Origin of the sequence: Cellulomonas sp. NPDC058312 (assembly GCF_042880135.1) — a bacterium.
Lineage (GTDB): Bacteria > Actinomycetota > Actinomycetes > Actinomycetales > Cellulomonadaceae > Cellulomonas.
This window is the reverse complement of sequence record NZ_JBHVZE010000003.1, coordinates 341,358-451,663: the sequence shown is the minus strand read 5'-3', so window position 1 is coordinate 451,663 and position 110,306 is coordinate 341,358. Positions and strand designations below refer to the sequence as shown.

112 protein-coding genes, 4 tRNA genes, 2 pseudogenes and 1 riboswitch (1 of these 119 only partly in view) are annotated in these 110,306 nt (G+C 75.0%); of the genes and pseudogenes, 62 read left to right on the top strand and 56 right to left on the bottom strand.

Annotated elements, in window-relative coordinates; all coding sequences use genetic code 11:
• Both ACFVXN_RS11055 and ACFVXN_RS11050 read right to left on the bottom strand, forming a co-directional pair.
• Positions 1-538, bottom strand: partial view of an MFS transporter gene (locus ACFVXN_RS11055; RefSeq protein WP_389231736.1) — the 5' portion only. The gene continues 770 nt to the left of window position 1, outside the view; only the first 538 of its 1,308 coding nucleotides appear in the window; its start codon is at positions 536-538; its stop codon lies beyond the left edge, outside the window.
• Between the two features lie 32 nt (positions 539-570).
• Positions 571-1,401, bottom strand: a complete 831-nt coding sequence (locus ACFVXN_RS11050) for a 2-keto-4-pentenoate hydratase (protein WP_389231733.1) — start codon at positions 1,399-1,401, stop codon at positions 571-573.
• A gap of 164 nt (positions 1,402-1,565) precedes the next feature.
• On the opposite strand from ACFVXN_RS11050, the gene ACFVXN_RS11045 reads away from it, so the two are divergent.
• Entirely contained in the window at positions 1,566-2,621 is a 1,056-nt protein-coding gene (locus ACFVXN_RS11045) for a LacI family DNA-binding transcriptional regulator (protein WP_389231730.1), read from the top strand.
• A gap of 144 nt (positions 2,622-2,765) precedes the next feature.
• Here the strand turns inward: ACFVXN_RS11045 and ACFVXN_RS11040 are convergent, their stop codons facing one another.
• From ACFVXN_RS11040 to ACFVXN_RS11005, 8 genes are all read right to left on the bottom strand, one after another.
• Positions 2,766-3,545, bottom strand: coding sequence for an ABC transporter ATP-binding protein (locus tag ACFVXN_RS11040; protein ID WP_389231727.1), 780 nt, complete (start codon positions 3,543-3,545; stop codon positions 2,766-2,768).
• Positions 3,542-4,345 (bottom strand): ATP-binding cassette domain-containing protein, encoded by an 804-nt coding sequence (locus ACFVXN_RS11035; RefSeq protein ID WP_389231724.1) that lies wholly within the window; start codon positions 4,343-4,345, stop codon positions 3,542-3,544. Before ACFVXN_RS11035 ends, ACFVXN_RS11040 begins: the two co-directional genes overlap by 4 nt.
• On the bottom strand, positions 4,342-5,247 hold the full coding sequence (locus tag ACFVXN_RS11030) for an ABC transporter permease (RefSeq protein ID WP_389231721.1): 906 nt from the start codon (positions 5,245-5,247) through the stop codon (positions 4,342-4,344). Before ACFVXN_RS11030 ends, ACFVXN_RS11035 begins: the two co-directional genes overlap by 4 nt.
• A complete protein-coding gene (locus tag ACFVXN_RS11025) occupies positions 5,244-6,203 on the bottom strand; it encodes an ABC transporter permease (protein ID WP_389231718.1) in 960 nt (319 codons plus the stop codon). Before ACFVXN_RS11025 ends, ACFVXN_RS11030 begins: the two co-directional genes overlap by 4 nt.
• A gap of 5 nt (positions 6,204-6,208) precedes the next feature.
• A complete protein-coding gene (locus ACFVXN_RS11020; RefSeq protein ID WP_389231715.1) occupies positions 6,209-7,720 on the bottom strand; it encodes an ABC transporter substrate-binding protein in 1,512 nt (503 codons plus the stop codon).
• Positions 7,721-8,132: 412 nt separating this feature from the next.
• A complete protein-coding gene (locus tag ACFVXN_RS11015; RefSeq protein WP_389231712.1) occupies positions 8,133-9,017 on the bottom strand; it encodes a DUF2599 domain-containing protein in 885 nt (294 codons plus the stop codon).
• Positions 9,018-9,050: 33 nt separating this feature from the next.
• The gene (locus ACFVXN_RS11010) at positions 9,051-9,491 is read right to left on the bottom strand and encodes a hypothetical protein (protein ID WP_389231709.1); all 441 of its coding nucleotides are present in this window, start codon (positions 9,489-9,491) and stop codon (positions 9,051-9,053) included.
• Positions 9,478-9,672 carry a helix-turn-helix transcriptional regulator gene (locus tag ACFVXN_RS11005; protein WP_389231707.1) on the bottom strand — a complete coding sequence of 65 codons (195 nt, stop codon included), beginning with the start codon at positions 9,670-9,672 and terminating at the stop codon, positions 9,478-9,480. The genes ACFVXN_RS11010 and ACFVXN_RS11005 overlap by 14 nt, the downstream gene beginning before the upstream one ends.
• A 166-nt stretch (positions 9,673-9,838) precedes the next feature.
• Here ACFVXN_RS11005 and purL point away from each other — a divergent pair, with 166 nt between their 5' ends.
• The 3 genes from purL to ACFVXN_RS10990 all read left to right on the top strand — a co-directional run bounded on the left by purL (position 9,839) and on the right by ACFVXN_RS10990 (position 13,964).
• Positions 9,839-12,262 carry a phosphoribosylformylglycinamidine synthase subunit PurL gene (purL, locus tag ACFVXN_RS11000; protein WP_389231704.1) on the top strand — a complete coding sequence of 808 codons (2,424 nt, stop codon included), beginning with the start codon at positions 9,839-9,841 and terminating at the stop codon, positions 12,260-12,262.
• A gap of 176 nt (positions 12,263-12,438) precedes the next feature.
• On the top strand, positions 12,439-13,554 hold the full coding sequence (gene rsgA / locus ACFVXN_RS10995) for a ribosome small subunit-dependent GTPase A (RefSeq protein ID WP_389231701.1): 1,116 nt from the start codon (positions 12,439-12,441) through the stop codon (positions 13,552-13,554).
• 38 nt (positions 13,555-13,592) lie between these two features.
• The gene (locus ACFVXN_RS10990) at positions 13,593-13,964 is read left to right on the top strand and encodes a sterol carrier family protein (RefSeq protein WP_389231698.1); all 372 of its coding nucleotides are present in this window, start codon (positions 13,593-13,595) and stop codon (positions 13,962-13,964) included.
• A 158-nt stretch (positions 13,965-14,122) separates the two neighbouring features.
• Here the strand turns inward: ACFVXN_RS10990 and ACFVXN_RS10985 are convergent, their stop codons facing one another.
• The gene (locus ACFVXN_RS10985) at positions 14,123-14,782 is read right to left on the bottom strand and encodes an IMPACT family protein (protein WP_389231695.1); all 660 of its coding nucleotides are present in this window, start codon (positions 14,780-14,782) and stop codon (positions 14,123-14,125) included.
• Positions 14,783-14,821: 39 nt separating this feature from the next.
• Here ACFVXN_RS10985 and ACFVXN_RS10980 point away from each other — a divergent pair, with 39 nt between their 5' ends.
• Genes ACFVXN_RS10980 through purM form a run of 3 tightly spaced genes read left to right on the top strand, consistent with a single transcriptional unit; the run spans position 14,822 to position 17,919 of the window.
• Positions 14,822-15,211, top strand: a complete 390-nt coding sequence (locus ACFVXN_RS10980) for a histidine kinase (RefSeq protein ID WP_389231692.1) — start codon at positions 14,822-14,824, stop codon at positions 15,209-15,211.
• A gap of 45 nt (positions 15,212-15,256) precedes the next feature.
• Positions 15,257-16,807, top strand: a complete 1,551-nt coding sequence (gene purF, locus ACFVXN_RS10975) for an amidophosphoribosyltransferase (protein WP_389231689.1) — start codon at positions 15,257-15,259, stop codon at positions 16,805-16,807.
• A complete protein-coding gene (purM, locus tag ACFVXN_RS10970; protein ID WP_389231686.1) occupies positions 16,804-17,919 on the top strand; it encodes a phosphoribosylformylglycinamidine cyclo-ligase in 1,116 nt (371 codons plus the stop codon). The genes purF and purM overlap by 4 nt, the downstream gene beginning before the upstream one ends.
• A 171-nt stretch (positions 17,920-18,090) precedes the next feature.
• Here purM and ACFVXN_RS10965 read toward each other — a convergent pair whose 3' ends face one another.
• Positions 18,091-18,285, bottom strand: a complete 195-nt coding sequence (locus tag ACFVXN_RS10965; protein ID WP_389231684.1) for a DUF3073 domain-containing protein — start codon at positions 18,283-18,285, stop codon at positions 18,091-18,093.
• Between the two features lie 685 nt (positions 18,286-18,970).
• On the opposite strand from ACFVXN_RS10965, the gene ACFVXN_RS10960 reads away from it, so the two are divergent.
• Positions 18,971-19,180, top strand: coding sequence for a BldC family transcriptional regulator (locus tag ACFVXN_RS10960; RefSeq protein WP_389231681.1), 210 nt, complete (start codon positions 18,971-18,973; stop codon positions 19,178-19,180).
• A gap of 156 nt (positions 19,181-19,336) precedes the next feature.
• Positions 19,337-19,942 carry a methylated-DNA--[protein]-cysteine S-methyltransferase gene (locus ACFVXN_RS10955; protein WP_389231678.1) on the top strand — a complete coding sequence of 202 codons (606 nt, stop codon included), beginning with the start codon at positions 19,337-19,339 and terminating at the stop codon, positions 19,940-19,942.
• Positions 19,943-19,958: 16 nt separating this feature from the next.
• Here ACFVXN_RS10955 and ACFVXN_RS10950 read toward each other — a convergent pair whose 3' ends face one another.
• The 3 genes from ACFVXN_RS10950 to ACFVXN_RS10940 all read right to left on the bottom strand — a co-directional run bounded on the left by ACFVXN_RS10950 (position 19,959) and on the right by ACFVXN_RS10940 (position 21,167).
• Positions 19,959-20,234: a DUF3618 domain-containing protein gene (locus ACFVXN_RS10950; protein ID WP_389231676.1), complete on the bottom strand. Its 276-nt coding sequence runs from the start codon at positions 20,232-20,234 to the stop codon at positions 19,959-19,961.
• Positions 20,231-20,659, bottom strand: a complete 429-nt coding sequence (locus ACFVXN_RS10945; RefSeq protein ID WP_389231673.1) for a phage holin family protein — start codon at positions 20,657-20,659, stop codon at positions 20,231-20,233. The genes ACFVXN_RS10950 and ACFVXN_RS10945 overlap by 4 nt, the downstream gene beginning before the upstream one ends.
• A gap of 70 nt (positions 20,660-20,729) precedes the next feature.
• The gene (locus ACFVXN_RS10940; RefSeq protein ID WP_389231670.1) at positions 20,730-21,167 is read right to left on the bottom strand and encodes a phage holin family protein; all 438 of its coding nucleotides are present in this window, start codon (positions 21,165-21,167) and stop codon (positions 20,730-20,732) included.
• Positions 21,168-21,281: 114 nt separating this feature from the next.
• Between ACFVXN_RS10940 and ACFVXN_RS10935 the strand changes: the two genes are divergently transcribed.
• From ACFVXN_RS10935 to ACFVXN_RS10920, 4 genes are all read left to right on the top strand, one after another.
• Positions 21,282-21,923: a LuxR C-terminal-related transcriptional regulator gene (locus tag ACFVXN_RS10935; RefSeq protein ID WP_389231666.1), complete on the top strand. Its 642-nt coding sequence runs from the start codon at positions 21,282-21,284 to the stop codon at positions 21,921-21,923.
• Between the two features lie 175 nt (positions 21,924-22,098).
• Positions 22,099-22,512: a fluoride efflux transporter FluC gene (locus tag ACFVXN_RS10930; protein WP_389231663.1), complete on the top strand. Its 414-nt coding sequence runs from the start codon at positions 22,099-22,101 to the stop codon at positions 22,510-22,512.
• Positions 22,509-22,895 (top strand): fluoride efflux transporter CrcB, encoded by a 387-nt coding sequence (gene crcB / locus ACFVXN_RS10925; RefSeq protein WP_389231660.1) that lies wholly within the window; start codon positions 22,509-22,511, stop codon positions 22,893-22,895. The genes ACFVXN_RS10930 and crcB overlap by 4 nt, the downstream gene beginning before the upstream one ends.
• A 105-nt stretch (positions 22,896-23,000) precedes the next feature.
• The gene (locus tag ACFVXN_RS10920) at positions 23,001-25,256 is read left to right on the top strand and encodes a SpoIIE family protein phosphatase (RefSeq protein ID WP_389231657.1); all 2,256 of its coding nucleotides are present in this window, start codon (positions 23,001-23,003) and stop codon (positions 25,254-25,256) included.
• A 79-nt stretch (positions 25,257-25,335) separates the two neighbouring features.
• Here ACFVXN_RS10920 and ACFVXN_RS10915 read toward each other — a convergent pair whose 3' ends face one another.
• The 3 genes from ACFVXN_RS10915 to ACFVXN_RS10905 all read right to left on the bottom strand — a co-directional run bounded on the left by ACFVXN_RS10915 (position 25,336) and on the right by ACFVXN_RS10905 (position 28,591).
• Positions 25,336-25,956, bottom strand: a complete 621-nt coding sequence (locus ACFVXN_RS10915; protein ID WP_389231654.1) for an FMN reductase — start codon at positions 25,954-25,956, stop codon at positions 25,336-25,338.
• A 50-nt stretch (positions 25,957-26,006) separates the two neighbouring features.
• Positions 26,007-27,188: an LLM class flavin-dependent oxidoreductase gene (locus ACFVXN_RS10910; protein ID WP_389231651.1), complete on the bottom strand. Its 1,182-nt coding sequence runs from the start codon at positions 27,186-27,188 to the stop codon at positions 26,007-26,009.
• A 62-nt stretch (positions 27,189-27,250) separates the two neighbouring features.
• A complete protein-coding gene (locus ACFVXN_RS10905) occupies positions 27,251-28,591 on the bottom strand; it encodes an APC family permease (protein ID WP_389231648.1) in 1,341 nt (446 codons plus the stop codon).
• A gap of 141 nt (positions 28,592-28,732) precedes the next feature.
• Between ACFVXN_RS10905 and ACFVXN_RS10900 the strand changes: the two genes are divergently transcribed.
• From ACFVXN_RS10900 to ACFVXN_RS10890, 3 genes are all read left to right on the top strand, one after another.
• Positions 28,733-30,589 (top strand): glycosyl hydrolase, encoded by a 1,857-nt coding sequence (locus ACFVXN_RS10900; protein ID WP_389231645.1) that lies wholly within the window; start codon positions 28,733-28,735, stop codon positions 30,587-30,589.
• Positions 30,590-30,693: 104 nt separating this feature from the next.
• On the top strand, positions 30,694-31,362 hold the full coding sequence (locus ACFVXN_RS10895) for an ArsR/SmtB family transcription factor (RefSeq protein ID WP_389231642.1): 669 nt from the start codon (positions 30,694-30,696) through the stop codon (positions 31,360-31,362).
• A 118-nt stretch (positions 31,363-31,480) separates the two neighbouring features.
• Entirely contained in the window at positions 31,481-33,028 is a 1,548-nt protein-coding gene (locus ACFVXN_RS10890; RefSeq protein ID WP_389231639.1) for a GAF domain-containing protein, read from the top strand.
• A 124-nt stretch (positions 33,029-33,152) separates the two neighbouring features.
• Here the strand turns inward: ACFVXN_RS10890 and ACFVXN_RS10885 are convergent, their stop codons facing one another.
• Positions 33,153-33,761 carry a D-alanyl-D-alanine carboxypeptidase family protein gene (locus ACFVXN_RS10885; protein ID WP_389231636.1) on the bottom strand — a complete coding sequence of 203 codons (609 nt, stop codon included), beginning with the start codon at positions 33,759-33,761 and terminating at the stop codon, positions 33,153-33,155.
• 167 nt (positions 33,762-33,928) lie between these two features.
• On the opposite strand from ACFVXN_RS10885, the gene ACFVXN_RS10880 reads away from it, so the two are divergent.
• Positions 33,929-34,093: a hypothetical protein gene (locus ACFVXN_RS10880; RefSeq protein WP_389231633.1), complete on the top strand. Its 165-nt coding sequence runs from the start codon at positions 33,929-33,931 to the stop codon at positions 34,091-34,093.
• A gap of 40 nt (positions 34,094-34,133) precedes the next feature.
• Here ACFVXN_RS10880 and ACFVXN_RS10875 read toward each other — a convergent pair whose 3' ends face one another.
• Positions 34,134-34,649, bottom strand: a complete 516-nt coding sequence (locus ACFVXN_RS10875; protein ID WP_389231630.1) for a hypothetical protein — start codon at positions 34,647-34,649, stop codon at positions 34,134-34,136.
• Positions 34,650-34,741: 92 nt separating this feature from the next.
• Positions 34,742-37,369 carry a tetratricopeptide repeat protein gene (locus ACFVXN_RS10870; protein ID WP_389231627.1) on the bottom strand — a complete coding sequence of 876 codons (2,628 nt, stop codon included), beginning with the start codon at positions 37,367-37,369 and terminating at the stop codon, positions 34,742-34,744.
• A 146-nt stretch (positions 37,370-37,515) separates the two neighbouring features.
• Between ACFVXN_RS10870 and ACFVXN_RS10865 the strand changes: the two genes are divergently transcribed.
• Positions 37,516-38,277: a DUF1266 domain-containing protein gene (locus tag ACFVXN_RS10865; RefSeq protein ID WP_389231624.1), complete on the top strand. Its 762-nt coding sequence runs from the start codon at positions 37,516-37,518 to the stop codon at positions 38,275-38,277.
• On the top strand, positions 38,256-38,441 hold the full coding sequence (locus ACFVXN_RS10860; RefSeq protein ID WP_389231621.1) for a hypothetical protein: 186 nt from the start codon (positions 38,256-38,258) through the stop codon (positions 38,439-38,441). Before ACFVXN_RS10865 ends, ACFVXN_RS10860 begins: the two co-directional genes overlap by 22 nt.
• 37 nt (positions 38,442-38,478) lie before the next feature.
• On the opposite strand, the gene ACFVXN_RS10855 is transcribed toward ACFVXN_RS10860, so the two are convergent.
• Together ACFVXN_RS10855 and ACFVXN_RS10850 are read right to left on the bottom strand one after the other, a co-directional pair.
• On the bottom strand, positions 38,479-40,875 hold the full coding sequence (locus ACFVXN_RS10855) for a transglycosylase domain-containing protein (RefSeq protein ID WP_389231618.1): 2,397 nt from the start codon (positions 40,873-40,875) through the stop codon (positions 38,479-38,481).
• 91 nt (positions 40,876-40,966) lie between these two features.
• Entirely contained in the window at positions 40,967-41,311 is a 345-nt protein-coding gene (locus ACFVXN_RS10850) for an STAS domain-containing protein (protein ID WP_389231615.1), read from the bottom strand.
• A 179-nt stretch (positions 41,312-41,490) separates the two neighbouring features.
• Here ACFVXN_RS10850 and ACFVXN_RS10845 point away from each other — a divergent pair, with 179 nt between their 5' ends.
• On the top strand, positions 41,491-42,498 hold the full coding sequence (locus ACFVXN_RS10845; RefSeq protein WP_389231612.1) for a response regulator: 1,008 nt from the start codon (positions 41,491-41,493) through the stop codon (positions 42,496-42,498).
• Positions 42,495-43,934, top strand: a complete 1,440-nt coding sequence (locus tag ACFVXN_RS10840; RefSeq protein ID WP_389231609.1) for a sensor histidine kinase — start codon at positions 42,495-42,497, stop codon at positions 43,932-43,934. The genes ACFVXN_RS10845 and ACFVXN_RS10840 overlap by 4 nt, the downstream gene beginning before the upstream one ends.
• A 56-nt stretch (positions 43,935-43,990) precedes the next feature.
• On the opposite strand, the gene ACFVXN_RS10835 is transcribed toward ACFVXN_RS10840, so the two are convergent.
• From ACFVXN_RS10835 to ACFVXN_RS10825, 3 genes are all read right to left on the bottom strand, one after another.
• Positions 43,991-44,063, bottom strand: a tRNA-Phe gene (locus ACFVXN_RS10835).
• Between the two features lie 42 nt (positions 44,064-44,105).
• Positions 44,106-44,179 (bottom strand) — tRNA-Asp (locus ACFVXN_RS10830).
• 36 nt (positions 44,180-44,215) lie between these two features.
• Positions 44,216-44,288: transfer RNA gene (locus ACFVXN_RS10825), tRNA-Glu, on the bottom strand.
• A 144-nt stretch (positions 44,289-44,432) separates the two neighbouring features.
• Between ACFVXN_RS10825 and ACFVXN_RS10820 the strand changes: the two genes are divergently transcribed.
• From ACFVXN_RS10820 to ACFVXN_RS10805, 4 genes are read left to right on the top strand one after another with little or no spacing between them, the layout of a single operon-like run.
• Positions 44,433-44,777 (top strand): metallopeptidase family protein, encoded by a 345-nt coding sequence (locus ACFVXN_RS10820; protein WP_389232598.1) that lies wholly within the window; start codon positions 44,433-44,435, stop codon positions 44,775-44,777.
• Positions 44,778-44,816: 39 nt separating this feature from the next.
• Positions 44,817-45,203, top strand: coding sequence for an ArsR/SmtB family transcription factor (locus ACFVXN_RS10815; RefSeq protein ID WP_389231606.1), 387 nt, complete (start codon positions 44,817-44,819; stop codon positions 45,201-45,203).
• Positions 45,161-46,084: a cation diffusion facilitator family transporter gene (locus ACFVXN_RS10810; RefSeq protein ID WP_389231603.1), complete on the top strand. Its 924-nt coding sequence runs from the start codon at positions 45,161-45,163 to the stop codon at positions 46,082-46,084. Before ACFVXN_RS10815 ends, ACFVXN_RS10810 begins: the two co-directional genes overlap by 43 nt.
• A 48-nt stretch (positions 46,085-46,132) precedes the next feature.
• Positions 46,133-47,059 (top strand): LLM class flavin-dependent oxidoreductase, encoded by a 927-nt coding sequence (locus ACFVXN_RS10805; RefSeq protein ID WP_389231600.1) that lies wholly within the window; start codon positions 46,133-46,135, stop codon positions 47,057-47,059.
• A gap of 210 nt (positions 47,060-47,269) precedes the next feature.
• Here ACFVXN_RS10805 and galE read toward each other — a convergent pair whose 3' ends face one another.
• Positions 47,270-48,229 carry a UDP-glucose 4-epimerase GalE gene (gene galE, locus ACFVXN_RS10800; RefSeq protein WP_389231597.1) on the bottom strand — a complete coding sequence of 320 codons (960 nt, stop codon included), beginning with the start codon at positions 48,227-48,229 and terminating at the stop codon, positions 47,270-47,272.
• A gap of 262 nt (positions 48,230-48,491) precedes the next feature.
• Between galE and ACFVXN_RS10795 the strand changes: the two genes are divergently transcribed.
• From ACFVXN_RS10795 to ACFVXN_RS10760, 8 genes are all read left to right on the top strand, one after another.
• Positions 48,492-49,661, top strand: coding sequence for a polyprenyl synthetase family protein (locus ACFVXN_RS10795; RefSeq protein WP_389231594.1), 1,170 nt, complete (start codon positions 48,492-48,494; stop codon positions 49,659-49,661).
• A complete protein-coding gene (locus ACFVXN_RS10790; RefSeq protein ID WP_389231591.1) occupies positions 49,658-50,596 on the top strand; it encodes a phytoene/squalene synthase family protein in 939 nt (312 codons plus the stop codon). The genes ACFVXN_RS10795 and ACFVXN_RS10790 overlap by 4 nt, the downstream gene beginning before the upstream one ends.
• The gene (gene crtI / locus ACFVXN_RS10785; protein WP_389231589.1) at positions 50,593-52,269 is read left to right on the top strand and encodes a phytoene desaturase family protein; all 1,677 of its coding nucleotides are present in this window, start codon (positions 50,593-50,595) and stop codon (positions 52,267-52,269) included. The genes ACFVXN_RS10790 and crtI overlap by 4 nt, the downstream gene beginning before the upstream one ends.
• Positions 52,266-52,613 (top strand): lycopene cyclase domain-containing protein, encoded by a 348-nt coding sequence (locus ACFVXN_RS10780; RefSeq protein ID WP_389231586.1) that lies wholly within the window; start codon positions 52,266-52,268, stop codon positions 52,611-52,613. Before crtI ends, ACFVXN_RS10780 begins: the two co-directional genes overlap by 4 nt.
• Positions 52,610-52,936 (top strand): lycopene cyclase domain-containing protein, encoded by a 327-nt coding sequence (locus ACFVXN_RS10775; protein WP_389231583.1) that lies wholly within the window; start codon positions 52,610-52,612, stop codon positions 52,934-52,936. The genes ACFVXN_RS10780 and ACFVXN_RS10775 overlap by 4 nt, the downstream gene beginning before the upstream one ends.
• Positions 52,933-53,805: a prenyltransferase gene (locus ACFVXN_RS10770; protein WP_389231580.1), complete on the top strand. Its 873-nt coding sequence runs from the start codon at positions 52,933-52,935 to the stop codon at positions 53,803-53,805. Before ACFVXN_RS10775 ends, ACFVXN_RS10770 begins: the two co-directional genes overlap by 4 nt.
• Before the next feature lie 116 nt (positions 53,806-53,921).
• Complete coding sequence (locus ACFVXN_RS10765; protein ID WP_389231577.1) at positions 53,922-55,679, top strand: mechanosensitive ion channel domain-containing protein; 1,758 nt, start codon at positions 53,922-53,924, stop codon at positions 55,677-55,679.
• 223 nt (positions 55,680-55,902) lie between these two features.
• On the top strand, positions 55,903-56,187 hold the full coding sequence (locus ACFVXN_RS10760) for a hypothetical protein (RefSeq protein WP_389231573.1): 285 nt from the start codon (positions 55,903-55,905) through the stop codon (positions 56,185-56,187).
• Between the two features lie 198 nt (positions 56,188-56,385).
• Here the strand turns inward: ACFVXN_RS10760 and ACFVXN_RS10755 are convergent, their stop codons facing one another.
• Positions 56,386-56,655 (bottom strand): GlsB/YeaQ/YmgE family stress response membrane protein, encoded by a 270-nt coding sequence (locus ACFVXN_RS10755; protein ID WP_389231570.1) that lies wholly within the window; start codon positions 56,653-56,655, stop codon positions 56,386-56,388.
• Between the two features lie 107 nt (positions 56,656-56,762).
• The gene (locus tag ACFVXN_RS10750) at positions 56,763-57,110 is read right to left on the bottom strand and encodes a VOC family protein (RefSeq protein ID WP_389231567.1); all 348 of its coding nucleotides are present in this window, start codon (positions 57,108-57,110) and stop codon (positions 56,763-56,765) included.
• Positions 57,111-57,256: 146 nt separating this feature from the next.
• On the opposite strand from ACFVXN_RS10750, the gene ACFVXN_RS10745 reads away from it, so the two are divergent.
• Positions 57,257-57,847 carry a TetR/AcrR family transcriptional regulator gene (locus ACFVXN_RS10745; protein ID WP_389231564.1) on the top strand — a complete coding sequence of 197 codons (591 nt, stop codon included), beginning with the start codon at positions 57,257-57,259 and terminating at the stop codon, positions 57,845-57,847.
• A gap of 123 nt (positions 57,848-57,970) precedes the next feature.
• Here the strand turns inward: ACFVXN_RS10745 and ACFVXN_RS10740 are convergent, their stop codons facing one another.
• The 3 genes from ACFVXN_RS10740 to ACFVXN_RS10730 form a co-directional block, all read right to left on the bottom strand.
• Positions 57,971-58,270, bottom strand: coding sequence for a DUF427 domain-containing protein (locus ACFVXN_RS10740; RefSeq protein WP_389231562.1), 300 nt, complete (start codon positions 58,268-58,270; stop codon positions 57,971-57,973).
• A 111-nt stretch (positions 58,271-58,381) separates the two neighbouring features.
• Positions 58,382-58,840, bottom strand: a complete 459-nt coding sequence (locus ACFVXN_RS10735; RefSeq protein ID WP_389231559.1) for an SRPBCC domain-containing protein — start codon at positions 58,838-58,840, stop codon at positions 58,382-58,384.
• A complete protein-coding gene (locus ACFVXN_RS10730) occupies positions 58,837-59,199 on the bottom strand; it encodes an ArsR/SmtB family transcription factor (protein ID WP_389231556.1) in 363 nt (120 codons plus the stop codon). Before ACFVXN_RS10730 ends, ACFVXN_RS10735 begins: the two co-directional genes overlap by 4 nt.
• An 81-nt stretch (positions 59,200-59,280) precedes the next feature.
• Here ACFVXN_RS10730 and ACFVXN_RS10725 point away from each other — a divergent pair, with 81 nt between their 5' ends.
• Together ACFVXN_RS10725 and ACFVXN_RS10720 are read left to right on the top strand one after the other, a co-directional pair.
• Positions 59,281-59,865, top strand: a complete 585-nt coding sequence (locus ACFVXN_RS10725; protein ID WP_389231552.1) for a DUF2231 domain-containing protein — start codon at positions 59,281-59,283, stop codon at positions 59,863-59,865.
• Entirely contained in the window at positions 59,862-60,440 is a 579-nt protein-coding gene (locus ACFVXN_RS10720) for a hypothetical protein (protein WP_389231549.1), read from the top strand. The genes ACFVXN_RS10725 and ACFVXN_RS10720 overlap by 4 nt, the downstream gene beginning before the upstream one ends.
• 4 nt (positions 60,441-60,444) lie before the next feature.
• On the opposite strand, the gene ACFVXN_RS10715 is transcribed toward ACFVXN_RS10720, so the two are convergent.
• Complete coding sequence (locus ACFVXN_RS10715; RefSeq protein WP_389231546.1) at positions 60,445-61,467, bottom strand: LacI family DNA-binding transcriptional regulator; 1,023 nt, start codon at positions 61,465-61,467, stop codon at positions 60,445-60,447.
• 131 nt (positions 61,468-61,598) lie between these two features.
• Between ACFVXN_RS10715 and ACFVXN_RS10710 the strand changes: the two genes are divergently transcribed.
• The 4 genes from ACFVXN_RS10710 (at position 61,599) to ACFVXN_RS10695 (ending at position 66,903) form a co-directional block, all read left to right on the top strand.
• The gene (locus ACFVXN_RS10710; protein WP_389231543.1) at positions 61,599-63,647 is read left to right on the top strand and encodes a beta-galactosidase; all 2,049 of its coding nucleotides are present in this window, start codon (positions 61,599-61,601) and stop codon (positions 63,645-63,647) included.
• Entirely contained in the window at positions 63,644-64,564 is a 921-nt protein-coding gene (locus ACFVXN_RS10705; protein WP_389231540.1) for a carbohydrate ABC transporter permease, read from the top strand. Before ACFVXN_RS10710 ends, ACFVXN_RS10705 begins: the two co-directional genes overlap by 4 nt.
• Positions 64,561-65,475 carry a carbohydrate ABC transporter permease gene (locus ACFVXN_RS10700; protein ID WP_389231537.1) on the top strand — a complete coding sequence of 305 codons (915 nt, stop codon included), beginning with the start codon at positions 64,561-64,563 and terminating at the stop codon, positions 65,473-65,475. Before ACFVXN_RS10705 ends, ACFVXN_RS10700 begins: the two co-directional genes overlap by 4 nt.
• An 81-nt stretch (positions 65,476-65,556) precedes the next feature.
• Positions 65,557-66,903 (top strand): ABC transporter substrate-binding protein, encoded by a 1,347-nt coding sequence (locus ACFVXN_RS10695; RefSeq protein WP_389231534.1) that lies wholly within the window; start codon positions 65,557-65,559, stop codon positions 66,901-66,903.
• Positions 66,904-67,002: 99 nt separating this feature from the next.
• On the opposite strand, the gene ACFVXN_RS10690 is transcribed toward ACFVXN_RS10695, so the two are convergent.
• Positions 67,003-67,626: a hypothetical protein gene (locus ACFVXN_RS10690; RefSeq protein WP_389231531.1), complete on the bottom strand. Its 624-nt coding sequence runs from the start codon at positions 67,624-67,626 to the stop codon at positions 67,003-67,005.
• Between the two features lie 182 nt (positions 67,627-67,808).
• On the opposite strand from ACFVXN_RS10690, the gene ACFVXN_RS10685 reads away from it, so the two are divergent.
• Both ACFVXN_RS10685 and ACFVXN_RS10680 read left to right on the top strand, forming a co-directional pair.
• Complete coding sequence (locus tag ACFVXN_RS10685) at positions 67,809-68,282, top strand: hypothetical protein (RefSeq protein ID WP_389231528.1); 474 nt, start codon at positions 67,809-67,811, stop codon at positions 68,280-68,282.
• A gap of 31 nt (positions 68,283-68,313) precedes the next feature.
• Positions 68,314-68,886 (top strand): GNAT family N-acetyltransferase, encoded by a 573-nt coding sequence (locus ACFVXN_RS10680; protein WP_389231525.1) that lies wholly within the window; start codon positions 68,314-68,316, stop codon positions 68,884-68,886.
• Positions 68,887-68,907: 21 nt separating this feature from the next.
• On the opposite strand, the gene ACFVXN_RS10675 is transcribed toward ACFVXN_RS10680, so the two are convergent.
• From ACFVXN_RS10675 to ACFVXN_RS10660, 4 genes and pseudogenes are all read right to left on the bottom strand, one after another.
• Positions 68,908-69,546: an IS3 family transposase gene (locus ACFVXN_RS10675; RefSeq protein ID WP_389232595.1), complete on the bottom strand. Its 639-nt coding sequence runs from the start codon at positions 69,544-69,546 to the stop codon at positions 68,908-68,910.
• 84 nt (positions 69,547-69,630) lie between these two features.
• Positions 69,631-69,942 (bottom strand): transposase, encoded by a 312-nt coding sequence (locus tag ACFVXN_RS10670; RefSeq protein WP_389231522.1) that lies wholly within the window; start codon positions 69,940-69,942, stop codon positions 69,631-69,633.
• Positions 69,943-70,022: 80 nt separating this feature from the next.
• Positions 70,023-70,493, bottom strand: a pseudogene (locus tag ACFVXN_RS10665) (MFS transporter); the annotation flags it as partial.
• 26 nt (positions 70,494-70,519) lie between these two features.
• Positions 70,520-71,518, bottom strand: a complete 999-nt coding sequence (locus tag ACFVXN_RS10660; protein ID WP_389231519.1) for an NAD-dependent epimerase/dehydratase family protein — start codon at positions 71,516-71,518, stop codon at positions 70,520-70,522.
• A 215-nt stretch (positions 71,519-71,733) separates the two neighbouring features.
• Between ACFVXN_RS10660 and ACFVXN_RS10655 the strand changes: the two genes are divergently transcribed.
• Both ACFVXN_RS10655 and ACFVXN_RS10650 read left to right on the top strand, forming a co-directional pair.
• On the top strand, positions 71,734-71,961 hold the full coding sequence (locus tag ACFVXN_RS10655) for a hypothetical protein (RefSeq protein WP_389231516.1): 228 nt from the start codon (positions 71,734-71,736) through the stop codon (positions 71,959-71,961).
• Between the two features lie 49 nt (positions 71,962-72,010).
• Positions 72,011-73,408 (top strand): tyrosine-type recombinase/integrase, encoded by a 1,398-nt coding sequence (locus ACFVXN_RS10650; RefSeq protein ID WP_389231514.1) that lies wholly within the window; start codon positions 72,011-72,013, stop codon positions 73,406-73,408.
• 14 nt (positions 73,409-73,422) lie between these two features.
• On the opposite strand, the gene ACFVXN_RS10645 is transcribed toward ACFVXN_RS10650, so the two are convergent.
• Positions 73,423-73,495 (bottom strand) — tRNA-Lys (locus tag ACFVXN_RS10645).
• 150 nt (positions 73,496-73,645) lie between these two features.
• Between ACFVXN_RS10645 and ACFVXN_RS10640 the strand changes: the two genes are divergently transcribed.
• The gene (locus tag ACFVXN_RS10640; RefSeq protein ID WP_389231511.1) at positions 73,646-74,563 is read left to right on the top strand and encodes a hypothetical protein; all 918 of its coding nucleotides are present in this window, start codon (positions 73,646-73,648) and stop codon (positions 74,561-74,563) included.
• A 116-nt stretch (positions 74,564-74,679) separates the two neighbouring features.
• On the opposite strand, the gene ACFVXN_RS10635 is transcribed toward ACFVXN_RS10640, so the two are convergent.
• Positions 74,680-75,243, bottom strand: coding sequence for a hypothetical protein (locus ACFVXN_RS10635; RefSeq protein ID WP_389231509.1), 564 nt, complete (start codon positions 75,241-75,243; stop codon positions 74,680-74,682).
• A gap of 38 nt (positions 75,244-75,281) precedes the next feature.
• On the bottom strand, positions 75,282-76,811 hold the full coding sequence (locus ACFVXN_RS10630; protein WP_389231506.1) for a von Willebrand factor type A domain-containing protein: 1,530 nt from the start codon (positions 76,809-76,811) through the stop codon (positions 75,282-75,284).
• 228 nt (positions 76,812-77,039) lie between these two features.
• Between ACFVXN_RS10630 and ACFVXN_RS10625 the strand changes: the two are divergent.
• Together ACFVXN_RS10625 and ACFVXN_RS10620 are read left to right on the top strand one after the other, a co-directional pair.
• Positions 77,040-77,609 (top strand): annotated as a pseudogene (locus ACFVXN_RS10625) (SDR family NAD(P)-dependent oxidoreductase); the annotation flags it as partial.
• A gap of 363 nt (positions 77,610-77,972) precedes the next feature.
• A complete protein-coding gene (locus ACFVXN_RS10620; RefSeq protein ID WP_389232592.1) occupies positions 77,973-78,959 on the top strand; it encodes an aldo/keto reductase in 987 nt (328 codons plus the stop codon).
• Positions 78,960-78,982: 23 nt separating this feature from the next.
• Here ACFVXN_RS10620 and ACFVXN_RS10615 read toward each other — a convergent pair whose 3' ends face one another.
• Positions 78,983-79,825, bottom strand: a complete 843-nt coding sequence (locus ACFVXN_RS10615; protein ID WP_389231503.1) for a helix-turn-helix domain-containing protein — start codon at positions 79,823-79,825, stop codon at positions 78,983-78,985.
• 65 nt (positions 79,826-79,890) lie between these two features.
• On the opposite strand from ACFVXN_RS10615, the gene ACFVXN_RS10610 reads away from it, so the two are divergent.
• Complete coding sequence (locus ACFVXN_RS10610; protein WP_389231500.1) at positions 79,891-80,280, top strand: hypothetical protein; 390 nt, start codon at positions 79,891-79,893, stop codon at positions 80,278-80,280.
• A gap of 7 nt (positions 80,281-80,287) precedes the next feature.
• Here ACFVXN_RS10610 and ACFVXN_RS10605 read toward each other — a convergent pair whose 3' ends face one another.
• Positions 80,288-80,650, bottom strand: coding sequence for an ArsR/SmtB family transcription factor (locus ACFVXN_RS10605; protein ID WP_389231497.1), 363 nt, complete (start codon positions 80,648-80,650; stop codon positions 80,288-80,290).
• A gap of 101 nt (positions 80,651-80,751) precedes the next feature.
• Here ACFVXN_RS10605 and arsM point away from each other — a divergent pair, with 101 nt between their 5' ends.
• The gene (gene arsM / locus ACFVXN_RS10600) at positions 80,752-81,525 is read left to right on the top strand and encodes an arsenite methyltransferase (RefSeq protein ID WP_389231494.1); all 774 of its coding nucleotides are present in this window, start codon (positions 80,752-80,754) and stop codon (positions 81,523-81,525) included.
• A 70-nt stretch (positions 81,526-81,595) separates the two neighbouring features.
• On the opposite strand, the gene ACFVXN_RS10595 is transcribed toward arsM, so the two are convergent.
• From ACFVXN_RS10595 to ACFVXN_RS10580, 4 genes are read right to left on the bottom strand one after another with little or no spacing between them, the layout of a single operon-like run.
• Positions 81,596-82,015, bottom strand: a complete 420-nt coding sequence (locus ACFVXN_RS10595) for an arsenate reductase ArsC (protein ID WP_389231491.1) — start codon at positions 82,013-82,015, stop codon at positions 81,596-81,598.
• Positions 82,016-82,049: 34 nt separating this feature from the next.
• Positions 82,050-83,066: a metalloregulator ArsR/SmtB family transcription factor gene (locus ACFVXN_RS10590; protein WP_389231488.1), complete on the bottom strand. Its 1,017-nt coding sequence runs from the start codon at positions 83,064-83,066 to the stop codon at positions 82,050-82,052.
• On the bottom strand, positions 83,063-84,163 hold the full coding sequence (arsB, locus tag ACFVXN_RS10585; RefSeq protein WP_389231484.1) for an ACR3 family arsenite efflux transporter: 1,101 nt from the start codon (positions 84,161-84,163) through the stop codon (positions 83,063-83,065). The genes ACFVXN_RS10590 and arsB overlap by 4 nt, the downstream gene beginning before the upstream one ends.
• A gap of 40 nt (positions 84,164-84,203) precedes the next feature.
• Positions 84,204-84,557: a DUF2200 domain-containing protein gene (locus ACFVXN_RS10580; protein WP_389232589.1), complete on the bottom strand. Its 354-nt coding sequence runs from the start codon at positions 84,555-84,557 to the stop codon at positions 84,204-84,206.
• A 110-nt stretch (positions 84,558-84,667) separates the two neighbouring features.
• On the opposite strand from ACFVXN_RS10580, the gene ACFVXN_RS10575 reads away from it, so the two are divergent.
• Entirely contained in the window at positions 84,668-85,621 is a 954-nt protein-coding gene (locus tag ACFVXN_RS10575) for an ATP-dependent DNA ligase (RefSeq protein ID WP_389231481.1), read from the top strand.
• 15 nt (positions 85,622-85,636) lie between these two features.
• On the opposite strand, the gene ACFVXN_RS10570 is transcribed toward ACFVXN_RS10575, so the two are convergent.
• On the bottom strand, positions 85,637-86,530 hold the full coding sequence (locus ACFVXN_RS10570) for an aldo/keto reductase (protein WP_389231478.1): 894 nt from the start codon (positions 86,528-86,530) through the stop codon (positions 85,637-85,639).
• Between the two features lie 183 nt (positions 86,531-86,713).
• Between ACFVXN_RS10570 and ACFVXN_RS10565 the strand changes: the two genes are divergently transcribed.
• From ACFVXN_RS10565 to ACFVXN_RS10550, 4 genes are all read left to right on the top strand, one after another.
• Entirely contained in the window at positions 86,714-88,333 is a 1,620-nt protein-coding gene (locus ACFVXN_RS10565) for a methyl-accepting chemotaxis protein (RefSeq protein WP_389231475.1), read from the top strand.
• A 266-nt stretch (positions 88,334-88,599) separates the two neighbouring features.
• Positions 88,600-89,328: a hypothetical protein gene (locus tag ACFVXN_RS10560; protein WP_389231472.1), complete on the top strand. Its 729-nt coding sequence runs from the start codon at positions 88,600-88,602 to the stop codon at positions 89,326-89,328.
• Positions 89,325-93,944, top strand: a complete 4,620-nt coding sequence (locus ACFVXN_RS10555; RefSeq protein WP_389231470.1) for a hypothetical protein — start codon at positions 89,325-89,327, stop codon at positions 93,942-93,944. Before ACFVXN_RS10560 ends, ACFVXN_RS10555 begins: the two co-directional genes overlap by 4 nt.
• A 60-nt stretch (positions 93,945-94,004) precedes the next feature.
• Positions 94,005-94,073: riboswitch (guanidine-III (ykkC-III) riboswitch) on the top strand.
• A gap of 10 nt (positions 94,074-94,083) precedes the next feature.
• On the top strand, positions 94,084-94,398 hold the full coding sequence (locus tag ACFVXN_RS10550) for a DMT family transporter (protein ID WP_389231467.1): 315 nt from the start codon (positions 94,084-94,086) through the stop codon (positions 94,396-94,398).
• 27 nt (positions 94,399-94,425) lie between these two features.
• Here ACFVXN_RS10550 and ACFVXN_RS10545 read toward each other — a convergent pair whose 3' ends face one another.
• From ACFVXN_RS10545 to ACFVXN_RS10535, 3 genes are all read right to left on the bottom strand, one after another.
• Positions 94,426-95,121: a DUF429 domain-containing protein gene (locus ACFVXN_RS10545; RefSeq protein ID WP_389231464.1), complete on the bottom strand. Its 696-nt coding sequence runs from the start codon at positions 95,119-95,121 to the stop codon at positions 94,426-94,428.
• An 89-nt stretch (positions 95,122-95,210) separates the two neighbouring features.
• The gene (locus ACFVXN_RS10540; protein WP_389231461.1) at positions 95,211-96,794 is read right to left on the bottom strand and encodes a flotillin family protein; all 1,584 of its coding nucleotides are present in this window, start codon (positions 96,792-96,794) and stop codon (positions 95,211-95,213) included.
• A 220-nt stretch (positions 96,795-97,014) separates the two neighbouring features.
• Positions 97,015-97,491 carry a hypothetical protein gene (locus ACFVXN_RS10535; protein WP_389231459.1) on the bottom strand — a complete coding sequence of 159 codons (477 nt, stop codon included), beginning with the start codon at positions 97,489-97,491 and terminating at the stop codon, positions 97,015-97,017.
• 62 nt (positions 97,492-97,553) lie between these two features.
• Here ACFVXN_RS10535 and ACFVXN_RS10530 point away from each other — a divergent pair, with 62 nt between their 5' ends.
• Together ACFVXN_RS10530 and ACFVXN_RS10525 are read left to right on the top strand one after the other, a co-directional pair.
• Positions 97,554-98,108, top strand: a complete 555-nt coding sequence (locus tag ACFVXN_RS10530) for a hypothetical protein (RefSeq protein WP_389231457.1) — start codon at positions 97,554-97,556, stop codon at positions 98,106-98,108.
• Positions 98,105-98,671: a DUF6036 family nucleotidyltransferase gene (locus ACFVXN_RS10525; protein ID WP_389231454.1), complete on the top strand. Its 567-nt coding sequence runs from the start codon at positions 98,105-98,107 to the stop codon at positions 98,669-98,671. Before ACFVXN_RS10530 ends, ACFVXN_RS10525 begins: the two co-directional genes overlap by 4 nt.
• Here the strand turns inward: ACFVXN_RS10525 and ACFVXN_RS10520 are convergent, their stop codons facing one another.
• The 3 genes from ACFVXN_RS10520 to ACFVXN_RS10510 all read right to left on the bottom strand — a co-directional run bounded on the left by ACFVXN_RS10520 (position 98,672) and on the right by ACFVXN_RS10510 (position 102,097).
• Positions 98,672-99,073 carry a DUF779 domain-containing protein gene (locus tag ACFVXN_RS10520; RefSeq protein ID WP_389231451.1) on the bottom strand — a complete coding sequence of 134 codons (402 nt, stop codon included), beginning with the start codon at positions 99,071-99,073 and terminating at the stop codon, positions 98,672-98,674.
• A 76-nt stretch (positions 99,074-99,149) separates the two neighbouring features.
• On the bottom strand, positions 99,150-100,673 hold the full coding sequence (locus ACFVXN_RS10515; protein WP_389231448.1) for an aldehyde dehydrogenase family protein: 1,524 nt from the start codon (positions 100,671-100,673) through the stop codon (positions 99,150-99,152).
• A gap of 131 nt (positions 100,674-100,804) precedes the next feature.
• Complete coding sequence (locus ACFVXN_RS10510) at positions 100,805-102,097, bottom strand: GAF domain-containing protein (RefSeq protein WP_389231445.1); 1,293 nt, start codon at positions 102,095-102,097, stop codon at positions 100,805-100,807.
• Between the two features lie 255 nt (positions 102,098-102,352).
• On the opposite strand from ACFVXN_RS10510, the gene ACFVXN_RS10505 reads away from it, so the two are divergent.
• Both ACFVXN_RS10505 and ACFVXN_RS10500 read left to right on the top strand, forming a co-directional pair.
• Positions 102,353-103,519, top strand: coding sequence for a GNAT family N-acetyltransferase (locus ACFVXN_RS10505; protein WP_389231442.1), 1,167 nt, complete (start codon positions 102,353-102,355; stop codon positions 103,517-103,519).
• A 5-nt stretch (positions 103,520-103,524) separates the two neighbouring features.
• A complete protein-coding gene (locus ACFVXN_RS10500; protein WP_389231439.1) occupies positions 103,525-103,956 on the top strand; it encodes a hypothetical protein in 432 nt (143 codons plus the stop codon).
• Between the two features lie 12 nt (positions 103,957-103,968).
• On the opposite strand, the gene ACFVXN_RS10495 is transcribed toward ACFVXN_RS10500, so the two are convergent.
• Positions 103,969-105,048, bottom strand: a complete 1,080-nt coding sequence (locus ACFVXN_RS10495; protein ID WP_389231436.1) for a LuxR C-terminal-related transcriptional regulator — start codon at positions 105,046-105,048, stop codon at positions 103,969-103,971.
• Between the two features lie 88 nt (positions 105,049-105,136).
• Here ACFVXN_RS10495 and ACFVXN_RS10490 point away from each other — a divergent pair, with 88 nt between their 5' ends.
• From ACFVXN_RS10490 to ACFVXN_RS10475, 4 genes are all read left to right on the top strand, one after another.
• On the top strand, positions 105,137-106,531 hold the full coding sequence (locus ACFVXN_RS10490; protein ID WP_389231433.1) for an FAD-binding oxidoreductase: 1,395 nt from the start codon (positions 105,137-105,139) through the stop codon (positions 106,529-106,531).
• A gap of 100 nt (positions 106,532-106,631) precedes the next feature.
• Entirely contained in the window at positions 106,632-106,916 is a 285-nt protein-coding gene (locus ACFVXN_RS10485) for an acylphosphatase (RefSeq protein WP_389231430.1), read from the top strand.
• A 63-nt stretch (positions 106,917-106,979) separates the two neighbouring features.
• Positions 106,980-107,993 (top strand): glutaminase A, encoded by a 1,014-nt coding sequence (gene glsA, locus ACFVXN_RS10480; protein WP_389231427.1) that lies wholly within the window; start codon positions 106,980-106,982, stop codon positions 107,991-107,993.
• On the top strand, positions 107,990-109,660 hold the full coding sequence (locus tag ACFVXN_RS10475; RefSeq protein WP_389231424.1) for an MFS transporter: 1,671 nt from the start codon (positions 107,990-107,992) through the stop codon (positions 109,658-109,660). Before glsA ends, ACFVXN_RS10475 begins: the two co-directional genes overlap by 4 nt.
• 21 nt (positions 109,661-109,681) lie before the next feature.
• Here ACFVXN_RS10475 and ACFVXN_RS10470 read toward each other — a convergent pair whose 3' ends face one another.
• Positions 109,682-110,164: a hypothetical protein gene (locus tag ACFVXN_RS10470; RefSeq protein WP_389231421.1), complete on the bottom strand. Its 483-nt coding sequence runs from the start codon at positions 110,162-110,164 to the stop codon at positions 109,682-109,684.
• Positions 110,165-110,306: the final 142 nt, after the last annotated feature.

Sequence of the window (110,306 nt, the reverse complement as noted above, 5' to 3'; positions counted from 1 at the left end):
ACGCCGCCTGCCAGCCCCAGGTCAGGACGATCACGGGCACGATCAGCGGCGTCGCGATCGCGCCGACGTTGGTGCCGGCGTTGAACAGGCCGGTCGCGAACGCGCGCTCCTTCTTCGGGAACCACTCGGTGACGGCCTTGATGCTGCCGGGGAACCCACCGCCCTCGCCGATGCCCAGCAGGGCGCGAGCGAAGATGAACCCGGTCAGGCTGCGCATCCCGGCGTGCAGGAGGTGCGCGACCTGCCAGATCGCGAACGCGATGCCCAGGCCCCAGCGGGCGCCGATCCGGTCGATCACCCGGCCCCAGATCAGGTAGGAGGCCGCGTAGGCCGCCTGGAACCAGAAGATCGCGTTCGCGTAGTCCTGCTCCGACCAGCTGAACTCGTCGGACAGGTCGGCCTTCATGAGGCCGAGGGCCTGCCGGTCGATGTAGTTGATCGTCATCGCCGTGAACAGCAGGGCCACGATCACCCAGCGGTACTTCGTCATCCGCGCCGTCGCGGTCTGCACCATCGCCTCGCTGGGCCTGATGCTCATCGTGCGTCCACCTTCATCGTCTCCAGCTCTCTTCATCGGGGTGGAGTCGGGCCGAGGGGTGCCTCGACCACGTCGATCTCGACCTGGAACAGGTCGCCGAAGCGCAGCACGGCGTGCTGGCCCGGGATGACGTCGTGCACGCCGGTGATCGCACCGGTCGCGACGACGTCGCCCGCCCGGAGCGCGTGGCCCCGTGCGGTACACACCTGCAGGGCGTGCCGGAACGCCTCGAGCGGCCCGCCGTCGGGCGCGTCGCCGGGGGTCGCGCTGCCGACGAGCACGCCGTCGACCCGCGTCTCGCAGCGCAGGTCGAGCCACGCGCCGCCCGTGCCGTCGCCTGCGGTGCCGTCGACCTCCGGGCCGAGGGCGACGCCGGCGTTGTTGCCGAAGTCCGCCGCGACCGCCATCGGCCCGAGCCCGTTGATGTCGGGCACCGGGCTGCCGGCGAGCTCGACCGCGAGCCGGACGGCGCCGGCGTGCGCGCGGGCGTCGTCGAGGGTCCAGTCCCGGTCCCCGGCCGGGACGTCCCGGCCGACGACGAGGGCGATCTCGGCCTCGACGCACGCGGTCCCGCCGGGGACGGCCGCGAACACGAGCCGTCCCGCGGGCACCGGCCCCAGCAGGCTCTCGACCACCGGGCCGACGAGCCGTGCGGCGCCCGCGCGGTCCCGCCACGCCGGGTGGATCAGCCCGACCTTCCACCCGGCGACGCGCTCGCCCCGCAGGGTGACGGCCTCGTCCTGGATCTCGTACGCCTCGGTCAGCGTCGCGGGGATGTCCCCCGGGAAGCCGTCCAGGCGGGTCTGGGCCCGCCGTGCCGCCACCAGTGCTGCGGCGACCGCGGACCCCACGTGCACGTCCATGTGCGCTCCTCTCTGAGTAAGCGGTTACGTTAGGGAATGGGTAACCGGTTACGCAAGACCCAGATCGAGACCGCGGACATCTGGTATCGGGGGGTCTCCTACGATGGCGTCCGGGCACCCGGGCCGATCGTCCGGGCGCCCGGGACGAAGGGGCGGGGACGCAGATGGCACGGGGCCGGCAGGCAGCGGGCACCGACGGGCGACGCCGCGGCGGGGTCACGATGCGCGACATCGCCGAGCTCGCGCAGGTGTCCAGCAAGTCCGTGTCGATGGTGGTCAACGGCCTGCCCGGCGTCGGCGCCGAGACCCGCGCGCGCATCGAGGCGCTGATCGCCGAGCACGGCTACGTCGCCCGCGCGCAGGCCCAGGGGCTCGCGACCGGCCGCGCGTTCCTCATCGGGCACGTGTTCAACAACCCGAACCCCGAGTACCTCATCACCATGCAGCAGGGCCTGCTCGACGGCCTCGAGGGCACCGGGTACGCGCTGGTCAGCTTCCCGCTCGAGCGCGACGACCCGCGGTTCGTCGAGCGGCTGCGCGAGTACGTCGACCGGCACCGGCTCGACGGCGTCGTGCTCACCTCGTCCGTCTCCGAGGACGAGCGGCTCCAGCCGCTGCTCGACGAGCTCCAGGTCCCCTACGTGCGCGTCTCGCCCGCCGCCGTCGACGAGCCCGGGCGCAGCGTCGCCGGCATGGACCGGCAGGCAGCCGGGACCGCCGCCGAGCACCTGCGCGCGCTCGGGCACGTGCGGATCGGCACCGTCTGCGGCCCCGCGTCGTTCCTGTCGGGACGGGAGCGGCTCGCCGGGTTCGCCGACGCCCTCGCCGCCTCGGGCGCGCCCCTCGACCCCGACCTCGTGGTGCCGGGCGACTACACGTTCGCGTCCGGCGTCGCCGCGGGGGAGCGCCTGCTCGCCCGGGACCCGCGGCCGACCGCGGTGTTCTGCGCCAACGACGAGATGGCGGCCGGGGTGCTCCAGGCCGCCCAGCGCGCCGGCGTCGACGTGCCGCGCGACCTGTCGGTGGTCGGGTTCGACGACTTCGCCATCGCCACCCGCGTCCAGCCGAACCTCACGACGATCCACATCCCGACCCGCGCGGCCGGTCGGATCGCGGTGCACAAGCTGCTCGCCGCGCACCTGGGCACCGACGCGGACGCGCCGTACCCGGTCCCGGAGCTGGTCGTCCGCGACAGCTCGGGCCCCCCGCCGACGGCCTGACCCCCGCGCGCTCCCCGCGCGGTCGCCGAGATCGGACCTCCCCGCCGAGACAGGACCGCCGGACGTCCTCTCTCGGCGCGGAGGTCCTGTCTCGGCGTCGCGGGCAGGGCGGCGGGCGGCGGAGCGGGCGGTCGGCGGACCGAGTCAGCCCGCCGGGAGCTGCGGGACCGCGGCCAGCAGCCGCCGCGTGTACGGCTCCCGCGGGTCCGTGAGCACCGACGTCGTCGCGCCCTCCTCGACGACCCGGCCGTGGTGCAGCACGACGGTCCGCTCGCAGAGCCGCCCGACGATCGCGATGTCGTGCGAGACCAGCACCAGCGTCAGCCCCTGCTCGCGGGCGAGGCGCCGCAGCAGCTCGACCACCTGGCCGCGCACGGACACGTCGAGCGCGGACACCGGCTCGTCGGCGACGAGCACGGACGGCGACGGCGCCAGGGCCCGGGCGATCGCGATCCGCTGCCGCTGCCCTCCCGAGAACTGCGCGGGGTACCGGTCGACGACGTCGGGCTCGAGGCCCACGGCCGCCAGCACCTCGGCGACCCGCGCCCGGTGGTCGCCGGGGACCCGCAGCGAGCGCAGCGGCTCGGCGACGACGGCCCCGATCCGCATGCGGGGGTCGAGCGACGAGCGGGGGTCCTGGAACACCGGCTGCACGTCCGCGCGCAGGCGGCGCAGCAGGCCGCGGTCGCGCCGGTCGAGGACCTCGCCGCGGTAGCGGACCTCGCCGGCGGTGGGGGAGTCGAGGCCGAGCAGCAGCCGCAGCAGCGTGGACTTGCCGGAGCCGGACTCCCCGACGATCCCGAGGCTGCGTCCGGCCTCCACGCGCAGGTCCACCCCGTCGAGCGCCCGGGTGCCCCCGGACGTGCGGGTGCCCCCGAACGTCCGGGTGACCGCGGCGGCCTCGAGCAGCGGTGCGGTGGTCATCGGGGTCCTCCGGTCGTGGGCAGGCCGGTCACGGCGCGCGCGGCGGCGACGAGCTCGCGGGTGTAGGCCGCCTCGGCGCCGGCCAGCGCGGCGCCGACGGTGGTGCGCTCGACCACGCGGCCGTCGCGCATCACCACCAGGTCGCGGGCCACGCGGGAGACGACGGGCAGGTCGTGCGACACGAACGCCAGCGCCACGCCGGTGCGGTCCACGAGGTCGTCGAGCAGGTCCAGCACCTCGGCCTGCACGGTGACGTCGAGCGCGGTCGTGGGCTCGTCGGCGAGCAGCACGCGCGGCTCGCAGGCCAGGGCCGTCGCCAGGGCGACGCGCTGCCGCTGCCCCCCGGACAGCTGCCAGGGGTAGGACCGCAGGATGCGCTCGGTGTCGTCGAGGTGCACCAGCCGGGCGAGCCGCGCGGCCTCGGCGCGCGCCGAGGACCCGCGCAGCCCGCGGTGCAGCCGCAGCGGCCCGGTGATCTGCCGGCCCACGGTCATCAGAGGGTCGAGCGCGGTCAGCGGCTCCTGGAACACCATCGCGACCTGGGCCCCGCGCACCGCCGCGAGGCGCCGCGGCGGCAGCGCGAGCAGGTCGGTGTCGTCCAGCAGCACCCGGCCCGTGGCCCGCATGCCGTCGGGCAGCAGGCCGAGCACGGCGAGCGCCGTCATGGACTTGCCGGAGCCGGACTCGCCGACGATCCCGAGCCGGCCGCCCGCGTCGAGCGACCAGGTGACGCCGTCGAGCAGGGTGCGGCCCGCCGAGGTGGTGACGGTCAGGTCCTCGACGGACAGCAGCGCGGTCATCGGTCGCCTCGCAGGTTCGGGTCGGTGCGCTCGCGGATCCCGTCGCCGAGCAGGTTCAGCCCGAGGACGGTCACCACGATCGCGACGCCGGGCAGGATCGCGCCCCACGGCTGGACGAGCATCGTCGACTGCGCCTCGTGCAGCAGCCGGCCCCAGGAGGCGTTCGGCGGCGGTGCGCCGAGACCGAGGTAGGACAGGGACGCCTCGGCGAGCACGGCGCCGCCGCCGAGGAGCATGAGCTGCACCAGGAGCGTCGGCCACACGTTGGGGACGACGTGCCGCAGGACCGTGCCCCACCAGCCGGTGCCGGCGGCGTGCGCGGCGGTGACGTAGTCCTCGCGCAGCACCCGGGCGACGTTGACCCGGGTGACCCGGGCGATCACGGCGGAGCCGGAGATGCCGATCGCCCAGACCGCCGACGACAGCGACGCGCCCCGCACGGTCACGATGAGCATCGCGAGCAGCAGCGTCGGGAACGCGATCAGCAGGTCGACGGCGGACAGCAGCGTGACGTCGACCCAGCGGCGGGTGGCGCCGGCGAGCACGCCGACCGCGACCCCGAGCGCGCCGGCGACGAGCATCGACGCGACCGCGACGACCAGGGCGTTGCCGGCGCCGGTCATCAGCTGGCTGAGCAGGTCCCGGCCCAGGCGGTCCGTGCCGCCCCAGTGCGCGGCGCTCGGTCCGGCCAGGCGCGCGCCGGTCCCGGTGTCGTCGAGGGCGTACGGCGTCCAGACCAGGGAGACGAGGCCGACCAGGGCGACCAGGCCGACCAGGGCCGCGCCGACCACCAGGGACGGCGGCAGGGCGCGCCGGCGGCGGCGTGCGGCGGGGTCGGTGGGCGCGGCGGGGGAGCCCAGGCCGCGCGCCACGGGGGTCGTGGCGGACAGCTCGCCGGTCACGCGGCCACCTCCCGGGTGAGGCGCAGGCGCGGGTCGATGGCGCGCTGCGCGAGGTCGACCAGGGTGTTCATCACCAGCACCACACCTGTCAGCCCCAGCACCAGCGCCTGCACGACGGGCAGGTCGCGGGCGGTCACGGAGCCGAGCAGCAGGGTGCCGAGCCCCGGCAGGGCGAAGACGTTCTCGATCACGACGGCCCCGAGCAGCGAGGTCGCCAGCTCGATGCCGAGGATGGACACGACGGGCACGGCCGCGTTGCGCAGCCCGTGCCGGCGCAGCGCCTGCCAGCGGCCGTAGCCCAGCGAGCGGGCGGTGCGCAGGTAGTCCTGGTCGAGCACGTCGAGCGTCGCCGAACGGACGTACCGGACCATCACCGCGGACATGGCGGTCGCCACGGTCACGACCGGCAGCACGAGCGACCGCGCGGCGGCGACCGGGTCGTCCCAGCCGGTGCGGGGGAACCCGCCCGCGGGCAGCACCTGGGCCTGCAGGGCGAGCACGAGGACCAGCAGCACGCCGACCCAGAACACCGGGACGGCGACGCCGAGCTGGGACACGGCGGACACGACCACGCCGACCGGCCCGCGCCGGTGCACCGCGGCGAGCACGCCGAGGGGCACCGACACGAGCACGGCCAGGACGAACGCGGACACGCTGAGCGGCACGGTGATCGGCAGCTTCTGCGCGATCAGGTCGCCCACGGGGAGCCGGGACACGAACGACGTGCCGAGGTCCCCGCGGACGATCTGCCCGAGCCACTGGAGGTACTGCGCCACCACGGGCTGGTCCGTCCCGAGCTCGCTGCGCAGCTGCGCGAGCTGGTCGGCCGTGGTCCCCACGCCCAGCGAGGTGCCCGCGCTGTCGCCCGGCAGCAGCCGGAGCACGACGAACACGACCACGCTCGCGAGGAGCAGGGAGACCAGCAGCGCGCCGATCCGGAGCAGCACCTGGCGCACGGGGGTCAGGACCCCCGGACGATGTCGGCGACGTAGAACGACTCGGTGACCTGGTCGACCGGGAAGCCCGAGATGTCGGCCCGCGCGACGCGGATCTGCGGGTCCAGGTACAGCCAGGCGGACGCCGCCTCCTCGCCGATCGTCTCGTTGACCTGGGTCAGGAGCTCGACCTGCTCGGCCTCGGTGGCGGCCTCGTCGGCCTGGGTCACCCACGCCTGCACCTGCGGGTTGTCGTAGCCCCAGTAGAAGTCGGGGTTCGCGTACCAGAGCACGTCGCGCGGGTTCACGTGGCCCATCAGGGTCGTCGAGAAGTCGTGGTCCGTGTAGACCTTCTGGTACCAGGTGGCGTCGTCGACGGGGTTCGGGGTGAGCGTCACGCCGACCGCCGCGAGGTTCTTGGTCAGCAGCGCGAGGATCGCCTCGGTGGTGTCGTCCGGGATGTAGTCGACGGAGATCGTCAGGTCGGTGACGCCGGCCTCGGTGAGCAGCGCCTCGGCGGCGTCGGGGTCGTAGCCGTGCACGTCGGCCTGGTCGACGTACCAGGGGTCCGTCGGCGGGACCATCGAGCCGATGACCTGGCCGTAGCCGTCCCAGACGGCCGACAGGATCGCCTCGCGGTCGATCGCCTTGTACAGCGCCTGGCGGACGCGGACGTCGCTGAACGGCGCCTCGCGGTCGTTGAACGCCCAGATCTGCTTGGTGGTCGAGGTGCCCTCGGTGATCGTGAAGTCCGGGTCGTCCTGGAACTGGACGAGCTGGTCGGGGGAGTCCTCGGCGATGACCAGGTCGAGGTCGCCGGTGAGCAGCGCGTTGTTCAGCGCCGTCGTGTCCTGGAAGAACCGGAACGTCACCCCGGCGTTCTGCGCGGGCTCGCCCCAGTAGGCGTCGTACTTCTCGATGGTGAGGTGGTCGCCCTGGACCCACTCGACGAACCGGTACGGGCCGGTGCCGTTGTCGCTGGTCAGCTCCGTGTCGCCGTTCTTCACGACGGTGACCGACGCGAGGTAGAACGTCAGGCCCTGCGACGGCCGGGACAGGTCGAGCCGCACGGTGGCGTCGTCGACCGCGGTGGCCTGCTGGATGACGAGCAGGTCGCTCTTGCGCGCGGACTTCGACTCGGGGCCGATGGCCTCGGAGATGCTCCAGACCACGTCGTCCGCGGTCAGCGCGGTGCCGTCGTGGAACGTCACGTCCGGCTGCAGGTGGAACGTGTAGGCGAGGCCGTCCTCGGAGACGTCCCAGGACTCGGCGAGCGTCGGGACGACCGAGCCGTCGACGTCCACCGAGGTCAGGCCCTCGTAGACGTTGCGGGTCATCGTCTGGGAGACGCCGGACGAGCCGCCGACGTTGCGCACCAGGCCGGTGGGCTCGTTGGTCGAGCCGATGACGATCTCGGCGGCGGGGTCGACGGCGGCGGTCGAGCCGTCGGCGGAGCCGGAGCCCGAGCTGCACGCAGCCAGGACGAGGGCGGTCGCGGCGGCCAGTGCGGCACCGAGTCGGGATCGGCGGGAGCTCACGGGGTGGTGTCCTTCCGGGAGGGTGCGCGGCGGGGTGCCGGGCACGGGGCACAGCGGGGCGTGCGGGTGCGGTACGGGTCCTCGACCGTGCGGCGTCCGAGGACTCGGAACCGGACCGGGCGGTCGGGAATTCCCGCGGGAGCACGGCCCGGGGACGCCGGGCGCGTGGGGGTGGGGTGGGGGCGGACGGGTCCGCGGGGCCGGCGGACGGCCCGCCGGTTGCGACCGGGCGGGCGGGGCCGGGGCTCAGCGGGTCAGCGACCCGCGAGGGTGATCAGCGACGACAACAGCACGCGGCGGCCGACAGGGGTCGACGGGCGCGGAGGCGTGCGGCGGGGGTCGTGTGGCGCATGATGCCGATGACTGTAGCAACAACCGTCCGGGGTCCGGGACCGGCCGTCCGGCAGGTGGGCTACTCGGGGTTGCAGAGCGCCCCGAGCGTCGCGAGCAGGCCGACGTCCGGACGCCAGGGCTCGAGGTTCCAGCTCGCCTTGTCCGGCGCGCCGATGAGGTGGCAGGTCAGCTGGTCGTGGACGTTCTGGGCGTCGGCCTCGGGGACCGCGGTCACCAGCTGGGACCAGAGCGTCTCCTCCGCGGCCAAGCCGCCGGCCCGACCCCAGCCCGTCGGCACCACCGCGAGGCTGCGGCCGCCCTCGTCGTCGCGGTCGGCCCAGGTGGCGCTGCCCAGCGCGGCGCCCGCCGCCGTGCCGGTCACCGTGCCGCCGGTCACCGTGCCGCCGGCCGCGGTGCCGGACGTGCCCGCGGGGGCCGCGACCGACCAGGTAACGGTGCCGTCGTCGCCGGCCAGCACGCGCACCCGCGCGCCCGAGCCCGCGGCGTCGCCGGACAGGACCGGCGGGGTCAGGCCGCCCACCGCGCGGCCGGCGGCGTCCCGCGCCACCACGGTGTCGTCGCGCAGCGCCTCCAGGGTCAGGCCCTCACCGGCGGCGAACGTCGCGGCGGGCACCTCGGCGGCCGTGCCGTCGGTCGCGGGCAGCGGCGCGGCCAGCGTGGCGTCGCCGTCCTCACCGGTGGTGACCGCGGCGTCGTCGAGGGGCGGCCACACGTGCAGGGTCAGGTCCCCGGCGCGGACCACGGACCCCTCCGACCGCACGCGCGCCGCGTCGGGCGACGCGCTCGACCCGGCGGAGGTCGGCGACGGCGCGGCGGTCGCGGCAGTCGCGGACGGGGGTGCGGGCGCGGGTGCGGGTGCGGGGTCGCCCGTGCAGCCCGCGAGCAGCAGGAGCAGGCCGAGCGCCCCGGCGGCGGTCCGGGCGGGGCTGCGGGCGACGGTCACGGGCACCAGTGTGGGCGACGTCGGCGCCGGCGGTCAGAGCCGGCGCGCCTGCCGGGCGAACGCCCCGACCAGCACGACGACCTGCCCGACGATGAGGAAGAACGCGGTCGCGTCGGCGGGGGCGCCGAACGCCAGGGCGCCCGCGGCGACGAACGTCAGCGGGAGCGCTGCGAGCCCGAGGGCGGCGAACGCCCCGGTCGCCACGGCGTGGTCGCGCTCGTCCGCGGTCCCGGCGAACAGCCGGTCCCCGGTCGTCGCGCTGCCCGGTCGCCGGCGCCCGCGCCAGATCGCGACGGCGCCGAGCGTCGCCCCGGTCGCGGCGCCGACCGCGAAGCCGCGGCCCATGCTCCCGGGGCCCCACCGGTCCAGCGCCAGCGCCGCCGCGGCGACCAGCACCGCCAGGACGCCCAGCACGACCGCGACGGCCAGGGTGCGAGCCGACCCGGTGCGCGGGGTGCGATCAGTCGTCGACATGGAAGACCTCCTCGATGGTCCGGCCGAACAGCCGGGCGATGCGGAACGCGAGCGGGAGCGACGGGTCGTAGCGCCCGCGCTCGATGGAGATGACGGTCTGCCGGGAGACGTCGAGCTGCCGCGCGAGGTCCGCCTGGGTCAGGCCGGCGGCGGCGCGCAGCTCGGGGACGCTGTTCCGCACGGGACCGCCTCTCGTCAGATGTCAAGGAACCTGTACACGAGAGCGTGCACGCCCGGACGCGCGATGTCAAGGACGCTTGACCCTGGGGCGGGCGGTGCGTGTGCCCGTCGTCACGCCGGTAACCTGTGCGTGTCTGCCGACGCCCGCCCCCAGCCCGAGGGATTCGATGACCAGCGCGCCCAGCACCCCGCAGCCCTCCGAGCCCGTCGCCGACCACGCGGCCGGGCACGTGTCCGACACGGTGGAGCACGCCGCGGCGTCCCCCGACCTCGCGCAGCCCTACGCCGAGCTCGGCCTCAAGCCCGACGAGTACCAGCGGATCCGCGACATCCTCGGCCGCCGCCCCACGGCCGCCGAGCTCGCGATGTACTCCGTGATGTGGTCCGAGCACTGCTCGTACAAGTCCAGCAAGAACCACCTGCGCAAGTTCGGCGAGCGCGTCACCCCCGAGATGACCGAGCACCTGCTCGTCGGCATCGGGGAGAACGCCGGCGTCGTCGACATCGGCGACGGCTGGGCCGTCACGTTCAAGGTCGAGTCGCACAACCACCCGTCGTACGTCGAGCCCTACCAGGGCGCCGCGACCGGCGTGGGCGGCATCGTCCGCGACATCATCTCGATGGGCGCCCGCCCCGTGGCGGTCATGGACCAGCTGCGGTTCGGCGCGGTCGACCACCCCGACACCGCCCGCGTCGTGCACGGCGTGGTCTCCGGCGTCGGCGGCTACGGCAACTCCCTCGGCCTGCCGAACATCGGCGGCGAGCTGGTGTTCGACGCGTCCTACCAGGGCAACCCGCTGGTCAACGCGCTGTGCCTCGGCGTGCTGCGGCACGAGGACATCCACCTGGCCAACGCGTCCGGCGTCGGCAACAAGGTCGTGCTGTTCGGCGCGCGCACCGGCGGCGACGGCATCGGCGGCGCGTCGATCCTCGCGTCCGAGACCTTCGACGACACCAAGCCGTCCAAGCGGCCCAGCGTCCAGGTCGGCGACCCGTTCATGGAGAAGGTGCTCATCGAGTGCTGCCTCGAGCTCTACGCAGCCCGCGTGGTCGAGGGCATCCAGGACCTCGGCGCGGCCGGCATCTCCTGCGCGACCTCCGAGCTCGCGTCCAACGGCGACGGCGGCATGCACGTCGACCTCGAGAACGTGCTGCTGCGCGACCCCACCCTGACCGCCGGCGAGATCCTCATGTCGGAGTCGCAGGAGCGGATGATGGCGGTCGTCACGCCCGAGAAGCTCGACGCGTTCCTGGCGATCACGTCGCGGTGGGACGTCGAGACCGCCGTCATCGGCGAGGTCACCGGCACCGGTCGCCTCACCATCGACCACCACGGGCAGCGGATCGTCGACGTCGACCCGAAGACCGTCGCGCACGAGGGCCCCGTCTACGACCGCCCGTACTCCCGCCCGACGTGGCAGGACGCGCTGGTCGCCGACTCGGTCAGCACCCCCGAGGGTGCGCAGCGGTACGCCCGGCCCGCCACCGGCCCCGAGCTGCGTGCCACCGTGCTCGACCTGGTCGCGTCGCCGAACCTCGCGTCGAAGGCCTGGGTCACCGACCAGTACGACCGGTTCGTGCAGGGCAACACCGCGCTCGCGCAGCCCGACGACGCCGGCGTGGTCCGCGTCGACGAGACCACCGGGCTCGGCGTCGCGCTCGCCACCGACGCCAACGGCCGGTACGCCAAGCTCGACCCGTACGCCGGCGCCCAGCTCGCCCTCGCCGAGGCGTACCGGAACGTCGCCGCGTCCGGCGCCCGCCCGCTCGCCGTCACCGACTGCCTGAACTTCGGCAGCCCCGAGGACCCGGCGTCGATGTGGCAGCTCGTCCAGGCCATCGAGGGCCTCGCCGACGGCTGCGCGACGCTGTCCGTCCCGGTCACCGGCGGCAACGTCTCGCTCTACAACGGCACCGGCGAGCCCGGCAAGATCGACTCCGCGATCCACCCGACGCCCGTCGTCGGCGTGCTCGGCGTGATCGACGACGTCGCGGCCGCCACCCCGTCCGGCTGGACCACCGCCGGCCAGTCCGTCTACCTGCTCGGCACCACGCGGCCCGAGCTCGACGGCTCCGCGTGGGCCGACGTCGCGCACCAGCACCTCGGCGGCGTGCCCCCGCGGGTCGACCTGGACGCCGAGCGCCGCCTCGCGACCGTCCTCGTCCGGGCGTCCCGCGACGACCTCGTCGACGCCGCGCACGACCTCTCCGAGGGCGGCCTCGCGCAGGCCCTCGTCGAGGCCTCGCTCCGGTACGGCGTCGGCGTGCAGGTGGACGTCGTCGCGCTGTGCGCCCGGGACGGCGTCACCCCGTTCGAGGCGCTGCTGTCCGAGTCCACGGCCCGCGCCCTCGTCGCGGTCCCGCGCAGCGAGGAGGTCCGGTTCGAGGACCTCTGCACCGCGCAGGGCGTCCCGCTGCTGAAGATCGGCGTCACCGCGGAGACCTGCACCCCCGGCGCCGGCGCCCCCACCGCGGACCTGCCCGACGACCACGTGCACGCCCCGGCGGTCGAGGTCACCGGCCTGTTCACGCTGCCCCTCGCCGAGGCCCGCGCGGCCTCGGAGGCGACCCTCCCGCGCTACTTCGGCTGACGCCCCGGCGGCGTGCGCCGAGGCGGCCGCGCCTCGGCTGCCGCGCCGAGATAGGTCCGTGACGCCGAGACAGGAGCTCCTGACGCCCTGTCTCGGCGCGGCGGACCTGTCTCGGCGGTGTCGGCGTCCCGGGAAATCGGTCGACCCGCGGCGGTCCGCTCCCTAGCGTCGAGGGCATGTTCTCCGACCTCGGCGCCCGCCACGGGCGGGTGGTGCGCGTCGACCGCGGCGCGGTGCTCGTGCTGCCCGCCGCGGTCGACGGCGACGGCACCGCGGACGCCGAGGTGGTGCGGGTCGCGCTCCCCGGGGACGGGCTGGTGCCGCTGGCCGCGGCCGACGGCAGCCCCGGCGCAGGCGGCGGCCCCGCCGCCCACGTTCCCGCTCCCGCCGCCGACCGCCCCGCCGACCGCGTCCCCCCGGCCGTCGGCGACCGCGTGCTGCTCGGCGCCCACCCCGACGGGACGCCTGCCCTGGCGGCGGTGCTCCCGCGGCGCACGGCGGTGGTCCGCGACGGCCCGGACCGCACCTCCCGCGAGCAGGTGCTCGCCGCGAACGTCGACGTCGTGCTCGTCGTGGAGCACCTCGACCCCGACCCGAGCCCCGGTCGCGTCGAGCGGCTGCTGACCCTCGCGTGGCGGTCGGGCGCGCAGCCCGTCGTCGTGCTGACCAAGGCCGACCTGGTGCCCGACCCGGACGGCATGGCCGACGAGATCCGCGCCGTCGCGCTCGGCGCGGACGTGCACGCCGTGAGCGTCACCGCGGGCACGGGGCTCGACCCGGTGCGCGCGCTGCTCGGACCCGGACGCACGCTGGTCGTCGTCGGCCCCTCTGGCGCGGGCAAGTCGACGCTGGTGAACGCCCTCGCCGGCGCGGAGGTGATGGGCACCGGCGACCGCCGCGCAGACGGCCGGGGCCGGCACACGACCGTGCACCGCGAGCTCGTGCCGCTACCGGGTGGATCCAGCCTGATCGACACGCCGGGGCTGCGCGGCGTGGGGCTGGTCGCGGACGCGCGCTCGCTCGACGCGACGTTCGCGGACGTCGCGGCGCTCGCCGGCCGGTGCCGGTTCGGCGACTGCGAGCACCGCACCGAGCCGGGCTGCGCGGTGCTGGCGGCGGTCGCGGACGGCACGCTGCCCGCGCGGCGGCTCGACTCCTGGCGGCGGCTCGCCCGGGAGGCGGCGTGGCAGGAGCGGCGCTCCGACGCGCGCCTCGCCGCCGCGGACCGGGCCCGCACCCGGCAGCAGACCGCGGCGTACCACCGGCTCCAGCGCCAGGTCCGCCCCCGCTGAGGTGCGCCACGGGGCCGGGGGACGGGGATGATGGGCCCATGCCTCCGCGCCGCCGCACCGACCCCGCGGTCGGCCGGGCCGCCGTCGCCGCCTGGCGCGTCGACCCGACCGACACCGCCGCCCGCCGCACCGCCGTCCGGTTCACGCTCGAGGAGCTCGCCGACGTCGCCCCGGGGCACACCGTCGAGGTGCGCGTCCCGCCGGACGGCGCCGTGCAGGCGATCGAGGGCCCGCGGCACACCCGCGGCACACCGCCGAACGTCGTGGAGACCGACCCGCAGACCTGGCTCGCGCTGGCGACCGGCGCGACGTCCTGGGCCGATGCCGTCGCGCAGGGCAGGGTGCACGCCTCCGGCGAGCGCGCCGACCTCGCCGACCACCTCCCGCTCCAGGCCACCCGCGCCCGCTGACCCACCCGCCCCGCGCCGCGCTCAGGACTCCGCCGAGATGGCAACGCTCGCCTGTGCGGAGGCCCGGGGCCGCAGGCGAGGACTGTCATCTCGGCGGCGGGCGCGGTGGGCGGGCGCGGGGCGGGCGCGGGGCGGGCGCGCGGGCGGGAGGGGGCGCGTCAGCGGGTGAGGATCTCCGTCGCGCCCCGGGTGGCGTGCCGGGTGCCGGCCGTCGCGGCCGCGAGGGCGGCGTCGAACGCGTCCAGGTGCGCCGGCGGGACGAGCAGCGTGAACGTCGCCGACGCGGCGTACCCCACGTCCACCAGCGACGCGTCGTGGGCGGCCGCCCAGTCGACCAGGACGCCGTGCAGCCGACCGGCCTCGGCGTGCGGGGCGCTCACGGTGACCCGCACCGCGGCGCTGCGGCCGAGCACGCGGGCCCGGTCCAGCGCCTCGGACGTCGCGGTCGAGTAGGCCCGCACCAGGCCGCCCGCCCCCAGCAGGACGCCGCCGAAGTACCGCGTCACCACCGCGACCAGGTCGGTGAGCTCCCGGCGGCGCAGCACCTCGAGCATCGGGACGCCCGCGGTGCCGGAGGGCTCGCCGTCGTCGGTCGACCGCTGCTGCTCCGCGTGCGGTCCGACGGCGAGCGCGACGCAGTGGTGCCGCGCGTCCCAGAGCTGCTTGCGGACCCGGGCGACGACCTCGTCGGCCTCGGCCACGGACGCGACGGGGTGCACCAGCGCGAGGAACCGGGACTTCTTCACCACCAGCTCGTGCTCGACCGGCGCGGCGATGGTGGACGGGTAGCGCGGCGCGTCGTCGGCTGCGGTCCCCACCCGCGAGAGCCTAGGCGCCCGGCGACCTAGGATCGACGGGTGCCTGATGCCGCCGACCCGCGACCCGCCGACCCGACGCCCGACGCCCCCGAGCCCGCACCCGAGCCCGCACCCGTGCCCACCGAGGCCGAGCTGGCCGAGGTCGCCGAGCCCGCGCAGGTGCGCCGCGCCCCGAAGTTCGGCGCGTTCATCGTGGCCGGGGCGCTGGTCGGCATCGTGATCGGCCTGGTCGCGGCGCTCGTGGCGGGCGGGAGCAGCGACGTCGTGTCGGACGGCACGGCGTTCATCAGCCTGCTCGAGGGGCAGGGCGCCGTGCGGTTCATCGCGGTCCTGACGGGCGCCGTCGTGGGCGGGTTCGCGGGGGCGGGCGCGGCCCTGCTGGCGGACCGGCGCAGCGTCCGGCGCGCGGGCGGCGACCCCCGCCGCTGACCCCCCGGAGTCGGCCGCGGGCGTGTCATGTGTCACCATGAAGACGTGGCCCCCCGCGGAGACGGACTGCTCAATCACGACCTCTTGCCGAACGAGAAGGGCCCCCAGGACGCATGCGGCGTCTTCGGGGTCTGGGCTCCCGGCGAGGAGGTCGCCAAGCTCACCTACTTCGGGCTCTACGCCCTGCAGCACCGCGGGCAGGAGTCCGCGGGCATCGCGACGTCCAACGGCGAGCAGCTGCTGGTCTACAAGGACATGGGGCTCGTCTCCCAGGTCTTCGACGAGACCGCGCTGAACGCCCTGCACGGGCACATCGCCGTCGGGCACGCGCGCTACTCGACCACCGGTGGCAGCACCTGGGAGAACGCGCAGCCGACCCTGGGCGCGACGGCCGGCGGCACGGTCGCCCTCGCGCACAACGGCAACCTCACCAACACGGCCGAGCTGGTCGACCTGGTGGCGGAGCGGTACGGCGCCCAGCGGCGCGGCGAGCTCGCCCGCGGCAACACCACGGACACCGCGCTGGTGACGGCGCTGTTCGCGGGCGACCCGGACCACACGCTCGAGGCCACGGCCCTCGAGGTGCTGCCGCGGCTGCGGGGTGCGTTCAGCCTGGTGTGGATGGACGAGCACACGCTCTACGCGGCGCGGGACCCGCAGGGGGTCCGCCCGCTCGTCCTCGGGCGCCTGGAGCGCGGCTGGGTCGTGGCGAGCGAGACCCCGGCGCTCGACATCGTCGGCGCGTCGTTCGTCCGGGAGATCGAGCCGGGCGAGCTCGTCGCGATCGACGCGGACGGCCTGCGCACGCAGCGGTTCACCGCGCCGCAGCAGCGCGCGGGGTGCGTGTTCGAGTATGTGTACCTGGCCCGTCCGGACACGGCGATCGCCGGCCGGTCGGTGCACGCCGCCCGCGTCGAGATGGGCCGGCGGCTCGCCGCCGAGCACCCCGTCGAGGCGGACCTGGTCATCCCCGTGCCGGAGTCCGGGACCCCGGCGGCGATCGGGTACGCGCAGGCGTCCGGCATCCCGTTCGGGCAGGGCCTGACCAAGAACTCGTACGTGGGCCGCACGTTCATCCAGCCGTCGCAGACGCTGCGCCAGCTCGGCATCCGGCTCAAGCTGAACCCGCTGCGCGAGGTGATCCGCGGGAAGCGCCTCGTGGTGGTCGACGACTCGATCGTCCGCGGCAACACCCAGCGCGCGCTGATCCGGATGCTCCGCGAGGCCGGGGCCGCCGAGGTGCACGTGCGGATCAGCAGCCCCCCGGTGAAGTGGCCGTGCTTCTACGGCATCGACTTCGCGTCCCGCGCGGAGCTGATCGCGAACGGGCTCGCGGTCGAGGAGATCGGCGCCTCGCTGGGCGCGGACTCCCTCGGCTACATCTCGATGGACGGGATGATCGCCGCCACGGAGCAGCCCGCGGCGCAGCTGTGCACCGCGTGCTTCACCGGGAAGTACCCGATCGAGCTGCCGTCCCAGGACCGGCTCGGCAAGCACCTGCTGGAGCAGAACGAGCTGCCGCTCGGCGCGCCGGAGGACGGTCTCGCGACCCTCGTCCCGGGCGCCGGCGGGTCGACCGCGTTGGAGCACCCGTGACCGAGAGCATCACCTACGCCGCCGCCGGCGTCGACACCGAGGCGGGCGACCGCGCCGTCGAGCTCATGAAGGACGCCGTGCGGGCGACCCACGGACCGCAGGTCCTCGGCGGGGTCGGCGGGTTCGCCGGGCTGTTCGACGCGTCCGCCCTGGTCGGGTACCGGCGGCCGCTGCTGGCGACGTCGACCGACGGAGTCGGCACGAAGGTCGCGATCGCGCAGGCGATGGACGTGCACGACACCATCGGGTTCGACCTGGTCGGCATGGTCGTGGACGACATCGTCGTGGTGGGCGCGAAGCCCCTGTTCATGACGGACTACATCGCCTGCGGGCGCGTCGTGCCGGAGCGGATCGCGGACGTGGTGCGCGGCATCGCGGCGGCGTGCTCGGTCGCGGGCACCGCGCTGGTCGGCGGCGAGACCGCGGAGCACCCGGGCCTGCTCGGTCCGGACGAGTACGACGTGGCCGGCGCGGCGACGGGTGTCGTCGAGGCGGACGCGCTGCTCGGCCCGGAGCGGGTGCGGGACGGCGACGTCCTGGTCGCGCTCGGCTCGAGCGGGCTGCACTCCAACGGCTACTCGCTGGTGCGCCGCGTGGTGCAGCACGCCGGCTGGGCGCTGGACCGCGACGTGCCCGAGCTCGGCCGGACCCTCGGTGAGGAGCTGCTCGAGCCCACCCGCGTCTACGCCTCCGACTGCCTGGCGCTGGTCGAGCGCGCCGCGGGCGCGGTGCACGGGTTCAGCCACATCACGGGCGGCGGGCTCGCGGCGAACGTCGCGCGGGTGCTCCCCGAGGGCCTGGTGGCCGATGTCTCCCGCGCGTCGTGGGTGCTGCCGCCGGTGTTCTCGCTGGTGCAGGGCGCGGGCGGTGTGCCGTGGTCGGACCTGGAGCGCACGCTGAACCTCGGCGTCGGCATGGTCGCGATCGTCGACGCCGCGGGTGCGGACGGGGTGCTGCGGCACGCGGCGGAGCTCGGCATGACGGCGTGGGTCCTGGGCGAGGTCCGGACGCTCGACGCGGCGCGCGACGTCGCGGGACCCGACCTCGTGGCCGGCACCAAGGGCGTGCAGGGCGGCGCGGTCCGGATGAGCGGGGCGTACCGCACCGCGTGACGCCCGGTGGGGTGCGGTCAGCGGCCCCGGGCAGGCGTCAGGCCCGCCGTCGCGCGGTCCGCGCAGCGTCGTGCTGCGGGGTCACGCGAGGCGGGCCTGTGCTCCACGCGGGTCGCGGGGCCGCGACCGAGGTCGGCCGCACGCGCGGGGCGTGCCTGCCGACCGGGGGATTCAGCGCTCGGACGCCCAGCGAGGGGGGTACTCGTCACCCTCGTCGTCGGTGTCCTGGCGGCTGTCCGTGACGAGGTCTCCACCGCGGCCACCGTTGAGCTCGTGCTCCAGTGCCTGGTAGTTGGTGTCAGGGCTGAAGTACTTCAGCTCCCGTGCCACCTTCGTCTGCTTAGCCTTCTGACGGCCGCGGCCCATGGCATCGACCCCCTCTAACGTGGAAGCGGGGCGGCTCCGTGCTCACACGTGCGGCCCCGGGATGCTGAATCGTCTGTTCGAGTCGCAACGGTACATGGTCCCGACGCATTCCGACCACTCGCCAGGTGAGCGACGCCGGGGTCGTCGCGCCGCGAGACGGGTGGTCGGGCGGGATGCCCGGTTGCTGGTCGCCGGCGGCCCCGCGCGGGGCGTCCGAGAGTGTGACATATGCCACTTTTCGCCGTCTCGTCCGTGTGCTGGGAGCCCTGTCGGGCGTCGAGGAGGGCGGCGTCCGGAGGTCCGCGACGACGGGGTGAAGTCGGTGGTCGACGCGGCGAGTCGCCGCGCTGTGACTGGGATCGGCGACCCGGACGGGTGACGCCAGGGGCTCGGGATGCCCCCGTTCGGCCTACCCCTTCGACGCGCAGTCATGTCCGAGAAGACCTAGAGTGTCCGAATAGTTACCACTTGTCCGGAGATGGGACGTTGGTACTGGTTGTGGGAGTTCGGTCGTGACAGAGTGGTCACGACGGGGGCGCAAGGGGGGTACAGCGCATGAGGTCACCAGCGGCGTCGCCGACGGACCGAGGTCCGGCACCGGTGCTGACGGTGACCATGTTCCAGACGCCTTCGACGGTGGACCGCCCGGTCGGCCGTCGACTCGAGGACATCCCGGAGGTCTGACGTGTCCGCCCCGCACACCGAGAACGAGATCCTGCTGACCCCGTCCGAGGTCGCCACGCTGTTCCGTGTCGACCCCAAGACCGTGACCCGCTGGGCCAAGTCCGGCAAGCTGTCGTCCATCCGGACGCTCGGTGGTCACCGCCGCTACCGGGAGACCGAGGTGCGCGAGCTCCTCGGCGGCATCCCCGGCCAGCGCGGGGACGACGCCTGACGCGTCCCTGCACGCACCGACCGCGCCCGTCGTCCGCCTGCCGGACGGCGGGCGTCGTCGTCGTCCGCCACGGACCGACCACCCGGCTCCCGCGGTGCCGCTGCGGTGTCCGACGACCGCCAGTGCTCCGGGCCGCCCGGCGCGCATGATGGAGCCATGACCACCGCACCGCTCGCCCCCGCACCGGCGCCCGCGCTCGCACCCGCACCGGCGCTCGCCCGGAGCGCGCGGCACCGGAGCGCCGCCGTCGAGGCCGGGCCGCTGCTGGCCGTCGTCCTGCCCAGCCCGGCCGGCGCGCTCACGACCCTGCTCACCGAGGACGGCGTCGTCCGCGCCGCGGGCTTCGCGCCCGTCGCGGCGATGGCGGCCCGGCTCCCGGCGCTCGACGGATCCACCGGGCCGGTCGTCGTCGCGGCGACGGACCCCGCCGTCGCGCGGGTCGCCGAGGCCGTCGCCCGGTACGCCGCCGGCGAGCCGGGCGCGCTCGACGACGTGCCCGTGGCGCAGCCGGGCGGACCGTTCCAGCAGCGGGCGTGGGCGGCGATGCGGGCGATCCCGGCGGGCGGCACGCTCACCTACGCCGAGCTCGCGATCGCGGCGGGCAGCCCGGCGGCGGTGCGCGCCGCGGGGTCGGCGTGCGCGCGCAACCTCGTCGCACCGTTCGTCCCGTGCCACCGCGTGCTGCGGTCCGGCGGCGCCCTCGGCGGCTACTACTACGGGCTGGACGTGAAGCGGGCCCTGCTCGCGCACGAGGCCCGCTGACCCGGGCCGGACCCGGTCAGCGACGGACCAGCAGCACCACGGTCAGCGCGACGACGCCCGCACCGACCGCGAGCACGGCGCGCGCCCGGCCACGGTTCGCGGGGTCGGCCGCCGGGTCGGTGCCGACGGCGTCCCGCCACAGCCTGCTCGCGCCGGCCTTCGCGTCGGCGACCTGCCGCTGCGGGCTCAGCCGGGCGGCCAGTGCGTCGGCCGTCCCCGCGAGCTCGGCCCGCGTCAGCAGGATCTCCGCCTCGAGCTCGGTGATGGTCGGCTTGCGGGTGCTGTCGCTCATCGGCTCAGGCCCTCCTTGACGGACCGGGACACGGTGTCGGCGTCCTGCTTGAGGCCGGCGATCGCCTTCTCCGGCGTCGGCGGCGTGCCCTTCTTCAGGCTCTTCACGCCGAGCAGCGCGAGCACGGCCGTCACCACGGCGAGCACGACGAGGACGATCAGCGCGGCCAGCCACGGGGCCAGCACCTCGCTCAGGGCGAGGATGACGGTCGTCAGCAGGACCACGAAGGTGAAGAACCCGAAGAACGCGGCACCCGCCAGCAGCCCGACACCGATCCCGGCTGCCTTGGCCTTCTCCGCGAGCTCCGCCTTGGCGAGGTCGATCTCGGCGCGGACCAGGCGCGCCGCCTGCTCGCTCATGCGGCTGATGAGCTGGCCGATCGACTGGTGGTCCGGGCCGGACCCGCTGCCCGCTGTGGTCGTCATCCGGTGCTCCTTCGTGGACGTGTGGCGTTCTGCCTAGTGTGGACCGTTCCGCTGGTCGGCGCAGTGCGGCTCAGTCGGTCCAGGGGTGCACGAGCTCCTCGGCGTCCTTCGCGGGCGCGGGTGCGGGCGGGGCCACGCGCACGGGCTGCGGCAGCCGACGCCGACCCCACGCCGCGAGCCCGGCCGCGACCGCCACGAGGACCACGCCCACCAGCAGGGCGGCCAGCCACAGGTCCAGCACGAGAGCGAGGGCGACCACGGCCGACGTCACGACGAGCGCGAGCCCGAAGACGGTGAGCAGCAGCGCGCCCGCGAACGCCAGGGCGCTGGGCCGGACCTCGACCGCGCGGGCCCGGACCGAGCGGGTCACGGAGTCGATCTCGGTCTGCACCGCCCCGCGGATCCGGTCCTCGACCTGCTCGAACCGCTCGCGGGTGCGCTCGGCGAGCGGCTCCGTCAGGCGGCTGAACAGGCCCGCGCGGCGCGGCTCGTCGTCGGGGTGGGTCACCGGGTCCTCCTGGCGTCCTGCTGCGGTGCGTACGGACCCGTCCACCCTAGTCACCGGCGGGTAGGTGGTGGGAGCGCCGCTGGGTGGTCGGCGGGCGCCCGTACCGTCGTCCGGGTGAACCGGCACAACCAGGTGGTGCGCGTGGCGCTCGTGCTCGGCGACGGGCTGACGGGCACGGCGGTCGCCGCCGCGCTGGACTCGGACCCGCGGCTCGCCGTCGTGCACGTGGGGACGGGCTGCACCCGGGCGGTCGTCGCCGTCCGGCCGGGGGCCGCCGACGTCCTGGTGGTCGAGCCGACCGACCTGGTGGACGGCACGGGGGTGGCGCTCGCCGTCCGGCTGCAGCAGCGCGACCCCGGCCTGGCGGTGCTGCTGCTCGGCGGGGACGACGTCGCCGTGCTCGCGCGCGACGCCGGTGCGGGGGCGCCACGACCGTGGACGTCGCTCGCCCGGAGGTCGTGCCCGGACCCGGCGACGCTCGCGCAGGCCGTCGTCGCGACCGCCCGCGGGGACGCCGTGCGGGGCGCGGGCGCCCTCCGTGCCGGTCCCGCGGGCGCCACCCCGGCGCGGGTCGCGGTGCTGCGGCTGGTCGCGCAGGGACTGTCGAACCGCGCGGTCGCCCGCCTGCTCGGCCTGTCGCCGCGGTCGGTGGAGAACCACCTCGCCGCCACCTACCGCACCCTCGGCATCGTGGGCGAGGACGTGAACCCGCGGGTGACGGCCGTGCTCGCCCTGCGGAGCGACGGCGACGGCTGACCGGTCGGGGCCGGGTGCGGTTGGATGGGCGCGTCCCCCGGTCCGGGCGCCCTCGCCGCCACCGGACCGCGCCGCTCCACCGCCGAGGAGACCTCCCACGTCGGACCGCCCCGCCCCGCCGTCCCGGCCCGCACCCCCGACCGTCCCGGGGGTCCCGTCCCCGCACCGGCGCGCCGTGCTCGCGCTGCTGGTCGGCGCGGGCGGTGCGCTCGGGTCGCTCGGCCGGTACGCCCTCGCCCGGGCGATGCCTGTGACGCACGGCTGGCCGGTCGGCACCCTCACGGCGAACCTGCTCGGGGCGTTCGCGCTGGGCGTCCTGCTCGAGGTGCTCGGCCGGCGCGGCCCGGAGACGCCCGGGGTGCTGCGGCTGCGGCTCGCCCTCGGGACCGGGGTGCTCGGCGGGTTCACCACGTTCTCCTCGCTGGCCCTGGAGACCGAGCGCCTGCTGGCGGCGGGTGCGGTCGGCACCGCGGCGGCGTACGCCGGGACCAGCCTGGTCGCGGGCGTGCTGTGCGCCGGGGCCGGGGTGCTCGCCGGGCGGGCCGTGCCGCGGCCGGCCGGGGCCGGCGGGGCGGGGGAGGCGCGGTGAGCGGCGCGCTGCTCGTGGCGCTCGCGGGCGGGTTCGGCGCGGCGACGCGGTTCTGGGTCGACGGCGAGGTCCGGGCCCGGGGCCGCGCGGTGCTGCCCGTCGGGACGCTGGTCGTGAACGTGACGGGCTCGCTGCTGATCGGGCTGGTCGCGGGGGCGCACCTGTTCGCGGGTCTGCCCGCCACGGCGTACCTGCTGCTCGCGACCGGGTTCTGCGGGGGGTACACCACGTTCTCGGCGGCGACGGTCGAGACGGTGCGGCTGGCGCAGGCAGGCGAGCGGGGACGCGCGGTCGCCTACCTCGTCGGGTCGATGCTGCTGACCCTGGCGGCGGCCGCCGCGGGGGTCGGGGCGGTGGCCGCCTGGACGCACTGGACCGGTTGACCCAGTTGCCACGGGGTGCGCGGGTTTGCGACCCTCGTCGCACCCCGGCGCCGACGGGCCGGCCGCGGGCCGGTCGCACGACTTCCGCCGAGGGAGGGGATGCGCGTGCCGGACCAGGTCTTCCTCGCGCCGGGCGAGGCCGTCGACCTCGACAACTGCGCGCGCGAGCCGATCCACGTCCCCGGGTCCGTCCAGCCGCGCGGCCTGCTGCTCGTGGTCCAGGACGAGGGCGCGGTCGTCCTGCAGTGCTCGGCGAACGTCGACGCCGTGCTGGGTCTGGCCGTCGACGACGTGCTCGGGCGGTCGCTGCCGGAGGTGCTCGGCGACCGGGCCGCCCGCGTGGTGCTCGACCAGCTCGGGGCGGTCCCCGACCACCGGACCCGCAACCCCGGCCTCGTGGAGGTCGCCGGGGCGGCGGGCACCACGGTCCTGGACGTCGTCGTGCACCGGCCGCCGCCCGCCACGCTCGACGAGCCCGGGCCCGTGTTCGTCGTGGAGCTCGAGGTCGCCGACGGCCCGCGCCCGCTGACCTACGCCAGCACCTACGAGTCGGTCCGCGACGCGATCGCGGACCTCAACCGCGCCGACGAGCTGACCGCGCTCTACGACACCGCCGCGCGGCACGTGCGCCGGCTCACCCTGTTCGACCGCGTGATGATCTACCGGTTCGACGCCGACTACAACGGCGAGGTGGTCGCCGAGGCCCGCCGCGCCGACCTGGAGCCGTTCCTCGGGCTGCACTACCCGGCGTCCGACATCCCGCCGCAGGCCCGCGCGCTCTACGAGAAGAGCTGGATCCGGCTCATCTCCGACGTCGACTACACGCCGGTGCCGGTGGTGCCGACGAGCGACCCGCTCACCGGCCGGCAGCTCGACCTCACGTACGCGCAGCTGCGCAGCGTGTCGCCGATCCACTGCGAGTACCTGCGCAACATGGGCGTGCGTGCCTCGATGTCGATCTCGCTGCTCCGCGACGGGAAGCTCTGGGGCATGGTGGCGTGCCACCACTACAGCGGCCCGCACGCGCCCTCGTACGGCGTGCGCGCGGCCGCGGAGTTCCTCGGCGTCGCCCTGTCCGCGCGGCTGGTCGCGCAGGTCGAGGAGGACCTGCTCGCCGAGTCGCGCCGCGCGTCGGGCGTGCTCGCGCGGCTGGTCGGCGCCTCCCGGGACGAGGACGTCCGGCTCGCGCAGGCGCTGACGCGCACGGACGACCTGCTCGACCTCGTGCCCGCCGACGGCGTGGTGGTGTGCGCCGGCGGCGACCTCGCGACCCGGGGCGCGGTGCCCGACGACGACGCCTGCCACGCGCTGACCGCCTGGGCCAGCGGCGTCGGCGACACCGTGCTCGCCACCGACCGGCTCGCCGAGCACCCGGGTGCGCCGGCGGTCCCGGGGGTCGCGGGCGTCGTGGCGCTCGCGCTGCCGGACGGCGGCGCGGTCGTGTGGGTGCGCGGGGAGGTCGTGCAGACCGTCGACTGGGGCGGGGACCCGAACCACAAGGCGATCGTGGTGGAGGAGGGCGACCGCCGACGCCTCGGCCCCCGGGAGTCGTTCGACCTCTGGCGCGAGCAGGTCCGCGGTCGGTCGGTGCCCTGGGACGACCGGCACGTCGGCAACGCCGGCGACCTGCGCGGCCACCTGGTCGAGGCGCTGTTCCACCGCGGACGCGCCGAGGTGCAGGCCGCGCGGGCCATCCAGCGCACCCTGCTGCCCGCGAGCCTGCCGGACGTGCCGGGCTGGACCGTCGCGGCACGGTACGAGCCGTCGGGCAGCGGCGAGGTCGGCGGCGACTGGTACGACGTGCTGCCGCTCACCGACGGGCGGCTCGCGCTCGCGGTCGGCGACGTCACCGGGCACGGGCTGCCGGCCGCCGCGGCGATGGGTCAGCTGCGCCACGCGGTGCGGGCCTACCTGCTGGACGCGGCGCCGCCCGCGGTCGCGCTCGCCCGGGTCGGCGCGCTGGCCCGCTGGACGCTGCCCGGGCAGATGGCGACCCTGGCGCTCGCGGTGCTCGACCCGGCCACAGGGGAGGTCACGTACGCGGCTGCGGGTCACCTGCCGCCGCTCGTGGTCCGCGCGGACGGGACCGCCGCCTGGCAGGCGGTGCTCGGGTCGCCGCTCATCGGCCTGCTCGACGGGGAGCCCGCGTCGGACCGCCTGACGCTCGGCCCCGGCGACGCGATGCTGCTGCTCACCGACGGGGTGCTCGAACGCCGGGGCGAGTCGCTGCGGGTCGCGATGGACCGCGCCCGCAACGACGTCGGCCGCCCCGCCCCCGATGCCCTCGGCGACGTGGTGACCCGCCTCCGCGACCCCGCCTCGGACGACGACGCCACCCTCCTCCTCCTGGCCCGGGCGTAGCCGGTCGAGGTCGAGGGTTCGCCGCGAGGTCGAGGGTTCTCGAGGCCCGAGAGCGACGGAACCCTCGACCTCGCCGGGGTCAGCTGCGCAGGAGGTCGGCGAACGACGGGGTGGTCGTGAACGGGTCCTGCGCGACCCGGGGCTCGCGGGTCGCGACGGTGGCGGCGAGCTCGGCACCGGCGCGCCGGATCCGGGCGGGGAGCGCGCTGGGCTCGTCACCCGTGGCGCCGGTCGCCCAGTCGTCGGTCGCGGCGAACACGGACGTCGTCGCGACGTCGGCCCGCAGGTACGTGAACAGCGGGCGGATCGAGTACTCCAGGGCGAGGGAGTGCCGGGCCGTGCCGCCGGTCGCGCCGAGCAGCACCGGGAGCCCGACGAGCGCGTCCTTGTCGAGGACGTCCACGAACGACTTGAACAGGCCCGAGTACGTGGTCGTGAACAGCGGGGTCACGGCGATCAGCGCGTCGGCGCCGGTCACGGCCTCGATCACCTCGGCCAGCGCCGGGCTCGCGACGCCGGTGAGCATCGCGTTGACGATGTCGTGCGCGTGGTCCCGCAGCTCGACGACCTGCACCTCGGGGCGCCGGCCGCGGTCGGCGAGCTCGGTGGCGGTCGCCTCGGCGAGCCGGTCGGCGAGCAGACGGGTGGAGGACGGCTGGCCGAGACCGGCCGACAGCGCGACGATCCTGCGCTCGGACATGACGGGTGCTCCTGTTCTGGGGTGACGCGGGGGTGTGGCGTTGTCCCGGCTCAGCGGCCGGCGGTGACCGCGTCGGCCGCGGCGGTGTCGTCCTCGGCCGTCTTCCCGGTCCAGTGGTCGGCCGCGGCGACGGTCTGCTCGTGCACGGTGCCGGCGGCCCGGGCCTGGGCGACGCGCGCCGCGTGGCTCGGGGGGTCGGACGGGACGTGCGCCGGGCGGTCGGACTCCATCTCCTTGCGGAGCACCGGGACGACCTCGCCACCGAGGATGTCGAGCTGCTCGAGCACCGTCTTGAGCGGCAGGCCCGCGTGGTCGATGAGGAACAGCTGCCGCTGGTAGTGGCCGACGTCGTGGCGCATGGCGGCGTACCGGTCGATCACCTGCTGCGGCGAGCCGACGGTCAGCGGGGTCTGCGCCGCGAAGTCCTCGAGCGAGGGACCGTGGCCGTAGACGGGCGCGTTGTCGAAGTACGGGCGGAACTCGTCCACCGCGGCCTGCGAGCTCTTCCGCATGAACACCTGGCCGCCGAGGCCGACGATCGCCTGGTCCGCCCGGCCGTGGCCGTAGTGCTCGAACCGCTGCCGGTAGAACTGGACCATCTGCTTCGTGTGGCTCATCGGCCAGAAGATGTTGTTGTGGAAGAAGCCGTCGCCGTAGTACGCGGCCTGCTCGGCGATCTCCGGCGTGCGGATCGAGCCGTGCCACACGAACGGCGGGACGCCGTCGAGCGGGCGCGGGGTCGAGGTGAAGCCCTGGAGCGGGGTGCGGAACTTGCCCTCCCAGTCGACGACCTCCTCGGTCCACAGGCGCCGCAGCAGCGCGTAGTTCTCGACGGCGAGCGGCACGCCCTGGCGGATGTCCTGGCCGAACCAGGGGTAGACCGGCCCGGTGTTGCCGCGGCCCAGCATGAGGTCCATCCGGCCGTCCGAGATGACCTGGAGCATCGCGTACTCCTCGGCCAGGCGGACCGGGTCGTTGGTGGTGATGAGCGTGGTGGCGGTCGACAGCACGATGTCCTTCGTGCGGCCCGCCAGGTAGCCGAGCATCGTGGTGGGGGACGAGGCGACGAACGGCGGGTTGTGGTGCTCGCCGGTGGCGAAGACGTCGAGGCCGACCTCCTCGGCGTGCTGGGCGATCGTGAGGATCGACCGGACGCGCTCGGTGTCGTCGGGGGCACGTCCCGTGTGCGGGTCAGGGGTGATGTCGCTGACCGTGAAGACTCCGAACTGCATCTCGCGCTCCTCAGATCGATGCGTTTGCATGTACTTGCGCCCCAACCGGGGGCGGCGCGGATCTATTCCGCGGGTGCCGTGGGCGCCGAGCCGGCCCGGGAGCGCCCCCGGGTCAGCAGGTGCAGGACCAGCCCCGCGGCGAGCAGCACGCCCGCCAGCGCCCAGTGCCGCGCCTGCTGCTGGGTGAGCAGCACCAGGCAGGTCACGACCGCCAGGACCGGCAGCGCGGTCCACGCCCGGAAGTGCGCGTGCTCCACCCGGTCCCGGCGCAGCACCAGCACCGCGACGTTCGTGCTGAGGAACACGAACAGCAGCAGCAGCACGACGGTCGAGGCGAGGTCGACCAGCTCGCCGGTCGCGGCCAGGAGCATCGCCACCGCGGTGGTCACCAGGATCGCGACCCACGGCGTGCGCCGGTTCGGCAGCACCCGCCCGAGCACCGGCGGCAGCAGCCCCTCGCGCGCCATCCCGTAGGTCAGCCGGCTCGCCATGATCATCGTCAGCAGCGCGCCGTTCGCGACGGCGACCAGCGCGACCGCCGAGAACACCTCCAGCGGCACGCCGCCGGCGACCCGCACCACCTCGAGCAGCGGCCCGCTGGACGCGGCCAGGTCCGCCGGGGCGACGACCGCCGGGGCCACCAGCCCCACCAGCAGGTAGACGACCCCGGCGGCGAGCAGGGCGCCGAACAGGGCCCGGGGGTAGACCCGTCGGACGTCGGTGACCTCCTCGGCCAGGTTCGCGGACGTCTCGAACCCCACGAACGAGTAGAACGCGATGAGCGCGCCGCCGAGCACGGCCGCCGCCCAGGACGTCTCCGCGGGCAGCTCCAGCACCCGGCCCGGGTCGCCGTCGCCGCGACCGAGCACGACCGCGCCGAGCACGACCACGAGCACCAGGCCGGACAGCTCGATGACCGTCATCACGACGTTGGCGCGCAGCGACTCCTGGATGCCGCGCGCGTTCAGGGCCGCGACCAGTGCCAGGAACACCAGCGCGACCGGGACCGCGGGCAGGTCGAGGAACACCGCGAGGTAGTCGCCGGCGAAGGCCAGTGCCAGACCCGCTGCCGACGTCACGCCGGCGGCGAGCATGCAGAACCCCACGAGGAACGACACCAGCGGGCTGCCGTACGCCCGCTGCGCGAACACCGCCGACCCGCCCGCCCGGGGGTACTTGGTCACGAGCTCGGCATAGGAGGCGGCGGTGAGCAGCGCCATGCCGAGCGCGACCAGCAGCGGCAGCCAGATCGCCCCGCCCGCCTCGGCGCCGAGCTCGCCCACGAGGGCGTACACCCCGGCGCCGAGCACGTCGCCCAGGATGAACAGGAACAGCAGCGGCCCGGTCACGGCGCGGCGCAGGCCGGGGCCCTGCCGGTCGGACGGGGTGTCGGTGGTCGTCACCGCCCGAGTATCAGGGCGTGCGGACGCCCTCGCGCGGTGGGCCGACCGGGTGACGGCGACCGCGTCCGCCGCGGGCACCGCTCAGCGGTGCCGGGGTGTGGCCGATGGGCACGGGCGCAGCACCACGACCAGGGGGGTCCCGTGTCCGCACCGTCGTCCCGCAGCGGCCCGCGCCGCGCCGGCCCGCGCCGCGCCGCACGCTCCGGCTGCGTCGCCCGGGTGATCGCCACCGCGCTCGCCGCCCTGGCGCTCGCGGTCCCCTCGTCCGTCGCGGCCGAGCCCGACGCGCCGCCCGGCCCGGGCTTCCGGCTGGGCGCGCACGTCGACCGGGGGTCCGCGCCGGACGCGGCGTCGGCGGTGGCCGCGTTCGAGGACGCGCTCGGCCGGCGCCTCGACGTGCACCGCTGGTACAGCCGGTGGGACGACGTGCAGCCCGTGACCCCGGTGGTCGACTCGGTCGCGCGCGGCCGGACGCCGCTGCTGTCGATCTGGCCGCGCCGCGCCGACGGGTCGGTGGTGCCCTGGGCGGTCATCGCGGAGGGGCGGGTCGACGCGGAGATCCGCGCGCAGGCGGCGGGCGTCGCGGCGCTCGGCGTGCCCGTGTACCTGGTGCTGCACCACGAGGCGGACATCGCGGCCGGGTGGGGGACCCCCGCGGAGTTCCGGGCCGCGTGGCGGCGGTACGTGCAGGTGTTCCGGGACGCCGGGGTCACCGACGTGCTCTGGACCTGGGTGGTCACGCCCGCGAGCTTCGGCAGCGCGCCCTCGACCCCGGGGGCGGACGCGTTCTACCCGGGGGACGACGTCGTCGACCGGGTGGGGCTGGACGCCTACAACTGGTTCGGCTGCGCGCCGGGGAAGCCGACGGCGTGGCGGTCGGTCGCGGAGGTGGTCGGCCCGTTCCGGCAGTGGGCGGCGGCCCGCGGGCGGACGCCGCTGCTCGCCGAGCTCGGCACCGCGGCCGACCCCGCGGACCCGGCGCGCCGGGGCGCGTGGCTGTCCGAGGCCGTCGCGTACCTCGGGGCGTGGCCGGGGCTGGACGTGGTGTCGTCGTTCGAGGGCACCGGGACCTGCGCGTGGGCGGTCGCGGGGTCGGAGCCGACGCGGGCGGCCTACGCGGCGGCGGTCGCCGAGCCGGTCGCGCACGCCCGGCCGACGGCCTGGGTCCGGCCGTCGACGGTGGTCGGCCCGGCGCCGCTCACGGTGGCGCTCGACCTGTCCCGCAGCACCGGGGGCGGGGCCGCCACCGGGTCCGGCGTGGTCCGCTGGGTGCTCGAGCTCGGCGACGGGACGACGCGCAGCGGTACGGGCCGGCCCGGGACGGTGACGCACACGTACGCGGCGGGTGCCCCCGTGGTGCGCCTGACCGTGACCGACGCCGCGGGCCGGACCGCGTCCGACCGGCGCGCGCTGGTCGTCGCGTCCCCGCCGGTCGTGACGGCCGCGGAGCGCGACGTGACCGGCGACTCCGCGGGGCTGCGCGCCTGGGTGGATCCGCGCGGGCTCCCCGGGACGGTCCGGCTGTCCTGGTCGGTCGAGGGGGGACCGGAGCTCGGCGCGGTCGAGCGGTCGGTCCCCGCCGCGACGTCCGCGCAGGCGGTCGCGCACGACCTCGCGGGACTCGTGCCGGGCACCCGGTACCGGTGGACCGCGACCGCGACGACCGCGGCCGGGACGACGACCGTCGCCCGGACGGTCGACACCCCGGGGCCGCCCACAGTCCGGGCGGTCGCTGCGACGGGGGTCGGCCGGACCTCCGCGACGGTGCCGCTGCGGGTGCACCCGCACGGGCTCGCGACCGCGGTGCGCGTGGAGACCGGACCGGGGTGGCGCACGCGGACCGCCGAGCAGACGTTCGCGGCGGCGACCTGGGAGCGCGCGGGCGAGGCGGCGCTGACGGGGCTGACCCCGGGCACCACCTACCGGTTCCGGGTGGTCGCCACCAACGCCGCCGGCACCGCCGTCGGGCCCGAGCAGGTGCTCACGACCGCGCCGTGAGCCGGTGCGGCGCGCCAACCGCGGAGGTGACCAACCGTGCGGTTGACCACCTCGACGGTTGCGTGTCACCCTCGCGGGACCGTTCACCCGTTCGAGGAGGCCGCGTGCCCGCGCAGGACCCGCTGTCCCAGGTGTTCTCCGCCCTCGCGGACCCGCTGCGCCGGGACATCGTCGCCCGGCTCACCGCCGGGGACGCCACCGTCGGCGAGCTCGCCGCCCCCTACCCTGTCACGGCGCAGTCCGTGTCGAAGCACCTGCGGGTGCTGGAGGCCGCGGGCCTGGTCACCCGCCGGCGCGAGGCCCAGCGGCGGCCCGTGCACCTCGAGGCCGAGGTGTTCGACCTCATGACGATGTGGATCGAGCGGCACCGGCGCGAGGCGGAGTTCCGGTACCGGCCGATCGACGAGGTGCTGCTCGCCCCGCAGCCCGAGGTGCTGCGGGAGCCGGTGCACCGCCCGGCCCCGGCGCCGCGCACGGTCGCGGGGCCCGCTGCCGCACCCACGCCGGCGCCCGCACCGGCCCCCGCGCCCGCGCCGGCCGGCCCGCCCGCCCCCGCCCGCCCGGTGCGCGTCGACCGGGTCGTCGTCGAGGAGCGGGACACCGAGCCGCGCGCGCTGCGCGTCCGGCGCGGGGCCGGCCGGGTGTTCCAGCCGTGGGACCTGCAGGCGCGGGCGGTCCCGGCGGACGGGGCGCGGACCGCCGACGGCACCGACGAGGACCGCCCGGACGACGAGGCGCCCACGGGCGGCGTCACGGGTGGCTCGCAGGGCTGACCGCAGCGCCCGGTTTCACCCCGGATCGCCGGTTCATTCCCTCATGACCGGTCTGTCCGCGTCGATCGGCAGGGTGCGCGGGGGCGCCCATCTGCCAACCCCTCATCGAGGAGCGACCGTGTTCAGCCGCAGCCGTACGACGCCGTCAGCCACGGCCAGCCAGCTCACCGAGTCCCGGGCCAACATCGAGGCCGTGACCGCGGTCGTGCGCGCCCTCGCGGACGCCGCGACCTCCGAGGCCGCCGTGCGCAACGCCCTGGAGGTCGTCCGCGAGCGGTTCGGTTGGGTGTACGGCTCGTACTGGCGGATCGCCGACGACCGCGCGCTGCACTTCGTCCAGGAGTCCGGGGAGGCGGGCGAGGAGTTCCGCCGCGTCACCCACACCGCGTCGTTCGGTGAGGGCGTCGGCCTGTCCGGGCGCGCGTGGCGCAGCCGGGACCTGGTGTTCGTCGCCGACCTGGGCGAGCTGACCGACTGCGTGCGCGCACCCGCCGCGCAGCGCGCCGGCGTCCGGTCGGGCGTGTGCTTCCCGCTCACCGAGGACGGCGTCGTCACCGGGACGATGGACTTCTTCACGACCGAGACCCTCGACCCCTCCCCGCAGCGCCTCGACACGCTCCGCAGCATCGGGGTGCTGGTCTCCCAGGCCATCGAGCGCGTCGCCGCCGCCGAGCGGCACGCCGACGCCTCCCAGGACGTCGAGGCCGTCAACCGCGTGATCCACGAGGTCACCAGCGCCCCGTCCGCGCAGGACGCGCTGTCCCGCGCGCTGGAGGCGATCCGGACCGGGTTCGACTGGGCGTACGCGTCCTACTGGGCCGTCGACGACCGCGACCACGCCCTGCACTTCGTCCAGGAGTCCGGCGACGCCGGTGCCGAGTTCCGCCAGGTCACCCGGTCCGCGTCGTTCCGCGAGGGCGTCGGCCTGGCCGGCCGGGCCTGGCGAGCGCGCGACCTGGTGTTCGTCGCCGACCTGGGCGAGCTCACCGACTGCGTGCGGGCACCCGCGGCGCAGCGGGCGGGCGTGAAGTCCGGCGTCTGCCTGCCGATCCTCGTCGACGGCGTCATCACCGGGACGATGGACTTCTTCGCCACGCAGACCCTGGAGCTCTCGGACGGCCGGCGCGAGGCGCTGCGCAACACCGCGTTCCTGGTCGGTCAGGCCCTCGAGCGGCACGCCGCCTCCGACCGCCTGCGTACCGCGGGCGAGGAGCTGGTCACGTCCATCCAGGAGGTCGAGCGCAACGTGCTCGCCGCGACGACCGTCGCCACCGACGGGCAGCGGCTGGCGCACGAGGCGAACCAGGAGGTCGCCGGCCTGGGTGAGTCCAGCGCGGAGATCGGCCAGGTCGTCACCGTGATCCAGGGCATCGCGGCCCAGACCAACCTGCTCGCGCTGAACGCGACGATCGAGGCCGCCCGGGCAGGGGAGGCGGGCAAGGGTTTCGCGGTCGTCGCCGGCGAGGTCAAGGAGCTCGCGCAGGAGACCGCCGCGGCGACCACGCAGGTGGGCGACAAGGTCGAGAAGATCCAGCAGCAGGTCGCCGGGGTCATCACGTCGCTGGCGAAGATCGGCGGCGTCGTCGAGCGGATCAACGAGACCCAGCAGACCATCGGCGGCGTGCTGACCGAGCAGGTCGCGGTCACCAAGGCCATCCTCCGCTGACCCGCCCGCGCCGAGACAGGACCCGCGCACCGGGACAGGGCCGTCCGCGGACCTGACTCGGCGCGGCGGTCCTGACTCGGCGTGCGTGGGTGCGGGCGCCCGGGGCGTGCGGGGCGCCCGGGGGTCAGGGCTTGTAGGCCCAGTGCCAGGGCTCGCGCGGGGTGTCCTCGACGAACCCGTAGCGGGCGCCGTTGGCCCGCATCCAGGACTGCGCCTTGTCGTCCAGCGCGAGGTCGACCGCCATGCCCCAGCCGTGGTCGCTGGTGCCGGGGACCGCGGCCAGGCCGCCGTTCTTGTACAGGCCCTTGCGCGCGGCGACGTCGACCTGCGACTCGTAGGACCGGTAGGAGTCGGTGATGCCGATCGTGACGCCCGCGGCGGCCGCGTCGGCGCGCAGCCGTCCCAGCGACTCCGCGGCGGGGGCCCAGAGGCGGTGACCGGTGCCGTCGACCTGGGACAGCGCCTCGGCGGGGATCTTCCCGTTGCCGTACGCGGCGAGCGCGAGGGGCACGCCGTCGGCGTCCAGCGCGGTGCCGGCGGCCGACGAGGACGCGGAGCCCGAGGTGCCCGCGGTGCCCGTGCCGTCGACCGCCAGCGCGAGCGCGTCCGCGAACGCGGCGCCGCTGCTGCTGGTCGTGGTCGCGGCCACCGGGGCCAGCGTGCCGATCGTCGCCTGGATGGCGGCGATGCGCTGGCTGATGCCCGCGATGCCGTCCATGCCCTCGATGCCCATAGGTCTGTGCGTCCCTCTCGCCCGTGCTGCGGTTCCCATCGGCGGACGGTGCGCGGACCTGAGCACCACGCACCGACGGATCCGCCGTGCCGCACGATCACGGGGCAGAACGCGACACGCGGGGCCGGGAGCACGGCCGTGTCGGTGCCCGTGCGTACGGTCGGACCATGAGCAGCCGACGGCACGTGTGCACCTGGTTCGAGGACGGCGACGACGTCGACGTCGTGTGCGTCTGCGGCGCCCGCGCGGTGGCCGTGGTGGACGAGGAGTCCGGCGACCTGGTCGTCGTGGCGCTCGCGGAGGAGCGCGTGCTCCTCGCCGCGACGGCCTGACCCTGCTGCGACGGCCCGACCTCCGGGACGCCGGCCGGCGTCAGCCCACCGGCACGGTCCGGCGCTCGGGCGTGAACGCGTAGAGCTCCCCGTCCTGCTCGCCGACCCACCAGGCGCCGCACATCATCGTCGCCTGCTGCTCCTGCTCGACCGGCCACCAGTCCGCGTGCAGCGTCGACACCGAGCGGTAGTCGCCGGGGTCGGCGTCGACGGGCCGCGGCGCGAGCGGCTGCTCGGGACCGACCGGGACGCACTGCGCGGGCAGCGCGTCGAGCCGCGCGTCCATGCGCACGATCCGCTCCGCGCCGCCGGGGCGGGACTTCACCCGGATGTCCGCCGCGTCGGCGGGCAGCCAGTCGGGGAGCGCCGCGTCGCCGTGCGCCTCCTGGACCGACCGGTACGTGACGGCGGTGTCGCGGGCGCCGCCGAGCGCCTCGGCGACGGGGCCGGCGCAGGCGCTGAGCGCCAGGACGACGCCCGCCGCGGCGGCGGTGACCGCGAGCAGCCGCCGCTCGGGCGTGCCCGCGGGGGTGCTGGTGAGGGGCGTGGTGTCCATGCCCTCGACGCTAGGTGGGGCCGGGCGCGCGGCACATCGGCCCGGGGGCCGGTCCCGCGCGCCTGCGGGTCCGCCCGGGGGTGGACCGCGGGTCAGCCCGGGGCGGGTGCCGGCGCGCCGGACGGCGCGGCGGGCGGCGTCCCGGGCGGCGCGTCCAGCCGCGACCGCAGGCCGGCCACCGCCGGGAGCCCGGTGGCCTGCGCGTCGGCGAGCGCCGCGGTCCACCGCGCCCGCGCGTCCTCGCCCGCGCCGTCCGCGGCCGCGCAGTCGCCCAGCCCGGTCAGGGCGCGCACCCGCTCGTCGCTGTCCGCGGCGGCGTCCGCGACCGTCAGCGCCGCCGCGAACGCGTCCCGTGCCGCCGCGACGTCCTGCCCGGCGAGCGCGACCGCGCCGAGACCGTTGAGCGCCTCCGCCTCGATCAGCCGGGCGCGCAGCCGCTGCCCGAGCGCGCGGGCCCGGGTGAGCGCGGCGTGCGCGCCCGGCAGGTCGCCCGCGGCGAGCAGCGCGTGGCCCAGCACGGTCCCGGCCTCGGCCTCGACGGTCACGTCGCCGAGCTCCGCGGCCCGGGCCACGACGGCGCGGACCGCCGGCACCGCGTCGCCCGGCGCGCCCGTCGTCGCCCGCAGCCGGGCGTCGTACAGGTCCGCGCGGAGCAGCATCCCGGCGTCGCCGACCCGCTCGGCGGCCGCCCGGGCGAGCACGACGCGCGCGCGGGCGTCGTCGACCCGACCGGCCTGCTCCAGCGCCAGCACCGAGTTGAGGGTCACCACGGCCGTGTTCACCGCGTCCCCGGCCGCCGCGGCGAGGGTGAGCGCCGCGTCGTAGCCCGCGAACGCCTCGGTGTGCCGGCCGAGCACCCGCAGCACGTCCGCGTGGTTGCCCACGGCGCGTCCCTCGCTCACCGCGTCCCCGGCGACCCGCGCGGCGGCCACGGCGTCGGCGTAGGACCGCAGCGCCTCGTCGGTGCGGCCGAGCCGCTTGTAGACGTTCCCGATCCGGTTGAGCGTCTGGCCGGGCCGGGGGTCGTGGCCGGACTCGTGGGCCCGCACCAGGTGGGCGAGGGCCTCGTCGTAGCGGCCGAGCTGCTCCAGCGCGCGACCGACGTCCCGACCGGCCCGGCTCCGGCCCGCCGGGTCGGCCGCCTCGACGGCGTGGGTGTGCAGCTCGACGGCGCCGGACCAGTGGCCGGCGGTGTCGAGGTACGGCGCCAGCGTCCCGGACAGCGCCCCCAGCTGCTCCGCGAGCCCGAGACCCGCGCAGAGCCCGGCCGCGCCGACCGCGACGCCGCGCAGGTCGTCGAGCCGGGTCCGGGCCTCGGCCGGTGTCGGGGCGTCGTCGGCGGCGGCGGGGAGGTCGTGGTGCGGGGCGACGACGGCGACCAGGGGGCGCGCCTCGTCGAGCAGCCGTTCCGCGAGCCGGGCGACGGCGGCGCGCCGCGCGCTGACCGGCTCCTCCTGGTGCCCGGCGTCGACCGCGTACCGCCGCACCAGGGCGTGCACGGTCGACCGTCCGGCGGCGTCCGTCCGGACGAGGTGCGCGTCCTCGCCCGCGGCGAGCGCCCGTCGCACGCTCGGGACGTCCAGCCCCGCGAGGACGGCGAGCCACGCGGTCGGAAGCGGGGCGGGGTGCAGCGCGAGGCGGCGCAGCACGAGGGCCTGCTCCGGGTCGAGCGCGCGGTACGCCGCGTCGATCGCGGGCAGGGCGTGCGCCGAGCCGGCGACGCGGTGCTGGTGGTCCGCGAGGGACCAGCCGGGCTGCTCGTCGACCCGGCCCGCGGCGACGGCCAGTGCCACCGGGAGGTACCCGCACGCGGCGGCGAGCGCGGCGGCGGCGTCCGGCTCGGCGGCGACCCGGTCCGGGCCCACGAGGTCGCCCAGCACCGTGACGGCGGTCGCCGGGTCGAGCGGGCCGAGCACCACCGCGCGCGAGCCGGCGACGGTGAGCGACCGGCGGGACGTGACCAGCAGCGACCAGCCGGGCAGCCCGTCCGCGAGCCGCTGGACGTGGTCGGCCCCGGGGGCGTCGTCGACGACGAGCAGCGGCGTGCCGTCGCGGGAGCCCGCTGCGTCCGCGGACGCTGCGAGCCCGGCGAGCCCGGCCAGCACCGCGTCGACGTCCGCGCCGCCGTCGACGACCCGGACCGGGGCTCCCGTGGCCGCGCGGTGCCGCGCGGCCACCGCGCGCACGACCGTGCTGAGCCCGGCCCCCGGCACCCCGGTGACCACCGCGACCCGCGCACGGGGCGCGGGGGCGGCGGCCCACGCGAGCAGCTGCTCGAGCTCGGCGTCGCGCCCGCGGACCCGGGGCAGCTCGGCGAGCGGGTCCGCGTCGCGCAGCAGCGGCGCCCGGCCGGCCTGCTGTTCGGCGTGCTCGCCGACCTGATCGCCTGCCCGCTCGCGGCCCGCGACCCGGCGGGCCGCCGCCGCGTGCGCGCCCCGCCAGGCCGTCGCGTCGTCCGGCGTGCCCCCGAGGGCGCGCACCAGGTCGACGAGCAGCTCGACGTCGAGGCGGGCCCGGCCGTCGCGGAACGCGTCGTAGACGGTGACCCGGCCCGGGCGCCGCTCGTGCTCCGGGACGCCGCGCGCGGCCCGCAGGCCGTCGACCCGGCGGACGAGCTCCGCGTACGACGGGGAGCCGGCGCGGGCCCGCAGCGCGCGCAGCCGGGTCGTCAGGTCGTCCCAGCCCGCGGGGTCCGGGGGAGGGGAGGCGTCGCCGGGCACGCCGACCAGGGTACGAGCCGAGGGCGGCGGTGCCGGCGGGGTGTTCGGGTTCGTTCGGGACACGTGCCGGGCGGGCGGGCCGTGCGGTGCGCTGGGCCCCTCGCGTCGCACCCCCGCGACGCCGCACGCCGAGGAGGGGCGGACCGATGGGTCTGTTCGACAAGATCAAGTCGATGTTCACCGCGGAGTTCATCGTGCTGGAGGGCGCGCCCGCGCTGTCGCCCGACGAGGACCGGGCGCTGGCCCTGGGCGCGGTGTACGCGGCCGAGGGGCACCTGCCGGTCAACGCCCCCACGATGGAGGCCGACCCCGCGACGGCGCAGAAGCTGCTGTCCGGCGCGTGGGACGTGCACGGGCCCGACGACGTCGACCGCGCCTACGCGTTCCTCCTGCACCAGGGGCACCGGGGGTACTACGCGCTGGTCGCCCCGCGGGTCGACGAGGTGTTCGCGGACCGGCGCGGCGCCCGGGGGCTCCAGCAGGAGCACCTGGCGCGGATCGGCGGGGAGGCGGCCGAGCGCGGCCTCGACCCCGAGCGCGCCCGCGCCTGGTACACGGGGTGGACGGGCGCGGCGGTCGCGGGCGGGCACTCCGAGCTGATCGACCCGCTGCCGGCGAGCATCGTCGCGTGGGACGCCGCGCGGGTCGTGCACCTCAGCCGCCTGCTGCTGGACGCGGGCCTGGTGACCCGGGACCGCGCGTTCGAGGCGATGGGCGAGGCGGTCGGCCTGTCCCGGCCCGCCTACCGGGGGTGGGAGGAGTACGGCCGGGCGTTCGTGGTGGGTCGGGCGTTCTGGACCGCGGGCACCAGCCGGAACCCGGTGGACGGCGACATCGGCTCGTTCGACCGCGCCGTGGACCGGCTGCTGAAGGACGACGGCTCCCCGTGGCTCCGGCTGGCCTGGTGACGGGAGGTCGGCGCGCGCAGGGGCGTGGTCGGCTGCGGTACCCGGGCCGCTGGGTGGGGCTGCTGGTGCTGATCGGCCTGGGGATGGTGGTCGTCCTCGTGTGGGGCGACGACCTGCGACCGCACGTGCACGCGTTCCTCTCGAACGTGCTGCGCCGGATCTGACGCGCCGGGGTGCCGGACCCGACGGCGCGCCCGCGCGTCAGGGGGCGGGTGGGGGTGCCGCGGGCGGCGGCGCTGCCGGCGGTGGCGCGGCGGGCGGGGGACCGGCCGACGGCGTCAGGCTGACCACCGACCCGGCCACCGTCGTGCCCGACGGGCTCTGCTCGGCGACAGCGCCGGCGGGCTCCGCGGACGGCTGCGGCGCGCGGACGACGACACGGAACCCCGCCGCGGCGAGCGCGCGGCGCGCCGCGTCCACGTCCAGGCCGACGACGCGGGGCACCGGCACCTGCCGGCCCAGCACCTCGTCCGGGCCGGCGGGCGCGAACCCGGGGACCGCCTGGCCCTCCAGGGTGCGGGTCATGAAGCCCTTCCAGATCGGCACGGCGACGGAGGACCCGAACACGTTGCGGATGTACCGGCCGTTGATGGTGATGCGCTGCATCGGGACCATCGCCTCGGCGTGCCCGACCCACACGGCGGTCGCGCGCAGCGGCGTGTAGCCCACGAACCAGGTGTGCTCGTTCCGGGAGGTCGTCCCGGTCTTGCCGGCGGCGGGGAACGGGGGCGCGGGCGTGCTCGCGGTGCCGGACCAGACGTTCTGCAGGGCGTGGTTCACCGCGTTCGCGATCCGGGGCTCCAGCGCGCCGGGGGTGCAGGACGACGCGGGGACCGGCAGCGGGGCGCCGTCCCGGTCGACGACCGCGGTGATCGCGACCGGGGTGCAGTACGTGCCGCCGGCGGCGAACGCGGCGAACGCGGCGGCCATCGCGAGCGGTGCGACGGAGTCGGAGCCGAGCACGTTGGCGGGCAGCGGGTCGAAGGGCCCGTCGCCGGACTGGCCGCCGGCCTTGTGGATGCCCAGCGAGGTCGCGGTGTCCATGATCCCGCAGAGGTCCAGCTGGGAGGCCATCGCGATGTAGCCGGAGTTCACCGAGCCGCGGGTGGCGTCGAGCACCGACATCACCCCGCCGGACCGGGGCCCCTCGGCGTTGGCGAACCGGTACTCGGTGCTGCCGTTCAGGCCGGTGCACGGGGCCGTGAACTCGCTGAACCGGTACGAGAACCGCGTGCCGTTCACGGTCTCGCTCAGGCTGTGCCCCTCCTTGAGCCACTGCGCGAGGGTGAAGGGCTTGAACGTCGACCCGGGCGGGAACCCGCTGGCGCCGCCGTACCGGAAGTCGGTGCTGTAGTTCACGGCGGTCTCGCGGTCGCCGTGGTCCTGGGTGTTGTTGTAGACGCGGTTCTGGGCCATCGAGGTGATCCGCCCGGTGCCGGGCTCCACGGTGACCAGGGCGGTCGCGACCCCGGACGGGTCGGCCACCGGCACCTGGTTCTTCACCTCCTCGTCCGCGATGGTCTGCTCCCGCGGGTCGAGGGTGGTGGTGATGGTGAGCCCGCCGCGGTAGAGCAGGTCGACGCGCGCGTCCTCGGTCTCCCCGAACGCGGGGTCGTTGCGGATCACCTTCGTCACGTAGTCGCAGAAGTAGCCCGACCCGCGCACGGCCGCCTCCGCCTGCATGCACCCGATCTGCCGGTCGTCGACCCGCAGCATGTCAGGCAGCGGCGTCGCGATCCCGGCGGCGAGCTCCTCCGCGGTGATGTACCCCTGCTCGTGCAGCAGCCCCAGCACGATGTCGCGCCGCTCCTGCGCGGCCTGCGGGTTGCGCACCGGGTCGAACGCCGTGGGGCTCTGCGTCACGCCGGCGATGGTCGCGGCCTCGAGGTAGGTGATCTCCGAGGCCGGCTTGCTGAAGTAGCGCAGCGCGGCGGCCTGCACCCCGTAGGTGTTGAGGCCGAACTGCGCGATGTTGAGGTACGCCTCGAGGATCTGGTCCTTGGTCATCTCCTTCTCGAGAGCGATCGCGAGCTTCGCCTCGCGGATCTTGCGCGCGTACCCCTCGGGCCCGTCCGCCTCGCGCGCGGCGTCGGCCCCGGCGAGGTCGCCGGCGCGCACCGCCTGGTCGATGAGGACGTTCTTGATGTACTGCTGGGTGAGCGTGGAGGCGCCCTCGGTGCGCTCCGGGTGCTGGAGGTTGCGGACCAGGGCGCGCAGCATGCCCTCGGGGTCGATGCCGCCGTGGTGGTAGAACCGGCGGTCCTCCGTCGCGATGACGGCCCGCTGCAGCGGCTCGGAGACGGCGGTGAGCGGGACGACCTCGCGGTTCTCGGCCCAGAACAGCGCCAGCACGGTCGTGCCGTCGGCCGCGAGCACGACGGAGCGCTCCGACAGCGGCTGGCGGTCGAGCGCGGTCGGCAGCTCCTCGAACGCCTGCACCGCGAGGTCCGTGGTGCCGTGCGCCACGGCGACGCTCGGCAGCACCAGCGCGGCCGACAGCACCCCGCCGATCCCGGCGAGCAGCACGAACGCCACCAGCAGCGCGACGGCGCGCAGCACCGACATCCGTCGCGCACCGTGGCCTCGGGCCGGGGTCATGCGGCCACGCTAGGGCAGGCGGTCGCCGCGTGCGCCCGGTTCCGCCGGCGGGCGTGCGCCGGGCGAGGCCCCGGGTGGGCCGCAGGGGGACTCAGGCGCCGCCGAGGGCCCCGAACGCGTCGGCGACGGTCTCGTGCGACGGCAGCACCCGGATCATCGTCGTGAGGGTCAGCACGTCGAGGACCTGGCCGGTGGCGCGGGCGATCGTCAGGTCGCCTCCCGCGGTGCGGGTGATCCGCAGCCCCGCGACGAGGGCGCCCAGACCGGACGAGTCGAGGAAGGTCGTCTCCTCCAGGTCCAGCACGATCTTCGTGCGGCCGGCCTCGACGAGGTCGGCGAGGACCGTGCGCAGCTCGGGGGCGTCCGCGGCGGTCAGCCGGCCCTGGGGATGCACGACGACGACGGGACCGCCGATCCGCTGGACTGCGATCTCCACGTCCCACCCTCCTGTCGTGCCGGCCGGGACCGCTCCCGGTGCGCCCTCACCTTAGGCACTCGACCGCCGCCGGGCGACGCGCCCCGCCCGGGCGGCACGGCGGGTCGTGCGCCCGTCTGCGAGCATGAGTGCGGCGCCGGGCGGCTCGGCGCCCGCACGCCGACCACCGGGGGGACCGCTTGACCGAGGCCACGCTGCGGGTCGTCGTGCTGGACGACGACCCCGACGTCGCCGCGTACACCGCGGCCGTGCTGGAGCGGCGCGCGGGGTGCGACGTCGTGGTGCTGCACGACGCGTCGGACATCCTCGGGGCGCTGGACCGGCACGACCCGGACGTGGTGGTCACCGACATCGAGATGCCCGGCATGTCGGGGCTCGAGCTCGCCGGGGTGCTCCGGGAGCGGGTCCCGGACGTCGGCGTGGTCGTGATGACCGCGCACGTCTCGGTCGACCACGCGGTCGAGGCGCTGCGGCGGCGCGCCGACGAGTTCCTGCCCAAGCCCGTCGCGGCGGCCGACCTGGTCGCGGTCGTGCGGCGGCTCGGCGAGCGGCGCCGCGCGGCGGTCGCCGCCCGGCCGGTCGTGCTCGCGGTCGGGGCGCACCCGGACGACGTCGAGATCGGCGTCGGCGGCACGCTCGCCGCGCACCGGGCGGCCGGGGACACGGTCGTCGTGCTCACGCTGTCCCGCGGGGCGCGCGGCGGGGACGTCGCCGCCCGCGAGCAGGAGGCGCACGCCGCGGCCGCCCTGATCGGCGCGCGCCTGCTGCTCGAGGACCTGCCGGACACCCGGATCCCCGTCGCGGAGCCGACGCTCGGCATCGTGGAGCGGGTCGTCGCCCAGGTGCGGCCCACGGTCGTCTACACGCACAGCGAGCACGACCGGCACCAGGACCACCGCGCGGTGCACCAGGCGGTGATGGTCGCGACCCGCGACGTCGCGACGGTGGCGTGCTTCGAGAGCCCGTCGGCGACGGTCGACTTCCGGCCGAACCGGTTCGTCGGGGTCGACGACCACCTCGCGACCAAGCTCGCGATGCTGGCCTGCTTCGGCTCCCAGACCGCGATCCGCGACTACCTCGACCCCGAGATGGTGCGGGCCACCGCCCGGTACTGGTCGCGGTTCGGCACCGGCCGCGCGGTGGAGCCGCTGGAGATCGTCCGGGACACGGGAGCGCGGCGGCCGTGAGCGCGTCGCCGGCCCCCGTCGCGGGTGCGGGGCGCGGGTGGGCGACCGCCGCCGCGTCGGCCGTGGCGCTCGCGCTCGGGGTGCCGGCCGCGGCGACCGGCGGCCTGGGCGCGGCCGCCACCGCCGCCCTCCTGCTGCCGGTGCTGTGGATCGCGGCCGGTCCGGGTCGGCGGTCGGTGCCGCTGGCCGTCGCGGCGTCCGCGGCGGCGCTGCTGCTGGTCCCGCTGCTGCTGCCGTGGGCCACGCTGGACGCGGGGCGCGCGGTGCCGGTCCTGCTGGTGCACGCCGTCGCCGCGCTGGTCGCCCACGCCCTGGCCCGGCGCGTCCGCGGGGACCTCGCGCACCTGCACGCCGCGGAGCGGCTGACCCGGAGCGTGCTCGACGCGGTCACCGAGCAGGCGGTGATCGGCACGGGCCCGGACGGGCTGGTCGACGTCTGGAACCCCGGCGCGGAGCGGATGCTCGGCCGACAGGCCCCGGACGTCCGCGGCGCGCTGCGGGTCGACGAGCTGGTGCACCCCGACGAGCTGCGCGAGCGCTGGCGTCGCACCGCCGCCCGGACCCCGTTCGCCGCGCTGGTCGCCGACGTCACCACCGACCGGCCCGACGTCTCCGGCTGGACGTGGCTGCGCGCCGACGGCTCCGGGGTGCCGGTCCAGGTGTCGGTGACGGTGCGGCGCGAGGACGACGGCCGGGTGGCGGGCTACCTGTTCGTGGCCACCGACCAGACGCAGGCGCTGGAGTCCGCGCAGCTCCAGGAGCAGTTCACCGGGATGATCTCGCACGAGCTGCGGACCCCGGTGAGCGCGGTCGTCGGCCACCTGGACCTGCTGCGCGACGACCCGCTGACGCCCGACCAGGCGCGGTCGGTCGAGGTCGCCGAGCGGAACGCGCACCGGCTGCTCGGGCTGGTCGACGACCTGCTGTTCACGGCCCGGGTCGACGCCGGCGGGTTCCCGCTGAACCCGACCGACGTGGACGTGGCCCAGGTGGCCCGGGCCGCGGTCGAGTCCGCCCGGCCCGCCGCGGAGCGCGCCGGGGTGCGGCTGGCGCTCGACGTCCCCGCCGACCCGGTGCCGCTGCGCGCCGACCCGGTGCGGCTCGCGCAGGTCTGCGACAACCTCGTGTCGAACGCGCTGAAGTTCACCCCGGCCGGCGGGTCGGTGACCGTCGGGGTGACGGCGACCGTGGACCACGTCCGGGTCGCGGTGGCCGACACCGGGCTGGGGATCCCGGCCGACGAGCTCGACCGGCTGTTCGGGCGGTTCTTCCGGACGTCGACCGCCGCGCGGCACGCGGTGCCCGGCATCGGGCTCGGGCTGGCGATCACCCGGTCGGTGGTCGTCGCGCACGGCGGTGTGGTGGAGGTCACCAGCGTGGAGGGCGAGGGGGCGACGTTCACGGCGGTCCTGCCGCGCCGGGGGCGGGCGGGCTGACGGGGCCGGGAACGGCGAAGCCCCGCGTCGCCTGGGGCGAGCGGGGCTTCTCGGTGTGGCTCCGACCGGCGTCGATCCGGTGACCTTTCGATTTTCAGTCGAACGCTCTACCAACTGAGCTACAGAGCCTTGGTACGACAACACCGGCCCAGATGGACCGGTGTGATCGAGCGACCCCGACGGGACTTGAACCCGCGACCTCCGCCGTGACAGGGCGGCGCGCTAACCAACTGCGCTACGGGGCCTCGTTGTGAGACCTATTCTTCCACATGCACTGCTCGTACCCCCAACGGGATTCGAACCCGTGCTACCGCCGTGAAAGGGCGGGGTCCTGGGCCGCTAGACGATGGGGGCTCGTTCGCCCCTGACGTCGAGGCGTCTTCAGACCGGTGATGACTATACGTGCATCTGCGGGGATCCCCCAAATCGGCTCGTGGTGACCGGTCGCGCGGCCCCGCGTCCCCCGGGATCATCAGGGAGGATGGCCCCGTGGTGGACATGTCGCTGGAGGAGTTCGAGGACGCCGTCCGGGACGGGCTGGACCGCATCCCGCCCGAGCTCGCGGCCCAGATGGACAACGTCGTGGTGCTGGTCGAGGACGACGCGCCCGCCGACGACCCGGACCTGCTGGGCCTGTACGAGGGCGTACCCCTCACCGAGCGCGGCGAGTTCTGGGCGGCCGGCTCGCTGCCCGACCGGATCACGGTCTTCCGGAACCCGACGCTGGCGATCTGCGCGGACCGGGAGGAGGTCGTCGAGGAGGTCGCGATCACCGTGGTGCACGAGGTCGCGCACCACTTCGGCATCGACGACGAGCGGCTGCACCAGCTCGGCTGGGCCTGACCCGGCCCTTCCCTCCATCGACAAGGAGCGATAACATCGATGAACAACGATGATTCAGGATCCACCGCGGCGCTGCACGACCACGCCGGCGTCCCGGAGCACGCGCACCAGGACGTCGCCCGTGTGCTGCACGCCCTGGCGGACCCGACGCGGCTCTCGCTCGTCCACCTGCTCGCCGACGACGCGCTGCGGGTCGTCGACCTGACCGGGGCCCTGGGCCTCGCGCAGTCGACGGTCTCGGCGCACCTCGCGACGCTGCGGGCGGCCGGGCTCGTGGTCGCCACCCCCGAGGGGCGGGCGACCCGGTACGCGCTGGCGGACCCCGAGCTCGACGAGCTGCTGGGGGCCGCCGAGCGGGTGGTCGCCCGGACGGAGGGACGACGATGGGGCACGACCACGGGCACGGCGGCCACGACCACGGGCTGACCGCCGCGCAGGCGCACCGGGGGCGGCTGGCCGCGGTGCTCGCGATCACGCTCACGGTGCTCGTCGCCGAGGTCGTCGGCGGGCTGCTGTCCGGGTCGTTCGCGCTGCTGGCCGACGCCGGGCACATGCTGACCGACGCGGTCGGCGTCGGGCTCGCGCTGCTGGCGACGTCGCTCGCCCGCCGCCCCGCCACCGCCCGGCGCACGTTCGGCTGGCAGCGCGCGGAGATCCTCGCCGCCCTGGCGAACGGCCTGGTCCTGGCGGTCGTCGCCGTCGCGGCGGTCGTCGGCGGCGTCCGGCGGATCAGCGAACCCGCCGAGGTCGAGGCCGGCCTCATGCTCGGCGTCGCGGTGGTCGGGCTGCTCGCGAACGCCGTCGGCCTGGTGCTGCTGCGCCCGGGCCAGGCCGAGTCGCTCAACGTCCGCGGCGCCTACCTCGAGGTGCTGGGCGACCTGCTCGGGTCCGTCGCGGTGATCGGCGCCGCGGTCGTCGTGCTGACCACGGGGTTCGTCCGGGCCGACGGGATCGCGTCGGTGCTGATCGGCCTGCTGATCGCCCCCCGCGCGTGGTCGCTGCTCCGCGACGTCGGGGTCGTGCTGCTCGAGGCGACGCCGCCCGGGGTGGACCTCGACGACGTCCGCCGGCACATCTGCGGCGTCCGCGGGGTCCTCGGGGTGCACGACCTGCACGCCTGGACGATCACCTCCGGCGTCCCCGTGCTGTCCGCCCACGTGGAGGTCCCCGCCGACGTCCTCGCGCGCGGCGAGTCCGGGCGGGTCCTCGACGACCTGCGCCGGTGCCTGGCCGGGCACTTCGACGTCGACCACTGCACGTTCCAGCTCGAGCCCCCGGAGTCCCGCGAGGCCCGCACGCACGCGTGAGGGGGCCGGGACCGGCCGGTGGGGCGGCGCGTCGGTACGCTGGCGCACGTGACCGACGCCCCCGCCGCAGCGCCCGCCCGCACCCGTCTCGGCGTGGTGGTCCTCCCGCAGCGGCGCTGGTCGGCCGCGCGGCACGTGTGGCGCCGGGCGGAGGAGTACGGGTTCGACCACGCGTGGACCTACGACCACCTGGCGTGGCGGTCGCTCGCCGACGAGCCGTGGTTCGCCACAGTGCCGCTGCTCGCCGCGGCGGCGGCCGTGACCGAGCGCATCGGGCTGGGCACGTGGGTGGCCTCGCCGAACTTCCGGCACCCCGTGCCGTTCGCCAAGGACGTGATGGGGCTGGACGACATCGCCGAGGGGCGGTTCCTGCTGGGGCTGGGCGCCGGCGGCGAGGGCTTCGACGCGGGCGTGCTCGGCCCGGCGCCGACGCGGGGGGAGCGGACCCGTCGGTTCGAGGAGTTCGTCGAGCTGCTGGACCGGCTGCTCACGCACCCGGTGACCGAGCACGAGGGCGAGTTCTACGCGGCGCACGGCGCGCGGATGCTGCCCGGGACGCTCGCGACGCCGCGGACGCCGTTCGTGATCGCCGCGAACGGTCCCCGCACGATGGCGCTCGCGGCCCGGTTCGGGCAGGGCTGGGCCACGTACGGTCCGACGTTCGCCCCCGGCGAGCAGCCCGGGTCGGCGTCGGCGGCGCAGGAGGCGTGGTGGACGGGGCTGGCCGGGATGGTCGACCAGGTGCGCGAGGTCGCGGCGCGGGTCGCCCCGGAGGGCCGGGTGCCGGACCTGTACCTGAGCCTCGACGGCGCGCCGGTGTACTCCCTGGAGTCGCCGGACACCCTCGTCGAGGGGGTGGAGCGCGCCGCGGACCTGGGGTTCAGCGACGTGGTCGTGCACTGGCCCCGGGCCGAGGGCATCTACGCCGGCTCGGAGGACGTGCTGGCCGAGGGCCTGTCCCGCCTCGGCCGCTGACCCGCGACGTCGATCCCGGACACCGACCCGGCGACCCCGACCCCGCGACCCCGACCCCGGACGCCGCCGAGACAGGACCTCCCCGTCGAGACAGGACCGTGGGGCGACCTGAGTCGACGCGGCGGATCTGTCTCGGCGCGGGCAGTGGGCAGGCAGAAGGACCGGGGCCGGCGCAGGGGGGCACCGGCCCCGGTCGTCAGGGGGGCGGCCTCAGTGGGCCTGCCGGGCCTCCCAGGCGCTCGCGACCATCTCGGTCAGCGTGTGCCGCATGACCCAGTCGAGGTCGCGCGCGGCGGCCGCGCCGGACGCGACGATCCGGTCGGGGTCGCCGGGGCGCCGAGGGGCGATCTCGGGCTCGAACGGGATGCCGGTGCCCTGGGCCATCGCCGTCATGATCTCCCGCACGGAGACCCCGTCGCCGGACCCGAGGTTGTAGACCCGCTGCAGCTCGCGGCCCTCGGTGAGAGCGCGGGCGGCGGCGACGTGCGAGGTCGCGAGGTCGGCGACGTGCACGTAGTCCCGGACGCAGGTGCCGTCGGGGGTGGCGTAGTCGGTGCCGTTGATCCGGGGCGTGCGGCCGGCGGCGAGCGCGTCGAGCACGAGCGGGAACAGGTTGTGCGGGCTGGTGTCGTACAGCTCGGGGGTGCCGGAGCCGACCACGTTGAAGTACCGCAGCGACGTGTGCTGGAGCTCGGTCGCGCGGCCCTGGTCGCGGAGCAGCCACTCGCCGATGAGCTTGGACTCGCCGTAGGGGGACTCGGGGGCGGTCGCGGTGTCCTCGGTGACGAGGTCGACGTCGGGGGTGCCGTAGACGGCGGCGCTGGAGGAGAACACGATCCGGTGCACGTCGGCGGCGGCCATCGCCTCGAGGAGGTGGACGGTGCCGGTGACGTTCTGCTCGTACGTGTGCAGGGGGCGCTGCACCGAGACCCCGGCGTACTTGAAGCCGGCGAGGTGCACGACGCCGGTGACCTCGTGCTCGCGGAGCGCGGCGGTGACGAGCGCGGTGTCGAGGATCGACCCCTCCACGAACGGCACGTCCGCCGGGACGAACCCGCGGTGCCCGGACGACAGGTCGTCGAGCACGACGGCGGGGATGCCGACCTGCCCGAACGCCCGCACCACGTGCGATCCGATGTACCCCGCGCCTCCGGTCACCATCCACGTCATGTCCGCAGCGTAGCGCGATCCTGCGTGCGGTGCTGGTGCTTTCTGCGCGGATGCGTTGGATCATGTGCGTTCTTGCTGGCCCGACCGCCGACGGCCCGGCACGCCGTCGGAAATCGACGGGCCGGACAAGTCGTGTCGCAGCCGGTCATGCGGCAGAGTGCACGCTGAGGCGGACCCGCCGCCGGGTCGCCGCGGTTCCGGTGGTGCCGCTGGAGATGCTCAGTATGCTGAGCATCTTGGTCGAGTCCCTGGGAGGTCGCGCGTGCGCAGTGCCCGCAGCCGTACGGACGCGCCGGGCGCCACGAGCCTGGTCGCATCCGCACCGACGTCGCGCCCGCGCGCGGCCGCACCGCGCACCAGCGCGGCCCCGGCCGGGCTGGACGACCGCGTCGACGACGCCCTGGCGGTGGTGCGCGCCCTGCTGGTCGACGACGTCGCCCGTCGGCGCGCCGCCGCCCGGGAGACCGCCGCCGAGCACGCGTCGTTGTGGCGGGCCGTCGGCCAGCAGCTCGGTGCCGGCCGCCTCATGCGGCCGCGCCTGACCGTCGCCGCGTACCTCGGGCTCGGCGGGACGGACGTCGCCGCCGTCGCCCCGGTGGCCGCCGCCCAGGAGATGCTGCACACGGCGATGCTCGTGCACGACGACGTCCTCGACCACGACGAGACCCGCCGCGGCCGTCCCAACGTGACCGGCACCGCCCGGCGCCGGCTCGCCGCCCGCGGGGTCGTCGGGCCCGTCGCGGACGACGCGGTGCTCGCGGCCGGGCTGCTCGGCGGGGACCTGGCGATCGCCGCCGCGTTCGACCTGGTCGTCGCCGCCCCCGTCGACGCCGAGCTCCGCCTGCGCGTCGTGCAGCAGCTGGCCCGGGCCGTCGACACGACGGTGGCCGGCGAGCTGCTGGACGTGACCGGCGCGCTGCACGGCCCCACCGCCGTGGACGCGCTGCGCGTCGCCGAGCTGAAGACCGCCGTGTACTCCTGCTGCACGCCGCTGGCCGCCGGCGCGGTGCTCGCCGGGGCGGACGACGCGGTGCTCGGGGTGCTCGACCGGTTCGGCACCGCGTTCGGCGTCGCGTTCCAGCTGCTCGACGACGAGCTCGGCGTGTTCGGCGACCCCGCCGTCACCGGCAAGTCCGTGCTGTCGGACCTGCGCGAGGGCAAGCGCACCGAGCTGCTGCGCCTCGCGTACCTGCGCGCGGACGCCGCCCAGCGCGCAGTGCTCGACGGCGCCGTGGGTCGCGCGGACCTGACCGAGGAGGGGGCGGCCCGGGTGCGGGACGTGCTCGTCGGCTCCGGCGCGCTGCACGAGGCCCGCCTGGTCCGCGCCGACGCCGTCCGCACCGCGCGCACCACCGCGGAGGAGGGGCTGCCGGAGGACCTCGCGACCCACCTGACCGGCCTGCTCGACGCGCTCGCCGGGGTCGACGCGTGACCGCCGGGGTCCGCGCCGCCTCCGCCGCGCTCTACGACCGGACCGCCGCCCGCGCGAGCCGCACCGTGCTCGCCGGGTACTCCACGTCGTTCGGGCTGGGCACCCGGCTGCTGGGCCCGCGCGCCCGCCGCGACATCGAGGCCGTGTACGCCCTGGTCCGGATCGCGGACGAGGTCGTCGACACCCGGGGCGGCGCCGACGCCGGCGCGCTGCTCGACGAGCTCGAGGCGCAGACCGCGCGCGCCCTGGAGACCGGCTGGTCGACCAACCTCGTCGTGCACGCGTTCGCCCGCACGGCCCGGCGGACCGGCATCGGCCCGGCGGAGATCGACCCGTTCTTCGCGTCCATGCGCGCCGACCTCACGGTGCAGGTGCACGACCGCGCGTCGTACCTGCTGTACGTCTACGGCTCCGCCGAGGTCGTCGGGCTGATGTGCCTGCAGGTGTTCCTCAACGCCGACCGACGCCCGGGGGAGCCGGTGCGGCGCCCCGACGCGGACACCGTCGACGGCGCCCGCGCGCTGGGCGCCGCGTTCCAGAAGATCAACTTCCTGCGCGACCTCGGCGCCGACTCCGGCGAGCTCGGCCGGTGCTACTTCCCCGGCGTCGCCCCCACGGGCCCGACGGACGCGCAGCTCGCGGAGATCCTCGACGAGATCGCCGACGACCTCGCCCGGGCGCGCGCGGCGCTGCCCCGGCTGCCGCGCCGCGCCCGGACCGCCGTGGCCGCGACGCTGGCCCTGTACGACCGACTGCTCGCGGACCTCGCGGCGACACCCCCCGAGGAGGTGCTGGCGCGCCGCGTGCGGGTCAGCACGCCGCGCAAGCTCGCGGTCCTCGCGGGGGTGGTCGGCCAGCAGGCCGCGGGTGCGGTGCGGGACCGCGTGACCGGCAGCTCGCCGGCGCGCACGACGGACGACGGAGGCAGGGCGTGACGAACCGGGTGGTCGTGGTCGGCGGCGGTATCGGCGGCCTCGCGACCGCGGCGCTGCTCGCACGAGGTGGCGCCGAGGTCACCCTGCTGGAGCGGCACGAGCGGGTCGGCGGGCGCGCGGGGCTGCACGAGGTCGACGGGTTCCGGTTCGACACCGGGCCGTCGTGGTTCTTCATGCCCGAGGTGTTCGCGCACTTCTTCGACCTGCTCGGCGAGGACATCCGCGACCACCTCGACCTGGTGAAGCTGGACACCGCCTACCGGCTGTTCCCCGAGCCGGAGGCGGGTCAGCCGTCGCAGCCGTTCGACCTGACGTCGGACCCCGAGCGGAACTGGGCGACGTTCGAGGCCCTCGAGCCGGGTGCCGGCGAGGCCGTGCGGGCGTACGCCGCCGAGGCGACCGACGCCTACCGGACGGCCCTCGACCACTTCCTCTACACGACGTTCGAGCGCCTGGACCGCGCGGTCGACCTGGACGTGGCGACCCGGGTCGGCACGCTCGCGCCGCTGCTGACCCGGACGCTCGCGGACAAGGTCGCCGGCGTCACGCAGCACCCGGTGCTCCGGCAGGCGCTCAGCTACCACGCGGTGTTCCTCGGCTCGTCGCCGTACCGGGTGCCGGCGCTGTACTCCCTGATGACGCACCTGGACCTGGTCGAGGGCGTCTACTACCCGCGCGGCGGCATGTACACGGTCATCGAGGCGATCGAGCGGCTGGCGCGGAAGAACGGCGTCACCATCCGCACCGGGGCCGAGGTCGTCGGGGTCGAGGTCGACGGCGCCGGCCGGTCGCTGCGGCACCCGCGCCGCACCGGCGTCGCCCGTGGCGTGCGGCTCGCGTCCGGTGAGGTGCTCGAGGCCGACGTCGTCGTGTCCGGCGCGGACCTGTACGAGACCGAGACCGCGCTGCTGCCCGAGCAGCACCGGACCCTGCCGGCGTCCTGGTGGGAGTCGAAGGGCCCCGGCATCTCCGCGCTGCTCATCATGGCGGGCGTCCGCGGCGAGCTGCCTGAGCTGCCGCACCACTCCCTGTTCTTCACGCGCGACTGGGAGGGCAACTTCGACGACATCCTCGGCTCCGGCCGGGTGACGGCGCCGGGCGACCTGCGGGTCCCGGACGTCGCGTCGCTGTACGTGTCGCGGACCAGCGCGACCGACCCCGGCGCGGCCCCGGCCGGGCACGAGAACCTGTACGTGCTGGTGCCGTTCCCCGCCGACCCGGGGATCGGGGCGGGGGAGGCCGGCCGCGCGGAGCTCGACTCCTACGCCGACCGGTACCTCGACCAGATCGCCCGGTGGGCGGGCGTCCCGGACCTGCGCGAGCGCGTGGTGACCCGCCGGGTCGTGGGCCCGGCGGACTTCGCGCGCGACTTCTCGTCGTGGCGGGGCTCCGCGCTCGGGATGGAGCACACGCTCGCGCAGAGCGCGATGTTCCGGCCCTCCGACCGGTCGCCCCGGGTACCCAACCTGCTGCACGTCGGTGGCAACACCGTGCCGGGCGTCGGGCTGCCGATGTGCCTGATCGGCGCGGAGCTGGTCGCGAAGCGGATGCTGGGGGAGACCTCCCCGAGCCCCCTGCCGACGCCGCTGCGCCCCGGGTTCCTCGACGCCGCGCGCCGCCGCGGCACGTGGGCCGAGCACGGCCCGGCAGGCGCGGGGACGGGCGGCCGGTGATCGGACTCGCCTACCTGGGGGCGCTCCTGGTGTCCCTCGGCGGCCTCGCCGTGATCGACCGCCGCTGGCGCCTGGCGTTCTGGGACGCCCCCCGCCGCGCCGCCCTGACCGTGGGGATCGGCGTCGTCGGGTTCCTGCTGTGGGACGTCGCGGGCCTGCTGCTCGGGATCTTCGCCCGCGGCGAGAGCCCGCACATGACGGGGCTGCTGCTCGCCCCCGAGCTGCCCGTCGAGGAAGCCGTGTTCCTCACGCTGCTCTGCTACAACGCGCTGCTGGTCTGGCGCGGGCTGGACCGGTGGTGGGGTCGTCGGGCGCTGGCACGGGCACAGGAGGCGCGGCCGTGACCAACATCGTGCTCAACGTGATCGTGCTCGTGGTGCTGACCGCCGTGTCGTGGCGGGTGCTGCGCCGGCTGCGGCCCGGACCGGTCGTCCTCGGGGCGCTGGCCATGTGCCTGCTGACGATGGTGTTCGACACCCTGATGATCGCCGCCGACCTGTACGTCTACGCGGAGGACAAGATCCTCGGCGTCTACCTCTGGGGCGCGCCCCTGGAGGACTTCGCCTACGCGATCGCGGCCGCGCTCGCGATGCCCGTGCTGTGGACGGTGCTCGGTCCGCGCACCACCGCGTCCGCACCGACCACCGACGAGGAGGGTGCCGCGTGAAGCAGGTGCTCGCGGCGTCCCGCCCGTTCTCCTGGATCAACACCGCCTACCCGTTCGCCGCCGGCTACCTGCTGGCGACCGAGGGACGGGTCGACCTCACGTTCGTCATCGGGACGCTGTTCTTCCTGATCCCGTACAACCTGCTGATGTACGGCGTGAACGACGTGTTCGACTACGCCTCCGACCTGCGCAACCCCCGCAAGGGCGGCATCGAGGGCGCGCTGGTCGACCCGTCGGCGGCGCGCTCGGTGCACCGGCGGATCCTGTGGGCGAGCGCGCTGTCGGTGCTGCCGTTCCTGGTCTACCTGCTGGCGGTCGGGTCGCTCGCCGCCGGGCTGGTGCTCGCGCTGGTCGTGTTCCTCGTCGTCGCGTACTCGGCCCCGGTGCTGCGGTTCAAGGAGCGCCCCGTCCTGGACTCCGCGACGTCGGCGATGCACTTCGTCGGACCGCTGCTGTACGCGCTGGTGCTGGTCGACGCGGACCTGGGGTCGCGGTCGGTGTGGCCGGTGCTCGTGGCGTTCGTGGCGTGGGGGATGGCGTCCCACGCGTTCGGCGCGGTGCAGGACGTCCGCGCGGACCGCGAGGGCGGGATCGGCTCGGTCGCGACGGTGCTCGGCGCGCACGCCACCGTGGTCGGCGCGACCGTCGCGTACGTCGCCGCCGCCGGCGTGCTGCTGGTGCTGCCGTGGCCAGGGCTGCTCGCCGCGGTGCTGCCGCTGGCCTACGCGGTCAGCACGGCCCGGTTCTGGTCGGTCCGCGACGAGGACTGCGAGCGGGCCAACGCCGGCTGGCGCACGTTCCTGTGGCTGAACCTGGTGGTCGGCTTCCTGGTGACGATGCTCCTGATCGCCATCGCCCTCACCACCTGAGCCCGGCACCTGGGACCGGGGTGTGCAGGTCCTGGGGAGGGGCGGCCGGGGGGTCGGTGCTCGGGTGGTCGTCCTCAGGGGGCCGTGGTCCGATGGTCGGCGTGATCCTTGCTGCAGTGGAAGAAGACACGGTCGACACCGCCCGGGACGTCCTCGTCCCGGTGCTCTCCGTCGTCGGCGGCGTGCTGGCGGCGATGCTCGCCGCGGTCGTCATCGGGGTGCTGGTGCGCTCGGCCGCCAAGAAGTCCCTGATCGCCGCGGACCTGGCCCGGCGCGCCAAGCGGCCGCTGCGCGCGGTGCTCATCGTGATCGCGGTGTGGGTGGCGCTGGCCCTGTCGGTGCCGGACGCCACGTGGAACGCCTCGGGGTGGATGGGCGTCGTGCGGCACGTGCTGCTGATCGCCCTGATCGGCACGGCGACGTGGCTGGTCGGGACGCTGGCGTTCGTCGTCGAGGACACCGCGCTCCAGCGCTACCGCGTGGACGTGAAGGACAACCGGCACGCGCGCCGGGTCCGCACGCAGGTGCAGCTGCTCCGGCGGATCACGGTGGCCGTGCTGGTGGTCGTGGCGGTCGCCGCGGTGCTGCTGACGTTCCCGGGCGTGAGCGCGTTCGGCGCCAGCCTGCTGGCCTCCGCCGGGGTGCTGTCGATCGTCGCCGGCCTCGCGGCGCAGAGCTCGCTGGCCAACGTGTTCGCCGGGCTCCAGCTGGCGTTCACCGACGCGATCCGCGTGGACGACGTGGTGATCGCCGACGGCGAGTGGGGCCGCATCGAGGAGATCACGCTCACCTACGTCGTGGTGCACGTGTGGGACGACCGCCGGCTGATCCTGCCGTCGACCTACTTCACGCAGACGCCGTTCGAGAACTGGACCCGTCGCGCCGCGGACCTGCTGGGCACCGTGGAGCTGGACGTCGACTGGCAGGTGCCGGTCGACGAGCTGCGCGTCGAGCTGAACCGCCTGCTCGCCGCCACGGACCTGTGGGACCACCGCGTCGGCATCCTCCAGGTCACCGACGCGGTGAGCGGCTGGGTGCGGCTGCGGGCCCTCGCCAGCGCCGTCGACGCGCCCACGCTGTTCGACCTGCGCTGCTACATCCGCGAGGGCCTCGTCCAGTACCTGCAGAGCGCCGCCCCGCAGGCGCTGCCGCGCACCCGCATCGAGACCACGAAGGGCGCGCCCCTGCCTCCCGTCGAGCCCCGCACCGAGCGCCCGTCGCGCCCGGCGACCGGCGCGCACGCGGTGGTCGAGGCGCGGCCGGAGACGGGTCAGCTCGACGCCCGGCTGTTCACCGGCAGCGTCGAGGCGATGGAGCGGTCGCGGTCGTTCACCGGACCCGGCGAGGACGTCATCGCCGAGCGCGAGGAGCACGCCGCGGAGGGTCGCGAGGAGGCCGAGCCCACCCCGGGCCGCTCGTCGGGCGGCCGCCCGGTCGGGACGGTCGCGGCCCCGGGCACGGCCGCGGTCCCGCTCGCGGACGCCCCGGCGGACCCCCCGGCGGACCCCCCGTCCGAACCCATCCCCGCCACGCCGTCGGCCGACGCCGACCCCGCGGCGGAGCGGACGGACGTGGCGGGCACGCCGGGCGAGTCGGGCAGGACCGCCCCCTCGGCGGCCGTGGCTCCGGCCCCGGCCTCCGACCCCACCCCAGCCTCCGACCCCACCCCGGGCTCCGACCCCACCCCGGGCTCCGACCCCACCCCGGCCGCCGACTCCGGGACGATGGTGCTGCCCGCGTACGCCGACGAGCCGACGACCACCGGCGTCACCCAGGTCCAGCCGGCCGTCGAGCCGGACGACGGCACCCCCGCGCCGCCGACGCGCCGCTCGGTCCGCAGCGCCCCGGTGAGCCCCCGGGACGACCGCCGCTGACGGGTCCCGGGACCCTGCGCCCCGGCTCCGCAGCCGGTCCCGGGTGCGCAGGGTGCCGCACCCGATCGCCCCTGTCGACCGCGCTCCGCGCAGCGGACGGCCACCGTCTTGCCCAGCGGACCCGCGGTTGCGACCTCGCCGTGGGCTGCGCACGGTGGTGGGGACCGATGGCCGCGGCACGTCAGCGTGCGGCGGTCGCCACCGGCAACGAGAGGAGCCGTCCGTGCTCACCTTGACCGAGAACGCCAGCACCGCCGTCCGTGACCTCACCACCCGCGCCGGGCTCCCGGACTCCGGCGGCCTGCGGATCGCGGAGTCCGAGCAGCAGCTCGGGTCGTTCGAGCTCGCGCTCGTCCCCGAGGCCGCACCGGGCGACGAGGTGATCGACGCCGAGGGCGCGACCGTGTTCGTGCCGGAGTCGACCTCGACGCTCCTGGCGGACCTGACCCTGGACGCGGACCCGTCGGCGACGGGCAGCCCCGGCTTCACGCTCACGCCCCAGGGCTGACCTCCGGTCCGGGTGCCGACGTCCCCGGACGGACAGCGAGGGCCCGCGCAGCCGCCTCGAGCGGATGTGCGGGCCCTCGTCGTGCCGGGCGCGGCGCCGGTGTCCCACCGGTCGCCGGCTGGTCCGGCATACGGTCCGGCGGTGGTGTCCCACCACCGCCGGACCGGGCTCGTCCCCCTGGGGGGGATCAGGCAGGGGTCAGGCGCGGGCGCCCTTGCGGCCGGTCAGCGCGCCGTAGATCAGCAGCACGATGATCGAGCCGCCGATGGCGAGCAGCCAGGTCTGGATCGAGAAGAAGTCCTCGAGCGGAGCGTTGAACAGCACGCTCCCCAGCCAGCCACCCAGCAGGGCGCCGATGACGCCCAGCAGCAGCGTCACGAACCAGCCCCCGGCCTGGCGGCCCGGCAGGATCGCCTTCGCGATCGCACCGGCGATCAGTCCCAGCAGCAGGAATCCGAAGAATCCCATCAGGCACCTCCATGTCTCGGTCAGAACGAGGGAACAGTCCCACGCGGTGATCGGCCCCGCATCCCGAGACGCTGTGCCCGCGCTCACAGCGCGGGCACAGCGGGGTGTCAGGCGGCGGGCAGGAGGTCGAACGCGTTGCCCTCGGGGTCGGTGAGGCGGACCCAGCGGGCCGCGCCGGCGACGGCACCGACGCGCCGGGCGCCGAGCCGGACGAGCCGCTCGGACTCGCGCTCCAGGTCTCCGGTCACGAGGTCGAGGTGCAGGGCGTTGCGCACCACGCCGCCGGCGGGGACGCGGTCGAAGACGAGCCGGGGTGCGGCGTCGTCGGCCACCAGCTCGGCGTGCTCGGAGCTGGCGCCGGGTGCGACGTCCCGGCCGAGCGCGGCGCCCCAGAACCGGGCGACGGCGTGGGCGTCGTAGGCGTCGAACGAGAGTCCGTGGAAGGTGCTGGCCATGGGTGCCTCCTGGTGCTGCGGTGCGAGGGCCGCGGCCGTCGTCGACGGGAGGTCGTCCGGCGGCGTACCCTGGAACGGAGGAGCCTCCGTTTCGCTCCGTCGACCTTAACCGGAGGTTCCTCCGGTTCGCAAGGGGGAATGTCCACGTGTCCACGACGCCCGCCGAGAAGCCGCTGCGCGCCGACGCCGCGCGCAACCGCGCCCGGCTGCTCGAGGTCGCCGCCGCCTCGTTCGCCGAGGACGGCGACACGCCGCTCGAGGCGATCGCGCAGCGCGCGGGCGTGGGGATCGGCACCCTCTACCGGCACTTCCCCGAGCGGGGCGCGCTGGTCGAGGCGGCCTACCGCCAGGAGGTCACGGCGCTGTGCGACGCCGCCCCCGCGCTGCTCGAGGCAGACCGGCCGGCGGTCGAGTCCCTGCGCGAGTGGATGGGGCGCTACGTCCGGTACGCCGCCGCCAAGCGCGGCATGGGCGCGGCCCTGCGCGCCGCCGCCGGGTCGGACTCGTCGCTGTTCGCGGAGACGCGCGAGCGGATCATCGGCGCGATCGAGGTGCTGCTCGCCGCGGGCCGGGCCGACGGGACCGTCCGCCCGGACGTCGACGGCGAGCAGGTGATGCTGGCGATGGGTGGCGTCTGGAACGTCCCCGACTCCGACCGGTGGGCGGAACGGGTCCGCGGCCTCCTCGACCTCGTCGTCGACGGCCTCCGCTACGGCGCCCCCGCCAACCCGACCTGACCCCCACCCCCACGCCCGTCGCCCGTCGAGGTCGAGGGTTTCGCGCGAGGTCGAGGGTTTCACGGGCCGGTCCCGTCATGAACCCTCGACCTCGCGGGCGGGCTGACCCCCCGCGGCGGGCGGTCAGGACACGGACACGCCCGGGCCGAATGCGACGAAGCCGCTGAAGTCCGCGCCGACCCGGTCGAACGCCGCCGGGTAGGGGTCCGGGTAGGACCAGGCGAGGTCGGTCCGCAGCGCGTCGCCGTCGCGGACGGACCAGTACTGGCACACGCCCTTCCACGGGCAGGTGTAGGGCGTCGGGGAGGCGACGAGCTCGGCCCGCACGCTCGACGGCGGGAAGTAGACGTTGCCCTCGATGTGCAGGACGTCGGACTCGGGCGCGTCCGCGAGGACGGTGCCGTTCAGGGTGGCGGTGGGCATGCGGGCCTCCGGGGGTCGGGTGCGGCGCGGTGCGCGCCGGTCGGGCCGACGGTAGGTCCGCCGGCCCGACCCCGCACGCGCGGCCCGGGGCCGGCGCCGTGCCCCTGCGCCTCAGCCCCGTGCCAGGTAGGCCGCGATGCGGTCGAACGCCCCGACCCACGCGTGCTCGGCGAAGAAGTCCCGCACCTCGGCCGACGGGAACCCGCTCTGCACCACCCTCATCAGCGTGCCGCCGTCGGCGGCCTCGAGCGTGACCTCGACCCGCGTGGTCATCGTCTGCCCGTCGGGGGAGCTGCCCACGGACTCGGTGACCACGCGGTGCGGCCGGTCGATCTCGAGGAACGTCTGCACCTCGGTGAACAGCTCGTCCCGGTTCGGGCCCCAGACCGCGGTCTGCTGCCCGCCGACCCGCAGGTCGACCTCGATCTCGACGATCCCGGGCTCGGTGTCGAGGATCGCGAACCAGATCCGCTGCTGCTCGGCGTCGGTGTAGGCGTCGAAGACGACCTCGGGGGTGGCGGGCAGCAGGCGCTGCGCGCGCAGCTCGAGGTCGGTCGCGTCGGTGGTCATGTCGGTCGTCCTTCCGTCGGCGGCGCGTCGTCGCGGCCGCGCTGCAGGGTGAGGTAGGCGTCCAGCCCGTCGAGGCGGCGCTCCCAGAGGCGCTGGTAGGTCGCGATCCAGGACAGGGCGTCGTCGAGCCGCTCGGTGCCGAGCCGGCACTGCCGGGTCCGGCCGACCTTGCGGGTGACCACGAGCCCGGCGTCCTCGAGCACCCGGACGTGCTTGGTCATGCCGGTGAGCGTGATGCCGTGCGGCTCGGCGAGCTGGCCGATGGTGGCCGGGCCCTCGCCCAGGCGGGCCAGGACGTCGCGCCGGGTCGCGTCGGACAGGGCGCGGAACACGCCGTCCAGGACCTCGTGGTGAACCATGTGGTTCACCGTAACACTGAACCTCGCGGTAGACCATCCCCTCGTCGTGCGGGACCGCGGGCGCCGGGCGATGCTTCCCCCATGAGCGACGACGAGGCCCTGCCGCTGCGGCTCACCCGACGGCTCGAGCGGTCCACCCGGCTGGACGCCGCCGTCGACCGGGCCCGGCCGGTGGTGCTGTCCGCGCTGCACGCGCAGCCGCGGGTCGCCGCCCTGCTGCACGGCCGGCCGATCGGGCACGCCGCGCACCCGCTGACGACCGACCTGCCGATCGGCTTCTGGGCGAGCTCGACGGTCCTCGACCTGCTTCCCGGGGGCGGGGACGGGCGGCGCCGGGCGAGCGACCTGCTGCTCGGCCTCGGCGTGCTGTCCGCCGTCCCGGCCGTCGTCACCGGACTGGCCGACTGGGCCGTGTCGGACCGCCGCACGCTCCGGGTCGGCACGGTGCACGGCGCGCTGAACGACGTGGCGCTGGGGCTGTACGGCGCCTCGTGGCTGCTGCGCAGAGGTGGTCGTCGCGGGCTCGGGGTCGCCGTGTCGCTCGGCGCCGGCGGCGTGCTCGGCGTCAGCGCCTACCTCGGGGGGCACATGGCGTCGCGCCTCGGCTCGCCGCCGACGACCGCCTCCGGCCCGGGCGAGCCCGCTCCGGAGCCGCACCCGCGGTGACGGCGCCGCCCGAGGTGCCCCGCCTGCTGCTGCGCGGCCCCGGCGGCGCGGTCCGGGTGCTCGGCCTGCTCTCGGCCGCCGTCGCCCTCCTGCTGCGCGGGCCGGTCGACGCGGCGCTGCTCGCGCTCGTGCTCGCGGGCCTCGTCGTGCCGGTGGCGGCGGGGATCGGGCCTCGCCTGGACGCCGCCTACGGCCTCGGCCTGCTCGCGGCCGCGTGGTCCGGGGCGCTGGACCTGTACGAGACGGTTGCCTGGCTCGACCTCGTGATGCACCTGGTGGTGACGGGTCTGGTCGCGGCGGTGGCGCACGTGGCGGTCGCGCGGTGGACGGGCGCCGTGGCGGACCCCGGCACGCTGGTCGGTCCGCGGGCTCGCGCCGGGTCGGTGGTCGTGACCGCGGCGCTCGGGCTCGGGCTGAGCGTGCTCTGGGAGGTGGGGGAGTACCTCGGGCACACCTACCTCGACCCGAGCATCCACGTCGCCTACCGGGACACCGTCGGCGACCTCGTGATGGGCGGGCTCGGCTCGACGGTGGCCGGCGTCGCCCTGGTGCTGGGCCCGCGGCGGCGCGCCTGAGCCGTCAGGCGCTGTCGCGCCAGACGACCGGGGTGTCCAGCAGGATCGCGCTGGGACCGGTCTGCTCGCCGGCGATCTGCGCGAGCACGCTCTGCGCGGCCGCCCGACCGAGCCCCGCGGCAGGCTGGCGGACCGTCGACAGCTGCGGGGTGACGCGCCGGGCCCACGCGGAGTCGTCGAACCCGACCAGGCCGACGTCCTCGGGCACGCGGCGCCCGGCCCGGCGCAGGGCGTCGAGCGCGCCGGCGGCCAGGGCGTCGGAGGCCGCGAACACGCCGTCGACGTCGGGGGCGCGCTCGAGCACCGCGGACATCGCGGCGGCGCCGGCGGAGTAGGAGTACAGGTCGACCGGCTCGACGAGCGCCGGGTCGAACAGGTCGCCGAGCGCGGCGGTGAAGCCGGCGAGGCGGTCGGCGCCCGAGTCGCGGTCGAGCGCGGCGGCGATCATCGCGACCCGGCGGCGGCCGGTCGCGAGCAGCCGCCGGGTGATCTCCCGGGCGGACGCGACGTTGTCGATGCCGACCCAGGACTGGTCCTCGAGGTCGGGCGGGTGGCCGACGAACGCGACCGGCAGCTGGGCCGTGCGCATCACGGCGGTGATCGGGTCGTGGGCGCGGGCGGAGACGACGACGGCCCCGTCGACGAACCCGCCGCGCAGGTAGCGGGCGACCCGCTCGGAGTCCCGGTCCGAGCCGATGACCAGGCAGACCATCTGGTAGTCGTCCTCGGACAGCGCCTCGTTGGCGCCGAGCAGGATCTCCCCGATGTTCGGGTCCTCGAGGAACAGCGAGTGCGGCTCGTGCACGACGAACCCGACGGCGTTGGTGCGCTGCCGGACCAGGTTGCGCGCCGTGGTGCTGGGGACGTAGCCGACCTTGCGGATCGCCGCCTCGATGGCCTCGCGCGCCTCGGCGGAGACGTACCCCTCACCGGTCAGCAGCCGGCTGATCGTCCCGCGGGACACGCCGGCCTCGCGGGCGACGTCGTGCACCGTCGCGCGCTTGCGGCGGGGCGGGGTGGTCGTCACGGGGCCACTGTAGCGACGCCGGGGGGCTTGACAGCGGGACTCAGGTCGTTAGTGTGTGCACGTTCACACATCCGGATCGGGCGATTTGGCCGTGGTGGTGTGTGCACGTGCACACAAAGGAGTCGCGCACGATGACGACCACCGTCGCCCCGGTCACCGACCCGGCACCCGCCCGGTCGACCCCGACCTTCACGCACCCCGGCATCGCGTTCGGCTGTGACTGGAACCCCGAGCAGTGGGACCGGTCCGTCTGGCGCGAGGACGTCGCCCTGATGCGCGACGCCGGCGTGGACCTCGTCGCGATCAACGTCTTCGGGTGGTCCACCGTCGAGCCCCGCCCGGGCGAGTACGACTTCCGGGACCTCGACGAGGTGATGGACCTGCTCGCCGAGCACGGCGTCCGCGCCAACCTCGGCACCGGCACCGCGTCCACCCCGCCCTGGCTGACCACCCGGCACCCCGAGGTGCTGCCCGTCGCCGCCGACGGCACGACCCGCTGGCCCGGCGGCCGGCAGGCCTGGTGCCCGTCGTCGCCCGTCTACCGCGAGCGGTCGCTGGCCCTCGTCGAGCAGGTCGCGCGTCGCTACGGCGACCACCCCGCGCTGGCGCTCTGGCACGTGTCCAACGAGCTCGGCTGCCACAACGCCCTGTGCTGGTGCGACACCAGCGCGGCCGCGTTCCGCGACTGGCTGCGCGCCCGCTACGGCGACGTCGCCGCGCTGAACGCCGCCTGGGGCACCACGTTCTGGAGCCAGCGGTACGGGTCGTTCGACGAGGTGCTGCCGCCGCGCCTCACGCTGTCCACCCGCAACCCCGGCCAGGTGCTCGACTTCCACCGGTTCAGCTCCGACGAGCTGCTCGGCCAGCTGCGCGCCGAGACCGCCGTCCTCCGGGCGCACTCGCAGGTGCCGGTCACGACCAACTTCATGGTCACCGACCACATCCGGAACCTCGACTACCTCACCTGGGCGCCGCACGTCGACGTCGTCGCGAACGACCACTACCTCGACCACCGGCTCGCCGACCCGACCACCGAGCTGGCGTTCAGCGCCGACCTGACCCGCGGGATCGCGGGCGGGGCGCCGTGGCTGCTGATGGAGCACTCCACGGGCGCGGTGAACTGGCAGCCGGTGAACGTCGCCAAGGGTCCCGGCGAGATGCTGCGCAACTCGCTGACCCACGTCGCCCGCGGCGCCGACGCCGTCTGCTTCTTCCAGTGGCGCGCCTCGACGCAGGGCTCCGAGAAGTTCCACTCCGCCCTCGTGCCGCACGCCGGCACCGCCTCCCGGCAGTGGCGCGACGCCGTCGAGCTCGGCGCCGTGCTGGACCGCCTCGACGAGGTCGCCGGCTCCCGGGTGCAGGCCGACGTCGCGGTGCTGTTCGGCTGGGAGTCCTGGTGGACGGTCGACGGCGAGAACGTCCCGTCGACGGCCGTCCGGTACCGCGAGCAGGTCGTCGCCACCTACACCGCGCTGCGGGCGCAGGGCGTGACGGTCGACGTCGTCGGCGCCGACGCGGACCTGTCCGGCTACCGGCTGGTCGTGGTCCCGACGCTCTACCTGGTCCGCGACGAGCAGGCCGCGGCGCTCACCCGGTACGTCGAGGACGGCGGCACCGCGCTGGTGACGTTCTGGTCCGGCATCGCCGACGAGCACGACGCCGTGCGGCTCGGCGGCTACCCGGGCGCGTTCCGCGACCTGCTGGGCATCCGCGTCGAGGAGCTCGCCCCCGTCCTGCCCGAGCAGGTGCTCACCCTCGACACCGGCGAGCGCGCCCGGCTCTGGAGCGAGCGCTCCGAGGTCGTCGACGCCGAGGTGCTGTCCCGGTACGCCGACGGACCCGCCGCCGGCGAGGCCGCGATCACCCGGCGCGCCGCCGGTCGCGGCGCCGCCTGGTACGTCGGCACGGCGCTCGAGACACCCGACCTCGCCGCGCTCGCCGGCCGGGTGCTGGCCGACGCCGGCGTCCCCACCGACCCGGACCTCGCCGCCGCGGGGGTGGAGCGCGTCGTGCGCGCCGCCGCCGACGGCCGGCGGTGGACCTTCCTCGTCAACCACGCCGCGACCGACGTGGCCCTGCCCGCCCGGGGGCACGAGCTCGTGACGGACACCGCCGTCGCCGTCGAGCTCGTCGTCCCCGGTCGTGCGGTCCGCGTCCTGCGAGAGGAGCCCGTCCGATGACCACCCTCACCGCGCCGCCCGCGGCCGCGACCCCCGGGGTCCGCACCGCGCGGCCACGTCGCTACGGCCGCGCGATCACGTTCTTCGTCGCCCCGTTCGGCCTGCTGTTCCTGGCGTTCTACGTCGTGCCGATCGGCTACGCCGTCTACCAGTCGCTGCTCACGGTCGAGCGGGACGGCACGTTCGGCGCCGCGCGCACCGTGTTCGGCGGGCTCACCCAGTACCAGCAGGTGTTCGCCGACGAGGCGTTCTGGTCGTCCATCGGCCGGGTGCTCGTGTTCGGCGTCGTGCAGGTGCCGGTCATGCTCGGCCTGGCGCTGCTGTTCGCGCTCCTGCTCGACTCCCCGCTGGTCAAGGGCAAGAAGTTCTTCCGGCTCGCCTACTTCGTGCCGTACGCGGTGCCCGGCGTGATCGCCGCGATCATGTGGGGCTTCCTGTACTCCCCGCAGCTGTCGCCGTTCACCGCGCTGACCCAGAACGTGCCGATCCTCGGCGCCGACCTGGTGATCTGGGCCATCGCGAACGTCGTGACCTGGGTGTACGTCGGCTACAACATGCTCATCATCTACTCGGCGCTGCTCGCCATCCCCGGCGAGGTCTCCGAGGCCGCCGTCCTCGACGGCGCCAGCCAGACCCGCATCGCCTGGTCGATCAAGATCCCGATGGTGCTGCCCGCCATCTCGCTGACCGCGATCTTCTCGATCATCGGCACCCTCCAGCTCCTCGCGGAGCCGCAGGTGTTCCGCTCGTTCAGCTCGGCGGTCACCTCGACGTTCACGCCGAACATGACCGTCTACACGACCTCGGCGGTGCCGAACACGAGCCTCGCCGCGGCGTTCTCCGTGGTCCTGGCGCTCGCGACGTTCGTCCTGTCGTTCGGGTTCCTCAAGTTCTCGCAGCGCCGGGAGGCACGATGACCACGCTCACCGCACCCCCCGCGAAGTCGCGTCGGCGCGGCCCCGCGCCCGCCACCTCGCCCGGCCGCTCGGTCCGCACCCCGGTCCTGCCGCGGATGGCCGCGATGCTGGTCATGGCCGTGTTCACCGTGTACTTCCTGCTGCCGATCTGGTGGCTGCTGGTCGCGTCGTCCAAGACTCGCGGCGACGTGCTCAGCACGAACGCGCTGTGGTTCGCGGACCTCAACCTGGTCGAGAACGTGCGCGCGGTGCTCACGTACAAGGACGGCCTGTTCGCCCAGTGGATGGGCAACTCGCTGTTCTACGCCGGCGTCGGCGCGTTCGTCGCGACCCTGCTGGCCTCGATGTGCGGGTACGCCCTCGCGAAGTACGCGTTCCGCGGCCGGGAGGCGATCTTCAACGTCGTCCTCGGCGGGGTGCTCGTGCCCGCCACGGCGCTCGCGCTGCCGCTGTTCCTGCTGTTCTCCCGCGTCAACCTCACGGACACCTACTGGGCGGTGCTGCTGCCCAGCGTCGTCAGCCCGTTCGGCGTCTACCTCGCCCGGATCTACGCCGCCGCGAGCGTCCCGGACGAGCTCATCGAGGCCGCGCGCCTCGACGGCGCGGGGGAGGTGCGCACGTTCTTCGGCGTCAGCATCCGGCTGATGACGCCCGCGCTGGTCACGATCTTCCTGTTCCAGTTCGTCGCGATCTGGAACAACTTCTTCCTCCCGCTGATCATGCTGCGCGACGAGCGGAAGTTCCCGGTCACCTTCGGGCTCTACCAGTGGAACACCCAGCTCAACCAGATCCCCGAGCTCAACACGTACGTGCTCGTGGGCTCGCTGCTGTCCATCGTCCCGCTCGTGGTCGCGTTCCTCGCGCTCCAGCGGTTCTGGCGCGGCGGGCTCGGTGCGGGGTCGGTCAAGTGACCCCGCCCGCCTGATCCACCCCCTGCTGTCCCCCCCCCACCCCATCCGAGACACATCCCTCGACGAAGAAGGAGCTCTCTCATGCAGCACCGCACGCGCAGGAGCGTCACCGCCCTGCTCACCACCACCGTCCTGGTCGGCGCGCTGGCCGCGTGCTCGTCCGGCGGCGACAGCGGCTCCGGCGACGGCGGCTCCGACGCCGCGGCCTGCGAGCCGTCCGACGGCAAGGTCGAGCTGTCCTACACGTCGTGGATCCCCGGCATCGAGGTCGCCGTGGACGCCTGGAACGAGGCCAACCCCGACATCCAGGTCACCGTCCAGACCGGGCCGAACGGCAACGGCGGCACCTACCAGAACTTCTTCAACCAGCTGAAGGCCGGCAACGCGCCCGACCTCGGCCAGATCGAGTACGACGCCCTGCCGAACTTCCGCGTCCAGGACGGCCTGACCGACCTGTCCGCGTGCGCCGACGTGGTCGCCGCGCAGGACCAGTTCGTCGACTGGACCTGGGGCCAGGTCACCCTCGGCGACGACGAGTCCGTGTGGGCCGTCCCGCAGGACTCCGGCCCGATGGCGATGTTCTACCGGGCGGACCTGTTCGAGGCCAACGGCATCGCGGTCCCCACCACGTGGGACGAGTACGCCGAGGCCGCCAAGCAGGTCCGGGCCGCCGGCGGCTACATCACCAACTTCTCGACCGCCGACGTCAACCAGCTCGCCGGGTTCGTCTGGCAGGCCGACGGCCAGTGGTTCAGCAACGACCCCGACGGCTGGTCCGTCACGCTGACCTCGCCGGAGTCCGAGAAGGTCGCCGACTACTGGCAGGGCCTGCTCGCCGACGACCTCGTCTCGACCGTTCCCGCGTGGACGACCGAGTGGGACAACGCCTACAACACCGGCCAGGCGTGGACCTGGACGTCGGCCGTCTGGGGCGCGAACTCCATCGCGTCCGGCGCGCCGGACACCGCCGGCAAGTGGGCCGTCGCGCCCATGCCGCAGTGGGAGGCCGGCGACGCCGCCGCGGGTAACTGGGGCGGCTCGTCCACCGCGGTCTTCAAGGGCACGGACCACCTCTACGAGGCGACGAAGTTCGCGCTGTGGCTGAACACGTCCGAGGAGGCGCTGACCATCCTCAACGAGGAGGCCAACATCTACCCGGCCACCAAGGAGGGTGCGTCGCTGCCCGTGCTCCAGGAGGGCGTCGAGTTCTACGGCGGCCAGAAGATCTACGACGTCTTCGCCGAGGCCTCGGCCCAGGTCAACCCCGACTTCGTGTGGGGCCCGACCATGACGCAGGTCTACAACGACGTGTCCGACGGCCTGAAGAGCGCCGCGTCCGGCCAGGGCACCATCCCGGAGGCGCTCGAGTCCGCCGAGGGCAAGACGGTCTCGGCCCTCGAGGCCCAGTCGATCCCGGTCAAGAAGTAACCCTCCACGGCTGACCGGCTGGCTCGCTCGCTGGTCCGCCGAGACAGGACCGCCGCGCCGAGGTAGGACGTCCCGACGTCCTACCTCGGCGTCGGCGTCCTATCTCGACGCGGCCGGCTCGGGGGTGGGCTCGGCGGCCGGCTCCGGGACCTTCTTGAAGATGATCTTGAAGATCGGGAAGAACACGCAGTACGAGATCAGCGCGTTGATCAGCATCGTGACCACGTCCGCCGCCGTCTCCCCGGTGCCGCCCCAGCGCTCGATCATCCACTGGTAGATCGGGTCCTTGTAGAACCCCTGCAGGCACGCCGCCAGGAACGTGATGACCACGTACGCCACCGCGTACCAGGCGGCCGCCACCCGCGGGTCGGAGTTCGACTTGAACGCCACGTTGCGCTGGAGGAAGAAGTTGATGACCTGCGCGATCAGCAGCGTCAGCTGCACCGCGAGGAAGTACGCCAGCCCGCCGCCGCCGAGCGGCAACGCCCCCGCCGGGTAGTCGAACACGAAGAACGTGCTGCCGTCCGCGTTCGTGCTGACCGGCAGCACCTGGAACGCCGCCTCCACCAGCGGGGTCTGGTTGAACAGCCACTTGAACAGCGGCATGAGCGCGAGCTGCAGCACCGTCATGCCCTGGCTGATCACCGTGAACAGCACGAGCTGCGCGACCGCGGGCCGGCGCTCCTCGAAGCCCTGCCACGCGCTGCGGATGCGACCGACCATGCGACGTCCTCGTTCCGGGTCCCGGCGCCCGGCTCGTCCCGGACCCCGGGGACAGCCAAACCGCTGCCACGCCCGCCCGGGGCCGGTGGGGGACAACCTGTCGCGATGCGTGCACATCCTGTCGCGCGGCAGACGGCTGAACGGCCCCGGCACCGCGACGAGGTCGCGCTAGGGTCCGGCACATGAGCGATCAGCAGCCCCCGGGCGGCCCGCAGCCCTGGGACGCGCAGCAGCCGTCCGCGATGCAGCCGTACCAGCAGCAGCCGTACCAGCAGCCGTACGCCGGGCAGCCGTACGCCGGGCATCCCGGTGGCTACGGCCCCGACTACGGGTACGCGTACCCGCCCGCCGCCGGGCCCGTCGCCTACGGCGTCGACCCGTACACCGGCGTCGCGTGGTCGGACAAGAACCGGACCACCGCGGGCCTGCTGCAGCTGCTGCTCTCCCTCGTCGGGGTCTGCGGCGTCGGCCGCCTGTACGCCGGGCAGGTGGGCATCGGTCTCGCGCAGCTGCTCGGGTTCATCGTGGGGTGCGTCCTGATGGTCGTCCTGATCGGGTTCGTCATCGCCCCGGCCATCTGGATCTGGGCCGTCGTCGACGGGATCGTGCTGCTGTCCAGCGGCGGGCGCGACCAGTACGGCCGCCAGCTCCGGTAGCCGCTCCCGGCGCGCGGTCTACCCTGCCGGGGTGAGCGCACCGCACCCGGAGATCGCCTGGCCGCTGACCACCGACCGGCTCGTCCTGCGCCCGGCGACGCCCGAGGACGCCCCCGCCGTGTTCCGCTACCGCCGGCTGCCCGAGGTCGGGCGGTGGCTGACCTCGCTCCCCGTGGACGAGGCGGAGTTCACCGCGCGCCTGCTCCAGCCCGACCACCTCGGGCCGACGGTGATCGTGGAGGAGGACGGCCGCGTCGTGGGCGACCTGCTGCTCCGCGTCGAGGACGGGTGGGGACAGCAGGAGGTCGCCGCGGCGGCCGCGCGCACGCAGGCCGAGATCGGCTGGGCGTTCGACCCGGCGGTCCAGGGCCGCGGCCTGGCGACGGAGGCCGTGCGCCGGCTGGTCGATGCGTGCTTCGCCGACCTCGGGCTGCGGCGCCTGACGGCGGTGTGCTTCGCGGACAACGAGCCGTCCTGGCGGCTGATGGAGCGCGTCGGGATGCGACGCGAGGGGACGTTCCGCGCGGACTCGCTGCACCGGGACGGGCGGTGGCTCGACTCGTACGCGTACGGGCTGCTGCGGGAGGAGGCGCGTGTACTGTAATCGTAGTTACAGTAACCACGTTTACAGGAGCGAGAAGAAGCTCTCCATGGCGGCGTTGTCGCCGGCGGAGGCGACCTGACCCATCGACCCGGCGAGGTCGTAGTGAGCCAGGACGCGGGCCACCTTCCGGCTTCGGAACTGGCTGCCTCGATCGCTGTGAACCACGCAGCCGGCAACATCACGACGCCGCTGCACCGCGCTGACCAGGGCGTCCACCGCGATCCGGGAGGTCATCCGGTCACTGATCGAGTATCCGACGATCCGGTTGGAGAACACGTCCTTGATCGCGCAGAGGTAGACCTTGCCCTCGGCTGTCGGGTGCTCGGTGATGTCCCAGAGCCACAACCTGTTCGGCGCATCGGCGGTGAACACCCGCCGTACGAGGTCGTCGTGAGCGGGCGGTCCGGCCTTCTTGCCGCCGCGGGCGGACTTCTTGCCGAACACCGACCACCACCCGTTCTCCGAGCAGACCCGCCACACCGTGCGGTCGCACGCGACCAGACCGGCGCGGGCGGCTTCGTCCGCCAGGAGCCGGTGCCCGAACTCCGGGTCGTCTCGGTGGGCGTCGAACAACGCGTTCGCGAGGTGCGCCCGGGCGACCTCGCGCGCGCCGACGGGCGCGGCGAGCCACCGGTAGTAGGGCTGTCTGGCGAGCTTCAGGACCCGTTCCCCCGCGCGCTGCGCTCCAAGCGGGAGGTGCCCCCAGCGTCACCGCGACGGGCACCCCGTCGGCGGCGAGCTCACTCACGAGCGGGTAGAGCCTTTTCCCGGCAGGTGGGCCTGGGACAGGTACGCGGCCGCGCGGCGCAGGACCTCGTTCTCTTGCTCAAGCAGGCGGATACGCCGGTTCGCCTCGCGCAGCTCGGCGGACTCGGTCCGGGTCACACCGGGACGGTTGCCGTCCGCGACGTCGGCATCAGGCAGCCAGTTGCGCAGACACGACTCGGCAATGCCGAAGTCGGCAGCGATCTGCTTGATCGGAGCGTCCCCGCGGCGAGCCACGGCCACGACGTCGTCGCGGAACTCTTTCGGATAGGGCCTGGGCACGGTGCACATCCTTCCAGCGGCGCCTCCCGGCACCACAGGTGGGTGTCACCTACTCGTGCAGCAGACCCGACGATGCCGAGACCCCCGCCCGCGGCCACCAGGATGCCAGCCAGCACAGGCCCCGCGAGGTCAGAGCCGCTGCGGGCCGCACCGAGCAGTCCGTCCGCACGCGCGAGCTGATCCTTGCGCACGAGCGTGGTTACGGCTGAGGAGAAAGCCGGGTATTGCAGCGCTTCCACGGACCCGGCAACCGCCGCGGCGGCATAGAGCAACCCGAGCGTCAGGTTGCCGGAGAAGTACACGAGCGCCGCGGCGAGGATTACCGCACCGCTCCCGATCTCGGCGATGAGCAAGCTCGCACGGTCGCCGATCCGGTCGACCACATGACCGGCGCTCGGGCTGAGCACCATGCGGGGAAGGAAGGACGCGAGCGCCACCAGGGTCACTTCGGTCGCACGACCGCCAGCTTGGTAGGCGTAGAAGACAAACGCGAAGCGCGTCATTCCGCCACCAACCAGGCTCACGAGCTGTCCGCTCCACAGCACCAGGAACGGCCCCATCCCGCGGTACTGCTCGAGGACCTGCCTCACGCCGTACCCCCGTACCGCGCGGCCAGTTCAGCGTCCCGCTCACGACTCAGGCCGAAGCGAAGTTCGTCGGCGTCGCGTGCGCGCGCCCACTTCAGTGTGTCCCGCACGGTGTCCGTCAGCGGGCGCGTAGTCAGTCCCGCGCTTACCGCGCGCGAGGCGTCGACCTGGAAAAAGCCGCGCATGTCGAGATCGGCGGGCGGGAGCCACATCGGGAGGTCCAGCCACGGGCGAACCTCCTCCGCGGCCATCTGCTCCTCGGTCAGCTGCACGGGTCGCAGCTCCACGCCGGTGACGTCCGCGACGACCTGGGCGAGGCGAGCGAACGGCACGCTGTCGGCAGCCGCGTTGTAGATCCCGTCGTCGCGGGTCGCGCCCAGCTGGACCATCCAGGCGGCCAAGTCACGGGCGTCGATGTACTGGACCGCGGAGTCCAAGTCGGGCGGGACGACGTGCTGCCCGGCCTCGCTGAGCCGCAACACCCAGTACGTCAGACGGTCCGACGGGTCGTGAGGCCCGACGACGACCGTCGGCCGGATGATCGTCCGACTCGCGAACAGATCGGTGACGCGTTCCTCGCACAGCGCCTTGAGCGGACCATAGGACTCCCCGTCGACCTCGGCCGGCATGGGACCGTCGAGCTGGCCGAGGGGTGCCTCCTCCGTCGTGCCGGGACCACGAAAGTCGGCGTAGGCGGACACGCTCGACACGAAGATGTAGTGCCCGCACGCGTCCGCCAGGTGGGCCGCAGTGCGGTCGACCTGGTCGGGATGGAAGGCCGACAGGTCGAACACCACGTCCCACGCGTGGCCCTCGAGCGCGGAGACATCACCGTCGCGGTCGCCTCGCAGTCGGACGAGCGAGTCGAACAGGTCCGGCTGCGTGACACCCCTGTTGAACAGTGTCACGTCCCAACCCGCCGCCACGAGCGCCTCGACGAGGTGAACCCCCAGGAACTCAGTCCCGCCCAACACCAAAGCCCTCTGTCCATGTGACATGGCTCACGACCGTAACAGGCTCATCCGGCACGGTGGGTGAAATTCGGGACCGCATCTGGCGGTGTGCCACCACATCGTGCGCCACCGCCCTTGGCAACATTTGGCACGCTGGCGTGCTAAATGACGGCCGGTTTAGCACGACGGGGTGCTGAGGTCGGCATGTCGGGGGCGAGGCAACCCTTTTGTCCGTATAGGCCACGACGCATCATGCACGTATGACTTCATCACGCCTCACCCCACATAATCTTGACTACGCGGTCGAAGGTCCCTTCCTCACCGAGCAGCAGCTCGCTGATCGGTGGCAGGTCCGCGCAGGCAGCCTCGCCAACGCACGCTCCGACGGCAGGTCCCTCGTGCCGCACATCAAGTTGATGAGCCGGGTGCGCTACCCGCTCCGAGCGATCCAGCAGTACGAGGCCACGCTGATCGAGCAGGCCGCATGACGTGGGGCGCTGCCGGTACGGTCCCGTCGACCGAGACGGAGGACTGACGATGGCGGCAACGCTCTTCGCTGGTGCACCCCCCAAGCAGCCCCGCGCCTATCGACAAGTCCGAGACCCCGAAACGGGGCGGTGGCGCACCGCGGCCCGCAACGACAAGCGCACCAAGATCGACCGCTGGCGCGCTCAGGCGTCCGTCCGTCTGTGGACAGGTGAAGTCGTCAAACGCGACGCCACCGCGAAGACCAAGGACGCGGCTGAGCGTCGACTGGTCGGTGTCCTCCAGGCACTCTTGGACGAGTCGAACCCTGCTCGGCAGCGGACGGACTTCTCAGTCGAGCAAGTCGTGCGCCTGTGGCTTGAGGCCCCGGAACGACATGACGTCGCAGCGTCGTCGCTCAGCGTCTACGAGTCATCCGCTCGCCGATGGCTCGTGCCTGCTGCGCTTCCGAGGGTCGCCAAACTGAAGATCCGGCAGGTTGAACCCCGAGACGTGAGTGGGTGGCTGCTGACCGTGGCGGCGACAGCCGGCATCCCGACCGCTCGTACGGCGCGATCGGTGCTCTCAACTGTCTTCCGCTACGCGATCGCGCAGGCACACGCCTCGTCCAACCCGGTACGCGACGCGACGACGCCATCGCAACGCGTCGTGGAAGCGGAGCGTGCGCGCCTCCGGGTTCGGCAACCTACGAAGCGTCCAGGGCCGGGCGCAAACCTCGACCACTCGCGTGCGTTCAGCAAGGCTGAGGTCGAGCGCCTCCTCGAGGCCGCGTGCTCGACTCCGGAGCGGCGAGGCGACGACCTCGTCGATCTCCTGGCATTCCTGGACGGCACCGCCGTGAGACTCGGAGCGGCGCTCGCGACTCTGTGGGACGACCTCGATCTCGAGGGTGACGGTTGGGCCGCGGGGACGGACCTCGACCCTCGGCGTGCTTGGTTCCAGACGGGCGTCCACACGATCACTCGGGTTGCGGGGGTTGGTCTCGTGCGTTCTGAGTACGGTTCGACAAAGCGGAGCCTCCGCCGGCTCGCCCTGCCTCAGGACCTCACTGAGCGCCTGCGTGAGCGTCGGGTGAGGTCCCCGCTGACTGCATACGTGTTCCCGAACCCCCTGGACACGACCCAACCGCGGGAGATGTCCTTCGTGACCAAGCGCGTCCGGCGACTCTGCGACTCCTGTGTCGGGGATGACGGGGAGCCGATGACGTGGGCGTCGTCGCACACGTTCCGGCGCACCCTTGTCACGGACGCCCACGACGCTGGCGCCCCGGATCGCCACATCGCGGGCCAGACTGGGCACGGACGGATCAAGGTCCTTCAGGATCACTACATCGCTCGCGTTCCGGCATCCACCGTGGTCGCTGACCTGCGTGACCGCACGCCGCGGTTCGCTTCCGTCGCGGACCAAGAGAGTGACTCTGAGAGTGACCCTGCGGCCCCCCGAGGGTAGAACCGCAGGTCAAGTGGGCCCCGTGGGGATCGAACCCACAACCCGCGGATTAAAAGTCCGCTGCTCTGCCAGTTGAGCTAGAGGCCCCGACGCGCGCGGGCGAGACCCCGCGTGCGACGGCACCGACGGTACCGCCTGGCCCTGTCCCCTGGGCCCCACTGCCCGGCCGGGCGGCCGTCGCACCCGATCCGTAGGCTCGGGAACGTCCCGCTGACCAGCACCGGAGGAGGAGCGCCCGTGACGCCCGAGCAGGACCAGCTGTTCCAGGAGTGGCTCAGGGACATGCACCCGCGGCTGGCGCGGTTCGAGGACTTCCTGACGCCGCGCGAGTGGCCGGGTGGGTTCACGCGGGAGTCGCTCGCCGGGCTCGAGCAGCTGATGCTGGACCGCTGGCCGAGCGCGGACGCGTTCGCGCAGGAGCAGGACACCGACTTCATGGACGGCGCCACGCGGTACATCGGCGAGTGCTACCTGCGGCTCGGTGGCGGCGGGTGGTCCGTCGACCACGACCCGCGGCACGTCTTCTCGGGGCGGCCGGTGGTCCGGCTCGACACGCTGGACCGCACGCCGATCTCCCCGCTGCACCTGATGACGTCCCTGCTGGCCCGCCGCACGGGTCAGGTGCTCACGAAGGTCTGGGACGGCCAGGCGGCGAACGTCGAGGAGCGGCGTGCGGCGGAGTCCGAGGGCTGGCAGCCGCAGCGGGAGCCGGTGCCGGGCATCCGCACGGGGCGGCGTCCTGGGTCGCCGGAGCTCGACGCGTGGACGGGGAGCGTCGCCCGCCGGGTCGCGTGGCTGCGGTCGCGCCCCGGCGGCGCGGTCCTCGACGGGAGCGTGGCGTCGCTGCCGGGCCTCGAGCAGCTCGTGCGGGCCGACGCGGCCGCGGGGAGGATCGGCCCGTCGGGCGACGCCGAGCTCCTGGCGGCGTTCGAGGCGTACCTCGGGGAGGTGGCGCTCGGCGCCGCGGGCGGCGAGTGGGTGCTGGTGCCGGGCTCGTCCGGCGGGGCCAACCCCTTCGTGGGGCGGCCGTTCGTCGAGCGGCTCGTCGAGGGCGGGACGCCGCGGACGATGCTGGTCGGGCCGCTGCTCGACCGCGTCGCGGCGACCGACGTCGTCGGGTTGCTGGCCCGCCAGGTGGGCGGGTACGCGGAGTAGCAGTCCGGAGCCCTCGCGGCCGGGCGGCCGCCGTGCGGAAGGCTGGACGACATGCGCGCACCTGCGGCGGACCTGCAGATGCTCGCCGGGATCTCTCACGCCCTCGGCGGCGCCGCCTAGAACAGGCGCAGCACCCACGCGATCACCAGCAGCGCCACCGTCAGCCCGGCGACGACGACACCGGCGACGGCCGCCCCCGTCGCGGAGCGCTGCGTCCGTCCGGCCCGCTCGACCCAGCCCTGCTCCGCGACCACCGCGCGGATGTGCTCGTGCGCCTCGGCCGTGTCGAACCGATGCGACTCCCGTCGCTCCCACCGCCCGGACGGCGAACGCCCGAAGGTCGTGCTGAACGACACCTCCTGGATCCGGCCGCGGCGGCGGGCGACCCGCACCGTGCTCGCGTCGACCGCCGGGACCCTGGACCCGGAGCGCCGGCTCACCTCGACGTGCTCGTCCGTGATCTCCACGAGCTGCGTGTCCTCGTGCAGCACGACGTGGTGCTGCACGACCGTCCGGCGCTCGCGGCCGTGCTGCTGGGCATACCACTGCTCGTCCGCGAGGTCCCTGCGCACCACGAGACCGTCGGTCGTGCGCTCGACCACGTACGCCGTCCCCTCGAGGCGGTCGGCGAGCGCCTGGAACAGCTCGTCGGCGGGCGTGGCGGGGGAGTCGTCGGTCACGGCCGCATCGTGTCACGCGTCGTCGATCCGGCCGCCGCTCACCCCGTGATCTCCTCGTACTCCCCGACCAGCCCCACGAACTCGTCCCGCAGCCCGTACGGGTCGTCCCCGAGCGCGTCCTGCGCGCGGTCGCGGGCGCGGCGGGTGTCGGCGCCGTCGGCGTGCTCGGAGCCGGACGCCACGAGGCCGAACTCGACGACGGCGGACGCGAACCGGAAGTCCGCCGACGGCGAGCGGGTGTACGCCTTGGCGCCGGCGGGGACGACGACCTCGGTGCTCTCGGTCGCGCCCGGGTCCTTGTAGCGGACGTGCACGGTCAGGAAGTCGTCCGAGCCCGACGTGGTGCGGCGGGAGTAGTCGAGGTCGTCGCGGGGTCGCTTGCCGTCGGCGGGCACGAGCTCGTAGAACGCGGTGACGGAGTGCCCGGCGCCGACGTCCCCGGCGTCCTTCGTGTCGTCGTCGAAGTCCTCGTCCTCGAGGCGCCGGTTGTCGTAGCCGATCAGGCGGTACTCCGCGACGGTGACGGGGTTGAGCTCGACCTGCACCTTGAGGTCCTGGGCGACGACGAACATCGTGGAGTCGAACTCGTCGACGAGGACCTTGCGCGCCTCGTCGAGGGTGTCGATGTACGCGTAGTTGCCGTTCCCGTGGTCGGCGATCGCCTCCATGGTGCTGTCCTTGAGGTTGTCCATGCCGAACCCGAGGACCGAGATGTGCACCCCGGTGCGGGCGTGCTCCTCGATGAGCTCGGTGAGCTCGTCGGGGCCGGACGGGCCGACGTTGAAGTCGCCGTCGGTCGCCAGGACGACCCGGTTGTTGCCGCCCTCGATGAAGTTCTCGGTCGCGAGCTCGTACGCGGTCTCCAGCCCCGCCGCCCCGCCGGTGGACCCGCCGGCGCTGAGGTCCCGGAGGATCCTGACGAGCTCCTCGCGCCGGTCGCCGGGCACGGAGTCCGCGAGCACCTGGTCGCTGCCGGCGTAGGTGACGATCGAGACGGTGTCGTCCTCGTCGAGCTCCTCGACGAGCAGCGCGAACGACTCGGCGAGCAGCGGCAGCTTGTCGGGTGCGTCCATCGAGCCGGAGACGTCCAGCAGGAACACGACGTTGTTGCCGCGGCTGGTCGGGACGGCGTCGGTCGCCTGGACACCGATCATCGCGAGCTGGTGCTCGGGCGCCCAGGGGGCGTCCGCGACCTGCGTGGTCACGGTGAACGGGTCGGCGGCGTCGGGCGCGGGGGCGGGGTAGTCGTAGTCGAAGTAGTTGACGAGCTCCTCGATCCGGATGCCCTCGGGGGCGGAGCCCTGCGCGAGCTGGCGGCGCATGGTGCTGTACGACGCGGTGTCGACGTCGGAGGCGAACGTCGACAGCGGGCTGGTCGCCACGTCCTGGAACGCCTGCTCCGCGGAGTCGTCGAACTCCACCCGAGGGTCGGTGGGGGCCTGGCGCCACTGCTCGGTGGAGGCGGCCTCGTCCTGCGCCGTCCCCTGCCCGTACGAGGCGTCGGTGGACCCGCCGGCGGTGCACGCGCCCAGCACCCCGAGCAGGGCCACCGAGGCTGCGGCGACCACACGCTCCCGTCGACGCCACGAGGTTCCGGTACGGGCTTGTGCTGCCGGCCGACCACGCATGTGAGCCTCCATCGTCTGAGGACTCGATGCTCCCGGGTCGGTGACCAGCGCGAACAGCACAGGAGGGTCACGCGACCGTACCGGTCCGGTCACGGGCCGGAGGTGGAGGGGTTCCCTGTCGGAACACCTTTCAGCGGGGACTCCCGTGCGGCGAGGTCCGGGCGTTGCATGGGGGCATCGCCGCGCTGCGCGACGAGGACGACACCCGGAGGGCACGACGACATGACGCAGGACGGCAGGGACACGCAGGTCTGGTTCATCACCGGCGCGAGCCGCGGGATGGGCGTGGACATCGCCAGGGCCGCGCTCGCCGCGGGCCACCGGGTGGTGGCGACGGGGCGCGACCCGCAGAAGGTGGCCGCCGCGATCGGCGCCGCGCCCGCGCTGCTGACGGTCGCGCTGGACGTGACGGACCCGGACGCGGTGCGCGCCGCCGTGCGGGAGGCCGAGGCGACCTTCGGCCGGATCGACGTGCTGGTGAACAACGCCGCGAACTTCGAGGCCGGGTTCTTCGAGGAGATCACCGACGCCGACTTCCGCGCCCAGCTGGAGACGACGCTGTTCGGTCCGGTGGACGTCACCCGGGCGGTGCTGCCGGTGATGCGCGCCCAGCGGTCGGGCCTGGTCGTGACGATCTCCTCGACGGCCGGCATCGCGGGGCAGGAGTTCTGCTCGGCGTACGCCGCGTCGAAGTTCGCCGTCGAGGGCTGGATGGAGTCGCTGGCCCCCGAGGTCGAGCCGTTCGGCATCCGCACGATGCTGGTGGAGCCGGGGTTCTTCCGCACCGGGCTGCTGACCCCGAGTCCACCCGGTACGCGGCGTCGTCCATCGACGACTACGCCGACCGCACCGCGCAGACCGTCGCCGGCTGGCAGTCCATGGACGGGCAGCAGGGCGGCGACCCGGCCCGGCTCGCCTCCGCCCTGGTGCAGCTCACCGCGCTCGAGCACCCGCCGGTCCGGTTCGCCGCCGGTGCCGACGCCGTCGGGGTGCTCGAGACCAAGGCCCGGCAGCTGCTCGACCAGGCCGACGCCCACCGCGACCTGTCGTCGTCGCTCGCGCACGACGACGCCTGACCACCACGGCGAGGACGGGACGACCATGAAGAAGGCACATCTCGGCACGCTCGAGGTCGGACGCGTCGGTCTGGGCGCGATGACCATGGCCGGCACCTACACGGCGGAGGGCGGGCTGGACGACGCCGAGTCGATCCGCACCATCCACCGCGCCCTCGACCTCGGCGTCGACCACATCGACACCGCCGAGGTCTACGGCCCCTTCCACAGCGAGGAGCTGGTCGGCCGTGCGGTGCGGGGCCGCCGGGACCGGGTCCGGATCGCGACCAAGTTCGGCCTGCTCACGCACGCGGCCGACGGCACGTGGGGCGCGGCGACGGACGGGTCTCCCGCGAACGTCCGCAGGGCCGTGGAGGGGTCGCTCAGGCGCCTCGGCACGGACTACATCGACCTGTACTACCAGCACCGCGTGGACCGGGGCACCCCGGTCGAGGACACGGTCGGCGCCCTCGCGGAGCTGGTCGCCGAGGGCAAGATCCGCCACTACGGCCTGTCCGAGGCCGGCGCCGCGACCATCCGGCGCGCGCACGCGGTGCACCCCGTGACCGCCGTCCAGACCGAGTACTCGCTCTGGACCCGCGACGTCGAGGCCGAGATCCTGCCGACCCTGCGCGAGCTGGGCATCGGGTTCGTGCCGTACTCGCCGCTCGGCCACGGCCTGCTCACCGGGCAGATCCGCAGCGCCGCGGACTTCCCCGAGGACGACTGGCGGCGGACCAACCCGCGTTTCACCGGGGACAACCTCGTCCGCAACCTCGCGATCGTCGACGAGGTCCGGGCCGTCGGCGCTGCGATCGGGGCCACGCCTGCGCAGACCGCCCTGGCGTGGATCCTCACCCGGGGCGAGGACGTGGCCCCGATCCCCGGCACCCGGCGGACCGGCCGCGTCGAGGAGAACACCGCCGCCGACGGGATCGAGCTGACCCCGGGCCAGATCGCGCGGCTCGACGCCCTGACCCCGGCGTCCGGCGCCCGCCACGACGACGCGAACATGGCCTCCGTCGAGCAGTGAGCAGCCCCGCCGGGTCGTGGGCGTCAGCCGGCGGTGGGCGCGCCGAGCAGGCGCAGCCCCTCGTCGGCGGCGGTCCCGGGCTCGGCGCTGAACACGACGAGCGTGAGCCCGGGGTCGGCGGGCAACTCCAGGACCTCGAAGTCCAGGACCATCTCGCCCGCGACCGGGTGGTGGACGTGCTTGGTGCCCGTCAGGTGCAGGCGGACGTCGTGGGCGTGCCACCGGGCCCGGAACTCCGCGCTGCGCTCGACCAGGTCGCGGGTCAGGTCCCGGAGCGCCTCGTCGTCGGGCGCGCGCCCGGCCTCGGTGCGCAGCGTGGCGACCGCATCGTCGGCGGCGCGCTCCCAGTCGACCCAGAACGCGCGCGCCGCCGGGTCCAGGAACGTGAAGCGCGCGTGGTTGGGCGGGCGGTCGGCCGTCGCGAGGACCGGGGCGAACAGCGCGGCGCCGAGCGCGTTGCTGGCCACCAGGTCCAGCCGGGTGCTGTTCACGACGGCCGGGACCTCGGTCATCAGGTCCAGCACCCGCCGCACGTTCGGCCGGACCTGCCGCGCGGGGACGCGGCGGGGGCGCAGCGACGGCGGGTCGGTGGCGCGGGCCAGGTGGCGGAGGTGGGCCCGCTCCGCCTCGTCCAGCTGGAGGGCGCGGGCGACCGCGTCGAGGATGTTGTCCGACACCCCGCTGAGGTTCCCGCGCTCGAGGCGGGAGTAGTACTCGACGCTCACTCCGGCGAGTGCCGCGACCTCGCCGCGCCGGAGCCCTGGCACGCGGCGGTTCGCGCCGTACGCGGCCAGCCCCGACTGCTCGGGGGTGACGCGCGCGCGGCGCGACATGAGGAACTCGCGGACGTCCGCGCTGTTGGTCACCGCCCGACCGTACGTCGTGTCGCGGGTTCCCGGCCGCACGGGCGCGGAGTCGTACAGTCGGCGCCGTGCCCACCGCCCGACCCGCCGCCGCGCGCCCCGCCCACGACCGCCCCGGCCTGACGGCCTGCGCCCTGTGCGCGGGCGAGACGCTGGGCACCGCGGACCCGTTGCCGGGCGGTCAGCTGGCGCGGCTGCGGGCGCTGGCGGACGCGGGCGTGGCGCGTCTGACGACGGTGGACTGCCTGGACGAGTGCGAGCGCGGGGACGTGGTCGTGGCGCGGCCGAGCGCGCGCCGGCGCGGTGACGGCGCGGCACCGGTGTGGTTCGAGCGGCTCGCGGGCCCGGAGGTGACGGCGGAGCTCGACGGCTGGCTGCGCGCGGGTGGCCCGGGTGCGGCGGCGGTGCCCGGTGCCCTGGCGGAACGGGTCGTGGAGCGGACGACGCCCGAGGAGTAGCCGGGCCTCAGCCCCGCAGGTGCGTCCCGAGGTGCGCGGTGAGCTGCTCGACCGCGCCGGGGACGAGCGTGTAGTACGCCCAGACGCCGCGCTTGTCGCGGGTGACGAACCCGGCCTCGGTGAGGACCTTGAGGTGGTGGGACACCGTCGGCTGGGAGAGGCCGACAGGGTCGGTGAGGTCGCAGACGCAGGCCTCGCCGCCCTCGTGCGCGGCGATGATCGACAGCAGCCGCAGGCGGGTGGGGTCGGCGAGGGCCTTGAGGGTGCGCGCGGTGGCCTCGGCGTCGTCGGCGGACATGGTCGCGCCGGTGGTGGGGGTGCAGCACGCGGAGGGCGCCGCGGTGCTCACGGGCAGCAGGTCGAGGGCCATCCGGACATCCTCGCCCAGATATCGACGGCTGTCGATTGACAGCGCCGGACCGCTGCGCCAGGCTGCGAGGTATCGACGGTCATCGATCCCTTGGAGGAGTCATGGTGCAGGACATCCGCGAGCAGGTCCGGGAGCGGTACGCCCGGGCGGCGGTGCAGGGCGTCGGCGACGCGGGCTGCTGCGGCGGCGGTGCCGACGGCGTCGGAAGCTGCGGCCCGCAGGACCTGGTGGTCGACGACCGGTTCGGCAGCGCCCTGTACGACGCCCAGGACGCCGCGGCGGTGCCGGCGGAGGCGCTGGCCGCGTCGCTCGGCTGCGGCAACCCGCTGCTGGTCGCGGAGCTGCGCGCGGGGGAGCGGGTGCTCGACCTCGGCTCGGGCGGCGGCATCGACGTCCTGCTGTCCGCGCGCCGCGTCGGGCCGACGGGCTTCGCCTACGGCGTCGACATGACCGACGAGATGCTCGCGCTGGCCCGCGCGAACGCGCAGAAGGCGGGGGCGACGAACGTGGAGTTCCGCCAGGGCACGATCGAGGACCTGCCGCTGGACGACGCGGTGGTCGACGTCGTGATCTCGAACTGCGTGGTGAACCTGTCCCCGGACAAGCCGGCGGTGCTGGCCGAGGCGTTCCGGGTGCTGGTCCCGGGCGGGCGGCTGGGCATCTCCGACGTGGTCGCCGAGGACCACCTCACCCCCGCCGAGCGCGCGGAGCGCGGGTCGTACGTCGGCTGCATCGCCGGGGCGCTGTCCCGGACCGAGTACCTCGACGGGCTCGCGGCGGCGGGGTTCGTCGACGCCGAGGTGCGGTTCACGCACCCGGTCGCGGACGGGATGCACGGCGCCGTCGTGCGCGCCGCCAAGCCCGGCGCAGCCTGAGCCCGCGCGCGGCCTGAGCCTGCGCGCCGGCGGAGCGGGTCGGGACGCGGCGTCCCGGCCCGCCCCGGCGTCAGGCGCCGACCGGCTCCACGCCGAGCTCGCCCAGCAGCACCTCGACGCGCCGTCGGATCTCGTCGCGGATCGGCCGGACGGCCTCGATGCCCTGGCCGGCCGGGTCCTCGAGCGCCCAGTCCTCGTACCGCTTGCCGGGGAAGATCGGGCACGCGTCGCCGCAGCCCATCGTGATGACGACGTCGGACGCCTGCACCGCGTCGGTGGTGAGGACCTTCGGGCGCTCGGCGCGGATGTCGATGCCCTCCTCGAGCATCGCCTCGACGGCGGTCGGGTTGATCTGCTCGGCGGGCATCGAGCCGGCGGACCGGACCTCGACGGCGCCGCCGGACAGGTGGCGCAGGTAGCCGGCGGCCATCTGGGAGCGGCCCGCGTTGTGCACGCAGACGAACAGGGCGGACGGGGTGCTCGCGGTCATGGGGTCCTCCAGGGTCACGGCGGATCGGGGGCGGTCAGGCAGTGGGCAGGGTCAGGTCGGGCAGCAGGTCGGCGAGCAGGGCCCGGACGCGGCGGTCGATCTCGTCGCGGATGGCTCGCACCCCGGTGTCGGACGCGAGGGCGGGGTCGCCGACGGCCCAGTCCTCGTAGCGCTTGCCGGGCAGGACCGGGCAGGTGTCGCCGCAGCCCATCGTGATGACGACGTCGGCGGCGCGGACGGCGTCGTCGGTGAGCGGCTTGGGGAACGCCTCGGTGTCGGCCTCGAGCTCGGCGAGCAGCGGGCGGACCCCGGGGTGCACCTCGCCGGCGGGCGTCGACCCCGCGGAGCGGACGACGACGGCGTCCCCGGCGTAGTGGTGCAGCAGCGCGGCGGCGAGCTGGGAGCGGCCGGCGTTGGCGACGCAGACGAACAGCACCTGCGGGCGGTGCGCGGCGGCGGTGGCGAGGGCGCGTGCGGCGTCCGTCAGGCGCTGCCGCGCGAACCGCTCGGTGTTCACCACGAGGTGGGACCGGACGGCCGACGACCGGGCGAGGCCGGTGTACGACTCCCGCACGACGGTGAGCACCGCGGCGGGGTCGCGGTCGGGGAACGCGGCGGCGAGGCGCTCCGCGATCCGCTCCAGCGCGGGCTCGGCGTCGGTCAGGCCGGTCAGAGGCGACAGGTGCGCCGCCTCGGCCGCGACGGGGGCGAACGAGTCGAGCAGCGTCGTGACGGCGCCGCGCAGGGCGGGCCGTACCCGGTAGTAGACCCAGGTGCCGCGCCGCTCGGAGGTCAGCAGGCCGACGTCCTTGAGCAGCTTGAGGTGGTGGGACACCGTCGGCTGGGCGACCTCGGCGACCGTGGCGAGGTCGCACACGCACGCCTCGCCGGTGGGGGAGGTGGCGATCAGCGACAGCATCCGCAGCCGCAGCGGGTCGCCGAGCGCCTTGAGGGTGCCGGCGACGTGGGTCGCGGCGTCCAGGCCCATCGCGTGCTCGGCGGGCGAGGGGGTCGGGGCGCAGTCCTCGCGCGCCGGTGTCGTGGTGGTCATGCGCGGACCTCCTGCTGGGCTGTGGTGGAGCCGGACGGTGCGGCGGGGGCGGTGCCGGGGAACCAGCGGCGACCGACCCAGAGGCTGACGTAGACGAGACCGACCAGCACCGGGACCTCGATCAGCGGGCCGACGACGCCGGCGAGCGCCTGCCCGGAGGCCGCGCCGAACGTGCCGATGGCGACGGCGATGGCGAGCTCGAAGTTGTTGCCCGCGGCCGTGAACGCCAGCGTGGTCGACCGGGCGTACCCGAGCGCGAGGGTCCGGCCGGTCGCCATCCCGACGCCCCACATGACGGCGAAGTAGACCAGCAGCGGCAGGGCGATCCGCGCGACGTCGAGCGGCCGGGAGGTCACGGCGTCGCCCTGCAGCGCGAACAGCAGCACGATGGTGAACAGCAGCCCGTACAGCGCCCACGGGCCGATCCGCGGGACGAACCGCTCCTCGTACCAGTCGCGGCCGCGCACCCGCTCGCCGACCCAGCGGGACGCGAAGCCGGCGGCGAGCGGGATGCCGAGGAACACGAGCACGTTCCCGGCGATCTGCCCGATCGAGACGTCGAGGCCCGCGGAGTCCAGGCCCAGCCAGCCGGGCAGCACCGTGAGGTAGAACCAGCCGAGCAGCGAGAACGCGACCACCTGGAACACCGAGTTGATCGCGACCAGCACCGCGGCGGCCTCGCGGTCCCCGCACGCGAGGTCGTTCCAGATGACGACCATCGCGATGCACCGGGCCAGGCCGACGACGATCAGCCCGGTGCGGTACTCGGGCAGGTCCGGCAGGAACACCCACGCGAGGGCGAACATCAGCGCGGGACCCACGACCCAGTTGAGCGCGAGGGAGCTGACCAGCAGCCGCCGGTCCCCGGTCACCGCGGCGACGCGGTCGTACCGGACCTTGGCGAGCACCGGGTACATCATCACGAGCAGGCCGAGCGCGATCGGCAGCGAGATCCCGCCGACCTCCAGGGCGGCCAGGGCCTCGCCGAGGGCGGGGACGAACCCGCCGAGCGCGAGGCCGGCCACCATCGCGAGCCCGATCCACAGCGGGAGCCACCGGTCGAGCGGGGCCAGGCGGACGGGACTCTGCATCGACATGTCTCGATATTGACATACGTCGATGCAGGCGCGCCAGTGCTCACCCGCCGCGCAGCACCGACGTCATCTTCTTCCCCCGCGCGACCTCGTCCACGAGCTTGTCGAGGTACCGGACCTGCTGCATCAGCGGGTCCTCGATCTCCTCGACCCGGATCCCGCAGATCAGCCCGGTGATGAGCGAGGCGTCGGGGTTCATCGCGGGGGCCTGGGCGAAGAAGGTCGCGATGTCGACCTCGTCGTCCAGCACGCGGCGCAGCCCGGCGTCGTCGTAGCCGGTCAGCCAGGCGATCACCCGGTCGACGTCGGCGCGGTCGCGCCCCTTGCGCTCGACCTTCGCGACGTAGAGCGGGTAGATGCTCGCGAAGCTGGTCCTGAAGATCCGGTGCTCGGCCACGTCGCCCTCCGCGTCCTCGTGCCTGCCGTCGACGGTACCCCCGGCCACTCCGTCGAGGGAAAAACGGCAAACCGGGACGATTCGGACAGAATTCACCCTAAGATCACCCCGTGTCCCGCACCCCGGAGGATCCCAGCGGCCTCGCGCTGGCCCGCGTGGCGCTGCACCTCCAGGACACCGTGGGCCTCCCCGGCGGCACGGCCTGGGAGCCGAAGTGGGACGGCATGCGCGTCCTGGCGCTCGCGGACGGCCCGGGCACGATGCTCCGGTCCCGGTACGGCGCCGACCTCACCGCGGCGTTCCCCGAGGTCGCGGCCGCCGTGGGCGAGCAGGTGCCGCCGGGCACCGTGGTGGACGGCGAGCTCGTCGTCTGGCAGCACGGCCGCGTCGACTTCGGCAGCCTCCAGCGCCGGGCGACAGCACCCGACCCCGCCGCGCTCGCCCGGTCCGCACCGGCCGGGTTCATCGCGTTCGACCTGATCCAGCGCGAGCACGTGGACGCGCGCGAGCTGCCGTTCATGGAGCGGCGGATGGCCCTGGACGAGGTCGCCGCCGACTGGACCGGCGCGCTCGCGACCTCGCCGCTGACCGGGGACGTGGAGGTCGCCGCCCGGTGGTTCCGCGACCTCGCGGGCGCCGGCGCGGACGGCCTCGTCGCCAAGGGGCTGGACCAGCCCTACCGCGCCGGCACCCGCGACTGGCGCAAGGTCAAGCACCGGTCCGCGCTCGACCTCGTGGCCACCGCGGTCACCGGGTCACCGGCGCAGCCGGGCGTGCTGCTGCTCGCGCTGCCCCGCGACGGCGAGCTGGTGCCCGTCGGGCGGTCGCTGTCGCTCGGCCTCGCGGCGGGGCTCGCGCTCGGTCGGCAGATCACGCCCGTCGCGCACCCGGGCGCCGCGCCCTCGGCGATCGCGACCAAGATCGCCCCGCTGGTCGTCGAGGTGTCCGCGGACGTCCCGTGGGAGGGCGGGTCGCTCACCCGCCCGGTGCAGTTCCTGCGCGCCCGGCCGGAGCTGCACCCGGTCGAGGTGGCGGTGGACGCCGCCCTGACCGGGTGCCGCTGACCCCGACCCCTCGGCTCAGCCGACCTCGAGCCCCACGGCCCGGGAGCACCGCTCGACCTCGTCGCCGGACAGCCGGAGGTCGGCCGCCGCGGCGGAGTCGGTGATCGACGCCGGCCGCCGCGCCCCGGGGATCGCGATCAGCGCGTCGCTCAGCGCCAGCTCCCACGCGAGCACGACCTGCTGCGGGCTGACCCCGTGGGCCTCGCCGATCTCGCGGAACGCCGCGAACCGGTCGCCGACCGCCCGCGCGCCGCCGCCGGTGCCGCCCAGCGGGCTCCACGGCAGGAACGCGATGCCGTGCTGCTCGCAGTACCGGAGCTCGTCGTAGCTGCCGGGGTGCCGCGGGGAGAACTCGTTCTGCACGCTGACCAGGCCGCCCTCGCCGAGCACCTGCTGGGCGATCTCGATCTCCTCGACGCTCGCGTTCGAGATGCCGATCTCGCGGACCTTGCCCTCGCGCTTCAGGGTCGCCAGGTTCTCGATCACCTCGCCGTAGACCATCCAGCGGTCCGGGCGGTGGTACTGGTACAGGTCGATCGCCTCGACCCCGAGCTCGCGCAGCGACTTCTCCACCGCGCCCCGCAGGTACGCGAGCGACCCGTCGCGGCCCCACACCTCGCCCTCCGACCGGGTGATGCCGCCCTTGGTCGTGACGACCACCTGCGACGTGTCGCCGCCCCAGGTGCGGACGGCCTCGCCGACCAGGCGCTCGTTGTGCCCCATCTGGTCCCAGGTGGGCGCGTAGATGTCGGCGGTGTCGATCAGGGTCACCCCGGCGTCGAGCGCGGCGTGGATCGTGGCGATCGCGTCGGCGGGCTCGGGGTAGGTGTCGTCCTGGTTCATCGACACGGGCATGGCGCCCAGGCCGATGGCGGAGACGGTGTACGGGCCGAGGCTGCGGTGCTGCACGGGTGACCTCCGGGTCGCGGGTGGTGCGGGCCGGCGCACCGGGGCGCGCCGGGTCCAGCATCGCGCGCGCCCCTCCACCGCCGCACGCCGGGGACCGGTTCACCCGGACGCACGCCTCCCGCCGGCGCGTCCCGGTCCGATCAGGACGGGAGATCAGTCGTCTCGTCGCAAGGTGGTCCGTCGGTGTCCAGCACGTGGGGTAGTCAGTCCATCGGGTCGCGCATGGCGGCGGTGTTCGGGCTGCTCACCTCCCTGATCGTCGCGGCGATCGCGCTCGGCGTCGTCACCGCGCAGGTGCAGCGGACGTACACGGACCGCACCGCCGACGCGTACCGGGTGCTGCGCCTCGCCGAGGAGGCCCGGTTCCAGATCGCCGACGCCACCGGCTGGCAGGGCCTGGTCGTCGCGGACGTCGCGGCGTACGGCGCGGACGCCGCGCTCGCGGACGACGCGTACAACCGCTCGGGCCAGCTCGCCGCGCAGGAGGCCGTCCGCGCCTGGCTGGCCGACCTCGACACCACGGGCGCGACCGAGCAGGAGCAGGCGTCGTTCGCGGCCCTGACCCCCGCGTGGGACTCGTTCTTCGCGGGCGACGCCGAGGTGGTGGACCTGCTCGGCACCGGGACCGAGGAGGGCTACCTCGCGGCGCTGGAGTCGATCAACGGCGGCGCCGCGGGTGCCGCCTACAGCGACGTGCTGGCGCTGGCGGACGCGGTGGACGCGTCCGCGTCGGAGCGGGTCGCCGACCTCCAGCAGGAGCAGCGCGCCGCCCAGGAGCGCGGACGTCTGGTGCTGCTGGTGCTCGGCGTCGTCGCGGCGCTGTTCGCGGCCTACGCGGCGCGCAAGGTCACCCGGGACGTCGCCGGTCCCGCGACCCGCATCGCCCGGGTCGCCGCGGCGATGGCCGAGGGCGACCTCACGCAGCGCACCGGCCTGGACGCGGGCGGGGAGATCTCGGTCGCCGGCCGCGAGCTCGACCGGGCGATCGACTCCGTGTCGAGCCTGGTCGGCGAGGTGGCCCGCACCGCCCGCGAGACGGACGGCACCGTCGGCACGCTGCGCGGCGTCGCGTCGGACGGCGCCCACGCCGCGCAGGAGACCAGCAGCCAGGTGGCCGGGGTCGCCGCGTCGGCGGAGCTGGTGTCCCGCAACGTGCAGGCCGTCGCCGCCGGCGCCGAGCAGATGGGCGCGAGCATCCGGGAGATCTCCCAGAACGCGGCGCAGGCCGCCAAGGTCGCCGCGCAGGCCACCGGCGTCGTGCAGGCGACCAACGAGACCGTCGCGCGGCTCGGTGCGTCGTCGCAGGAGATCGGCGCCGTCGTCAAGGCGATCACGAGCATCGCCGAGCAGACCAACCTGCTGGCCCTGAACGCCACGATCGAGGCCGCTCGCGCCGGGGAGGCCGGCAAGGGGTTCGCGGTCGTCGCGGGCGAGGTCAAGGAGCTGGCGCAGGAGACGGCGAAGGCGACCGAGGACATCGCGCGCCGCGTCGAGGCGATCCAGGGCGACACCGGCGAGGCCGTCGCGGCGATCGACGAGGTCTCCGCGATCATCGCCCGGATCAACGACTACCAGCTGACCATCGCCTCGGCGGTCGAGGAGCAGACCGCGACGACCGCCGAGATGGCGCGCGGCGTCGCCGAGGCCGCGGCCGGTGCCGGGGAGATCGCGCAGAGCATCACGACGGTCGCGGCGTCAGCGCAGACCAGCGCCGGGGCGCTCGCGCGGGTGGACGACGACATGGGCCGGGTCGCGGACGGCTCGCGCGAGATGGCGTCGCGGACGGCGACGTTCCGCCTCTGAGCGGGGTGCGGCCTCGACCGCACGGCGGAGTGCGGATGAGTAGCGCGCGCGAGACGTCCCACCACTCAGGCGAGGCCTGCGCACCACGCAACGGCGCGCCTCGTGCCCCTGATCCGTCGCGGCGGTCTACCTAGCGAGGCAGTCCCTTCCGCACACTCGCAGCCGGACCGTCAGCACCGGACAGCCGGACCGACGCCCTCGGGCGCCGGTCGTGCACCCGGTGCGGTCCGACCCGACCGTTGCCGCTTCCATCGTGCGGAGCACGTGTGCCTGTCCTGTCCCGAGCCCTCACCGGCCTGCTGCTCGTCGGTCTCTCGCTGTCCGGCGTGCTGGCCCTCGGTGGCTGTGCGGTGCCCAGCGACCTCGCGCCCGACCCCGCTCCCGGTCCACGGCTCGCCGTGGAGCCGGAGCCGACTGGCCTGGCGGTCGAGCCCGCGCAGGCGCTGTTCCACGTGACCCTGCGGCCCGGCGAGGAGCACCTCGCCCAGGCGACGGTGACCAACCACGCCGGGACGCCGCTGCGGGTCGCGATGACGACCGTGGTCGACCGGGTCGAGGGCGCCGGCGGCGCCGACCTGGACGTGCGGGTCGCGGGCCGGTTCGACGAGACGTGCACGGCTCCGGCCACGGACCCCGACGGTGCGGCGCTGCTCGGCTCCGATCGGGGTGTCCCGCTCGGCACCCTCGACGCGGGCGGGACGACCTCGCTGTGCGGCGTCGTCGCCCTCCCGGCCGACACGGCGCTGCCGGACGGGACGTCCGTCACCTTCAGCGTCGTGCTCGCCTCCGTCGAGCAGCCGGCCGACCGCGCCGACGGCGACGACCCGTGGACGGCCGACCGGTTCGACCGCGCGGGGCTGACCCGCCACGCCCTGCCCGTGGCGGCCACGCTCGGCGCCGGGTCGCTGCTCGCCGCCGCCCTGCTCCTGTCCCGCCGACCGAACCGGACCGCCGGTTCCGCGGACGCCACGACCACCCCCGAGGACCTCGCATGAACACCGCCCGCGCCCGCGCCGCCCGGACGCCCGGACGTCGGCGGCTCCCCGCCGCCGTCGTGACGGCGCTCGCGATCGTCGCGCTGGTCGTGCCCGGCCTCGCGGTGACCGCTGCCGTCACGCGCAGCTCGACGGTCGCCGGCAACCTCTTCGGCGCCACCGACCGGGTGGACGTGGGCGTGCACGACCTGACCGTGGTCCCCGCCGGGGGGCGTGGCGGCTTCCGCCCGGGCGAGGCCGGGACGGTCTCCTACCGGATGACCCCTGTGGGCCGCGACACGGTCCCGGTGGACCTGAGGGCCGACGACGCCCTCGTGTTCTCGACCACGCTGCCGTCCTGGCTCGAGCCCGGGACGCTCCCGGCCTCGTCGACGTTCGCCAACGGACACATCGAGTGGGCCACGACCCAGGACCCCGACAGCGGCGCCTGGACCGTGAGCCGCACGTCGCGGTTCACCGGCGCGCAGACCGGCTTCACCGCGACGGACCGCCTGTCGTTCCCCGTCGTGGCGCGGGGCGTGCTGACCGGTGGGAACGTGGTGGCGTCCGTGAGCGCGCCCGAGCACCTGGCCTCGACCGCCCCGAGCGACGCCGTCGCCGTCACCGGGACCAGCCACGTCGAGATCGGCGTGCACGACCTGGCCGTGACGCCGACCGACGTCCCGCGGTTCACCGAGGGCACCGTCGGCACCGTGACGTTCCGGGCGACACCGTCGTCGGCGATCCGCCCCACCGACTTCCGCGCCGACGAGGCCCTGGTCCACACGTTCACGCTGCCCGGGTGGCTCGCGCCCGGGACGCTGCCGGTCTACCTGCCTGCGGCCCGCAGCCACACCGTGTGGTCGTCGTCGCAGGACCCGGACAGCGGCATCTGGACCGTGCGACGCACCCAGACGTTCTTCGAGGACTGGACGAGCTTCAACACCGTCGACCTCGGCTTCCCCGTCCAGACCGTCGGCGTGCCCGTCGCGGGCGACACCATCCGTGCCGGCGTCGCCCTGCCCGGTGGGCTCACCAGCTCCCGCGGCAGCGACGAGATCGACGCCCTCGCGGCCGCGCGCCTCGCCGTGGGCGTGTACGACCTCCAGGTCGCACCCGCCAGCGGGTCCGCGTTCCTGCCCGACATGACCGGCACCCTCCGGTTCGCGACGACGGCCGGAGCCGCGACCGTCCCGGCCCGGTTCGACGACGGCGACACGCTCTCCCACGACATCACGGTGCCGTCCTGGCTCGAGGTCCTGCTCCCCGTCGACGACGGTGCGGCGCGGTGGGTCGCCAGATCCGGGGCGGGCGGTACGACCGTCGTGACCCGAACCGAGACCCTGACCGCCCGGACCGAGCACGCCGGGTCGGTCGTGGAGCTGCCCGTGCGCGCCCGACGCACCGGCCTGGGGCAGGCCACCGCGTCCGTCACGGCGACGGTCCCCGCGCACTCGGTGAGCGCGAGCCGCACCGGCAGCGTGCCGGTGGCGTCGACCTCCGCGACCTCCGTCGGGATGCACGCCCTCGCGGTGTCGCCCGACGCGGGCGACCGGTTCGTACCGGGTGCCCAGGGCGCGGTGACGTTCCGCCTCATCCCCACGTCCACCGCACCCTTCACCGCCGGGGTCGGCGACCGGACCGTGCACCAGGTCGTCCTGCCCGCCGGCCTCGTCCCGGGCGCCCTCTACGCGCCGAGCGAGGGGCCGTCCAGCACGATCCGGTGGGACAAGTCCGAGTCCGGCGGCGTCTGGACCGTGACCCGGACCGAGGAGTTCCACACCGAGCTCGCCGACCACACCTTCCGCAACAACGCGACCTTCACGATCCGGGTGACCGCGGGCCCGCAGCTCGCCGACGGGGCGCTCGTGAGCGCCACCGCGACCGTCCCGGGGCACCTGACCAGCACCGCGCCGATCGACGCCGTCCCCGTCAGCGCGGTCCGGGTCGTCGACGTCGGTGCCTACGACCTGACCGTGACCCCGTCCACCGGCAACGCGTTCCTCCCGGGAATGCGGGGCACGGTGCGGTTCGACACGACCCCCGGTGGCGCGGGCGTGCCGGTCGACCTCGCTCCCGGCGACCAGGTCGTCCACACGGTGACCCTGCCCTCCTGGCTGAGCCCCGACCCGGTGCCCACCGGCGCCGGTGGGGTGACGTGGTCGGCGGTGCCCGGACCCGACGGTACGACGACGCTCACCCGCACGCAGGCGTCCGCCACCGCCCAGACCCAGTTCCGTGCGGACAGGGTGGAGATCCCGGTGCGTGCCGCGCGGCCGGGGAGCACGTCCACGCCCGGCACCGTCAGCGTCGCGACCGGTCTGCCGGAACACGCTCATCCCGCCCGGGAGACCGCGACGGCGCTCGTCGCGTCCACGACGCGGACCGCGGTCGGCGTCTACGGCCTGTCGGCGGCGCCCACGACCGGGGAGCGCTTCGGCGTGGGGTCGACGGGTCGGCTGCGCTTCCGGCTCCTGCCCGAGAGCGCGAGCACGGCTCCGTTCACCGCCCGCCAGGGCGACGTCCTGGTGCACACGATCGAGCTGCCGCGTGGCCTCAACCCGGGTGCGCTTCCGGCGCAGTCCGTCGGGGACTGGAGCACCACCACCTGGGCGAGCACGACGTCCGGCGGCGCCTCCACGATCACGCGGACCGAGCGGTTCGACCGCGACGTCGCCGACGACACCTACCGGACCGCGGAGGCGCCGACCGTGACCGTGGCGGCGAGCGGGTCGTTGCAGGACGGCGCCGAGGTCCGCGCGACGGTCACGCTGCCCGACCACCTGACCAGCGACGCCGACACGACCGAGGTGCCCGTCGGGGCGGTGACGGTCACCGACGTCGGTGTGCACGGCCTCACCGTCGCGCCCGTGGCCGGGACGTGGTTCCAGCCGGACGCCCCCGGGACGCTCCGCTTCGACGTCACGCCCGGCGCGGCGTCGACCGCGCTGCGGATCGACGCGGACGACGCCGTGTCCCACACGATCACCCTGCCGTCGTGGTTGGCCGTCGACGGCAACCTGCCCGACGAGGCCTCGACGGGGTACAGCACGGTGCGGTGGACCGCGGAGGGCTCGCGGACCGTCATCCGCACGGAGACGTTCTCCGGGCCGCGGAGCACCCACCCCGCGGTCCGGGTGGAGCTCCCTGTGCGCGCGGCCAGGACCGTCGGCACGGCCACGGGGACGGTCCTGGTCGACGTGGCCCTCCCGCTCCACTCGGCGAGCAGCGCCGACCAGCGGGACGTGGGCGTGTCCGCGTCGACGGAGACGCTGGTGGGGATCCACGGGCTGACCGTCACCCCGACCGGCACCGACGCGTTCGCCCCGGGTGGGGAGGGTACGGTGTCGTTCCTCACCACCCCGACCGCCTCGACACCGGTGGCCTTCACGGCCGCCCCCGGCACGGCGCTCGTGCACACGGTCACCCTGCCGTCCTGGCTCGAGCCGGGGACGCTGCCGACAGAGGCGGGCGCGGTGTGGACCCGCTCCACCGTCGGCAGCAACCAGGTGCGGGTCACCCGGACCGCGACCCTCGGTGCGGCGGCCACGACGTACACCACCCCCCGGCTCCAGTTCCCCGTGGTCGTCACCGCGACCGGGGTGCCCTCCACCGGCGCGCCGGTCAGCGCGGGCGCCACGGTGCCCAGCCCGCTCACGACGCAGACGGCCACCGCGAGCACCACCCTTCAGGGAACCTCGGTCGTGCACGACGGGGCGTACCACGTCACGGCGCGGCCGAACGCGGGCACCGCGTTCCGGCCCGGCACCTGGGGGACCGTCTCCTTCAAGGCCGCCGCCGACACGCCCACTGCCCGGGCGCTGACCTACCAGCCGGACGAGGTGCGCTCGCACGCGATCACGCTGCCGGCCGAGCTCACGGCGCACCTGCCGCTGTGGGGCGAGGTGGGACCGAGCAGCGAGGTCAGCTGGGCACTGACGTCGAACGGCGACGGGACCTCGACCGTCGTCCGCACCGAGCGCTTCACCAAGGCCAGCCGTGACATGGCGAACGGCACCCTCTCCCTGTCGGTGCGCGCCTCGCACGCGTTGACCACGGTCGACCGGGCGGTGACCGTCCGGACCACCCTGCCCCGAGGGCTGGTCAGCGCCCAGGAGGTCGGGTCCGGGACGGCGAAGATGACGTCGAGCCCGGTCCAGGTGGGGGCGTTCAACCTGGCCGCCGGCGACTGCCAGGGCGGCGACGACGCCATCCGTGGCGCCATCCGGTCAGGCTGCTGGCTGACGTACAACATGACGCCCAACGGGGGGACGGTCGACGCGGACCTGCGTGCCGGGGACGTCATCACCCACACGCTCTCGGCGATGGACGGCGGGGTCTTCACCTGGTTCCCCACCACGGTCGAGGCGGAGACGGACGACTACCGGATCACCGTCTCCCCGGGGAACGCGATGATCGGCCCGCAGGTCACCGTCCGCCGGCGGATCGAGATCAAGCGGGACCTCACGACCATCCGCGTGCCGGCCGCACGCATCCACATCGCGTTGAGCAACGATGAGACCACCATGTGGCCGGGAACCGCGCTGTTCGGCGTGACGGGTGTGTCGTGGCCCGACAGCATGGGGGCGGCCTACCACCAGTACTACGGCGACAGCCAGGTCCGGATGGACTACTGACCGGACCCGGGGGCGGCCCGCACTTGCCGGCGGGTCGCACCCGGTGCCACGCTGGTCGGCAGAGCCCGCCGTCGCCGGCGGCTCCCGGACGAGGGGTGCCGTACCCGGAGCGCGACAAGACGGCCCGTGGGAGAGAACCATGTCCTGGATCGTGCTCGTCGTGTCCGGAGTCCTCGAGGCCGTGTGGGCGACCGCCCTCGGCAAGTCGGAGGGGTTCAGCCGCCTGGGCCCGTCGATCGTGTTCGCGGTCGCGCTGCTCGCCAGCATGGGCGGCCTCGCGTACGCGATGCGGGACCTCCCGGTCGGCACCGCCTACGCGGTGTGGGTCGGGATCGGTGCGGTGCTCACCGTGGTCTACGCGATGGCCACCGGGGGCGAGTCCGTCTCCGTGCTGAAGATCCTGTTCCTCGCGATGATCGTCGGCGGCGTGGTGGGGCTCAAGGCGCTGCACTGAGCCGCCGCGGGGCGCACGCGGGTGCGGTCACACCCAGATCGCGGCGGTCGTGCCGTCCCCGAGGTCCTCGGGCGGGTCGGGGAGCGAGCGAGCGGTCCCGGCGGCGGCGCGCCGCGCGGTCCACGCGACCGCGGCGGCGTCGAGCACGTCGTCGACCGCCGCGTCCTGCCCGGCCAGCCCGAGGTCGCCGTCGAGCGTGACACCCTGGTCCGCGAGCAGCCGGTGCCGGAGCGCCGCACCAGCCCAGGTCGGCTTGCGCACCGTCAGCGGCGCGCCGTTCAGGTGGGCGAACACCACCTCCGGGTGCACCTCCAGCACCGGGTGCCCGGCGTCGGCGGCGTACGCCTCGACCTCGAGCACGCGGTGCCGCAGACCGTAGGCCTGGATCGAGGTGCCCTCGCCGGCCAGCTCCCGGTTCACCGCGACGGCGGTCGCGTGGTCGGGGGCGACCAGCGCCGCGCGCACCGGGGTGAGGAACACCGAGGATCGCAACGGCCCGACGGCCGCCTTCGCGAGCACGTCGGCGGCGCGCCGGCCGGTGCGGGGCAGGCCGATCGGGATGTCCACCCCGACCACCGCGACCGGCCCGCCGGCGGACGCCAGCGCGACGACGTCGCCGAACCGGCGCGCGACGTGCGCGGTCGGGGGCCCGTCGTCCAGCACGACACCGACCCAACCGCCGCGGCAGGCGTCGACGCCCAGCACCCGCGGTCCCGTGGTCATGCGAGGTCCTCCCGTGGTCGAGGACGCCGCGCGGTCCGGGGTCCCGGCCGCGCGGCGTCCCGCTCAGCGGCGGGTGGGCGGGACGTCCATCAGCCCGTGACCCCGTCGGCCGCCGCGTGGTCGGCGGTCGCGCTCGACGACGCGGCGGGCGCCGTGACGGCGGTCGCGGACGTCTCGCCGCGCCGGCCGCCGAGACCCTGGAGCAGGTCGAGGACGTCGATCCCCGTCTGCGCCTTGAGCATCGTGGAGAGCTCCTGCACGCCGGTGGACACCTGGCCCGGCAGCCGGGACGCGCCGTCCTTGTCGATGATGGTGATGCCGTCGATCGCGCCGAGGGCGTCCGCGTAGGGCTGGGCGACCTTCGGCAGGGCGTCGAGGACCATCTGCAGGCGGGCCGACTCGGGGAACGACTGGTACGCGTCGGACTCGGCCTTGATCGCCGCGGCGCGGGCCTCGCCCTGGGCGCGCTCGGCGGCGGCCTCGGCCTCACCGCGCGCCTGGATGCCGTCGGCCTCGGCCTTCGCGAGCGCGAGCGCACCCTGCGCCTGGCGCTGCTGCTCGATGAGCGCGGCCTCCGCGCGGGAGCGCGCGGCGGACGCCTCGGCCTCGGCCTGCGCGGTGGTGCGCTGCGCCTCGGCCTCGTAGCGGCGGATGGCCGTGGTCTTGGCGGCCTCGGCCTCCTGCTCGGCGGCGTACTTGCGGGCGTCGGCCTCCTGGGCCGCCTCGTACTTGCGGGCCTCGGCGGGCTTGCGGACCTCGGTCTGCAGCTCCTGCTCACGCAGGGCGGCGCGGCGCAGGGCCACCTGCTCCTGCTGGATCAGGACCTCCTGCTGCGCCTCGGCGACCGCGCGCTCGCGGGCGGCGTCGGCGTCGGCCTGGGCCGTCGCGGTCTCCTGGGCGATCTGCGCGTTGCGCAGGGCGAGGGCCTTGTTCGACTCGGCGATCTGCACGGCGGCCTCGTTGGAGCGCTGCGTGCTCTCCTGCTGGGCCTGGGCCTCGGCGATCTCGGCGTCCCGGGCCACGGCGGCGGCGCGCGGACGCCCGAGGTTGCGGATGTAGGCGCCGGAGTCCTCGACGGTCTGGATCTCGAAGTTCTCGAGGATGAGGCCGCGCTCGGCGAGCATCGGCACCGCGATGTCCTTGACCTCCTTGGAGAAGTCCTGGCGCTCGTACAGGATCGACTCGACGGTCAGGGTGCCCGCGATCGTGCGCAGCACGCCGACGAGGACCTCGGAGGTCTGCTGCTCGATGACCTGCTCCTGGCTGCGGCCGGCGAACCGCTGGGCGGCCGCGCGGACCATGCGCTCGGTGCCGCCGACCTTGACGACCGCGATGGACCGCAGGGTCACGCCGACGCCGCTCTTCGTGGTCGCGTCCTCCGCGGCCACCGGGAAGCTCTGCGACGCGAGCGACAGCCGCACGACCTGCTCGAAGATCGGCTTGACGAACGTGCCGCCGCCGATCACGACGCGCTGGCCGGACAGGTCGGTGGTCTCGTCCCCCGTCTCCGGGTTGATGACGGGCTTGCCGCTCTTGCGGCCGGTGATGATGAGCGCCTCGTCCGGCGTGGCGATCTTGAACCGCACCTTGGCGTAGATCGCGCCGACGATCGCCAGCGCGATCAGCACGACGACGGCGACGACGACGATGAACGTGGTTCCTACGAGCTCCATGAGACTCCTCGGGCGCGACCCGGTGGGGCCGGTCGGACGGTGGGCTGCCTCGACTCTAGGCGGCGGCTGTGCGTCCCGTCCCCGTTTCGCCCCCCCCCTGCTCAGCGCCTCCGGCGGCGCCGAGGTCGAGGGTTTCGCGATGGATCCGGCGTGCCGCGTCGGCGTGTCGCGCGGAACCCTCGACCTCGGCTGACGAGCGACGGGGGAAGGGGGGTGGGGGCTAGGCCGGCTGCGTGCCGAGGATCTCGGCGTGCCAGGCGCCTGTGCGGTCGGCGCCCGAGCCGGTGGTGCGGACCGCCGTGACTCCCGTCGCGTCCAGCGGGATCTCGACCGGGTCGCCGCCGCAGGCGACGTCGGTGACCTCGGCGTCGCGGGTGGTGCTGCCGCCGTGGTCGTCGGCGGAGGTGGTCGCGACGGTGAAGTCCAGCGTCCCGTCCCCGAAGCACGACACCCGCACCGCGTCCACCCGGGCCGGCGCGTCGTACTCCAGCGTGATCCCGGTGCCGGCGGACGGCTCCGGGTCGCCCGGGCCGACGCGGGACGTCGCGGTCCCCAGCGTGCCGGTCCCCTGGTCGGCGGCGTCCTGCTCGGCGATCCAGGCGGAGATCTGCTCCGGGGTCCCCCCGGCGGGTGCGGAGCAGGCGGCGAGGGCGAGGAGGACGACCGTCCCCGCGACGGTGCGGGCGCGCAGGTGCATGGCACCGAGCGTACGATGAGGCTGGTCGGATGATAGGGCGGACTATCGGTCGGGAGCGTCGGATGGATCTCGCGGACCGCGCGCGTGAGGCGGATGCGCTGGTCGAGTCGGGTCGCGCGCAGCTGCGCCAGGTGATCCTCGAGGCGTCCGACCAGGGTCGGTCCCAGCGCGAGATCGCCCGGCTCGTCGGTCGGTCGCAACCGGAGGTCGCGCGCCACCTGCGGGAGGCCCGACGGACGTACCGGACCGTCCCCCAGATCGCCGATGACGTGCGGGCGTGCCTGCAGCAGGGCGACGAGCACCACGCGCTGCGCCTGCTGCTCGACGGTGTGAACCACCTCCGGTACCTGACCGTGGCAGCGGACGTCCGAGCGTTCCTGGCGCGGCCCGGCACGGTGGGTGACCGACGGTGGGACACGCTGCTGGCGACGGCCGTGGCCTACCAGGCGAGGCTCGCCGGACACGTCCCGCCGCGGTGGACCGACGTGCCGCCGCTCGACGCCTTCTGGTGGCCGGCCGGCGAGCACGCGCTGCGGGCGAGGACGATGGCGCGCACGCCGATCGACTTCAAGCGCCTCGGCATCTGGTTCGACGCACGGAACTTCACGACCGCGTGACCGGCGCCGACCTCACCCGTGCCGACCTGGTCGAGCTCCTCACCGAGCTCGGGCGTCGGCTCCACGACCGCGGCGTGCACGGCGACCTGTACGTCGTCGGTGGCGCCGCGATGGCGCTGCAGCTCGACGCGCGCCGGGTGACGCGTGACGTCGACGCGGTGTTCAGCCCGCCGACCGACGTGCTGGACGCCGCGGCGACGATCGCCGCGGAGCGTCACCTGCCCGCCGACTGGCTCAGCTCGTCGGCCGCGGCGTTCCTCCCGGACGCCCCGCGGCGCGGCCCGGTGCTGCTCGACGTTCCGGGTCTGTCGGTCGCGGTGGCGTCCCCGGAGCACCTCCTCGCGATGAAGCTCGCCGCCGGGCGGACCGGGCGCGACCTCGACGACATCGCGACCCTGCTGGACCACCTGGGCATCACCGACGCGCGCGACGCGGCCTCGCTCGCGCGGCGGCTCTACGCCGACGACTCCGTCGTGCTGAGCGACCCGGACGAGTCGTACGAGTGGCTCGCCGAGGACGCCCTCCGGCTCCTGGCGCGGCGGCGGTCGGCGCAGCCGGGGTAGTCACACCGGCCCGACCTGGACCTCCGCGCCCTCGGCGGCCAGCTCCGCGTCGGTCAGCAGCCGCGACCGGATGAGGAACCGCACCCCCTCGGGCGCCTCCAGCGAGAACCCCGCGCCGCGGCCGGGGACGACGTCGATCGTCAGGTGGGTGTGCCGCCAGTACCCGAACTGGGCGCGGCTCATCCACACCGGGACCGTGAGGTCGTCGACCCGCAGGTCCCCGAGGTGGACGTCGGCGTCGCCGAGGATCAGGTCGCCCGCGGGGTAGCACATGGGGGAGGAGCCGTCGCAGCAGCCGCCGGACTGGTGGAACATCAGCGCGCCGTGCTGGGCGTGCAGGCGGCGCAGGAGGTCGGCGGCCGCGGGGGTGAGGTCCACGCGGCCGGGGGTGTCGTCGGGCACGGTGCTCCGTCCCGGCCCCCGCGCGCGACCGGGGTCGGGGCCGCGCGCGGGTGCCTGTGGGGTGGTGGGGTGCGGCTCAGAAGAAGCCGAGCTTCTGCCCGGAGTAGGACACCAGCAGGTTCTTCGTCTGCTGGTAGTGGTCGAGCATCATCTTGTGGTTCTCGCGCCCGACGCCGGAGCCCTTGTAGCCGCCGAACGCCGCCGCCGCGGGGTACGCGTGGTAGCAGTTCGTCCACACGCGGCCGGCCTCGATGTCCCGGCCCGCGCGGTAGGCGATCGCCGACTCGCGGGACCAGACGCCCGCGCCGAGCCCGTAGAGGGTGTCGTTCGCGGTGTGGATCGCGTCGGAGTAGTCGGAGAACGACGTCACCGCGACGACCGGGCCGAAGATCTCCTCCTGGAAGATCCGCATGGAGTTCTTGCCCTCGAAGATGGTCGGCGTCACGTAGTAGCCGCCCGCGAGGTCGCCGTCGAGCTCGGCGCGGGTGCCGCCCGTGAGCACCTTGGCGCCCTCGGCCTTCCCGATGTCGATGTACGACAGGATCTTCTCGAGCTGGTCGTTGGACGCCTGCGCGCCGATCATCGTCTCGGTGTCGAGCGGGTTGCCCTGCACGACCGCCTCGGTGCGGGCGATCGCGTCGGCGAGGAACCCGTCGTAGATGGACTCCTGGATCAGCGCGCGCGACGGGCAGGTGCACACCTCGCCCTGGTTGAGGGCGAACATCGTGAACCCCTCGAGGGCCTTGTCGTAGTAGTCGTCCTTGGCACGGGCGACGTCCTCGAAGAAGATGTTCGGGCTCTTGCCGCCGAGCTCCAGCGTCACGGGGATGATGTTCTGGCTGGCGTACTGCATGATCAGCCGCCCGGTCGTCGTCTCGCCGGTGAACGCGATCTTGCGGATCCGCGGGCTGGACGCCAGGGGCTTGCCGGCCTCGACGCCGAACCCGTTGACGACGTTCACGACGCCCGGGGGCAGCAGGTCCCCGATGAGCTCCATCAGCAGCAGGATCGACGCGGGGGTCTGCTCGGCGGGCTTGAGCACGACGGTGTTCCCGGCGGCCAGCGCGGGTGCGAGCTTCCACACGGCCATGAGGATCGGGAAGTTCCACGGGATGATCTGCCCGACCACGCCGAGCGGCTCGTGGAAGTGGTAGGCGATGGTGTCGGCGTCGATCTCGGAGATCGACCCCTCCTGGGCACGGACCGCGCCGGCGAAGTAGCGGAAGTGGTCGACCGCGAGCGGCATGTCGGCGGCGAGGCACTCGCGGACCGGCTTGCCGTTCTCCCAGGACTCGGCGACGGCCAGCATCTCGAGGTTCTGCTCCATGCGGTCGGCGATCTTGTTGAGGATCACCGCGCGCTCGGTCGCGGTGGTCCTGCCCCAGGCGCGGGCTGCGCCGTGCGCGGCGTCCAGGGCCCGCTCGATGTCGGCGGCGTCGCCGCGCGCGACCTCGGTGAAGGTGCGGCCCGTCACCGGCGACGGGTTCTCGAAGTAGCGGCCCGACGCGGGGGCGACGAGCTCGCCGCCGATCCAGTGGTCGTAGCGCTCGCGGTAGGTGGCGGGGCTGCCGGGCTGCCCGGGTGCTGCGTAGACGGTCATGTGCGCGCCTCCGTGCTCACGTGGCCGGCCGCGGTCCGGGGTGCGGCCGCGGCCGGGGCGCCCGCGTCGTTGCGGTGCGCCGTGCGCGCGACGGTAGGTCGCGGGAGGTTGCAGCGGGGTTGCACCGCAGGTCACGCGTCCGCGGGCCCGCGGGTGTCGCCGAGCCGCCGCACCAGCAGGCCGAGCCGGCCCGTCGCGCGGGCGCGTGCGGCGCTGCCGGGTGGGGTGAGCGCGGCGAGGCGCTCCCACGCCGGCCAGTCGTCGGCGCCCTCGTCGCGGTCGAGCCAGCCCTCCAGGGCGACGACGTCGGCGGCGTGCAGGACCGCGGCGCGCACGTCGGACGCCAGGGCGTCCCGGACCTGCTCGACGCCGGGGGCCCGCGACCGCGGCAGCACGGGACCCGGGTAGCGGTCCAGTGCGGCGCGCACGTCCCCCGCGGCGAGCGCCGCCCGGACGCCCGCCGCGTCGGACGACAGCGGTGCCGTCAGCCGGTACGGCCGGGAGTGCGCGACCAGCGGTCCGGCGGCACGGCGCAGCCGGGACACCTCGGCGCGCACGGCGACCTCGGACACCGCGTCGGGGTGCAGCAGCACGGCGAGCTCGCCGGCGTGCAGCCCGCGCGGGTGCTCGGCGAGCAGCAGCAGCAGCTCCGCGTGCCGCAGCGACAGCGCCCGGGGTGCGCCGCCCGGCGGGTGCAGGACGCCGGAGTCCGGGCGCAGCACCTCGAGCCGGGCCGCGGTCGCGTCCGCCGCGGTGCCGGCCGCCGAACCCCGCGCGAGGTCGCGGGCGCGCAGGTCGGCCTCCACGGCGGCGGCGGTCGCGCGCACCAGCGACAGCATGAGCGGCGAGGCGGCGGGGTCGCGGCCCGTGACGTCCAGCGCGCCGAGGGTCCGGCCGGCCGGGTCCCGCAGGACGGCGGCCGTGCAGCTCCACGGCTGGACCGCGTGGGCGAAGTGCTCGGCGGCGAGCACCTGGACGGCGCGCCCGGTCGCGAGCGCGGTGCCGGGGGCGTTGGTGCCGACGTGCTGCTCGTCCCAGGCGGCCCCCTCGACGAACCCGACGCCCTCGACGGCGCGCCGCACCCGGTCGTCGCCGGCGATCCACAGCAGCCGGCCGCCGGCGTCGGTCAGCGCGACGACGAACCCCTCGGTCAGGGCGGCGTCGAGCAGCAGCCCGCGGACCACCGGCAGCGCGAGCCGCAGGGGGTGCTCGCGGCGGTGCGCCCGCAGGTCCGCGTCGGACAGGGTGACGGGCGGTGCGGGGCGCTCGGGGTCGACGCCGCTGCGCAGGCTGCGCACCCACGAGTCGGCGACGACGGGCCGGACGCCGCGGACCGGGACGCCGGTGGTGAGGAACTGCTCGTGCGCGGCGTGCGTGCGGGACACGGCGCCGGGGTGGGGTCGGTCGATCTCGTCGGTCGGCACGGGTCCACCCCTCCTCGACGTCGTCGGTGGCGTCGTGCGGTCAGTGTGGCCCGTCGCCGCGCGGGTCGCCAGGGGGTGGCATGGCCCCGGGCCCTGGCGCGGAAACCGGGGTCGTGGTCGGAAATTCTCACCCGCAAACCCGCCCAAAACATGCCAAACGCGACAGTACGCTCGCGGCGTCACCGCCAGGAGCCCCCCCGGGGCACCCGAAGACGCACCTCCGCCGGCCCGACCGACCGCGTCCGGGAGGACATCGTGCAGATCCGGCTCATCCCCCTCGCCCAGGTCACCCGCGCCGACGCGGAGGCCTGGCAGCGGCTCGCCGACGCCGCGCTCGAACCCAACGCGTACCTCGACCCGCGGTTCCTCGTCCCGGCGCGGGACCGCGGTGCGCAGGCCGCCGACCTGCAGCTGGTCGTCGCGCACGAGGGTGGGCAGTGGCTCGGCGTCCTCGCGGTCACCGTCAAACCCGTCGCGCCGCGCGTGCCCGTGCGCGCCACCACGACCGGCGGCGCGTTCATGACCTCCCACGCCGACCGGCACCACCCGCTGGTCCGCGCGGACCGGGCCGCCGAGGCGCTCGCGGCGCTGCTCGACGGCATCCGGTCCGTGGGGCTGCCCGGGCTGGTCCAGCTCCAGCACTTCCCCGCGGACGGACCGCTCGCCCGGGCGCTCGCCGAGGTCGTCGGGCGCCGGTCCGGCCCCCGGGTGCACGAGCGGCGTCGCCGGACCACGGTCTGTGCGCCCCGGGAGGCCGTGACGGTCCTGCCGGTCCCCGAGGGGCCCGGGCCGGTCGTCGACCCCCCGCTCTCCTGGGACCACATGCGGACCGACGAGCGCCGGAACATGCGGCGCGGCGTCCGCGGGCTCGCCCGTGCGGCGGACGGGCCGCTCGAGCTGCACGACCGCAGCACCGACCCGGACGTCGACGACGAGTTCCTCGACCTCCAGGTGGCGGGCTGGAAGGGCGACCCGGCCCGCGGTGGTGCCGCGCTGCGGCTGGACCCGGTGGCCGAGCGCTGGTTCCGGGCCGTCACCGCGGGGTTCCGCCGGGACAAGGACCTGCTGGCGCTCCGGCTCGCCGCCGGCGGGCAGACCCTGTGGATCGGGTACGCGCTGCGGTCGGGGTCCGGGTACTTCGGGTTCCTCGACGCGTACGCCCAGGCGCACGCGCGCTACAGCCCCGGCTCGATCGGGCGGGTCGCGACGATGACCTACGTGTTCGGTACCACCGACGCGGCCGTGTTCGACCCGGCGTTCGACGCCCGGTACACCGTCGGCGCCCGGCTGTTCCCGAGCACCCGGGACCGGGTGGACCTGCTGGTCGCCACCGGGGGCGCGGTCGCCCGGACGGTGCTGCGCGCCGCGCCGCACGCCCACCGGCTCGGCCTCGCCGCCGACCGGGCGGCCGTGGGAGGCTGACCGTCGTGAGGCTCACCCGCAGCACCCGCGTCGACGCCGACGTCCACCCCGGGTTCCACGCCACGGAGACCCGGTCGCTCCAGACGTCGCTGCACGCCGCGCTCACCGCCGCAGAGCGCGCGACCGGCGGCGCCGTGCCGGTGGAGGTCGCGTTCGACGACGGCCGCGACGGCGGGCTGGTCGTCGTGTGCCGGAACCTCGTCGTCGGGTTCGTCCCCGCGTCGCGGGTGCCGCGGCTGCGGGCGCAGCGCGACGCCGCCGGTCCGCGCGCCCGCCTGGTGGCGCCCGGACGGCTGCACCCCGAGGGGCCCCTGTGGCGGGTCTGGGTCGGGCCGGTCCCGGACGACGGCGTCCCGGTCGCGGACGAGGCGGCGGACGTGCTCGCCCCGCCCGAGCCCGCGGTGCTGGGCATCCCGCTGCGCCGCGGCGACGGCTGACGGCCCGAGCCCTCAGGCCGACGCCAGGTAGTGGTCGACGTAGACCCGCGCGACGAGCTCGCGCCGGCTGCCGACGCCGACCTTCTCGAACACCGCCTTCAGGTGGTCCTGCACCGTGTACGGCGACAGGTGCAGGGCGCGGCCGATCTGCTGGGTGCTGTCGCCGTGCAGCACCCGGGCCACGACGTCGCGCTCGCGGCCGGTCAGCCCGAACGCGGCGACCACGAGCGGCACGATCTCGGGCGGCCGGGCCTCCTCGACCGTGACGACGACCTGGCGCCCCCCGCCGTCGCGCGCGGCGAGCGGGGCGGCGTGCACCAGGAGCCACTGGCCGGCGGCGGTGCGGACGCGCAGCCGCGGGACGGTCCCGCGGCGGCCGTCGCCGAGCGCGCGGGCGGCGGAGGTGATCGCGGCGACGGGCGTCGGCAGCGCGCCCCAGCCCGACCCGCCGAGCTCCGCGACCCGGTCCTGCGCCGCGGGGGTCAGCCGGCTCACCGTGTTGTCGGGCTCGACGACGAGCACGGCCGGCCCGGTCGCGGTCGGTGCGGTCGTGGCCGACGCGGCGGCGGTCACCAGCCCCGCCCGCACCCCGAGCGCCAGCGAGCCGGCCACCCGCGCGAGGAAGTCGGCCTCGGCCGGGCTGAACCCGCTCGTGCGGCCGTTGCGGTAGAGGGCGACGGCCGCCCACGCCCGCCCGTCGATCCGGGCGGAGGCGCGCAGCTCGTGGTCCAGCGACCAGTGCGGGACGAACATGTCCCGGTGCCGGCTGCTGCGTCGCGGGTCGCCCCCGGTGGCGTCCGCGAGGATCCCGACGGGGACCTCCCGGAGGGCGAGCGTCCGGAACAGGTTCACGTCGTCGGTCACGTACTCGTGCTCGAGGAACTCGGCGTCGAGCTCGTCACCGATGTTCCGCTTCACGGACCCGGTGATGAGGCCGGAGTCGGGGTCGACGGGGCCGATGCACGCGGCGTCGTGCGGGACGGCCCCGGCCAGCAGGTCGATCGCCCCCGTCACGAACCCGCGCCAGTCCAGCCCGGAGCGGGCGAGGGCGTCGAGCCCGCGCTGCACGGGCTCGGTCCGCAGAGTCGCCATCCTCCGATGGTGCTCCTGTCCGCTTGATCCCGGTATCCCCCGATTCTGGGATACCGCTGCTGCGAGGGTGGCGAGGACGCTCGACCTCATGACGACCCACCTCGCGGCGCCGACGCCGCTGTCCCCGACCGACCTCGACGCGCTGCGCTCCACCCTGACCGGCACCCTGGTCGCACCCGGCGACCCCGGCTGGGACGCCGCACGGCAGGCCTGGAAGGTGCTGATCGACCAGCAGCCCGTGGCGGTGGTGCAGGCCGCCGGAGCCGACGACGTCGTGGCGACGGTGCGCTGGGCGGCGGCGCGCGGCGTCCCCGTGACCGCGCAGCCCAGCGGGCACGGCGCGAGCCGCGCCCTCGACGGCGCCGTCCTGGTGCGCACCGGTGCGCTCGACGACATCTGGGTCGACGCGGCGGCCGGCGTGGCCCGCGTCGGCGCCGGGGTGCGGTGGAGCACCCTGCAGCGGGAGCTCGACGGGACCGGGCTCACCGGGCTCGTGGGGTCGAACCCGGACGTCTCGGTCGTCGGGTTCTGCCTCGGCGGCGGGCTGTCCTGGTTCAGCCGGGCCTACGGCTCCGGTGCGGGCTCGGTGCGGGCCGTGGAGGTCGTCGACGCCACCGGCACGCTCCGCTGGGTCCGGTCCGACGAGCCGGCGGACGCCGACCTGCTGTGGGCGCTGCGCGGTGGGGGCGGCGACTTCGCGGTGGTCACCGCGGTCGAGGTCGACCTGTTCCCGGCGCCGCAGATCTACGGCGGCCTGCTCGCGTTCCCCGCGCAGGTCGCGCCCGCGGTGTTCCGGGCCTTCGCCGCGGTCACGGCGTCCGCGCCCGAGGAGCTGACGACGTGGGCGGCCGTGATGCACCTGCCCGACGCCCCGTTCGTGCCCGCCGAGCTGCGCGGGGCGTCGCTCGCGCTGGTGCTCGCCACCTACCTCGGCGACGCCGCCGACGCCGAGCGGCTGCTCGCGCCGGTGCGCGCCGCCGGCCCGGTCGTGCGGGACACCGTCCGCGTGCTCGCTCCCGGTGAGGTCGGCCTGCTCGCGGAGGAGCCCGTCGAACCGAGCCCGGTGGTGCTCACCGGCACCCGGCTGCACACGTTCGACGAGGCGGCGATCGACGCCGTGCTGGGCGCCGTCGGGCACGGCTCCGGCACGCCGCTGCTCCAGCTCCAGGTCCGGCACACCGGTGGGGCGCTCGCCCGCGAGCGGGCGCCGTCCGCGGCGGGGACCGCCGAGGAGCCCTACCTGCTGACCGGGCTCGGGATGATCCCGGCGCCCGGGCTCGCACCGGTGGTCGCCGGGGCGCTCGGCGGGCTGCTGGCCCTGCTCGAGCCGTGGAGCACCGGGACCGTCCCGCTGACGTTCCTCGACGAGGACGAGACGATCTCCAAGGCCTACCCGCCCGCGACCGTCGACCGGCTGCGGGCCGTCAAGGACGCGGTCGACCCGAGCGGGCTGATCCGCAGCAACCGGCCGGTCCGGGGCTGACCACGGGCGGCGCGCCGGGCCGGGGGCGGCGCGCCGCCCGGACCGGGTCGCGACGGGGGTGGCCTCGCCCGGGGCGACGTCACGCGGCACACTCGACGGCATGACCGAGCGCCGGGTCGTCGTGCACGGCCGCGTCCAGGGCGTGGGGTTCCGCGCGTCGCTCGCCGCGCGCGCCCGGGACGCCGACGTCGCCGGCTGGGTGCGCAACCGGCCCGACGGCACCGTCGAGGCGCTGCTCTCCGGGGGCGAGGACGCGGTCGCCGCGGTGCTGGACTGGGCACGCCACGGCCCGCCGGGCGCCGACGTCACGGCGGTCGAGGTGCACGACGCCGGCCCGGGCGACGGGGGCGCGCACGGGGCGACGGGGTTCTCGGTCACCGGCTGACCCTGTACGGACGCGAGGGTGCGTGCCACGATCGGCTGAGGTCCAGCGACGGGCGGGGGCGCAGTGCAGACCGACGACGACACCGAGCAGGTGGTCTCCACCGGGTCGCTCCCGGGCTGGGACCGCGTCGAGCAGCTGGTCCAGGACGCCCACGCGCGCTACCGCGACCTCGCCGACGGCACCGTCGCCGACTACATCCCCGAGCTCGCCGCCGCCGACCCCGCGTGGTTCGGCGTGTGCGTCGCGGAGTCCGGCGGGGGCCTGCACCTCGCGGGAGACGCCGAGGTCCCGTTCACGATCCAGTCGATCTCGAAGGCCTTCGTCTACGCGCTGGTCTGCGAGGCGCTGGGTCACCGGCCGGTCCTGGACCGGGTGGGCGTGAACAACACCGGCCTGCCGTTCAACTCCGTGATCGCCGTCGAGCTCAACGACGGGCACCCGATGAACCCGATGGTGAACGCCGGCGCCATCGCCACCACCGCGCTGCTCCCGGGCGGGACCCCGGCCGGCCGGTGGGAGCACCTGACGCGCGGACTCGACGCGTTCGCGGGCCGGCGGCTCGAGGTCGACGACGTGGTCTACCGCTCGGAGGCGGCGACCAACCAGCGCAACCGGGCGATCGCCCGCCTGCTGGAGAGCTACGGCCGGATCGAGGCCGACCCGCTGGCGGTCGTCGACCTCTACACCCGGCAGTGCGCGCTGCGGGTCACCGCCCGGGACCTCGCCGTGATGGGCGCGACGCTCGCCGACGGCGGCGTGAACCCGCTGACCGGCGAGCGCGTCGTCTCCGCGCAGGTCTGCCGGGACACCCTCGCGGTGCTGGCGTCCACCGGGATGTACGAGCGGTCGGGGGAGTGGCTGTTCGAGATCGGCCTGCCCGCCAAGTCGGGCGTCGCCGGGGGCATCGTCGCGGTCGCCCCCGGCAAGGGCGCGATCGGGACGTTCTCCCCGCCGCTCGACCCCGCCGGCAACAGCGTCCGCGGGCAGCGCGCCACCGCGCACCTGAGCCGCTCGCTCGGCCTCAACGTCTTCGCGTCGTCCGTGCACGTCACCGAGAGAGCGGGAGCCGGCAGATGAGCACGGTCGAGCACGACGAGCCGGAGTTCGACGACCCCGACCACGACGACTCCGCGCCGCCGCCCGTCGACGCACCGCGCACGTCGTGGGTCCCGATGGCGGGGCTGTTCCTCGCGCAGGTCCTCATGTCGTTCAACGTCGCGGCGCTGCCGGTGTCGCTGGGCGGCATGGTCGAGGACTTCGGGGTCCCGCCGACGGTGGTCAGCTCGACGATCGTCGTCTACGGGCTCGCGGTCGCGGCGCTGGTGATGACGGGCGCGAAGCTGGGTCAGCGGATCGGCTGGGTCGTCGTGTTCCGGGTCATGGTCGGGGCGTTCGCGGGGTCGGCGCTGCTGATGATCCTGTCGCCGAGCGTCGGCTGGGCCATCGCGGGCCAGGCGGTCGCGGGGGCGTCGGCGGCGATCATCGTGCCGTCGCTCGTCGCGCTGATCGCGGAGAACTACCACGGCGCCCAGCAGGCGACCGCGATCGGGTCGCTCGGCTCGGCCCGGGCGATCTCCGGGGTGACGGCGTTCTTCGTCGGCGGCGCGCTCGGCACCCTGGTGGGCTGGCGGCCGGTGTTCGGCGTCGTGCTGGTCCTCGCGGTCGCGGTGCTGGTGCTGAGCACCCGGCTCCGGTCGGACCGCGGCGACCCGGGCGTGCGGATCGACCTGGTCGCGTCCGTGCTCATCGGTGCGGCCGTCGTGGCGCTGACGCTCGGGTTCAACAACCTCAACGCGTGGGGGCCGCTGCTGGCCACCGACGGCGCCCCGTTCGACGTCGCCGGGGTGTCGCCCGCACCGCTGCTCGTGGTCGTCGGCGTCGTGCTCGGTCAGACGTTCTTCTGGTGGACGCGCCGCCGCGCCGCGGGCGGGAGGACGCCGCTCGTCGACCTGTCGGTGCTCGGCTCCGCGAACGAGCGCGCCGCGGTCTACGCGATGTTCATCGTCGTGGCGCTGGAGGCGGCGCTGAACTTCACGGTCCCGCTCTACATCCAGATCGTGCAGGGCCGGACCCCGTTCGACACCGCGCTGGCGATGATGCCGTTCAACCTCACGGTGTTCGTCACCGCGACCCTGATCGTGCGGTTCTACCGGCGGTTCAGCCCGCGGCAGATCGGCGTCGTCGGGTTCACGCTCGCCACGGTCGCGCTCGCGTGGCTCTCGCTCGTCGTCACGAACAACTGGGAGACGCTCCCGACGATCCTCGGTCTGCTGGTGTTCGGCATCGGGCAGGGGTCGCTGGTCACCCTGGTGTTCAACGTGCTGGTGACGTCCGCGCCCAAGCGGCTCGCCGGGGACGTCGGGTCCATCCGCGGCACCACCCAGAACCTCGCGTCCGCCGTCGGCACCGCCCTCGTCGGGGCGCTGCTGGTGACGATCCTCTCGGTCAACGTCGGGCGCGCCGTCGTCGAGCACCCCGACCTGCCGCCCGACCTGGTCGCGCAGGTCGACCTCGACCAGGTCAACTTCGTCAGCAACGACGAGCTGCGCGAGGTGCTGGACCGCACCGACGCCGACCCCCGCGAGGTCGAGGCCGCCGTGGCGCTCAACGAGCAGGCGCGGCTCGACACCCTGCGGCTCGGGCTGCTCGTGCTGGCCGCGATCAGCGCGACGGCGGTCCTGCCGGCGAGTCGGCTGCCGCGGTACCGGCCGGGGGAGATCCCGGACCCGGCACCGGCGGGGTGACGGGCGCGCCCAGGTCGCGGGTCAGGACAGGCGTACGGCGGAGACGGTGCTCGGTGCGGAGAAGAGCGCGTGCGTGTTCGGTGCGACGGGCTGGCTCACCACGCCGGTGGCGAACGTGACGCTCACCGTGTACGAGCCGCTGCGCAGCGAATGGCGGGACGCCCAGGTCCCCGTGACCGACCCGATGCCGCTGAATCCGTAGTCGGCATAGGGCACACCTGGCCCGACGAGGCACGCGTTGCCCGCGTGGCACACGGACGTGACGGCGGTTCGACCCTGTGCGATGGCTTGGTCCAGCCCCACGGCGACGACCTGGCCGGAGTCGACGTCGAGCACGACGGCCTTGGGGGTGCTCGACGTCAGGAAGTCGTCGAGCTCAGCGCGCGAGTCGATCCCCGGAACCGTGACCTCGACCCCGTCGACCCAGGTCGCGGCCGGATGCTCGTCGGCGAAGGCTGTCTGGGTGCCGAGGCCGACGAGCACGAGCGAAGCGAGAGTCGCCACGACACTGCGGAGAATACGCATTTCATCAACTCCTCTGTTGAATCGCACCGAAAGGCGCTGCGAAAAACTAGCACGTCCCGACGTTCACCAACTGCACACTTCGGGCTTTTGTGCACAATCTCCGCGAGTCCTCGTTCTCCAT

What these genes read in the sequence shown, in the direction of transcription:
- ACFVXN_RS10730 (WP_389231556.1), bottom strand. Translation starts at nt 59,199, where the DNA reads ATGGTTCACCACGAGGTCCTGGACGGCGTGTTCCGCGCCCTGTCCGAC.
- ACFVXN_RS10605 (WP_389231497.1), bottom strand. Translation starts at nt 80,650, where the DNA reads ATGGCCCTCGACCTGCTGCCCGTGAGCACCGCGGCGCCCTCCGCGTGC.
- ACFVXN_RS10590 (WP_389231488.1), bottom strand. Translation starts at nt 83,066, where the DNA reads ATGACCACCACGACACCGGCGCGCGAGGACTGCGCCCCGACCCCCTCG.
- ACFVXN_RS10990 (WP_389231698.1), top strand. Translation starts at nt 13,593, where the DNA reads ATGCCTCCGCGCCGCCGCACCGACCCCGCGGTCGGCCGGGCCGCCGTC.
- ACFVXN_RS10755 (WP_389231570.1), bottom strand. Translation starts at nt 56,655, where the DNA reads ATGGGATTCTTCGGATTCCTGCTGCTGGGACTGATCGCCGGTGCGATC.
- ACFVXN_RS10685 (WP_389231528.1), top strand. Translation starts at nt 67,809, where the DNA reads ATGAGCGATCAGCAGCCCCCGGGCGGCCCGCAGCCCTGGGACGCGCAG.
- ACFVXN_RS11035 (WP_389231724.1), bottom strand. Translation starts at nt 4,345, where the DNA reads ATGACCGCGCTGCTGTCCGTCGAGGACCTGACCGTCACCACCTCGGCG.
- ACFVXN_RS10700 (WP_389231537.1), top strand. Translation starts at nt 64,561, where the DNA reads ATGACCACGCTCACCGCACCCCCCGCGAAGTCGCGTCGGCGCGGCCCC.
- ACFVXN_RS10495 (WP_389231436.1), bottom strand. Translation starts at nt 105,048, where the DNA reads ATGGCGACTCTGCGGACCGAGCCCGTGCAGCGCGGGCTCGACGCCCTC.
- ACFVXN_RS10655 (WP_389231516.1), top strand. Translation starts at nt 71,734, where the DNA reads ATGACTTCATCACGCCTCACCCCACATAATCTTGACTACGCGGTCGAA.
- ACFVXN_RS10695 (WP_389231534.1), top strand. Translation starts at nt 65,557, where the DNA reads ATGCAGCACCGCACGCGCAGGAGCGTCACCGCCCTGCTCACCACCACC.
- ACFVXN_RS10515 (WP_389231448.1), bottom strand. Translation starts at nt 100,673, where the DNA reads ATGACCGTCTACGCAGCACCCGGGCAGCCCGGCAGCCCCGCCACCTAC.
- purL (WP_389231704.1), top strand. Translation starts at nt 9,839, where the DNA reads ATGACCAGCGCGCCCAGCACCCCGCAGCCCTCCGAGCCCGTCGCCGAC.
- ACFVXN_RS10865 (WP_389231624.1), top strand. Translation starts at nt 37,516, where the DNA reads ATGGGTCTGTTCGACAAGATCAAGTCGATGTTCACCGCGGAGTTCATC.
- ACFVXN_RS10650 (WP_389231514.1), top strand. Translation starts at nt 72,011, where the DNA reads ATGGCGGCAACGCTCTTCGCTGGTGCACCCCCCAAGCAGCCCCGCGCC.
- ACFVXN_RS10475 (WP_389231424.1), top strand. Translation starts at nt 107,990, where the DNA reads ATGAGCACGGTCGAGCACGACGAGCCGGAGTTCGACGACCCCGACCAC.
- ACFVXN_RS10705 (WP_389231540.1), top strand. Translation starts at nt 63,644, where the DNA reads ATGACCACCCTCACCGCGCCGCCCGCGGCCGCGACCCCCGGGGTCCGC.
- ACFVXN_RS10810 (WP_389231603.1), top strand. Translation starts at nt 45,161, where the DNA reads ATGGGGCACGACCACGGGCACGGCGGCCACGACCACGGGCTGACCGCC.
- ACFVXN_RS10595 (WP_389231491.1), bottom strand. Translation starts at nt 82,015, where the DNA reads ATGACCGCGAGCACCCCGTCCGCCCTGTTCGTCTGCGTGCACAACGCG.
- ACFVXN_RS10915 (WP_389231654.1), bottom strand. Translation starts at nt 25,956, where the DNA reads ATGTCCGAGCGCAGGATCGTCGCGCTGTCGGCCGGTCTCGGCCAGCCG.
- arsM (WP_389231494.1), top strand. Translation starts at nt 80,752, where the DNA reads ATGGTGCAGGACATCCGCGAGCAGGTCCGGGAGCGGTACGCCCGGGCG.
- arsB (WP_389231484.1), bottom strand. Translation starts at nt 84,163, where the DNA reads ATGTCGATGCAGAGTCCCGTCCGCCTGGCCCCGCTCGACCGGTGGCTC.
- ACFVXN_RS10880 (WP_389231633.1), top strand. Translation starts at nt 33,929, where the DNA reads ATGAGCAGCCGACGGCACGTGTGCACCTGGTTCGAGGACGGCGACGAC.
- ACFVXN_RS10875 (WP_389231630.1), bottom strand. Translation starts at nt 34,649, where the DNA reads ATGGACACCACGCCCCTCACCAGCACCCCCGCGGGCACGCCCGAGCGG.
- ACFVXN_RS10740 (WP_389231562.1), bottom strand. Translation starts at nt 58,270, where the DNA reads ATGCCCACCGCCACCCTGAACGGCACCGTCCTCGCGGACGCGCCCGAG.
- ACFVXN_RS10750 (WP_389231567.1), bottom strand. Translation starts at nt 57,110, where the DNA reads ATGGCCAGCACCTTCCACGGACTCTCGTTCGACGCCTACGACGCCCAC.
- ACFVXN_RS11040 (WP_389231727.1), bottom strand. Translation starts at nt 3,545, where the DNA reads ATGACCACCGCACCGCTGCTCGAGGCCGCCGCGGTCACCCGGACGTTC.
- ACFVXN_RS11050 (WP_389231733.1), bottom strand. Translation starts at nt 1,401, where the DNA reads ATGGACGTGCACGTGGGGTCCGCGGTCGCCGCAGCACTGGTGGCGGCA.
- galE (WP_389231597.1), bottom strand. Translation starts at nt 48,229, where the DNA reads ATGACGTGGATGGTGACCGGAGGCGCGGGGTACATCGGATCGCACGTG.
- ACFVXN_RS10945 (WP_389231673.1), bottom strand. Translation starts at nt 20,659, where the DNA reads ATGACGACCACAGCGGGCAGCGGGTCCGGCCCGGACCACCAGTCGATC.
- ACFVXN_RS10485 (WP_389231430.1), top strand. Translation starts at nt 106,632, where the DNA reads ATGACCGAGCGCCGGGTCGTCGTGCACGGCCGCGTCCAGGGCGTGGGG.
- ACFVXN_RS10660 (WP_389231519.1), bottom strand. Translation starts at nt 71,518, where the DNA reads ATGTCACATGGACAGAGGGCTTTGGTGTTGGGCGGGACTGAGTTCCTG.
- ACFVXN_RS10820 (WP_389232598.1), top strand. Translation starts at nt 44,433, where the DNA reads ATGTCGCTGGAGGAGTTCGAGGACGCCGTCCGGGACGGGCTGGACCGC.
- ACFVXN_RS10690 (WP_389231531.1), bottom strand. Translation starts at nt 67,626, where the DNA reads ATGGTCGGTCGCATCCGCAGCGCGTGGCAGGGCTTCGAGGAGCGCCGG.
- ACFVXN_RS10885 (WP_389231636.1), bottom strand. Translation starts at nt 33,761, where the DNA reads ATGGGCATCGAGGGCATGGACGGCATCGCGGGCATCAGCCAGCGCATC.
- ACFVXN_RS10620 (WP_389232592.1), top strand. Translation starts at nt 77,973, where the DNA reads ATGAAGAAGGCACATCTCGGCACGCTCGAGGTCGGACGCGTCGGTCTG.
- ACFVXN_RS10910 (WP_389231651.1), bottom strand. Translation starts at nt 27,188, where the DNA reads ATGCAGTTCGGAGTCTTCACGGTCAGCGACATCACCCCTGACCCGCAC.
- ACFVXN_RS10965 (WP_389231684.1), bottom strand. Translation starts at nt 18,285, where the DNA reads ATGGGCCGCGGCCGTCAGAAGGCTAAGCAGACGAAGGTGGCACGGGAG.
- rsgA (WP_389231701.1), top strand. Translation starts at nt 12,439, where the DNA reads ATGTTCTCCGACCTCGGCGCCCGCCACGGGCGGGTGGTGCGCGTCGAC.
- ACFVXN_RS10955 (WP_389231678.1), top strand. Translation starts at nt 19,337, where the DNA reads ATGACCACCGCACCGCTCGCCCCCGCACCGGCGCCCGCGCTCGCACCC.
- ACFVXN_RS11045 (WP_389231730.1), top strand. Translation starts at nt 1,566, where the DNA reads ATGGCACGGGGCCGGCAGGCAGCGGGCACCGACGGGCGACGCCGCGGC.
- ACFVXN_RS10670 (WP_389231522.1), bottom strand. Translation starts at nt 69,942, where the DNA reads ATGTGCACCGTGCCCAGGCCCTATCCGAAAGAGTTCCGCGACGACGTC.
- ACFVXN_RS10735 (WP_389231559.1), bottom strand. Translation starts at nt 58,840, where the DNA reads ATGACCACCGACGCGACCGACCTCGAGCTGCGCGCGCAGCGCCTGCTG.
- ACFVXN_RS10855 (WP_389231618.1), bottom strand. Translation starts at nt 40,875, where the DNA reads ATGACCCCGGCCCGAGGCCACGGTGCGCGACGGATGTCGGTGCTGCGC.
- ACFVXN_RS10545 (WP_389231464.1), bottom strand. Translation starts at nt 95,121, where the DNA reads ATGACCACGGGACCGCGGGTGCTGGGCGTCGACGCCTGCCGCGGCGGT.
- ACFVXN_RS10555 (WP_389231470.1), top strand. Translation starts at nt 89,325, where the DNA reads ATGAACACCGCCCGCGCCCGCGCCGCCCGGACGCCCGGACGTCGGCGG.
- ACFVXN_RS10550 (WP_389231467.1), top strand. Translation starts at nt 94,084, where the DNA reads ATGTCCTGGATCGTGCTCGTCGTGTCCGGAGTCCTCGAGGCCGTGTGG.
- ACFVXN_RS10530 (WP_389231457.1), top strand. Translation starts at nt 97,554, where the DNA reads ATGGATCTCGCGGACCGCGCGCGTGAGGCGGATGCGCTGGTCGAGTCG.
- ACFVXN_RS11010 (WP_389231709.1), bottom strand. Translation starts at nt 9,491, where the DNA reads ATGTCGACGACTGATCGCACCCCGCGCACCGGGTCGGCTCGCACCCTG.
- ACFVXN_RS10725 (WP_389231552.1), top strand. Translation starts at nt 59,281, where the DNA reads ATGAGCGACGACGAGGCCCTGCCGCTGCGGCTCACCCGACGGCTCGAG.
- ACFVXN_RS10535 (WP_389231459.1), bottom strand. Translation starts at nt 97,491, where the DNA reads ATGCACCTGCGCGCCCGCACCGTCGCGGGGACGGTCGTCCTCCTCGCC.
- ACFVXN_RS10710 (WP_389231543.1), top strand. Translation starts at nt 61,599, where the DNA reads ATGACGACCACCGTCGCCCCGGTCACCGACCCGGCACCCGCCCGGTCG.
- ACFVXN_RS10490 (WP_389231433.1), top strand. Translation starts at nt 105,137, where the DNA reads ATGACGACCCACCTCGCGGCGCCGACGCCGCTGTCCCCGACCGACCTC.
- ACFVXN_RS10815 (WP_389231606.1), top strand. Translation starts at nt 44,817, where the DNA reads ATGAACAACGATGATTCAGGATCCACCGCGGCGCTGCACGACCACGCC.
- ACFVXN_RS10950 (WP_389231676.1), bottom strand. Translation starts at nt 20,234, where the DNA reads ATGAGCGACAGCACCCGCAAGCCGACCATCACCGAGCTCGAGGCGGAG.
- ACFVXN_RS10540 (WP_389231461.1), bottom strand. Translation starts at nt 96,794, where the DNA reads ATGGAGCTCGTAGGAACCACGTTCATCGTCGTCGTCGCCGTCGTCGTG.